At 56.5% G+C, this 96,303-nt stretch carries 82 protein-coding genes (1 of these 82 only partly in view); 18 read left to right on the plus strand and 64 right to left on the minus strand.

Annotation, left to right across the window (positions count from 1 at the left end; all coding sequences use genetic code 11):
• The 16 genes from B142_RS0101615 to gdhA all read right to left on the minus strand — a co-directional run.
• Positions 1–170: the start of a cation:proton antiporter gene (locus tag B142_RS0101615; RefSeq protein ID WP_026167746.1), read on the minus strand. The gene continues 223 nt to the left of window position 1, outside the view; only the first 170 of its 393 coding nucleotides appear in the window; the start codon lies at positions 168–170; its stop codon lies beyond the left edge, outside the window.
• On the minus strand, positions 170–430 hold the full coding sequence (locus B142_RS0101620) for an MrpF/PhaF family protein (RefSeq protein WP_018119796.1): 261 nt from the start codon (positions 428–430) through the stop codon (positions 170–172). Before B142_RS0101620 ends, B142_RS0101615 begins: the two co-directional genes overlap by 1 nt.
• On the minus strand, positions 430–801 hold the full coding sequence (locus B142_RS0101625) for a Na+/H+ antiporter subunit E (protein WP_018119797.1): 372 nt from the start codon (positions 799–801) through the stop codon (positions 430–432). Before B142_RS0101625 ends, B142_RS0101620 begins: the two co-directional genes overlap by 1 nt.
• Entirely contained in the window at positions 801–2,387 is a 1,587-nt protein-coding gene (locus tag B142_RS0101630; protein WP_018119798.1) for a monovalent cation/H+ antiporter subunit D family protein, read from the minus strand. Before B142_RS0101630 ends, B142_RS0101625 begins: the two co-directional genes overlap by 1 nt.
• Positions 2,387–2,734 carry a sodium:proton antiporter gene (locus B142_RS0101635; RefSeq protein ID WP_018119799.1) on the minus strand — a complete coding sequence of 116 codons (348 nt, stop codon included), beginning with the start codon at positions 2,732–2,734 and terminating at the stop codon, positions 2,387–2,389. Before B142_RS0101635 ends, B142_RS0101630 begins: the two co-directional genes overlap by 1 nt.
• Before the next feature lie 3 nt (positions 2,735–2,737).
• Entirely contained in the window at positions 2,738–5,551 is a 2,814-nt protein-coding gene (locus B142_RS0101640) for a DUF4040 family protein (RefSeq protein WP_018119800.1), read from the minus strand.
• 24 nt (positions 5,552–5,575) lie between these two features.
• Positions 5,576–7,258, minus strand: a complete 1,683-nt coding sequence (gene ftsY / locus B142_RS0101645; protein ID WP_018119801.1) for a signal recognition particle-docking protein FtsY — start codon at positions 7,256–7,258, stop codon at positions 5,576–5,578.
• The gene (locus B142_RS11530; RefSeq protein WP_018119802.1) at positions 7,221–8,804 is read right to left on the minus strand and encodes an HNH endonuclease signature motif containing protein; all 1,584 of its coding nucleotides are present in this window, start codon (positions 8,802–8,804) and stop codon (positions 7,221–7,223) included. The genes ftsY and B142_RS11530 overlap by 38 nt, the downstream gene beginning before the upstream one ends.
• Positions 8,756–9,634 (minus strand): glycine betaine ABC transporter substrate-binding protein, encoded by an 879-nt coding sequence (locus tag B142_RS0101655; protein WP_026167748.1) that lies wholly within the window; start codon positions 9,632–9,634, stop codon positions 8,756–8,758. Before B142_RS0101655 ends, B142_RS11530 begins: the two co-directional genes overlap by 49 nt.
• 23 nt (positions 9,635–9,657) lie before the next feature.
• Positions 9,658–13,134: a chromosome segregation protein SMC gene (gene smc / locus B142_RS0101660; RefSeq protein ID WP_018119804.1), complete on the minus strand. Its 3,477-nt coding sequence runs from the start codon at positions 13,132–13,134 to the stop codon at positions 9,658–9,660.
• Between the two features lie 29 nt (positions 13,135–13,163).
• Positions 13,164–14,645 (minus strand): alanine/glycine:cation symporter family protein, encoded by a 1,482-nt coding sequence (locus B142_RS0101665; protein ID WP_018119805.1) that lies wholly within the window; start codon positions 14,643–14,645, stop codon positions 13,164–13,166.
• 19 nt (positions 14,646–14,664) lie between these two features.
• Positions 14,665–15,537: a bifunctional DNA-formamidopyrimidine glycosylase/DNA-(apurinic or apyrimidinic site) lyase gene (mutM, locus tag B142_RS0101670; RefSeq protein ID WP_018119806.1), complete on the minus strand. Its 873-nt coding sequence runs from the start codon at positions 15,535–15,537 to the stop codon at positions 14,665–14,667.
• A gap of 3 nt (positions 15,538–15,540) precedes the next feature.
• Positions 15,541–16,302 carry a ribonuclease III gene (gene rnc, locus B142_RS0101675; RefSeq protein ID WP_018119807.1) on the minus strand — a complete coding sequence of 254 codons (762 nt, stop codon included), beginning with the start codon at positions 16,300–16,302 and terminating at the stop codon, positions 15,541–15,543.
• The gene (locus B142_RS0101680; protein WP_018119808.1) at positions 16,295–16,840 is read right to left on the minus strand and encodes a YceD family protein; all 546 of its coding nucleotides are present in this window, start codon (positions 16,838–16,840) and stop codon (positions 16,295–16,297) included. The genes rnc and B142_RS0101680 overlap by 8 nt, the downstream gene beginning before the upstream one ends.
• A gap of 30 nt (positions 16,841–16,870) precedes the next feature.
• Entirely contained in the window at positions 16,871–17,587 is a 717-nt protein-coding gene (locus B142_RS0101685) for a DivIVA domain-containing protein (RefSeq protein ID WP_018119809.1), read from the minus strand.
• Positions 17,588–17,709: 122 nt separating this feature from the next.
• On the minus strand, positions 17,710–19,053 hold the full coding sequence (gene gdhA, locus B142_RS0101690) for an NADP-specific glutamate dehydrogenase (protein WP_018119810.1): 1,344 nt from the start codon (positions 19,051–19,053) through the stop codon (positions 17,710–17,712).
• A 273-nt stretch (positions 19,054–19,326) separates the two neighbouring features.
• Between gdhA and B142_RS0101695 the strand changes: the two genes are divergently transcribed.
• On the plus strand, positions 19,327–20,442 hold the full coding sequence (locus B142_RS0101695) for a glycerate kinase (RefSeq protein ID WP_018119811.1): 1,116 nt from the start codon (positions 19,327–19,329) through the stop codon (positions 20,440–20,442).
• Here the strand turns inward: B142_RS0101695 and B142_RS0101700 are convergent.
• The 4 genes from B142_RS0101700 to B142_RS0101715 form a co-directional block, all read right to left on the minus strand.
• Complete coding sequence (locus B142_RS0101700; protein WP_018119812.1) at positions 20,439–20,837, minus strand: hypothetical protein; 399 nt, start codon at positions 20,835–20,837, stop codon at positions 20,439–20,441. The two genes, B142_RS0101695 and B142_RS0101700, sit on opposite strands and share 4 nt — an antisense overlap.
• Positions 20,838–21,070: 233 nt before the next feature.
• On the minus strand, positions 21,071–22,351 hold the full coding sequence (locus B142_RS0101705) for a GA module-containing protein (protein WP_155860908.1): 1,281 nt from the start codon (positions 22,349–22,351) through the stop codon (positions 21,071–21,073).
• Between the two features lie 288 nt (positions 22,352–22,639).
• The gene (locus B142_RS0101710) at positions 22,640–25,177 is read right to left on the minus strand and encodes a hypothetical protein (RefSeq protein WP_155860909.1); all 2,538 of its coding nucleotides are present in this window, start codon (positions 25,175–25,177) and stop codon (positions 22,640–22,642) included.
• Between the two features lie 456 nt (positions 25,178–25,633).
• Positions 25,634–28,003 (minus strand): GA module-containing protein, encoded by a 2,370-nt coding sequence (locus tag B142_RS0101715; protein ID WP_018119814.1) that lies wholly within the window; start codon positions 28,001–28,003, stop codon positions 25,634–25,636.
• Positions 28,004–28,296: 293 nt separating this feature from the next.
• Here B142_RS0101715 and B142_RS0101720 point away from each other — a divergent pair, with 293 nt between their 5' ends.
• Positions 28,297–29,553, plus strand: a complete 1,257-nt coding sequence (locus tag B142_RS0101720; protein WP_018119815.1) for an amidohydrolase — start codon at positions 28,297–28,299, stop codon at positions 29,551–29,553.
• A 13-nt stretch (positions 29,554–29,566) separates the two neighbouring features.
• On the opposite strand, the gene pyk is transcribed toward B142_RS0101720, so the two are convergent.
• The 16 genes from pyk to B142_RS0101800 all read right to left on the minus strand — a co-directional run bounded on the left by pyk (position 29,567) and on the right by B142_RS0101800 (position 43,259).
• Entirely contained in the window at positions 29,567–30,997 is a 1,431-nt protein-coding gene (gene pyk / locus B142_RS0101725) for a pyruvate kinase (protein WP_026167750.1), read from the minus strand.
• A gap of 11 nt (positions 30,998–31,008) precedes the next feature.
• Positions 31,009–31,926: a prolipoprotein diacylglyceryl transferase gene (lgt, locus tag B142_RS0101730; RefSeq protein WP_018119817.1), complete on the minus strand. Its 918-nt coding sequence runs from the start codon at positions 31,924–31,926 to the stop codon at positions 31,009–31,011.
• A gap of 22 nt (positions 31,927–31,948) precedes the next feature.
• On the minus strand, positions 31,949–32,803 hold the full coding sequence (locus tag B142_RS0101735) for an indole-3-glycerol phosphate synthase TrpC (protein ID WP_425265847.1): 855 nt from the start codon (positions 32,801–32,803) through the stop codon (positions 31,949–31,951).
• A 122-nt stretch (positions 32,804–32,925) separates the two neighbouring features.
• Positions 32,926–33,624 (minus strand): TIGR02234 family membrane protein, encoded by a 699-nt coding sequence (locus tag B142_RS0101740; RefSeq protein ID WP_018119819.1) that lies wholly within the window; start codon positions 33,622–33,624, stop codon positions 32,926–32,928.
• Between the two features lies 1 nt (position 33,625).
• The gene (hisI, locus tag B142_RS0101745; protein ID WP_018119820.1) at positions 33,626–34,021 is read right to left on the minus strand and encodes a phosphoribosyl-AMP cyclohydrolase; all 396 of its coding nucleotides are present in this window, start codon (positions 34,019–34,021) and stop codon (positions 33,626–33,628) included.
• A complete protein-coding gene (gene hisF, locus B142_RS0101750; RefSeq protein ID WP_018119821.1) occupies positions 34,018–34,839 on the minus strand; it encodes an imidazole glycerol phosphate synthase subunit HisF in 822 nt (273 codons plus the stop codon). The genes hisI and hisF overlap by 4 nt, the downstream gene beginning before the upstream one ends.
• Positions 34,840–34,856: 17 nt before the next feature.
• Positions 34,857–35,678, minus strand: a complete 822-nt coding sequence (locus B142_RS0101755; protein WP_018119822.1) for an inositol monophosphatase family protein — start codon at positions 35,676–35,678, stop codon at positions 34,857–34,859.
• A gap of 12 nt (positions 35,679–35,690) precedes the next feature.
• Positions 35,691–36,452: a bifunctional 1-(5-phosphoribosyl)-5-((5-phosphoribosylamino)methylideneamino)imidazole-4-carboxamide isomerase/phosphoribosylanthranilate isomerase PriA gene (gene priA, locus B142_RS0101760; protein WP_018119823.1), complete on the minus strand. Its 762-nt coding sequence runs from the start codon at positions 36,450–36,452 to the stop codon at positions 35,691–35,693.
• Between the two features lie 40 nt (positions 36,453–36,492).
• A complete protein-coding gene (gene hisH / locus B142_RS0101765) occupies positions 36,493–37,125 on the minus strand; it encodes an imidazole glycerol phosphate synthase subunit HisH (protein ID WP_018119824.1) in 633 nt (210 codons plus the stop codon).
• Positions 37,126–37,140: 15 nt separating this feature from the next.
• A complete protein-coding gene (locus B142_RS0101770; RefSeq protein ID WP_018119825.1) occupies positions 37,141–38,538 on the minus strand; it encodes an MFS transporter in 1,398 nt (465 codons plus the stop codon).
• Between the two features lie 103 nt (positions 38,539–38,641).
• On the minus strand, positions 38,642–38,809 hold the full coding sequence (locus tag B142_RS13795) for a hypothetical protein (RefSeq protein ID WP_018119826.1): 168 nt from the start codon (positions 38,807–38,809) through the stop codon (positions 38,642–38,644).
• Positions 38,809–39,414 carry an imidazoleglycerol-phosphate dehydratase HisB gene (gene hisB / locus B142_RS0101780; RefSeq protein WP_018119827.1) on the minus strand — a complete coding sequence of 202 codons (606 nt, stop codon included), beginning with the start codon at positions 39,412–39,414 and terminating at the stop codon, positions 38,809–38,811. The genes B142_RS13795 and hisB overlap by 1 nt, the downstream gene beginning before the upstream one ends.
• Positions 39,411–40,505 carry a histidinol-phosphate transaminase gene (locus B142_RS0101785; protein ID WP_018119828.1) on the minus strand — a complete coding sequence of 365 codons (1,095 nt, stop codon included), beginning with the start codon at positions 40,503–40,505 and terminating at the stop codon, positions 39,411–39,413. The genes hisB and B142_RS0101785 overlap by 4 nt, the downstream gene beginning before the upstream one ends.
• Positions 40,506–40,508: 3 nt before the next feature.
• Positions 40,509–41,918, minus strand: coding sequence for a histidinol dehydrogenase (hisD, locus tag B142_RS0101790; protein WP_018119829.1), 1,410 nt, complete (start codon positions 41,916–41,918; stop codon positions 40,509–40,511).
• Between the two features lie 12 nt (positions 41,919–41,930).
• Positions 41,931–42,539, minus strand: a complete 609-nt coding sequence (locus B142_RS11535) for a hypothetical protein (RefSeq protein ID WP_018119830.1) — start codon at positions 42,537–42,539, stop codon at positions 41,931–41,933.
• A 3-nt stretch (positions 42,540–42,542) separates the two neighbouring features.
• Entirely contained in the window at positions 42,543–43,259 is a 717-nt protein-coding gene (locus B142_RS0101800; RefSeq protein WP_018119831.1) for a hypothetical protein, read from the minus strand.
• A 248-nt stretch (positions 43,260–43,507) separates the two neighbouring features.
• Here B142_RS0101800 and B142_RS11540 point away from each other — a divergent pair, with 248 nt between their 5' ends.
• From B142_RS11540 to B142_RS0101815, 3 genes are all read left to right on the plus strand, one after another.
• On the plus strand, positions 43,508–44,170 hold the full coding sequence (locus B142_RS11540; RefSeq protein ID WP_018119832.1) for a TetR/AcrR family transcriptional regulator: 663 nt from the start codon (positions 43,508–43,510) through the stop codon (positions 44,168–44,170).
• A 3-nt stretch (positions 44,171–44,173) separates the two neighbouring features.
• A complete protein-coding gene (locus tag B142_RS0101810; protein ID WP_018119833.1) occupies positions 44,174–45,559 on the plus strand; it encodes a hypothetical protein in 1,386 nt (461 codons plus the stop codon).
• 121 nt (positions 45,560–45,680) lie between these two features.
• Entirely contained in the window at positions 45,681–47,444 is a 1,764-nt protein-coding gene (locus B142_RS0101815) for a BCCT family transporter (RefSeq protein ID WP_018119834.1), read from the plus strand.
• Positions 47,445–47,494: 50 nt separating this feature from the next.
• Here the strand turns inward: B142_RS0101815 and B142_RS13825 are convergent, their stop codons facing one another.
• The 3 genes from B142_RS13825 to B142_RS0101825 are packed head-to-tail and all read right to left on the minus strand — an operon-like array spanning position 47,495 to position 49,421.
• Positions 47,495–48,064, minus strand: coding sequence for an MFS transporter (locus B142_RS13825; RefSeq protein ID WP_018119835.1), 570 nt, complete (start codon positions 48,062–48,064; stop codon positions 47,495–47,497).
• Positions 48,046–48,771: an MFS transporter gene (locus B142_RS13830; protein WP_018119836.1), complete on the minus strand. Its 726-nt coding sequence runs from the start codon at positions 48,769–48,771 to the stop codon at positions 48,046–48,048. The genes B142_RS13825 and B142_RS13830 overlap by 19 nt, the downstream gene beginning before the upstream one ends.
• Entirely contained in the window at positions 48,768–49,421 is a 654-nt protein-coding gene (locus tag B142_RS0101825; RefSeq protein ID WP_018119837.1) for a flavin reductase family protein, read from the minus strand. Before B142_RS0101825 ends, B142_RS13830 begins: the two co-directional genes overlap by 4 nt.
• A 110-nt stretch (positions 49,422–49,531) precedes the next feature.
• Here B142_RS0101825 and B142_RS11550 point away from each other — a divergent pair, with 110 nt between their 5' ends.
• Positions 49,532–50,224 (plus strand): GntR family transcriptional regulator, encoded by a 693-nt coding sequence (locus B142_RS11550; RefSeq protein WP_018119838.1) that lies wholly within the window; start codon positions 49,532–49,534, stop codon positions 50,222–50,224.
• Between the two features lie 255 nt (positions 50,225–50,479).
• On the opposite strand, the gene B142_RS0101835 is transcribed toward B142_RS11550, so the two are convergent.
• The 5 genes from B142_RS0101835 to B142_RS0101855 all read right to left on the minus strand — a co-directional run bounded on the left by B142_RS0101835 (position 50,480) and on the right by B142_RS0101855 (position 56,879).
• Positions 50,480–51,169, minus strand: coding sequence for a S1 family peptidase (locus tag B142_RS0101835; RefSeq protein WP_018119839.1), 690 nt, complete (start codon positions 51,167–51,169; stop codon positions 50,480–50,482).
• 98 nt (positions 51,170–51,267) lie between these two features.
• Positions 51,268–52,116: an ABC transporter ATP-binding protein gene (locus B142_RS11555; RefSeq protein ID WP_018119840.1), complete on the minus strand. Its 849-nt coding sequence runs from the start codon at positions 52,114–52,116 to the stop codon at positions 51,268–51,270.
• Positions 52,117–52,121: 5 nt separating this feature from the next.
• Positions 52,122–54,212: a dipeptide/oligopeptide/nickel ABC transporter permease/ATP-binding protein gene (locus B142_RS0101845; protein WP_018119841.1), complete on the minus strand. Its 2,091-nt coding sequence runs from the start codon at positions 54,210–54,212 to the stop codon at positions 52,122–52,124.
• Positions 54,212–55,177 (minus strand): ABC transporter permease, encoded by a 966-nt coding sequence (locus B142_RS0101850; RefSeq protein ID WP_018119842.1) that lies wholly within the window; start codon positions 55,175–55,177, stop codon positions 54,212–54,214. Before B142_RS0101850 ends, B142_RS0101845 begins: the two co-directional genes overlap by 1 nt.
• 64 nt (positions 55,178–55,241) lie before the next feature.
• Positions 55,242–56,879, minus strand: a complete 1,638-nt coding sequence (locus B142_RS0101855; RefSeq protein ID WP_018119843.1) for an ABC transporter substrate-binding protein — start codon at positions 56,877–56,879, stop codon at positions 55,242–55,244.
• A gap of 288 nt (positions 56,880–57,167) precedes the next feature.
• On the opposite strand from B142_RS0101855, the gene B142_RS0101860 reads away from it, so the two are divergent.
• Positions 57,168–57,869: a FadR/GntR family transcriptional regulator gene (locus tag B142_RS0101860; protein WP_018119844.1), complete on the plus strand. Its 702-nt coding sequence runs from the start codon at positions 57,168–57,170 to the stop codon at positions 57,867–57,869.
• A gap of 12 nt (positions 57,870–57,881) precedes the next feature.
• Here the strand turns inward: B142_RS0101860 and B142_RS0101865 are convergent, their stop codons facing one another.
• The 3 genes from B142_RS0101865 to B142_RS0101875 form a co-directional block, all read right to left on the minus strand.
• Positions 57,882–58,604, minus strand: coding sequence for a putative N-acetylmannosamine-6-phosphate 2-epimerase (locus B142_RS0101865; protein ID WP_018119845.1), 723 nt, complete (start codon positions 58,602–58,604; stop codon positions 57,882–57,884).
• Between the two features lie 90 nt (positions 58,605–58,694).
• Positions 58,695–59,657 carry an ROK family protein gene (locus B142_RS0101870; protein ID WP_018119846.1) on the minus strand — a complete coding sequence of 321 codons (963 nt, stop codon included), beginning with the start codon at positions 59,655–59,657 and terminating at the stop codon, positions 58,695–58,697.
• Between the two features lie 10 nt (positions 59,658–59,667).
• Positions 59,668–60,609: a dihydrodipicolinate synthase family protein gene (locus B142_RS0101875; protein ID WP_018119847.1), complete on the minus strand. Its 942-nt coding sequence runs from the start codon at positions 60,607–60,609 to the stop codon at positions 59,668–59,670.
• 154 nt (positions 60,610–60,763) lie between these two features.
• Here B142_RS0101875 and B142_RS0101880 point away from each other — a divergent pair, with 154 nt between their 5' ends.
• Positions 60,764–61,948 (plus strand): N-acetylglucosamine-6-phosphate deacetylase, encoded by a 1,185-nt coding sequence (locus B142_RS0101880; protein WP_018119848.1) that lies wholly within the window; start codon positions 60,764–60,766, stop codon positions 61,946–61,948.
• A 71-nt stretch (positions 61,949–62,019) separates the two neighbouring features.
• On the plus strand, positions 62,020–62,793 hold the full coding sequence (locus tag B142_RS0101885) for a glucosamine-6-phosphate deaminase (RefSeq protein WP_018119849.1): 774 nt from the start codon (positions 62,020–62,022) through the stop codon (positions 62,791–62,793).
• 7 nt (positions 62,794–62,800) lie between these two features.
• On the opposite strand, the gene B142_RS0101890 is transcribed toward B142_RS0101885, so the two are convergent.
• Entirely contained in the window at positions 62,801–66,043 is a 3,243-nt protein-coding gene (locus B142_RS0101890; RefSeq protein ID WP_155860910.1) for a DUF6923 family protein, read from the minus strand.
• A 276-nt stretch (positions 66,044–66,319) separates the two neighbouring features.
• Between B142_RS0101890 and B142_RS0101895 the strand changes: the two genes are divergently transcribed.
• Entirely contained in the window at positions 66,320–69,241 is a 2,922-nt protein-coding gene (locus tag B142_RS0101895) for an FAD-binding and (Fe-S)-binding domain-containing protein (protein ID WP_018119851.1), read from the plus strand.
• A gap of 212 nt (positions 69,242–69,453) precedes the next feature.
• Positions 69,454–70,023, plus strand: coding sequence for a hypothetical protein (locus B142_RS11560; RefSeq protein ID WP_126843671.1), 570 nt, complete (start codon positions 69,454–69,456; stop codon positions 70,021–70,023).
• Between the two features lie 47 nt (positions 70,024–70,070).
• Here the strand turns inward: B142_RS11560 and B142_RS0101905 are convergent, their stop codons facing one another.
• Genes B142_RS0101905 through lspA form a run of 9 tightly spaced genes read right to left on the minus strand, consistent with a single transcriptional unit; the run spans position 70,071 to position 78,630 of the window.
• Positions 70,071–70,469, minus strand: a complete 399-nt coding sequence (locus tag B142_RS0101905) for an RNA-binding S4 domain-containing protein (RefSeq protein ID WP_018119853.1) — start codon at positions 70,467–70,469, stop codon at positions 70,071–70,073.
• 40 nt (positions 70,470–70,509) lie between these two features.
• Entirely contained in the window at positions 70,510–70,746 is a 237-nt protein-coding gene (locus B142_RS0101910; protein ID WP_018119854.1) for a hypothetical protein, read from the minus strand.
• A gap of 6 nt (positions 70,747–70,752) precedes the next feature.
• A complete protein-coding gene (locus tag B142_RS0101915) occupies positions 70,753–71,409 on the minus strand; it encodes a YigZ family protein (RefSeq protein WP_018119855.1) in 657 nt (218 codons plus the stop codon).
• Entirely contained in the window at positions 71,409–72,710 is a 1,302-nt protein-coding gene (gene ilvA / locus B142_RS0101920; protein WP_026167755.1) for a threonine ammonia-lyase IlvA, read from the minus strand. Before ilvA ends, B142_RS0101915 begins: the two co-directional genes overlap by 1 nt.
• A 25-nt stretch (positions 72,711–72,735) precedes the next feature.
• Positions 72,736–76,314 (minus strand): DNA polymerase III subunit alpha, encoded by a 3,579-nt coding sequence (dnaE, locus tag B142_RS0101925; protein ID WP_018119857.1) that lies wholly within the window; start codon positions 76,312–76,314, stop codon positions 72,736–72,738.
• 23 nt (positions 76,315–76,337) lie between these two features.
• Positions 76,338–76,529, minus strand: a complete 192-nt coding sequence (locus B142_RS0101930; protein ID WP_018119858.1) for a hypothetical protein — start codon at positions 76,527–76,529, stop codon at positions 76,338–76,340.
• Positions 76,530–76,540: 11 nt separating this feature from the next.
• Positions 76,541–77,137, minus strand: a complete 597-nt coding sequence (locus tag B142_RS0101935) for a hypothetical protein (RefSeq protein ID WP_018119859.1) — start codon at positions 77,135–77,137, stop codon at positions 76,541–76,543.
• 28 nt (positions 77,138–77,165) lie between these two features.
• Positions 77,166–78,101 carry an RluA family pseudouridine synthase gene (locus B142_RS0101940; RefSeq protein WP_018119860.1) on the minus strand — a complete coding sequence of 312 codons (936 nt, stop codon included), beginning with the start codon at positions 78,099–78,101 and terminating at the stop codon, positions 77,166–77,168.
• Positions 78,091–78,630, minus strand: a complete 540-nt coding sequence (gene lspA / locus B142_RS13930) for a signal peptidase II (protein ID WP_268908758.1) — start codon at positions 78,628–78,630, stop codon at positions 78,091–78,093. The genes B142_RS0101940 and lspA overlap by 11 nt, the downstream gene beginning before the upstream one ends.
• A 64-nt stretch (positions 78,631–78,694) precedes the next feature.
• Here lspA and B142_RS11565 point away from each other — a divergent pair, with 64 nt between their 5' ends.
• On the plus strand, positions 78,695–79,828 hold the full coding sequence (locus B142_RS11565; protein WP_018119862.1) for a hypothetical protein: 1,134 nt from the start codon (positions 78,695–78,697) through the stop codon (positions 79,826–79,828).
• A gap of 28 nt (positions 79,829–79,856) precedes the next feature.
• On the opposite strand, the gene B142_RS0101955 is transcribed toward B142_RS11565, so the two are convergent.
• Positions 79,857–81,500 carry an HNH endonuclease signature motif containing protein gene (locus B142_RS0101955; protein ID WP_018119863.1) on the minus strand — a complete coding sequence of 548 codons (1,644 nt, stop codon included), beginning with the start codon at positions 81,498–81,500 and terminating at the stop codon, positions 79,857–79,859.
• A 724-nt stretch (positions 81,501–82,224) separates the two neighbouring features.
• On the opposite strand from B142_RS0101955, the gene B142_RS0101960 reads away from it, so the two are divergent.
• Positions 82,225–83,898 carry an L-lactate permease gene (locus tag B142_RS0101960; protein WP_018119864.1) on the plus strand — a complete coding sequence of 558 codons (1,674 nt, stop codon included), beginning with the start codon at positions 82,225–82,227 and terminating at the stop codon, positions 83,896–83,898.
• Positions 83,899–84,147: 249 nt separating this feature from the next.
• Here the strand turns inward: B142_RS0101960 and B142_RS11570 are convergent, their stop codons facing one another.
• A complete protein-coding gene (locus B142_RS11570) occupies positions 84,148–84,774 on the minus strand; it encodes a WKL family lipoprotein (protein WP_018119865.1) in 627 nt (208 codons plus the stop codon).
• 139 nt (positions 84,775–84,913) lie between these two features.
• On the opposite strand from B142_RS11570, the gene B142_RS11575 reads away from it, so the two are divergent.
• Positions 84,914–85,924, plus strand: a complete 1,011-nt coding sequence (locus tag B142_RS11575; protein WP_018119866.1) for an asparaginase — start codon at positions 84,914–84,916, stop codon at positions 85,922–85,924.
• Here B142_RS11575 and B142_RS0101975 read toward each other — a convergent pair.
• Genes B142_RS0101975 through B142_RS0101995 form a run of 5 tightly spaced genes read right to left on the minus strand, consistent with a single transcriptional unit; the run spans position 85,904 to position 91,388 of the window.
• Positions 85,904–87,340: a DNA polymerase IV gene (locus tag B142_RS0101975; RefSeq protein WP_018119867.1), complete on the minus strand. Its 1,437-nt coding sequence runs from the start codon at positions 87,338–87,340 to the stop codon at positions 85,904–85,906. The two genes, B142_RS11575 and B142_RS0101975, sit on opposite strands and share 21 nt — an antisense overlap.
• A 20-nt stretch (positions 87,341–87,360) precedes the next feature.
• The gene (gene cas5e / locus B142_RS0101980; RefSeq protein ID WP_018119868.1) at positions 87,361–88,074 is read right to left on the minus strand and encodes a type I-E CRISPR-associated protein Cas5/CasD; all 714 of its coding nucleotides are present in this window, start codon (positions 88,072–88,074) and stop codon (positions 87,361–87,363) included.
• Entirely contained in the window at positions 88,067–89,152 is a 1,086-nt protein-coding gene (gene cas7e / locus B142_RS0101985; protein WP_018119869.1) for a type I-E CRISPR-associated protein Cas7/Cse4/CasC, read from the minus strand. The genes cas5e and cas7e overlap by 8 nt, the downstream gene beginning before the upstream one ends.
• A gap of 20 nt (positions 89,153–89,172) precedes the next feature.
• The gene (locus B142_RS0101990) at positions 89,173–89,814 is read right to left on the minus strand and encodes a type I-E CRISPR-associated protein Cse2/CasB (RefSeq protein ID WP_018119870.1); all 642 of its coding nucleotides are present in this window, start codon (positions 89,812–89,814) and stop codon (positions 89,173–89,175) included.
• Positions 89,811–91,388, minus strand: a complete 1,578-nt coding sequence (locus B142_RS0101995) for a type I-E CRISPR-associated protein Cse1/CasA (protein ID WP_161796683.1) — start codon at positions 91,386–91,388, stop codon at positions 89,811–89,813. The genes B142_RS0101990 and B142_RS0101995 overlap by 4 nt, the downstream gene beginning before the upstream one ends.
• A gap of 293 nt (positions 91,389–91,681) precedes the next feature.
• Here B142_RS0101995 and B142_RS0102000 point away from each other — a divergent pair, with 293 nt between their 5' ends.
• From B142_RS0102000 to cas2e, 4 genes are read left to right on the plus strand one after another with little or no spacing between them, the layout of a single operon-like run.
• Entirely contained in the window at positions 91,682–92,368 is a 687-nt protein-coding gene (locus B142_RS0102000) for a type I-E CRISPR-associated protein Cas6/Cse3/CasE (protein WP_026167757.1), read from the plus strand.
• Positions 92,365–95,040, plus strand: coding sequence for a CRISPR-associated helicase/endonuclease Cas3 (locus B142_RS0102005; RefSeq protein ID WP_018119873.1), 2,676 nt, complete (start codon positions 92,365–92,367; stop codon positions 95,038–95,040). The genes B142_RS0102000 and B142_RS0102005 overlap by 4 nt, the downstream gene beginning before the upstream one ends.
• 1 nt (position 95,041) lies before the next feature.
• On the plus strand, positions 95,042–95,977 hold the full coding sequence (gene cas1e, locus B142_RS0102010) for a type I-E CRISPR-associated endonuclease Cas1e (RefSeq protein WP_018119874.1): 936 nt from the start codon (positions 95,042–95,044) through the stop codon (positions 95,975–95,977).
• Positions 95,978–96,289 carry a type I-E CRISPR-associated endoribonuclease Cas2e gene (gene cas2e, locus B142_RS0102015; RefSeq protein ID WP_018119875.1) on the plus strand — a complete coding sequence of 104 codons (312 nt, stop codon included), beginning with the start codon at positions 95,978–95,980 and terminating at the stop codon, positions 96,287–96,289.
• Positions 96,290–96,303 lie beyond the last annotated feature (14 nt).

Raw genomic sequence — 96,303 nt, forward strand, 5'->3', positions numbered from 1 at the left:
AGCAAAAAGACTCCGATGATGATCATCGAGACTCCGAAGCCCGACGCCGTCGACAAGACAGACATGCGGGCATACACGTCGCGGAAAGTCAGCATTCCGGCGCCACAAATCACGAAGTTGCCCGCCCCGATGAGGATAAAGATCGAGGAAATAATTTCCATAACGTCCATTAGCGAGCACCCCTCAACAAAGCACGAGACAACGAAACGGCGGATAAGAACCCAACCACCGAGGCCACGAGCATCAAGTCAAACGTATAGCCAGAACCTTTCAGGAACCCACTAAGCCCCAAAAGTGCGACCAGCACGAACAACAAGAAGTCCGCTGCCGAAACGCGGTCCGAGCGAGTCGGGCCAACGAGCATACGATACGCAGCCGGCAGCGCCGACAACGCGATCATGACGATTGCAATAGCGATAACGGTAGTCATTATTTGGCGTCCTCATTCAGTCGTGGACGAAACATAATTCCTTTCAGCATGCGCTCTTCCATATCCCGAAGATCGTCGCGCAATTCGTCAGCGGATTTGTTGTACATGCCGTGCACATACATGATCCGGACACCATCTTTGGTCTCACCGGCGCCGACCACCAACGTGCCGGGGGTGATAGTCACCAAAGCTGCGAACAGCGTGTAGTGACCACCTTTGAAACTACGGGATTCATAGCGGGCCACACCGGGCGTCGAATCATGGCCGCGGGAAATGATGTCGCGAATCACCGACATATTCGCGACCACAAATTCCTTCAAGTACCACAGCCAGAAGCCCACCATGCGAAAAGGCCAAGTAGCAATATCCATTAGTTTTTCACCGCCTCAACGTAGCTGGAGGTATCCATCAGGTTATTGGCGGCGACCTCGGAATACTGCATCAAATATTCGCCGCCGAGGCCGAGTACCAGCGTGATAGCAGCGGTAATCACAGCAGGAGCTGCCAACCAGAAACCAACGCGGGATTTCGGTGTGGTTGTCGTTTCCGTCATGGTTTGCGAATCACTCCGGGTATAGGTCGCTACTCCGCCGCCCAACGTGCCATGTGCACCATCTGGGTCTTGCCCATGCCCTGGATCCGGTACTGGAGTTTTCGGGTCGCCCCAGAAGACGCCGCCCCAGATCTTCAACATCGATAACAACGTGATCAGCGAGACCACCACCATCACAACCAGTGGGTAGATCAAACCAGCATCCCATGTGCCCATCATCAACGAGAACTTCGCGACGAAACCAGAAAATGGTGGGATGCCAGCCAGCGACAACGCGGCAACGAAAAACGCCACGGCCATAATCGGTTCGCGTTTAGCCATCGCGGTTATCTTGCCCAGCTCGCCAGTGCCGTATTGCACCTCGATAGCACCAGTGGACATAAACAGCGAGGCTTTGACGATCATGTGGTGCACCAAGTAGAAAATACCGGCTGCCAGCCCAAGCTCGGTAAACAGTGCCACGCCCATCACGATATAACCCAACTGGGAGACCATGTGGAAGCCCAGAATCGACCGCGTGGTCTTTTCACCGACCGCACCTAATACGCCGACAAGCATGGTCAAGCTAAACAACGCGACCATGATCCACAGGAACCGTTCGTCGCCGTCGAAAAGCACCGCGTAGATGCGGTAGATCATGTACACACCGACCTTGGTGTGTAGACCAGAAAACAGCGCGGTAATCGCCGGGCTGGTGTATGGGTAAGTCTGGGCCAACCACGAGTGCACGGGCACGATCGATGCCTTGATAAACATCGCCAGCAAACAAACCGAACCAGCCAAGGCCACGGCCGGGTCTTCTTTCGCCGCACCGGCAAGCTCGGCGAGGTTAATGCTGCCTGCGGTGCCGTAGACCAAGCCCACACCAACCATGTAGAGCGTGGAGCCCAGCAGGTTCGATGCGATGAACAAGCGCATGCCGCCGACCAGCAGAGATCCGCCGCGCCGGTGAATCGTCAGCGCATACAGACCATAAGATGGCAGCAGCATGATCTCCAGGCAGACGAAGAAGTTGAACAGGTCGCCTGTCAAGATCGCACCGAAGACACCGGCCATCAGGATCAGGATCAACGGTGCGGAGAACCGTTGTTTCGTCAATCCCGTGGCTGCAGCAAACCAGGCACAAACCAGACCCAATACTGCCGTGGTGACAAGCATCAACACCGCGAACATGTCAGCAACGAACGGAATCGAATAACCGAAGCCCCACATGCCGATACCGTGCGCAATGGTTTGGCCTTCAGAGACCAACGGGAACAACGCCGCAGATGCTGCGACGGCTCCGCCCAGCGTGGCAAATAGCACGATGTCTTGCAGCAACTGGAAGCGGTGTCCGACGACGAGTATGCCGCCCAAGATCAACGGCAGCGCAGTAAACAGTGGTAGTAGTACAGCAATATCCATTACAGAACCACATCCTGCTCGCGTGCGAGGTTAACTTCGGGGCGGGTGGCATCGTCTTTCTTGCCGACGGCTGCCGTGACGAACATCAGAACCGAGATCGAGAACGAAATCACGATCGCGGTCAACACCAGCGCTTGTGGCAGCGGGTCCGCTGCTTCGGCAACGGCCGCAGTGTCATGGGAACCGAACGGTTCAGTGCGCGACGACGTACCGCCCGCCGCGATGAGGATCAGGTTCGCTCCGTGCGAGAGCAGCGTAAAGCCGAGTGCAATGCGCAGCATGTCGCGGCGCATCATGAGATACACCGCGCAGCCGACGAGTAAGCCGGCAGAAATGGCGAGAGTCATAAATTAGTTCCTTTCTGCCTGAGGTTCGGCTTCCAGGGACCGGTCTGCAAGATCCGCATCCGCTCCTGGTTCGCGGGCATCAGCTTCGTCGGAATTCAACCGCGGCATACCCAATAGGTTGAACGCGGCGAGGATCATACCGATCACCGCCAGGTACACACCAAGGTCGAACAACAGCGCCGTCGACAAGTGCATGCCCAAGATGTGCGTATCGAGAGGTTTCAGGAAGGATCCTTCGATAAAGCCCAGCAGGCCGGTGGCAACGGCAATCGTGATGCCGCCGCCAATCAACGCCATATATGGCAGACGGATCTTGGCTTCGGCGTTGGATGGTGCAGACAGGTAAACCAAGGCGAATCCAGCCGATGCGATCAGCGCAGCAACGAATCCACCACCGGCTTCGTTGTGCCCGCGGAAGAACAGCAGAATCGATAATGCAACGATAATTGGGCCGACCAGCTTCGTGGTGGCGCGCAAGAACACAGAGTTCGCGCGTGCATCAATTAACGGCGAAGCCTTATCCATGTGCGTGTCGTGGACCGCCAGCAAACGGTTATTGGACAACAGCACCGCGATTGCGATGCCGGCGACGCCAAGCACGGTCAGCTCGCCCAACGTATCGAAGGCACGGAATTCCACCAGGATGACGTTGACGATATTGGAACCGCCCGTGAGCTCTTCGGTTTCGCGCAAGAAATACTCCGAGACATCGGAGATCTCGCGGCGTCCGGTCAGCGCCAGCACCGCCAACATGGTGGACACACCAACGGCAACCGAAAGCACGATAGACCAAAAGTGTGAACGGCGTGTGTCTGGGGTGAAGTGATCCGGTAGCCGGTGCAGAATCAGCACCAGCACGCACACGGTCAGAATCTCGACAGTCAACTGGGTGTTCGCCACGTCGGCAGCACCCAAGATGTAGAACCACAGCGTCATGCCGAAGCCCGCGATCGAGACCACGACCACCACAGTCAGACGAGATTTCGCCATCACGGTAGCCATACAGCCCATTGCCACGAGCAACACAAAAATCCAGTCGATGGCCCAGGCCCGCTCGCCAACGACCTCTGGCAGATCGTTCAGGGTGAAGATGCCAATCACAGTCAGCGCGATAACACCAAGCAGCGGCAGCACCAGGTGGCGGCGCATCGACGTCGTGCCGGTTGCGGCAGTGAAATACTTATTACCGGTGTTAATGATGCCTTGACGTAGGAACTCCACCACGTAGAGGCCGGTGACCGGGGCACCGAATACGGACATGGCGCGGAACAGCTGATCACGGTTGAGAACCAGCAAGGCACCGACGACGATGATCAGCGCCGACATACCCAGAGCCATATTGAATCCGTGCCAAATAGCCAGGTGTACGTGTTGATCGGTACCGGTAACCGCCAACGCGGCATCGTCGACAAGACCGTCGACCGCGCCCGGGTACAGACCCAACGCAAGTGTCAGTGCAGCCAACAACGCGGGGATGATCCAGAAGCTCAAGGCGGCTTCTGGCACTGTCTTTTCCACGTCCTGCGCGTCTTTCTTGCCTGCACCGAAGACACCGATGATGTATTTGAAGGAATACACAAAGGTGAACATCGAAGTCAGTACAATGCCCGCGGTGATGAGGACGTTCATGTTATCGCCGAATGGTGCCTCCAGCGCCGCCTCGATCAAACCTTCTTTGGAGATGAAGCCGAACAACAGCGGAATTCCGGCCATCGAGGTTGCGGCAATAACGACCAAGGTCTTGGTCACTGGCATATTCGTGCGCACGTGTTGCAGCTCAGAGTATGACCGCGTACCCGATTCGTGTTCGACGATACCGACCGACATAAACAGCGCGGCTTTGAAGCAGGCGTGCGCAATGGTGTGCACGATCGCTGCAGTCAGTGCAGCATCGGTGCCGATACCGACGGTGGCGACCAACAGGCCGAGCTGCGACATTGTGGAATATGCGAGCAATTCTTTCAGGTCGTCGCGGGTCACTGCCGTCATGGCGCCGAAGGCAGCGGTGAACAAACCGCAGACGATCAGCAAGATATTCCAGATTGCTACCTCGCCAAACAGTGGCGAATAGCGCAAAATCAAGTAGATACCAGCCTTGACCATGGCTGCGGCGTGCAGATAGGCCGAGACCGGCGCGATAGCCACCATCGAGTCCGGCAACCAAGCCTGGAACGGGAATTGTGCAGACTTCGTAAACGCTGCACCCGCGACCAAGATGGCCACTACGGTCAAGGTTCCAGGGTTGTCCGCCCAGTAATCGGACGCAATGACTTCACTGAGCTGCATCGTGCCCGTCGATACGGACATGATGATGGTGGCAGTCAACAGCAACAGACCACCCAGCACCGTGACCAGGAGGGTACGGATGGCTGGCTGATGCCCCTTCTCACCGGAGTTCCCGATAAGGAAGAAGGAACACAGCGTCGTCATTTCCCAAGCAACATAGAAGACGAAAAGGTTATCGGTGGTCACCAACAACGCCATCGCCGCTGCGAAGCCTGTAATGAAGAAATAGAACGCTGAGTCCTTGTGGTGCAGGTAGCGGGTGGAATACATCAACACCCCGGCACCAATCACCAAGACCAACAGCAAAAAAACGAACGAGAGACCGTCGAGGCGGATATTAAAGTCCACGCCCAACGACGGTATCCACGACGTTGATTCCGTGTGTACCCCGTCGTAGACGGAAACCGCCATAACGGTTGCAATGATTAGCGGTAGCGCCAACACCCAACCCGCGTTTCGGCCTAGTAGGCGCGAACACAGCGGGGCGCTGGCCACCGTCACCCCGAGTAGCGCTAATAAGGAAAAAATCATCGTCGCTTAGGTTATCACGTTCAGCTAACGCTCATTTCCCAAGAGCGCGTCGACAAAAGACTCGATTTCGAACGGCGCCAAATCATCTGCACCTTCGCCCAAGCCAACGAGTTTGACCGGAACACCAAGTTCTTCTTGCACCTGGAAGACAATGCCTCCCTTAGCGGTGCCATCGAGCTTGGTCAACACCACGCCGCTGATGTCGACGACCTCCCGGAATACACGAGCCTGCGCCAAACCATTCTGGCCGACGGTCGCATCGATGACCAGCAAAACCTCGTCGACTTCCGCTTTCTTCTCGATGACGCGTTTGACCTTGCCCAACTGGTCCATCAGGTTATTCGACGTGTGCAAGCGGCCTGCGGTATCGACCAAGACCACGTCAACGCCCTCGTCGACGCCGGTGGCGACTGCATCGAAGGCGACCGAGGCTGGGTCTGCTCCTTCAGCGCCACGCACGGTGGTTGCGCCCACACGTCGTCCCCAGGTTTCCAGTTGGTCCGCCGCTGCCGCACGGAAGGTATCCGCGGCACCAAAGACAACATCGTGGCCCATGGCGACCAACACGCGCCCGAGTTTGCCCGTGGTCGTCGTTTTGCCTGTGCCGTTAACGCCGACGATCATGGCGACGGCTGGCTTTCCGTCGTGCGGCATGGCTTTGATGGAGCGGTCCATCTCTGGCTTACCGACTTCGATGAGAGCCTCACGCAGCATCGCACGGGCTTCGGCTTCACTCGACACACCACGCTCTGCGATTTTGTCGCGCAGCAAGTCGGTGACTTTCATGGTGGCGTTGGTTCCCAGATCCGCCATGATCAGGGTGTCTTCAATTTCTTCCCAGGCGTCCTCGTCCAGATCACCTGCGGTGAGAAGCCCCAGGACGCCCTGCCCGATCGCGCTTTGCGACTTAGATAGACGCCCGCGCAGCTTCGACAGACGCCCCGCCGCCGGCGCAATGTCTTCTTTGGACGCAATGTCTGCTGCTTTGGGCGCAGCGTCTTCTTTCACAGCAGGCTCTACTGCTGGCTCCGGCGCAGGCTCAGCTTCTTCTGATTGAGCTTCTTCTGACTCAACCTGTTCTGGCCCAGCTTCGTGCTCGGCTACGGGCTCGGACTCGACGTCCGGCTTTGCCTCGCTCGAAGTTTCCGGTTCGGTCTCTTCAGCGTCTTCTGCGGGCTCCCCTACCGGCTCCGCGGTGTCCGGTTCTGTTTTCTTATCCTGCGCTTCAGATTCAGCTTGAGCCGCTTCAGGTTGAGCCTTTTCAGGTCGAGCTTCTGCAACCTCAGCAGATTCAACAACGGACTCATCCGCATGCGCTTCATCCGGTGTTTCAACCGGCTCTTGTGCTTCCGGCTTTTCTTCCGCCAGTGGCTCACGCGGCTCACGTGGCACAGTTGTCGGCTCTTGTGGCTCCGGCTTAACAACTGGCTGCTTCTCGCCTGCCCCTCCAGAAGCAAAATTAAAACCACCGGTGGCTTGGTAATTACCGGATTTTTGCTGTTGCGTCAGCTGTTTCGGTTCCTCGGCATCCTCACCACCGAAACGGACTGTCTTCGACTTTTTACGCTTGGTACCAACGATGAGCGCAATGATGACGATCAGCGCCAGCACAACAGCGGCGACGATCACCCAAAACGCGACGGCATTGTTTGTCGCAAAATCAACGAGACTATCCCACCATGATTCTGAAGTATTCATGGTCTCCATTCTGGCAGCCTTCCTTGTTTTTTACATGCGCAGCCCCAAAATTGTCCCGCACTGACTCTCGACGCAGTTTCGCTCCTGACGATTTCTTCGCTGCTGATGACTCATTAGTAGCGAATTTACCGTTGGCATACCGGTGCCCAACTCTGCCGGTTACCGGATCTCTTTCTGCATGCCCCATATTGTTGTGCCCATCATGTTTGTCGTTGTTATCAACATGATGTGATCTGCACAAAAGGGTTAGATTCTCTATATCGGTAACACCACCTGCCAGCCACGGATCCAGATGATGCACATCGCATTCGTACCAATACGCTGCGCATCCCGGGTAAGTACAAGTCAATTCCGTCGTTGCCAGCGCAAGCTTTTGATACAAACTTGCGCTGCGCTTGCCTTTCGCCAGCGCCAACGGAAGTGACGCATTGTTGTCAGTCAAGGCCACGAAGTCATGTGTTCCGGCTTGCAAAGCTAATAGATCGGCTGGTGTGAGCTGATCCCCAGTTCCGGTGGTGAACAACGTCGATCCCGTCATGTTTTCCACTTCAGCCACCGTCGTGGTGACAATAATGCTGCTCACACCACCATTGTGTGTTTGCCGGTAACGGTCGACATCAACGCAGAGATCCGCAAGCTTGTCGACGCGGCGCTGCGCCAGCGTACGCGGGTCCGTCGACTCATCGGCTTTACTGGTTCCGCACCCAAGCACAGCCTTGACGACGGCTGCACGCTTGGCATCAAGGTAGCCGGAAAAACGCACGCCACCGTAGCGATCTGGCTCGGAAAACCGCAAACCACGGCGCCGAGAGGCTGCATCACGTCCGCGTAACAACGCGCGATCATCGACCTCTGTATTGGCTTCCCACACGCGCTCGGCCAGCCATGCACGCAAATCCCGGAGACCACGACCATCGTGATATTCCCCGATGGCTTCTCGCATAACCTCCACCTGCGATACCAATGCGAAAGGCAGCAAGTGTTTTACTTCGCGGCGAATAGCAGCGAGCACATGTTCCGGCACCGCAGCGTCGGTGTGTGCACGTAGCACGTCATGTTGGGCCGCACGAGCATTGTCATCACGAGAATCCATCTGTTCGCGAATCTCGCCCCGCTCAGCGTCGTCAAGACCAAGCGATGCAAGTTTGTCCTCGTCGACAGTGGTGCACGGCTCGTCGAAAAGCAACGCGGCCTGATCCAAACGGCCTTGCGCCAGCGCACGGGACAGGCCAAGCACTTGCATCAGGTACTGAATGGGCTTGGAAGATCCAACGATGCGCCCAGCATCCGCGGCTACCACAGCCTGCGCGAAATAGGCATCCAACAGGGTTTTCTTTGCGGCCACCACTTCTAGCTTTTCAAAAGCGTCTCGCAGGTCAGAAAACTGAGCACCGTTGTCGAAAAGCGTTTCTTGCAGCTCCGCAAATCCTGCGGCGATCTTGTCGACGCCCGACGCTAAACGTTGCGCAACCGGAGAAGACGAGCCCTTCGTGCGGCATTCCCACGCTATTGCCCAGGCCAGGCAGGAAGAGAATCGCCGTATTGTTCGATCCACTCAGCAATCGCTTTTTGCTCTTCGCCCTCGTCATATTTGTTCAGCAGCAGATCCTCGAGCGCACCATATTCCTCGTCAGACAGCGAAATCTCAGAAATCCACTGCGCCAACTCCGGATGCTCAGCGGAAAAGTCCGGCCGCGCCAGGGTGTGCAAGCCTTCCGGCTCCCCCAGCGCGCCCTTCGGGTCAGCCAAATCCTTCACCGGATAGGAATTATTCGCCCAGTACGGCCGCCACAAAGTCACCACAACATCGCGGTGCTCAGCGATCGCGTCGTCCAGCTCAGCCAACATGGCGGGAGTCGACGAGGTTTTCAACGTGTACGCGTCCAAACCATATTCCGGCATAACCTCGTTTTGCACGACGTTAACCACACCAGAACCAGCTTCAATTCCGATGATATCGCCGTCGAAACGGGCTTCCGCGCCAACCAAATCCTCAATGGAATCCAGCTCGCTATATTCGGGAACAGCCAAGGTCAATCGGGCATTGGGGAAGAAAACCCCGACGTCTTCAATATTGTCTTTGAAACGCTCCCACTGATCCTTGTTGGTGCGTTCCGGCCAGCTCGACGGCACAATATCAATATCGCCATTGGACACGGCCGTATACACCGCCGCGACATCGTTGACCTCTGTGTGCTCGAAACTATAGCCGTGCTCGGAAGCGACATGCTCGATCAAATTGGCCATGAGCAGCATATCGCTCCACGCTGTCATATAACCGAGGGTTAGTTCCTTGTCATCCCCCTCAGCAGATTCGTTCGAACACGCCGCCAGCGCCACCGAAGCAGCCGCCAGCATGGATACAAATGCTATTTTCTTTTTCACACCGCTAGTCTACGTGCCGCCTGCTACCCGCGCGCCAAGCGCTGCGAAAGCACATGCGTAATACCGTCCGAGCGCATCGTCACGCCATAGAGCACATTCGCGACATCCATCGTCGGCTTCTGGTGCGTGATCACAATCAGCTGCGAATCCTTACGCAGCTCCTCAAACAACGCCAGCAGCCGTCGCAGATTCACATCATCCAGCGCAGCTTCCACCTCGTCCATCACATAAAACGGCGACGGGCGGGCCCGGAAAATCGCCACCAGCATCGCCAGCGCGGTCAGCGATTTTTCACCACCGGATAGCAGCGACAGCCGCTTCACTTTCTTACCCGGCGGCCGGGCCTCCACCTCGATACCCGTGGTGAGCATGTCGTCTGGCTCGGTCAACAGCAAGCGCGCCTCGCCACCCGGAAACAGCGTGGCGAACACGCGCGGGAATTCCGCTTCCACGTCTTTCCAAGCCTGCGTAAACAACTCCAGGATTTGCTGGTCGACGTCCGCGATCATATTTTGCAGGTCGTGCCGAGTCTGGATGACGTCGTCGAGTTGTTGCGACAGATAGTTGTAGCGTTCTTCCATCGCTTTGAATTCCTCGAGCGCCAGCGGGTTGACCTTGCCCAAAGCTCCCAAGTCCTTTTCGGCACGCTTGAGCCGTCTGGTTTCTGCCGCCCGATCGAAATCCTCACCGGGGCTGTACTCGCGCACCAGGTCCTCGATCGCAATGCCCAATTGCTCGCCTGCTTTATTCTCGGCTTCTTCCACGCGCACGGATGCCTGCGAGGCTTCCATGTCGGCTTGGTGGAATTCCTTCGTCGCCGCATCCAACGCCCGCCGCGCCGCGGACACTTCCGAGCGCACCGCATTCAACCGGGTAGTCGTCTCAGTGCGCCGGGCAGTCAGCTCATCACGACGACGCGCAGCCTGGTCGGTCGCGTCCTCGGCCCGTTCCGCAATCTCCCGCGCATGCCCCAGCACCGCTTCGGCCAACTCTGCCTGCTGCTTGCGCCGCGCCATCGCTTGCTCGTGCCTGCGCTTGGCCACCCGCTCATGTTCTGCTTGCCGACGCAGCGCATCGCCTTTTCCTTGCGCCTGCCCAGCCCGGTCTTGCGCACTGCGTGCGGCCACCACAGCATCCATCTCCCGCGCTTTGGCCGCAGATAACGCAGCTTGTGCCTCCTGGCGCTGCTGGGCCAGAGATTCAGTTTCTTCGTCCACCTCGCCTGCACCGTCAGCCCCGGCGGCGCCACCGTGCTTGTCGACGCGCGCAAGCCGCTCGCTGACCTCCCGGTGTTGGGCTTCCAGCTTTTCGCTGCGCGCGCGTGCCTGTTCGGCGCGTTCGGCGGCGGTCTCATATTCGCGGGTATAGCGTTCCACCTGCTGGCGCACGCGTTGTTCTTCCCGCTCTGCGGATTGAATATCTGTATCGTGTTCGCGCAATGCCGCACCATGGTGCGCGGAATCCAGGCGGGCTTCTTCCGCGGATTGCTTGGCGCCTTCGATCGTGCCGGACAGCTGTTCTAACTCGGCTTGTGCGACGCGCAAACCCTGCTGAGCCTTCGCGATCTCTGAGCTTCGCTCCACCGCCGAACCCGCGTGTGAGCCAACTTCGACCCAACCTTCACCGACCAACAGCCCGTCGCGGGTCACCGCCCGCAATCGTGGGTCTTCGGCAATCAGCTCTACCGCGGCCAAATAATCTTCGGCCACGACGACGTCGGCAAGCACCCGGCCGACCGCCACTGCCACCGAAGAGTCAACGGTGATGTGATCGACCAACCACTCGGCCTGCACTGTGGTATCCACGTGCCACGCAGCACCGTCGCGGCTGGTATCTACCAATACCGCGCGCGTGGAATCACCCGCACCAGCAAGTAACTCGGCCGAAACGGGACCAGCCAATGCTTTCGCGTACTCACCCAAGGCGGCAGACAGCGCAGCTTCCCATCCGGCATCCGCACGCACGAGATCCACCAGGTCATGCCAAGAATCATCCAGGTGCTCGCGGATGTCTTGTTGTGGTGCCTGCGCCTGCAACGTGTCGATGCGCGATTGCAGGGTATAGACTATGCGCTCGCGTTCCCGTTGGTTTTCGCGTAGCTCGTCCAAGCGCTGCTCGGCAGCCTTCGATTCCGAGTTGGCCTGCTGCGCACGCATCGCCAGATTTTCCCGCTGCCCGCGCAAGTCCTTGGTTTGCGACGCCCAGTCGCGGGCTTCCGCACGTACTTCCCGCAGGCGCGCGCGAGCTTCCGTCCCAGTTTCTTCTGCACGCGCCAAATTCTCGCGGGCACTGGCCAGTTGCTGCGCAATCGATTCTTCTTCTGCGACAAGGCGCACCACGCCTTCGCGTCGATCAGATTCTGCGCGCAACCGCGCCAAGTGCTCACGTTCGGCAACCTGCACCGTCTCGTTAAGCTCGGCGACTTCCTCGCGGATTTCTTCAAGCTCTTCTGCCGCCACCTCAGCGGCCTCGACGAGTTCTTCGTGTTCCTCGTCTGCACGCTGCGCACGGGCTTCCAGGTCATCCGGATCCTGCCCAGAATATGGCGTGATATTTCCGGTATTGCGGGCGCGGTCGGCGGCGATCCGCACGGTGGCAGCTATGCGCTCACTCAGCGCAGACAGCCGAAACCACAAGTTTTGTGCTGCTTGTTCTGCCGGAGTGACCTGCGAGAGCTGCGCTTCGGCTTCGGATTGGCGGGATTCTGCTTCTTCCAGGTGTTCCTGATTGGTATCCACCCGGGCACGGAGTTCTTCGGCTGTGGCTGCGGCCTGTTCTGCTTGCTCGCGCAACCGCACAATCTTCTCGCCGGCCAGCACCAACCGGGACTCACGCACTTCTGCCTGCACAGTCGCAGCTTTGCGCGCAGTCTCGGCTTGGCGTGCCAGCGGCTTGAGCTGTTTCGATAGCTCGTCGGTAAGATCCTGCAGCCGGTCCAAGTTGGCCTGCATACCGTTGAGTTTGCGTTGGGCTTTTTCCCGACGACGGCGGTGCTTCAACACACCCGCGGCTTCTTCGATATACGCGCGGCGTTCTTCTGGTTTCGATTCCAGAATTTCCGAGAGCTTGCCCTGGCCGACGATGACGTGCATCTCGCGCCCGATGCCAGAATCAGACAATAATTCTTGGATATCGGCCAGCCGCGCTTTGGCGCCGTTGATTTCGTATTCGCTGGCCCCATCACGAAACATTCGCCGAGTCAGGCTAACTTCGGTGTACTCGATCGGCAATTGGCCGTCAGCATTGTCGATGGTCAGCGTGACTTCCGCACGCCCCAATGGTTTACGATCACCTGCGCCGGCGAAGATGACGTCTTGCATCTTGCCGCCGCGCAGAGTTTTCGCGCTGCCTTCCCCCATGACCCAGGCCAGCGCGTCGACCACATTCGATTTGCCAGAGCCGTTAGGCCCGACAACTGCACAGATGCCGGGCTCGAACTTCATCGTCGTCGCCGAGGCGAACGACTTAAACCCTTTCAGGGTCAGCGCTTTTAAGTGCATAAATTACGCGTGTAACGAACCTCGATGGCCTATTTCAGCGCATCTTCTTCGCTGCGGCGGGTCACAGGGTCGGAACCGTCCCAGGCTTCCACGTTTTTCAGGCCCGGCAACATATCGCGGTGGAATACTGGGTCTTGGCCGCGACGTTTTTGCTGGTTGTAGTTCTTCAGCAGCTTGAGTGCGACACCACCCAACGGAACGATAGCGATCAAGTTCAGCACTACCATCGTCGCGGCGAAAGTATCGGCCAGGGCGAACACGACTGGGATGCTGGTAACCGAACCGATAATAATGAAGGCCAGCACACCAACGCGGAAACCATTGAGAATCTTGGGCGATTCCGTCAAGTACTGCAGGTTTGTTTGCGCCAGGTAGTAGTTACCCAGAACCGAGGAGAACGCCAGGCAGAAGATGATGAAGGTGACGATGTGGATGCCCCAGTTACCGACTTCGTTAGCCAGCGCGGTTTGAGTCAGCGCAGCACCTTCGATGTTATCCAGCCCGTACTTGTGGTCGCCGCCCAGCAGGATGATGAAAGCAGTGATCGAGCAGACCAGCAGGGTGTCGAAGTAGACGCCCAGAGTCTGCACCAGGCCTTGTTTCACCGGGTGGGAAACGGTTGCGGTGGCCGCCGCATTCGGTGCAGAACCTTGTCCGGCCTCGTTGGAGAACAGACCACGGCGCATACCGTGTGAGAACGCAGCACCGACGGTGGCACCAACCACCTCAGTAACACCGAATGCGTGGCCAATGATGTGGCCGATCATTCCTGGAACTTCGTTGATGTTGATGATGATGACCACCAAGCCAATGATCACATACAGGCCGGCCATGAATGGGACGATGACCTGGGTGAAGTTTGCAATGCGCTGGACACCACCGAAGATGACTACGGAAGAAATCGCGGCCAAGATGATGCCGATGATCAGGTTGAAAGCCCAGCCTTCCAGCCCCAGGGAGGTAGACATGGTATCGACAATGGCGTTCGATTGGAAAGCGTTATAAACGAAGCCGAAAGTGAAGGCCAAAGCAACCGAGAACACCGCTGCCAGCGGTTTGAAGCCCAAACCGCGGGTCATGTAATAAGCCGGGCCGCCACGGTAGTTACCGCTGGATTCCCTGGTTTTCCACAGCTGCGCCAGCGTGGCCTCGATGAAGGCGGTCGCGCCACCGACGATGGCGATGATCCACATCCAGAACACGGCACCAGGGCCACCAATGGTGATGGCCACCGCGACACCGGCGATATTGCCGGTACCCACGCGGGAGGCCGCGGAAATAGTAAATGCTTTGAAAGCGGAGATACCGCCGTATTCAGGGTCCAGGTTTTTGCCTTTACCCTTTGGCCCTTCACCCAACGAACGGAACATGTCGCCGAGTTTGGTGATTTGCACGCCGCTTGTGCGCACGGCGAAGTACACACCAGATGCAATCAGCAACCACGGGATGATTGCCCAAATGCCGTCGTTGAACTTGACGATGACGGCTTCAACGCTTTCCAGGAAGTTCATAGCTTGTCACTTTATAGTGTCATTGGCACACTGCACAAAAGTGACACGAGCGTTTGTTAATCACGATTCTGGTGATCTCATTCCCGCAGCGTCGGCATGGTTTTCCGGTTTGGCCATAAGCGTTCAGTGAGCGTTCAAAATAACCGCTACCGCCATTGACGTTGACATATAAGGCATCGAAGCTTGTTCCACCTGCTTCTAATGCCCGCGCCATGACATCGCGCGCCGCTTCCACCAAAGCCACCGCTTCACGTTGTAATAGCTTATTCGCAGGCCGTGCCGGGTGGATGCGCGCGGCCCAAAGCGCCTCATCGGCATAAATATTGCCGATGCCGGAGATAATCTCTTGGTTCAACAGCACGGATTTCACTGCGGAACGACGCTTACGCAACGCCCGGGCCGCTGCCACCGCGTCAAAATCAGGGCTAAACGGATCCGGGGCGATGTGCGCTGCTGGTTCTGGCAGATCAGGGTTATCTTGTGAGAACTCGCATACTAACCAACGGCCGAAAGTCCGCTGGTCCACGAAGGCAAGCTCACGCTTGACGACGCCCGGCCCAGCGCTACCGTCGTCGCCGAGCCGCGTCGGCACTTCCAGCTCCGCGCGAATCCGCAGGTGTTTCGACTGCACCTGCCCTGGCTCACCAACCAGCATCTGCCCGCTCATCCCCAGATGCACGTATAGCGCCTGGCCGTCGGCAAGCTCGGCCCATAGGAATTTCCCGCGTCGGCACCAGCGCTTAATCACCGCATCCTGCAGCAGCCCGGCCAATGGAAATTCCTGCCCGCGGTTGGCCCTAGGGTGCAGAACCTCGACTCTCCCAAACCGCGCGCCGGTGGTGTGCTCGGCCAAACCAGAGCGCACAACTTCGACCTCAGGTAACTCGGGCATGAGCTAGACCTTGATGGCGCCAGGGTTTGCCTGCACCAACTCGCAAGCCTGACGTGCCGCCTGCTGCTCGGCCGTCTTCTTATTCGGCCCTTCGCCGTGGCCAACTTCTGTCTGGCCGACGGTGGCGGTGACATAAAACGTCAACTCATGGTCCGGGCCGGTGCGTTCATCGGAATAGACCGCCATCGGCAGCTTCGCTTCCGCCAACATTTCTTGCAGCGTCGTTTTCCAATCCAAGGTGCGGTTGCGCGCTGATGCACCCACGATCTTGGAGTCGAACAGCCGCAAAATCACTTCCCGGGCGATATCAAAACCATGCTGCCGATAAATCGCGCCGAGTAGCGCCTCGGTGGTGTCTGCAAGGATAGAGTCCTTGTCACCGCCGTGGGTAAGCTTTTCTCCTTTACCCAGCAAGATATGCGGTCCAAGGTTGATCTCGCGGGCGACGTCGGCAAGCCCATAGCGCGACACGATCGACGCACGCATTTTTGAAATATCCGATTCCGGCCGGTCCGGGTGGCGCTCATACAGCTTCGCGGCAATGGATAAGCCCAGCACGGCGTCGCCAAGAAATTCCAGGCGTTCGTTGTTCGGCAGCGTGCCATTTTCGTTAGCAAACGAACGATGCGTCAGCGCCAAGCAGAGGTATTCATCGGAGAGTTCCACGCCCAATTGGGTCAGCAGCGGCGTGTGGTCGACCGCTGCAAAAGCCTCTGCCAGGGCTTGTTCCCCAGTGAGCCGGGTTTTCTTGTTCGACCTAGTCACGGAATTTCTCCAGCCCCGCCCAACGCGGATCGATTCGTTCCTGTGTATCTTCTTCGCCTGATACCCCATCTGGTGCTGGGGTAAGGGAATCGTCGGGGCAGCCACCCTCACACACCGGATTAAATGGCAAGGCAACCACCAACTCATCGGTGAGGGTTTGCAGGAGATCAATGGTGTCTTCGTGGCTGACCTGTGGGATTTCATCCCCTGAGCCCTCGTCCTCATCGTCTTCGGCGTCACCGGTGATGAAATCATCATCCGCCGAAAAAACCTGACTGATACGGACTGTCATAGGTCGTTCCAACGGGCTGAGGCAACGCGAGCACTCGCCGCGGAGCACCGCGCTCACATCAGCGTCGGCCATGATGCCGGACCCCAACGAATGCAGCACAGCATCGATGGTGACTTCCGCGCCTTCTTCGATGGCGAGCATTTCCGCACCGATGCGTCGTGGTGCCGGTCCGGTGTGCGTGGTCTGTTCTGGGCTCTGCTGCTGGGTAAGCAGCGCTTTGACGTCGAAAACAAATGGTGATGTCATAACTCGTCCTAGCATACCGGCCCGGGTTAATTAGTAGGTTTCGCCGGGTTCTTCCCAGCGGCGAGCACTGCGCCCATTGGCACTGACTGCCCCTCCGGCTCCCGCACCACGACGCAGGGCAGCACGATCACGAGTGACGGTGCGCAATACGCCATTAAGGTTGTCTTCGAATTCACCCAGGCGAGCGTCGATGTAGTCATCGCATTCGGTACGCAACTGCTGCGAATCCGCGTGTGCCGTGGACACGATGCGCTGGGCTTCTTCTTCGGAGCGCCGCACGACCTCTGCCTCAGAGACCAGACGCTGTTGTTCTGCCATTCCTTCGTCCACGCTGCGCTGGTAGGAGGCATTACCTTCGGCAACCAGGCGTTCGGCTTCGTCGCGGGCACGGGTGACGGTGTCTTCTGCCTCATCGCGAGCGCGGGTGGTCATTGCTTCGGCGTCGGCCTCCGCGCGATCAACCATGTCGGTTGCTCGAGTCTGGGCGTCGGCAAGAATATCTTCGGCATCAGCCTGCGCATCGTCGACGATCTGGTTCGCGCGCTCTTCGGCTCCGGTGAGGATCTCATTGCGGTTATCCAGCACATCCTGCGCGTCGTCAATTTCCGTCGGCAGGGCATTGCGGAGATCATCAAGCAGGGCCAGCATGTCATTGCGGGGCACCATACAGTTGGAGGTCATTGGCACGCCATAGCCTTGCTCGACGTGTTGGACTAGTTCATCAAGCGCTTCAAAGACACGGTACATAATTACCATCTTAAACGAGCTGGATATGCGAACGGGTCTGCCACGTCGGTGGGAACGTGACAGACCCGGAATGCACAGGCCCGGAATGCGAACGGCAAGATCGGCGCCGCAGCAAATCCTTATTAAATAACGCCCTGTGCCAGCATGGCGTCGGCAACCTTCTTGAAGCCTGCGATGTTGGCGCCCGCAACGTAGTCGCCTTCGCGTCCGTAGGTCTTGGCGGTCTTCGAGATGGACTGGAAGATATTCGCCATGATCTGCTGCAGGCGCTCGTCGGTGTATTCGAAGGACCAGGAGTCACGGGTAGCGTTTTGCTGCATCTCCAGCGCGGAGGTAGCAACACCACCAGCATTGGCAGCCTTACCCGGGATGAAAGCAACGTCCTTGGACTGGAAGTAGTGAGCCGCCTCTGGGGTACATGGCATGTTGGCACCCTCGGCGACGTACTTGACGCCGGCCTCGGTCAAGCGCTTCGCGTCGTCTTCGTCCAGCTCGTTCTGGGTGGCACATGGCAGTGCGACGTCGCCGGATTCTTCCCAGATATTGCCGCCCTCGTGGAAGGTCACGCCGTCTACTTCGTCGGCATAAACGTGGATGCGCTCGCGACGGTTTTCCTTGATGTCGCGCAGCTTGTCGACGTCCACGCCATTCGGGGTGGAAATATAACCGGACGAGTCCGACATGGCCACGACGGTGCCGCCAAGTTCTTGCACTTTCTGCGCGGCGTAGATGGCGACGTTACCGGAACCAGAGATGATGACCTTAGAGCCTTCGAAGCTGTCACCGAAGTGGTTCATCGCTTCTTTGGTGATGTAAGCGACGCCGTAGCCGGTCGCTTCAGTACGCACCAGGGAACCGCCCCAGGTCAGCCCCTTGCCGGTCAGGGTGCCGGATTCGTGTTGGTTAGCCAAACGGCGGTACTGGCCAAAAAGGAAGCCAATCTCGCGGGCACCAACTCCGATATCACCGGCCGGAACGTCGCGGTATTCGCCGATGTGGCGGTGCAGTTCAGTCATGAACGCCTGGCAGAAACGCATAATCTCGGCGTCGGAACGGCCCTTAGGATCAAAGTCCGAGCCACCCTTGCCGCCACCGATTGGCAGGCCAGTCAGGGAGTTTTTGAAGATCTGTTCGAAGCCCAGGAACTTAATGATGGACAGGTTGACCGATGGGTGGAAACGCAGGCCACCTTTGTATGGCCCCAGCGCGGAGTTGAACTGCACGCGGAAACCACGGTTCACCTGCACTTCACCATTGTCATCAGTCCATGGCACACGGAACATGAGCTGACGTTCGGGCTCACACAGACGCTCGATGAGGCCGTAGTTGGCGTATTCCGGATCCTTTTCTAGAACGATCTTGAGGGAGTCCATAACCTCTGCCAGCGCCTGGTGGAATTCTGGCTCGCCAGCGTTACGCTCAAGCAAACGCTCATAGTAACCGTTGACTTGTTTTTCGACGTTCATGATCTCTGTGACCTTTCTTGTGGGTTGCACCAACAATTTTTAGTTTTCACTCACGTGAGACATTTCGCAAACAACAGTGAAAACAATCCGGAAACATACCGGTCATCCTATTGGAACCTACCCCCATAAGTGTGCACTGGATCATCATTCGACAACGCACCACATCGCTAGCCTGTCGTTTTTCGACGGCCGTTCGACAGGTATTCACCCCACCCGACAGCACACACCACAGTTGGTGTCACCGACCATCGCGGCTCAGATAATCTGACAGGCATGAACATTGTTATCGCCCCGGATTCATATAAAGGTTTTGCTACCTCGGACCAAGCCGCGGGTTGGCTTGCCGACGGCGTCGCCGAGGTTTTCCCAGATGCTGCCATCACCACCGCTGGCATGGCCGACGGCGGCGAAGGAACCGCGGCACGGTTTTCCGGTGAGACCATCACCTTGCCGACGACGGATGCCGCCGGGCACCTGACCGAGGCGAGCTACCGCTACGACCGGGCAGCCAAAACCGCGTATATCGATATTGCCGCTGCTTCTGGGCTGCCTGCGGTTGCCGATAAACTCGACGCACTTACTGCAGATAGTTATGGCACCGGGGTATTAATCGCGGATGCGCAAACCCGCGGTGCACAGCGCGTGGTTCTGGGATTAGGCGGTTCTGCCACCACTGATGGCGGAATGGGGATCTTGGTAGCATTGGGTGCCGCCCCACACGATAAGCGCGGCTACCCGTTACCTAAGGGCGGCGGGCTGTTGGATCGCCTAGAACACATCGATACCGCTAATTTGAATGTCGCCGCTGCGGGTATGGAGTTCGTGTTGTTGGCTGATACCACTGCCCCAGCCTGTGGCCCGAATGGCAGCGCTGCGGTTTTTTCCCGGCAAAAAGGCGCCAGTGATGAGCAGGTTACACACTTGGATACTGCCCTGATGCAGCTGTGTGAGGTAACTGGAATAGATCCTGACCTCAAAGCCTCGGGTGCAGCCGGTGCCACTCCGGTCGGACTGATCTGGTTGTCGCGTTTAATCTATGGCACCGATGAACACATACACCTGTTGCCTGGTGCCGCCGTTGTGGCCCAGGAATTAGGCTTGCCGGAAGCAATTGCGAAAGCCGATCTAGTGATTACCGGCGAGGGCCGTGTTGATGAGCAGTCCAGCCACGGCAAGGTTATTAGCCAAATCGCGCAGCTGGTGGATGCAGCTGGATACAACACCAGCGAGAAATCTGCCCCGGTATTGGCTATCGCCGCGGCTGAGTTCGGTGCGCAACCGGGCGAGAATGTGCTCGCCGTACAGCTGGATCCGGGTAAAGATGTGGCAGATCAGCTACGCGCTGCCGGGTCGGACATTGCCCGGAAGTTTGAGGAGCGCTACCGCTAACGGAAAATATTGACCGTCCACGGGTAGATGGCGGGCTGCTCGTAGGCTTGCTCGTTTTCAAGCAGCACTCGGTCATTCGGTAGTGGTGCTTCTGGGGTTAAAAAGCGGGACAGCGCCATGGTCAACTGGTTGACCGAACCTTTCACCCCGTCGACCTCGAAGCGATAGCGGTGCATGGCGCCGTTTTCGAGTTCGTCGTCGTTGTGCTCGTCCTCGTAGATGCGGTGCAGTTGTTCTACGACATCGTCGGCGACTTTCGGGTTGTCATCGAAGGACAGTTTCGCCGATTTCAGCATCTCGGATTTCACGAGTTTATCGCAGGCGAGCTCGTAATTTTCGCGCAGGCGTTGTGCTGGCTCTGCGGGGATGAGAACGTCAAACTGAATTGTTGGCATAGCGATAAGCCTACCCTCATTATTTTGCGTTGCCTAGAAGCATACGTGTGCCGTTATTCACGGTTTTCTTGCCGACGCCACCCTGCCGTTGTAGGTTGGCCGCGCCGCAAAAACCAATTCATCTACGTATGACGAAAACCGCCATCCCTGTGGGATGGCGGCAATCTAGGAGGTAACGAGTTAGCCATACACGCAGCTACAGCTGCGCGCTAAACGCTAAGAAGCAACGATGTTTACTTCTTCGCAGAGTTCAACTTCTCTGCAGTGTGGAATGCAGCTTCGACCTTGTAGACCTGGTCTGCATCGACGATCTTCTTACGAGCTTCGCGCTTCTGCTCGTGGTTCAGACCCGTCATCTCGTCCAGCTGCTTCAGGGCCAGCTGCTTCGTACGTGCCAGTGCCTTGCCGACGAAATTCTTCGCATTTTTAGCCTCTTCGTTGGCCTTATTTTTGGCTTCGCCAGTCTCGAAAGCCGCCTCTACCTGATAGACCTCGGTAGCTTCTTTTACTGCCTTGGTGTAGGCGTCCTTCTGCTGCGGGGTCAAGAAGCCGAAGCCTTCAAGCTTCTTGAGGGCTTCTTGCTTGGTGTATTCCAGGGCCTTCTCAACGTCGGTCTTCTCGCCAGACTTTTCTGGAGCCTTCTGACCTGGAACAGGTGCAAATTGCTGAACAGGGTTCGCGTTCTCAGCCTTCGCCGCTTTTTCAACGGTGATTACTTCAGAAATCGTGTTTGCAGAGTCAATCTGTTTCTGGAAAATCTCTCGCTGGAGAGGGTTCAGTTTTGTTAGGTCAGCCAAATCTTTCGTCGCAAGAGCCTTCTTGAATTGGAGCTCCCCTGTTGCGTCACCGAATCGTTGGTACGATTCCTCAACGAATTTGTTGATCTCTTCAGCGGAAAAATCACCCGTAAGACCCGCCTTAGCAAAGCTGTCGCGAACGATTTTATTTGCATCCTGTTTGGTTGCCCCTCGACGGAATGCCTCAACTAACTGCTCCGCCGTTTCCTGTGCTACCTTTCCTTCCTTTGTACCACCAAACTCTGCTTCGAGGCGCTGCGGGGAATATTTGACTGTTGGAGCGGGGGATACGGAATCTTGCGATTGATCAGGCTGGACCCCATCCTTCTTCTGCAAAGCTGTTTTACCCGAATTGATAATCTCGTCAAATTCTTCGTTTAGTTTATCCTGATCAAAACTATCAATATCAGCTTGAGTGAACCCGGCATCTCCAGCCTCTGCTGCCTTCTGCAGGCCTTCTTTCAAAATTGCCCGTACGTCCTCGTCTGACTTTCCGGCCTTCAGTGCATTTGCAGTATCAAATGCCGCTTTTGCTGCTGGTTTACCAGCTTCAGTTGGCTGAAATTCCTGCACAAGTTCATCAAAGCCCGGATTATCGACCTCCACAGCCATTGCGTTGTTTGTAGTAGCGAGGCTGCCTCCAGCAACGGCTACAGCTGCAGCGATGGCAATTCCACGACGTTTCATAGTTCCGGCAACAAGTTTAAGGTTAGACACGATCGGTCCCCTTTCAATAGGTACTCAGGGCGCTACGGCGGGCTGCCGTTGCTTTCGTAATTAAACTTAAACCAGTTTTATGTGTTGTTGAACAAAAATACTCGTGAGTTTGTTACTGAAAAGATAAGAGTAAGCTGACAGCAAGAAAAGCCCACCTGACCTGCTATAAAGTAGCCCTAATTCAATCGTGGCTTCCAACACAATTGGCAACGAAAAAGCCGCACCCTCGCTATGAGGCTGCGGCTTTCAATAACCCGAAATTAGGCTCGAACCTGCGATACAGTCTGCTTAAAATCGAATGCCGATCTGAGCAAGAACGTCACGAACCTTTGCTTGGATGTCACCAGCACCATTGAAAAAGTTAAAGATGCTGAAGATTCCACCGAAGATCAGCCCTAGCGCACCAACTCCTGCAGCGATACCAAGAATTCCTTTGACAGAATCCGATCCTCCGCTTGGCTTCCACCAGCTCGACGAATCATCGTTCTTTCCAGGCTCGGCGCCTACCTGGTCGTCACCATTGTTGCCTGTCCCGTTATCTGAAGTATCATCGTTTTGGCTGCCATTATTATTTTGGCTCAGCTCTTGCTTCAGCTTGTCAAGCTCTTTCGCTGCTGCATCCACTGCGTTTTGTTGTGCTTGTAGCTTCAGGGCTTGCTCTTTGAGCTCAGATTCTTTCTTATTGAGCTGAGATTGCTGAGCAGCCTGATTCTGAGCCTTTTGCTCCAATTCTTTCTTTAGCTTGTCAAGCTCTTTCGTAGCTGTATCCAATACATCTTCTTGTGCTTGTAGCTTCAGGGCTTGCTCTTTGAGCTCAGATTCTTTCTTATTGAGCTGAGATTGCTGAGCAATCTGGTTCTGAGCCTTTTGCTCCAGCTCCTCCTTCAGCTTCTGAAGCTTTTCGGCTTCCAGGCTAAGCTCTGTGGCCTTTGCGATCAGTTTTTCACGCTCCTGCTGCAGTGCAACTTTTTGCTTGGTCGCATCAACAATCGCAGCAACCTGAGTATCGGCAACCCCAGCTACCTCCTCATCAGAGAAACCAGCCTGCTTCAAACCATCATTAATGATGTCCTTAATCTCCTCCGGAGACTTACCAGCCTTCGCCGCATCAGCAACCTTAGGAGCCAACTCTTCAGCAGCACGCTCGTCCTTCAAAACATCAGCAATCTCAGCCTGCAACAAAGATTCATCAACATCAGCTTCGGTGAAACCCGCATCGCGAGCTTTCGCTGCCTCTTTCACAGCATCAGCAAAAATCTTCTCCGCTTCAGCGACCGAGGCACCAGCTTTCAAGGCCTCAGCAGCTTTAGCTGCTGCAGCCTTAGCAATCGCATCTGCCTTCTCCCCAAACTCAGGCTCCTGCTCAACATCAGACTCCGGCTCAACGTCCTGAGAGTTAGCCTTCTGCTTCGCCTCATCAACAATCGCAGCAACCTGCTCATCAGCAACCCCAGCTACCTCCTCATCAGAGAAACCAGCCTGCTTCAAACCTTCCTTGAGCATCGCTTTGATTTCATCATCGGAAGTACCAGATTTTAATGCGCTTGCGATCTGATTTGCCAGTGCCTCTGCAGCCTGCTCCTCCTTCAAAACCTCAGAAATCTGTGCATTTAGTTCTGTATCATCAATGTCTTTTTCTCCGAAGCCAGCATCACCAGCCTTCGCAGCATTTTTCACTGCGTCTTCGAAAATCTTTTTGATTTCATCAACAGGGGCTCCATTTTTCATGGCGTCAGCAGCTTGCTTCGCTGCTTCATTGGCAATCTTGTCTGACTCTGCTCCGAATTCAGAAGCATTCGGTTCTGCTTTCTTGGCGTCTGCACGTCTTTCGGCAGCAGAATAAACTTCGACAATCTCCGAGTCATTAACTGATTCCACATCGGCTTCTGAAAAACCAGCATCTTTGAGGCCCTCTTTAATAATGCCCTTAACCGCTTCCTGGTTCTGGCCAGCTTGCACCGCTTGCGCAACCTTATGTGCCAGATCGGCAGCTGCTTGCTCTTCCTTAAGCAGCTCGACGATTTGCTGGTTCAACTCATCTTGTCCCAGGCGCTCAATGTCATCTTCGTCAAAACCGGAATCATCATTTTTCGCAGCCTCTTTTACAGCGTCAGCGAAAATTTTATTTACTTCATCAGCAGATTTCCCAGCAGCCAAGGCATCCGCAGCCTTTTTAGCAGCAGCTTCCGCTTGCTTGCTTAACTCACTGTCTAGGCCCCCAAATTCTGCAATGAGCTCCTCTTGGGTTGGCTCGCGATCAGACTTTTGTTCCTCGACCCGCTGCTTGGCGCCACTGACTATTGCCGCAATCTGAGAGTTATTTTCGTCAGTAATTTCAGCAGGGTTGTATCCAGCACCTTCCAAGCCAGACTTCACAATACTGTTGATTTCCTCTTTGGACTTGCCCTGCTGAATCGCAGCATTTATCTCGTGCGCCAATTTTGCAGCATCTTTTTCGTCCGCGACAAGTCCATCAATTTGGTATTTCAGTTCTTCCTGATCAATTGCTTGCACATCCGCGTCAGAAAATCCTGCATCATCAGTTTTTGCTGCCTTGTTCAATGCATCTTGGAAAATCTGATCAACATCATCCACGTTGCCCTTGATCAGCGCCTCATATGCCTTTCGCGCTGATTCCTTCGCAATCGCATCCGCCTGGGTTTCACCAAATTCGGCTTTCAATTCTTCGTATGTCGGATCGCGATCTTCTTCCTGCGCTGATACGTAGTTAGCGGTTGCAATGCCGCTTCCAACAACTACTACTGCCGTTGCAATTGCCAATCCACGACGTTTAACAGATCCGATAGCTGGTTTTGGCTTAGACAAGGCCATCCCTTTCGATAAAACAACCAGACGTCACCAAGGAAGGTAACTAGTTTTGACAAGCCAAAATTTATACCGCCATACCCCTTTTATCAAGTAAAATTCAGCAAAAACTCACTTTTTCTATAACAACAAAACCCATCGTCAAAACCTTATATACCGAATTCGTTATTAAAGCCTAAAGCGGATTGTGAATTACCTGCACGAATGCTGCGAATATATAAATTAACACTTATCTATTTTGGACAACCTGTAAAGACAAAGTTAATTTCTCGGGGGTAAATCCCCCACCCCCTTGATCGTACAAATAAGCCAAATTCGAGCTGTTAAGCTTCAATAAACTTGCTCAACAGCTCGGCAATTACTGAGGCCAACCGCCATCCCAACTAGAGACAGCGATTAATCGTCACACAGGGTCAGGCTCTAACTTATGTTCGCGAAATCCAAACAAGCTGCATTTTAGAAACGAATCCCGATGCTGGTTAGCATGTCAATTACCTTCGCTTGGATGGTGTTCAAACCTCCAAAGTAGTTCACGGCACTGAGAATTCCAACGATTGCAAGTCCTAGTGCACCAAAACCTGCGGCAATCGCGGCAATGCCTTTGGCATTTGACGCACTCGAGCCTGGTGTATTTTCGCGCTCACCAGTACTGTTTCCGTTATCAGTACCGCCCGAGTTCCCACTGTTCTTTGGCGGCTGGTTCTCAGCAGCGTCATCAGCATCGGTAGTGCTAGCTTTTTGCGCAACTTCAACAATCCGCTGCACAGCCTGTTGATTGGTGGATGCATCAATTTGAGCCTTAAAGTCAGTACGATGCTTTTCTGTCAGACCTTTAATTCCATCGATAGTTGCATGGGCCTGTCGCTTTGCGTCTTTCAGCATCGTCTGTTCAGCTACTTTAGCCGCCTCATTTTTCTCGTGCTGCTTAAACGAGTTTAGGAAATCCTCCGACGTCCACTGTTTTTCGTTCGGGGAATATAGTGAATTCTCATCAATCTCGAAAGGACCAGCCGCCTTACCATTCTCTACTGCGCTATCAGCTGTTTCCAATGCACCGTGAACGAGGAGTTCAATCTGTTCGATAGAAGTGGCCGATGCAATGACTCCTTTGTATGCAGCCTTGTGTTCATCTGACAAATTCTGGATACCATCCAGAGCAGCAGAAGCTGCCCGCTTTGTTTCCTGTAGCTCTTGGCCTGCTTCATTCTTCTCATGCTGCTTAAACGGATTCACGAAATCTTTAGCAGTCCATTCCGCCTGGTTCGGAGAGAATACTTCATTATCCTCAAAGTCTAGTTTGTCCGACTCTTTGTTGGGTTTAGGTTCCTTCGTTGGATCTTCGTTGTTTGATCCAGAATTTCCCGCGCCCTGTGGAGTATGATCACTTGTGCCGGTTAGCTCTTTCGCTTCTGCATAGATCTCCTCAACTTCCTGAATGGTTTTGGCTAGAGTGATTCGGTCTTTCAGCGAAGTCTTTTTCTTTTCATTCAATTTCCTCGCCGTATGGACGAAATCCCATGCACGCTTTTTGACTGTTTCTAGAGCGTGTAGTGCGGAAGACGATTCTTCTGTGTCCTGGTTTTCTGTTTCTGTATTCTCCTTAGGGGCTTGGGGCTTAAGACTATCCTTGGGTGCCAGCTTTCCTATCGGGTTTGAATTCTCCGCATCAATAGCTTGTTTGATGCTTTGCAGCCGTTCGACATCAGATGCATCTTCAATGTCCTTAGCAAATGCTTTACGCTGCTCGGGATTCAGATATTCTGCAGCCGCCAATTCAGTAAAAGCTGCTTGGCGCGTTTCTTCAGATACTCCGGCGGGTGCGGGGTGTGGTTCAGGTTTTGGTACAGGCGCAGGCGCTAGGTCCGCCGCAGCAAGGATCGCACGAATATGTCGCACACTAACCTTGTCCGCTGGCTCTTTAAGCTCTTCTGCAACTTTCCGCAATTCTTCTTTGCTCAGGCCACGAATTTGATCATCCGTTAAGCCACAGTTTCGCGACAAATGCTCGAATACGATAACCGAGGGAACACCATTAAAGTCTCGTCCTTTTTGGAACTTATTCTCGCAGTTCAAATGCCCATTACCTTTAGCTCCTGGGGCTTTCGGTTCAGTTTCAGTCTGTTCACCTTCAGATCCTGGGATAGGATTAGTAATCGGCGGAATTGGATTAACATCAGGTTTTTCGGTTGGTCCGTTGGTCTTTTCCTTGACGGTTACCGTCTTCTGGCTCTCAGGAGCGCTCGGGACCGGTCCTACTAGGATTTCGTCCCCTACGTGCAGCGTGATGCTCTCGTGCACCGGGATCGAAAACGGGACCCAGGCGCCAGTGCTAGCTTCATCTCGAGAAACAGTTAAATTTTGTGGATAGGCACGTTTTACGAATATCGCGGAGATTGCTTGTTCCTTCTGCCCCGGGGCCAAGAATACACCGCCAGTGATGGTTCTATCCCCTTCTTTGACTTCATTGATAGAAAGTTCCACAACGTTTAGTTTCGGTTGAGCCTCAGACGGGCCCGCAGTCGCCGACGCAATAGCTACAAGACGACTGCGATCAACGATCTGACTTTGATATCCTAGTTTTTCAGCTAGCCGATTAAGCTCATTTTGACTCACACTAGCAATCTGCTCGGAGGTCAATCCACAGGCACGTGTCAAATATTCTTCAAGATGAGCCTCGACTAGGTCCGTATCAAAATCAGCTCCCTTTTTGAAATCTTGTTCACAGTTCAGGTACTTTTCTTGTGCATGCGAGACCGGAGAGATAGTAGGGGCAACAAGGGAAACCGACAATGCTGCAACGGCAACCGTGCGCTTATTAAGTTTCATGGGAACCTTCCAAGATAAGTACCAAAATTGAGTAAGCGGTGAACATTGGAAAGAGCCCCACACGATGAATACCTCAATCGTCGGTGAAACGCTCCCACACAGCACCGTGCGCAGGACACACTCCAACTTTCACACACGAAAACAATATAAGCTCACGCAATCTCACTACAAAAATTTAATGACAAAAGTATTCAACGTCTCATAATTATCAATTTCTACTGTAAAGTGCATTATTTTATATAGATTTTCGCAGTAAAATCTCGCACAACTCCAAGCAAGCTACTATTATTCCCATGCCACAACAGCTAGACACCGCACCAGCAAACGTATCCCGATCTCAACCAAGCGCCCAACACATCGCAGACTTGCTCGCCACCCACACCGCCGACCTTTCCTGGCAGCAAGCCTTTTACGACGTTTTACACGAACACCCCGAACTTTCCCACCAGGAAGAACGCACCGCCGGAGCAATCCAGTCCGCACTACAACGTTTCGACGTAGAGGTCACCACAGACATCGGCGGCCATGGCATCGTCGCTGTCATGCGCAACGAAGCAACTTCCAATACTCCAACAGCCTTGATGCGCGCCGACTTCGACGCGTTATTCGTCGATGGGAAAAATCTACATGCCTGCGGGCACGACATGCATACCACTGCCCTGCTCGGAGCACTCGCAATTCTGGATAGCCTCCGCGAGCACTGGGCAGGCACCGTCATCGCACTATTCCAACCCGCCGAAGAATCCTCCATAGGTGCCAAGCTCATGATCGAGGACGGCCTCGTCGACAAGATCCCCGCCCCAGATGTATGCCTGGGCCAGCACGTCATGCCTGGGCGCGCAGGCGAAGTGCAAACCCGGCGCGGCCCATTGATGGCGGGCTGCGATTCCATCAAGGTCACAATCTTCGGTAAATCGGCGCATGCGTCGATGCCGCATAAATCGATTGATCCGACGTATACGGCGGCGATGATCGTGACACGCTTACAGGCAATCGTGGGCCGAGAGGTTGCACCCGATGAGTTCTTCGTGATCTCCGTGGGCACGCTGCGCTCTGGCGATACCAACAACATCATTCCAGATCGCGCAGAGTTAGTGCTGAATACGCGGTATTACGACGAGGAATTAGCAGAGCGCGTATACGCCGCGCTCAAGCGCGTGGTCCAGGCCGAGGTGCAGGCGTCTGGTTCCACGAAAGAACCGGAGTTTCACTTCTATGCCCACGGGGAGGTAGTCGATAATAACGAGGCTGTTTTTGACCGTGTGCGCGGGACTTTTGATGCGACTTTCGGCGAGCACAGCGTTACTGCGCAGCGCTCCACTGTGTCGGAAGATTTCACCTATTTACCGAAGGCGTGGAACGTTCCGTACCTGTTCTGGTTCGTGGGTTCGACGCCACGCCAGCTGTGGGATGAGGCCGCTGCGCGCGGCACCATAGACACGGATGTGCCGGTCAATCACCAGGCAAACTTCGTGCCCGAATACGAACCAACAGTGCACGCCACCACCCTTGCGGGCGCGGGTGCACTGTTGAGCTTCGTCGCAATCTAGGGGCGTACCGTTCCTAGTCTTTCGGCGAGATGCGCACGTCTTCACCAATCGCGTGGACGTGCACCATATTGGTGTTGCCTTCGACTCCCGGTGGGGTGCCGGCGACCAGCACGATCACATCATCGCGGTGGTAACCATCGACCTTCACCAGCTGGCGGTCCAGCACATGCAGCATCTCGTCGGTAGAGGCAACCTCTGGGCACAAGAAGGTTTCCACACCCCAGGTCAGCGACAACTGGGAGCGCACATTTTCGTGGGGCGTGAACACCAATAGCGGCAGTTGGGAACGCAGACGCGACAAACGCTTGGCCGTATCACCGGAGGTGGTAAACGCCACCAACGCCTTGGAGTTCAAACGCTCCGCAATATCGCGGGCGGAATAAGCAATCACACCACGCTTGGTGCGCGGGATATGCCCCAGATCTGGCAGTTCGCCAATGGTTTCTGCTTCCAGCACAATGCGCGACATGGTGCGCACGACGTTATGCGGGTCCACCCCCACGGATGTCTCACCGGAGAGCATCACGGCATCAGCACCATCGAGCACGGCATTGGCCACATCTGAGGCCTCCGCGCGCGTGGGGCGGGAGTTTTCAATCATGGAATCCAACATCTGGGTGGCCACGATGACTGGCTTGGCGTTCTCACGAGCAATCTGAATTGCCCGTTTTTGCACCAGCGGTACTTGCTCCAGTGGCACTTCCACGCCCAAATCACCACGAGCAACCATCACCGCATCAAAAGCCAAAATGATCGATTCCAGGGCATCCACGGCCTCTGGCTTTTCTAGCTTGGCGATCACCGGCAGGCGGCGGCCTTCTTCATCCATGATCTCGTGGACCAAATCCACATCAGACGGCGAGCGCACGAACGACAGCGCGATGAAATCCACGCCCAACCGCAGCGCGAAGCGCAGGTCTTCAATGTCTTTTTCTGACAAGGCGGGAACGGAAATATCCATTCCGGGCAGTGACACGCCCTTGTTATTCGAGACCGGGCCGCCCTCAGTCACACGGCACACGACATCAGTGCCGTCAACCTCGACGCATTCCACGGCAACCTTGCCATCATCAATCAGCAGGCGATCACCCGGGCGGGCGTCGTCGGCAAGATTTTTATAGGTCGTCGATACCCGGTCATGGGTACCTTCCACATCATCGACGGTGATGCGCACCGTCTCACCGGTTTCCCAATAGGTCTCATTCTCAGCAAACCGGCCCAGGCGAATCTTGGGGCCTTGCAGATCAGCCAACACACCAACAGCCTTTCCACTCTCCGCGGAGGCCTGGCGCACCCATTCATAATTGCGTTGGTGATCTTCGTGTTCACCGTGCGAAAAATTCAGGCGGGCAACGTTCATCCCGTCAGCAACCAGGCCCGAAATGGCTTCCTGGCTGGCGACGGCTGGTCCAAGTGTGCATACAATCTTTGTTCGTCTGTCCACGGCACCCAAGCTTACCCGGTTGCCGCAGCACTAGTCAGGGGTTTCGACGCAGCCGGTGCCTCCGGGTCCACAACACCATCCTGGACTTGCCTGCGGAAACGTTTGCCCAGAACCACAAACGCGGCAATCGCCAACACGAACGCCACCACAGACACCACCGCGTTAACACGCACCGCATCAAACAACAAGGTGGCTTCGTCGGCACGCATCAGCTCGATCCAGAAACGACCCGCCGTATAGCCAGCAACATAGAGCGCGAATACCTGCCCGCCGCCTAAACGGAAACGCTTGTGCGCCCAGAGCAAAAACACGAAAACCGCGAGATTCCACAGCAGCTCATACAGGAAAGTCGGGTGCACCGTCGTGATGATTTCCCCCGTGGAGCTACCAGCAATCGGCGCATAGTCACCGTTTTCATCCACACGACGATAAATTTCTAGCGCCCACGGGACATCGGTAGGCCGTCCATAGAGCTCCTGATTGAACCAGTTGCCCAAACGCCCAATACCTTGTGCCAACACGATGGCAGGCGCAGCCGCATCGGCGAAAGCGGCCAGGCGGATGCCGCGGATTTTAAACATCACTGCCACAGCAATGGTACCCAGAGCGATCGCACCCCAAATACCCAGACCGCCATTGGTAATGCGCAACGCATCAACCGGATCACAGTCGGCACAAAAATACTTATGATGATCCGTAAGAACGTGATACGCTCGCCCGCCGATCACACCAGCGGGAATCGCGAGAATTGCCGCATCCCACACCACATTCGAATCACCACCGGCGCGGACATACCGGGCTTGGGTGATATACAGCGCGACGATGATGCCAGCGATGATGCACAAGGCATACGCACGCAGCGGGAGCGGGCCTAATTGCCACACGCCTTGCGGTGGCGAGGGAATATTAGCCAAAAAATCTGTAGCCATGCCTTAGGATTCTGCCATAACCCTAGCCACGCACAACCGGGCAGGCTGGGTGCCGCCCCGCAGCCACCAAAGCTCGGGCAGTCGCAGCTGGATTCGGTGCTGACATTAACGCCTCACCAACCAACACGGCATCAGCACCCCAACCGGCATAACGCCACATCTCGCGGGCACCAAGCACCCCGCCCAAACCGATGCGGATCACGGACTCCGGCAGGTGCGGCACGATCGCAGCGAAACGATCCGGAGTCAACGTCCGCGATTCCAACCCACGAGCGTTAATTCCCACCACACTCACCCCCGCAGACACCGCGCGGCAGGCTTGTTCTGGGCTGCGCACCTCAGCTAACACGGTCATGCCAAGGCTTTCAATGCGATCCACGAGTGCTTCCAACCGGGCCTGCTCCAGCAGTTCCACCTGCAGCGGAACCATATCCGCACCAAAAAACCGCGCTTCGTGGATCTGATAAGGATCAACAATAATATCCCGGCACAGCATCGGCGCGGAGCTAGCAGCACGGGCGGTAGCCATATCCTCCAACGAACCACGGAAACGCAACCGCTCCGTTTGGCAGGCAATCACCGCCACACCTGCGGATTCAAAATCGTGCGCCAGGCTGGCGACGTCGGCAAGCGTATCCACCGCACCGAAATCGATCAGAGAATCCGTATGGCCAGCGCCTGTGGCACAAGTGCCGAAGGCATCGTCATAGCGCGCGGCAGGTTTCGCCCGTTTAATTTCGGCGATCACACTACAGCCGGGCTGGGACAGCAACGGCACCACCGGACGCGGCGCGGGCACCGCACGCGACAGCGCCTTGATGTCGGGAAAAGGCAAGCGGGCTTCACGGGCAGCGACATCTGCGAGGATACCTGCCACGATATCCTTCGCTGTCAGTGCCGTGGTGACCACTTGCTCACCCTTCTCTTTTTTCGTTAGGGCCTATGCTTTCTCAGTTTCTTTAAGTATTCCACATCACTATTCAGATCACCAAGGTGCACCTAATTTTTGGGGCTCTCGTTGGGGCTGTCGCTGTAGCCCCGATTGGGGTTGTCGCTGTGGCCCCGATTGGGGCTGTCACTGGGGTCAATATCAGCATCCAGCGCATCCCACAGCACACGGCCGGAATCCGGACTTTCTGCCAAATCCCGCTCGATTTTGTCCTCACGCGCAGCCTTGCGTTCATACTTATTCGCCGCAACAAGATCAGTACCGGGCCGCATCGCCAGCAACACCGAGGCAAACAACGCGACAGCACAAGCGACCAAGCTCAGCACGGGGCCCACAATCTGCGGTTCCACCGCGACCACAGTCGCCCATTCGCTGATGCCTTCCGCATTCACCGCAGTTTCATTCGTGGCAGCCGCACGCAGCACATTACGGGCATGCTCCGGATCCGGGGTTCCAGCGAGCATGCTCAGCCCCGACCAACTTGCCCCAATCGCAGCCAGCGCAGAAATTACCCCCACCACGCGGCGGCCCAGGCGTCGCAAAGCCAACCCAGCGACACAACCAGCAAGCATGACTAGGGCCAGTGCGGTGATCTCCATGGACCACTGCCCGCCACTAATCGCAATCGAGCGGCCACCTGCCAGGTCATCGGCGGTATCAGCCACCACCCAATCCATGCGGGAAGCACCCCACACACCGGCAGCACCCAGGCCTATTAACAGCGCAGAAACGCGATGCGAAAACATCATTTTAGGCTAGCAAAACGTCGGCATCGAAACACGTGCGATCACCCGTGTGGCACGCTCCCCCGCGTTGCCGGACCCGCAGCAGCACCGTATCGCCGTCACAATCCAGCGCCACCGATTCCACGTGCTGCGTGTTACCGGAGGTCAAGCCTTTGATCCAATATTCCTGGCGCGAGCGCGAATAATACGTGCCCCGCCGCGTCGCCAGCGTATAGGCTAGCGCGTGGGTATCCATCCAGGCGAGCATGAGCACTTCCCCGGTATCAGCAGCCTGCACCACGGCAGGCAGCAGGCCGTCGTCATTGAGTTTCAGGCGCGTGCCGACGGCTGGGTCCAACTCGTAATCGGCGGGATTATCGCTCGCTCCGCCGCCGGTCTGGCGGTTGTCTGTGGTACTCATCGCCGCACCGTCAATCCTGCATCCTGCATGGTTGCTTTCACCTCATCGATGGCTACTTCTCCGAAGTGGAAAATTGACGCTGCCAGCACCGCATCAGCACCAGCTGCAATTGCGGGTGGAAAATGCGCAGCTGCCCCGGCCCCGCCAGAAGCAATCACCGGAAGGCTCGTGTGCTCCCGGACCGCGGTAATCAGCTCCAGATCAAAACCTGCCTTGGTGCCGTCGCCGTCCATGGAATTCAGCAAAACTTCGCCAACCCCGAGTTCTTGGGCGGTACGTACCCACGCAATAGCATCCAGGCCTGCGGACTTCGAGCCACCATGGGTGGTGACCTCAAACCCAGACGGGGCATAATCTGCGGGGGCCAGGTGACCTGTGCCGCCTGTGTGGCCTTCTTCGCCGGTGGCAGGGTGTACCCGGCGCGCATCTACCGAAAGCACGATGCACTGGGAACCAAAGCGGCGTGACAGTTCCCGTAAAAGCTCCGGACGGGCAATCGCTGCGGTATTGATCGAGACTTTATCCGCACCAGCGCGCAACAATTCGTTCACATCATCCGCGCTGCGCACACCTCCGCCGACAGTAAGCGGGATAAACACCTGCTCGGCGGTAGAACGCACCACCTCCAGCATGGTGCCGCGGCCTTGCTTGGAGGCAGAAACATCCAAAAACGTCAGCTCGTCGGCGCCTTCGGCTTCATACCGGCGCGCTAGTTCCACTGGGTCGCCAGCATCGCGGAGTCCTGCGAAGTTGACTCCTTTGACCACGCGGCCGTCGTTGACATCCAAGCACGGAATCACCCGTGTTGCCAGGCTCATGACAATGCCTTTCTTATCTAATTCTCGCGCACCAAACGGTGCAGACGGTGGTGAATATCCGCGCTTCCGGCGATAATGCCATGCGACCGCGTCGTCCACGGCCTGCCTTCCAGGTCAGTGACCACCAACCCGGCCTCGGAGTTCAGCAGCGCACCAGCGGCGTTGTCCCACGGAAACGGCGAGAAATTCATGATGCCATCAAAAACACCTTCGGCGGCAAACGCGAGGTCCAACCCCACAGAACCGGTAATGCGGGTCGAAAGCCCCTGCGAGACAATATCTTCCAACATTTGCGCACGGCGATGCGCAGATACCTGATCCACGGCAGCCGATCCCACATTCGAAGCGCCGATGTGCCCATGCGGCCGGTGACGGGAAAAATGCTCGCCATTGCGCAGCACTCCCCCGCCAGCCACAGCGCTGATGCGTTTATGCAACAGTGGAAGCGCGATCATACCGACGACAGGACGGTAATTGGCCACCAGAGCCACATTGATCGCGCACATCGGATTACCCGCCGCGAAATTGGCAGTGCCATCAATTGGGTCAATCACCCAGGCGGGTTCCTCACCAATCTCACCACCGTGTTCCTCACCGCACACCGTGGCACCGGCAATGCCGTGCAACGTTTCCCGCAAATATTCCTCAATGCTGAAATCGACGGTCGTCACCGGCGATCCGCCGGATTTCCGACGCGCAGGCGCGGTGCCGAAGCCAGCACGAAACATCTCCTCGGCTTTCCCAAGGACTGTGTCCAACTGGGCCAAATACTGCAGCGACTGTTGCGTCGACAAGCCGTGCGCATGTGCCTCTCGTGCTGTGCTCTCGGATGCATCCATTACACACCGATCCTAGCCGCGTGTGGCCTTGCTTACTAGTCCATCCACCAACTCCAGCGCCTCGGACAAGCTAAAGCGGTCCTCATACAGGGCTTTGCCGATGATCACCGAATCAATTCCTTCATCGGCATGCTTTGCGACGGCGGCCACATCATCCAGACTCGAAATCCCGCCCGACGCGGTAATTTTGGCTTCTGTAGCGGCGCTGACATCTCGCAAAAGCTCTATATTCGGCCCCGACAGCGTGCCATCCTTCGACACATCGGTCACCACAAAACGCTGGCAGCCCGCAGCATCCAACCGCTCGAGCACTTCCCAGAGATCGCCACCATCGGTTTCCCAGCCACGCCCCCGGGTACGCCATTCACCGTCACCGTCGCGCAACACCGCAAGATCCACAGCCACCACGTCGGCATGCGAAGCAAGCACCTGGGCAATCCATTCTGGCTTTTCCAACGCGGCAGTACCGATATTCACCCGGCGTGCACCAGTAGCTAGTGCGCGTTCCAGGGAGGCGTCGTCACGAATACCACCAGTCAACTCAATGTTGACGCCGACTTCTGCGACAATCTCTGCCAACAACTCATGGTTGGAACCACGCCCAAATGCCGCATCCAAATCCACACAATGGATCCATTCCGCGCCCTGATCTTGCCACCGGCGCGCAGCAGCGATGGGATCACCGTAAGATTTCTCTGTTCCGGCAGCACCTTGATCCAAGCGCACAGCCTTGCCATCCACGACATCGACGGCAGGCAAAAGACTAAAACTCATGACAGATTCTTTCTTGTTTTTATGTCCCACACGCGGCACGCTACAGCGTGTTAATCCAGTTTCGCAGCAATTGCGAACCAGCCGCACCGGATTTTTCCGGGTGGAATTGCGTCGCCCACAGCGCACCGTTGTCGACGGCAGCCACAAAACGATCGCCATCATGCACCGACCAGGCTACTTTCGGCGGGGCCGCGAAATCCGTGCTGTCGAGTTCCCAAGTACGCACCCCATACGAGTGCACGAAATAGAACCGCTCGTCGTCGGCAAGCTCCGCAAACATGGGCGAATCCGGTTGTTGCACGGTATTCCACCCCATGTGCGGCAACACCCGCGCCTGCAAGCGCTCGACGGTACCCGGCCATTCACCGCAACCATCCGCGGCTTCGTCGTGTTCCACGCCATGCTCAAACAAAATTTGCATGCCGACGCAAATGCCCAGCACCGGGCGTTCACCAGCCAAGCGCTGGCCAATAATGCGGGGGCCGTGCACCTCACGCAACCCACGCATACAGGCCGCGAACGCGCCCACACCAGGCACAAGCAGACCATCAGCATTCAGGCAGGTGTTCGGGTCACGAGTAATTTCTACGTCCGCACCGACGTGTTCAAGGGCACGGTAGGCACTGCGGATATTTCCGGAACCATAATCAAGCAGGGCGACAGTCGGGCTCATGCCTGACAGTCTAGGCTATGGCTTCTTACCAAACCGCAAACGGGAAGCACTACGGCGCGAGACCCGCCACGCCCGGCCTGCGGTGCGCGCACCCGGCACCTGGCGCAGACGGCCACGGATATGGTGATAATCGGTGGTGCGATGCTTCCCGATATACGCATCCATGCAGGTCAAGATAATTAGCATGAAGACGATCCCGGCGGCCGCAAGGTAGGTTCCCCCGTAACCATATCCGGCGACCAAAGCGCCCAGGGCTAGCGAACCCAGGCCGGTGCCTGCATCATAAAAAATATTCCAGACCGCCGAGGCCTCAGAGAATTTGTGCCGTGGCAGCCGGTCAAACATAGACAACAAGGCTTCGTTTTGCATGCCACCGAAAGCAGCACCAAACAACAGCGCTGATAGAACCAACCACCAGATGGACCAACCGGCAAAAGTGGCCGTAGCCATCAACAGCATGCTGAACAACCCCAGGAACTGCATGGGGATCATCAACATGCCCGGTTTGCCCGTGCGGTCTGCCACGGTGCCGGAGACCAGGCGGAAGATAAATGTCATCGCGCCAATAAGCGAGAGCATGAAACCAGCCAACACGGCACCGGTTTCTGGGTCGGCCTCACGCACCGAGGCCGGCAAGAAGGCTGAAACCACGCCGTAGCTCATAGAAATACTGGTCATCGCCAGCGCAGGCACGAGGACCAATTTCCACATCGAAACCTGGACTACACCGGAACTTTCCTCATCCGCGGTGGCTGGGAAAAGCTTCGGTAAGCGGATAATCATCGCTACCGCAATCAGCGCCGTCGTGGCTGCCAGGTAGAACACGGTGTGATAACCCCAGGCATCCCCCATCATCAAACCGAGGGGCATAAACACCATCTGTGCGCCACCAACGAAAACACCCAGGATGCCAGTGGCTTTGCCCAACAGGCGGATGGGGACGAGCTCTGCGATCAACGCGGACTGTGCCACCGTAAGTGCACCGAACCCAGTACCGCGCAACGCGGAAAACAGCAGCACAACCCAGGGTTCCATGCCTAGCAGATGGCCTATTGCCGGAACGCCGAGCATGAAGGCAGACGCCATCATCACGGGGTTATAGCCAAATTTGCGCACCAACTGCGGGGTAAAAATCTGAATGGCGACCGTCGCGGCCATAAAAGAACCCGTGGCGCCACCGGCCAAGGTGGCAGAACCACCAGAATCGAGCACCGCCAACGGCAGTACAGGAAGTAACAAGGAAAAAGCACCGAATGCGGCGGCGATGGCCACCATCGTGGAGGTAAAACCGGGTACTTTCCAAATGGAAGCCGCCGGCGACTGCACTACCCGTGCGGGTTGCACGTCAGCAGACTGTTCTGGAGATTGTTCCGCAGACTGGTTGTTGTTTTCACCACCATGCTGTTGACTCATTGCCGCCATCGCCTCCTCACTGGTACTTCCGTGCGTGCTTAAAATTACACGAACGCCAGGCTTAGTAAAGCCATCGGGCGGGCGGACTACCTAGTCAACACTGCTACGGCATCTGCATCGTCATCATCCACACAGCCAGCACCGCAACCAGCACGGCGGCTACCGCAGCGATGATCGTCCATACCTTCGAGCCCGCCCGATACGCACTGACCGCACCGCCAGCAAGCATTCCCGCGACCAAAAACGTGACCAGTACCGAAAGATTTGCCATTACAGCGCACCCTTCGTCGACGGAATATGTCCGGCTTGTTTCGGATCAACAAGTACCGCGGTGCGCAAAGCCCTAGCAACCGCCTTGAATTCCGCTTCGGTGATGTGGTGCGGGTCGCGGCCATAGTGGCAGCGCACGTGCAGGGTCAACCCCGCGTGCTTGGCGAAGGTATCAAAGAAATGCTCATTCATCACCGTCGCATAGTGCCCACCAATAATCTGGTGCACCATGTGCTCTGGCTCGCCGGTAAAGACGCAATAGGGGCGACCGGAAATATCCACCACGGCCTCAACCAACGCCTCATCCATGGGTAACTGCTGCTGCCCAAACCGGGTAATTCCAGCCTTGTTCCCCAAGGCTTTCGCGAAAGCCTCGCCTAACACAATCGCGGTATCTTCCACGGTGTGGTGAGCATCAACCTCAATATCCCCACGCGCTGCGACCTGCAGCCCAAAACCACCGTGCACAGCAAAAGCGGTAAGCATGTGATCAAAAAACGGCAACCCGGTCGAAATATCGGCCGCGGCTGGACCGTCCAGGTTGATCTCTACCGAAATATCGGATTCGCTCGTGCTCCGCTGGTGGCTCCCACTGCGCACGCTCATCGCTGCACCTCCCGTGCTGCCTGCACAAAGGCCTCATTTTCTTCTGGTGTACCAATCGTCGCCCGCAGATACCCGGAAACGCCCACATCGCGGATGAGCACACCTCGATCCAAGAACTGCTGCCAGATATCGTGTTGATCAGCAAAATCGCCAAAAAACACGAAATTCGACTCGCTCGGCATTACTGTATAACCCAGTTTTTCCAGCTCGGCGACCACTTGATGGCGACCTGCAATCAGCTTGTCGACGTCGGCCAGCGTCTCATCAGCGTGGCGCAGCGCCGCACGTGCGGCCGCTTGTGTCAGCACCGACAGGTGATAGGGCAAGCGCACCAACTGCACAGCCTCCACGAAGGCGGGATCAGCGACAAAATAGCCCAGCCGCACGCCGGCAAAATCGAAAGCCTTCGACATCGTGCGCGAGACCACCAGCGTAGCAGGGTATTTCGCAATCAGCGTGGTCGCCGACGGGCTTCCGGAAAACTCCGCGTAGGCCTCATCAACAATCACGATGCCATCGACCGCATGCATGGCGCGGCACAACTGCTCGATCTCGTTCAATCCGGTCGGCGTGCCAGTCGGGTTATTCGGCGTCGTAATAAACAGCACCGACGGCTGATGCTCAGCGATGGCAGCCAACGCGGCGTCGATGTCGACGGTAAAATCTGCGCGCCGCGGGACGTTGAGAAATTCTGTATGCGTACCGGCCGCCAAAATCGGATGCATGGAATACGACGGCTGGAAGCCCAGCACGCTGCGGCCCGGACCACCAAATGCCTGCAATAATTGCTGCAGGATCTCATTGGAACCATTGGCTGCCCAGACGTTCTCGCCGGTGACCTCTACCCCAGTGCGCCGGGTGACGTAATCTGCCAAATCCGCGCGCAGCTGCACAGCGTCACGGTCCGGGTATCGGTTCAACCGGGTAGACAGCCGCTGGATTTCCGCCAACAGCGATTCCACCAGCGCCGGTGATGGCGGGTACGGATTTTCGTTGGTGTTTAACGCAACCGGAACGTCCAGCTGTGGTGCGCCATAGGCACGCTGGCCGCGGAGTTCTTCGCGCAACGGCAAGTGCGAAATATCGACCATCGCTTAACCCTCCGAAGCCTCTGCACTGCTGGTATCCGTGTTTTCTGGATTCTCAGCAAACCGCGCCCGGATCGCCTCACCGTGCGCAGGCAACTGCTCCGCCTGCGAAAACGCAATGACGTGTTCCGCGACCGCGCGCAAACCTTCCTGGTCATAATCAATCAGGTTGACTGGGCGCAGGAACGTGTGCGTCGACAAGCCAGACGAAAACCGTGCCGTGCCCCCGGTGGGCAGTACGTGGTTGGAACCGGCGACATAATCACCCAACGGCACGGGAGAGTACTCCCCGACGAAAATGGCACCGGCATGGCGCACGCGTTCAGCCACCTCGCGCGCATTGTCCGTGTGTACTTCCAGGTGCTCTGCCGCATAAGCATCGGCCACGCGAATGGCTTGCTCGATGTCATCGACCAGCACAATGCCGGATTGCTGCCCGCGCAGAGCTTGTTCGACGCGCGTGCGGTTGGCGGTGACACCATAGCGCTGCGTGATCTCATCGTTGACGCGTTCTGCGAATTCTTCGTCGGTGGTAATCAGCACGCTAGCGGCCATCTCATCGTGTTCGGCCTGCGAAATCAGGTCATAAGCCACCCACGTTGGGTTCGCGGTGTGATCAGCAATAATCGCGATCTCGGTTGGGCCTGCCTCCGAATCGATCCCGACCACGCCCTGCACCAAGCGCTTGGCGGCAGCGACATAAATATTGCCCGGGCCGGTGATCATGTCGACCGGCTCACACGCCGAGCCAGCAGCATCGCCACTAACAGCGCCAGCAGCACCTGCGGTATCCGCATCATCAGCAACATCAGAGCCGTACGCGAGCAGCGCAACAGCCTGCGCGCCGCCGACAGCCCAGACTTCATCAACCCCGAGCAACTGGCAAACAGCCAAAATCGTCGGGTGTGGCCAACCGCCACAATCTTCCTGCGGTGGGCTTGCCACCACCAGTGATTGCGCACCGGCTTCTTGCGCCGGCACCGCATTCATAATCACCGATGACGGATACACCGCCTGGCCACCCGGAACATACAATCCCACGCGTTCAACGGGGCGGAAAACTTCGGTCACCCGCGCGCCGTCGGCAAGAGTGGTGGTGTGGCTGGACGGTTTTTGTTCCCGGTGCACCCGGCGTGTGCGGGCAATCGCCTCGTCAATCGCGGCGCGCACATCCGGGTCCAGCCCACCGACAGCGCGGTCCATGATCTCCGCGGGCACACGCACCGAACGCGGACGCACGCGATCAAAACGCTCACCAAATTCCAAGGCAGCGTTGGCCCCACCCGATTTCACTGCATCAATAATCGGGGCAACCGTCGGCAAGACCGAGGTGATATCCGTTCCGCCGCGCGGCAGACTGCGCCGCAACTGGCTGGTGGTGGGCACCTGGCCTCGCAGGTCGATCGTGCTTAACACCGTGGTGGCTCCTTAATGCTGGCTAGGCGTCTTGTGGGTGTTTTCAACCTTATGGGTCTTTTGGATCTGCTGAGCCTTCTGACCGTTATCGTCTGTAGGTTCTGTGGGTTCTGTGGGTCCTGTGGTTTCCGCCGCAGGGCTAAGAACCTGTAACGACCAATACACCAGCATAGCCACGAACGGAGCCACCAGGTAACCCGAAATACCAGGTTTGGCCGCGGCCACCGTGGTGATAGTCGTCCCCGGAGCCAGCTGATCAGCCGAACCAATACCGTGCACACTCATGCCCACGACATCGCCAACCGCCAAAAACGACACCGCTCCGGCCAGGGCGACCACCCCAACCCACAACAGATCCACGAATTTTCGTGAACCTTGCATGAGATAGGCAAAAATCGCCAACGCCACAGACAGCACGATGGCGGCAATCACGAAAGAAGCAAAAGCGATGAAGTGGCTGGAATCCGAATAATCCGGAATCAGCCGCTCAGCACTGACCACTTCCGCCGAAAACGTTGGGCGCACAAGCCCCCACAGCGCACCGCCGAGGGAATAGACAATCAGCCCCAGCCCGATCAGGCCAGCACGATCACCGAGCCATCGCGGAATCTTCTGCTGCATAAATTACTTACAGAACTTCCACTGTCCGCCTTCGTGCTGAAAGCGATACAGAGCGGTATCTGGTCCCTGCTGGTTGCGAATAGTCACCGATGCGGAGGCACGGTCGCCATTGCGCTGGACATCAGTAACCGATTCGATATGCGCGTTGACTGGGGCAATCTGGAAAAGGTTGTCCATTGCCGCACGAGTTGCCGGATCTACGTTTTCTTCCTTGAAAGCATCGGCTCCGCCATCAATCTCATTCAGGACGGCGCTGCAGCTGTTTTTCGGCATATAGGTGAAAAAGTCCATCGGATTGGTCTGCTCGAATTGTCCGTCGAGCAAACGGCGAATCTCGGCAACCGTCTGCTCGTCGGCAGGCTGACCACCCTCCACAGGCGCGACGTTCATGCCTTGGGGGTTTCCGCCTGCAAAGGGGTTCACCGGCTGGCCGTTGTGTCCACCGTGATCACGGGTGCCACCATTTGCGGCTTGATCCTGTGGCTTCGGCTGATTTTCGGCAGGCTGATCTTTGCCCTTATCTTTTTCCTCTTTGTCTTTGTCGTCTTTGTGCTCTGGGTCCTCTGTGGGGGTTTCAGTAGCGGTCTCAGAGGTGCTGGTAACCGTCGAAGTATTTTTCGCAGCGGTCTCCTCGTCGGCCGACGAGCACCCCGCCACAATCAGTGGGGCCAGCGCAGCGACAGCCACAATGGCTTTTTTGGGCGTCAGGGACAGAGACATGAATGCTCCTTGCATACTCGGGAATAACACGCCATTCGGCAAAAATTGGATTCTCAGGTGTAACGTCACGTAATGCTAACAGCCTGAGCGTACGGTAAACATGAGAACTCCCTCGAAATATGCTGTGAGCGAAAAATGGTGTGCGCACTGAACTTTTTCGCACACATTCCAGCCAGCGCACATAAGCGTTTTCTACAGCATGAGCCCGCGAAAGTTTGCTCGGGTTATTTACCGTAAACTATGCAGTTGTGCAGCTATACCGCGAAACCATCATCGACCAGGCCCTAGAGCTTCTCGACGCCTATGGGCTGGCTGATATGACAATGCGGCGGGTAGCAAGCTCCCTAGGGGTTGCCGCGGGGGCTCTATATTGGCATATCGCAAACAAACAAGAATTAATTACAGCAGTAGCCCACAAAATCATCACCCCCGTCTTTGCACTTGCCGACGGGCTTGCTATCACCGCAGAATCTGAGCCTGCTCAACAACCGCCCAGCCCGCAAGAATTCTGCACCACCTTGCACGCCACGCTGTTAGCCCACCGCGACGGTGCCGAACTCGTACATGCGGCAGCGGCTCAACCCAACTCGCCATTATGGTCGCAATTGCACGATAGCTTGTCTGCCACGATCACCCACGAACTAAACCTGGCAGGACTCGCCCCAGGCAAAGCCCACACCACCGCGGATATTGCTGCTACCACTTCTTCTGCATTGCACTTGGTGTTTGGCGCGAGCATCATGGAGCAATCAGCACAGCAATTTCTGGAAGCCACCCAACCGGCCACTAAGCCCACACGCCCCGGGACCGCACGAAGCACAAACCTCCCCGGCACCGACGACGTCGAACGCGGCATTACCGTGTTATTAGCCGGGTTGCACGCCCGGTTACATGATCAGGAAGGAACTTAAGTCGTGACTCAAGCCCATAACGCCACGCTGACGGTATCGAACGAGGAAATCACGGTGATGCGCAGCGAGTTGTCCGCGGCTTTATACCGTGGTTCGCAGTCACGCACGGTATCAACCATCGCAATTTCCGAGATCACCGGCTTATCCGCAACCGAACCCACCGCTCTCAATTGTGGCAGCGTGCGGCTGGGTGGCGCCGGCGAAGAGATCATCTTTTCCCCTGGTGACAACGGCCGCAAAGCATTGCAGTCATTTATCGCCGATGTCCGCGACGCACAACAAGGCAATGCCCCGGCGGAAGGCGCAGTAGCGGGCCTGAATTTCGTGGCCTTCGCGGTTGCTACCGGTAATGACGCCTCCGGTGCTGGCACCACAGCGCAGGTTCACGCCATCGAATACACCGATGGCCAAGCTGGCGAGTCGAAGTCTTTCACCGCCGCAGAATTCGCCGAGTATCTACAGTCCACAGGCTCGCTTGCCGACGGCTCCAGTCCGCTCATCGCACACAATGGATTCGCACACGCTGCATTGTTACACCGAGCACTCGTGGACGCCGGTAGCAGCGCCCCGGAATTCACCTACGGCTGCACGCTCGCGCTCGCCCGCGAGGCCAGCACGCGGGCAGTCATTGCTGTTCGCAACCACGATCTGGCCACCGTAGCCCAGGCACTCGGGGTCACTGGCAGCACAGGCGATGCAGGCTCATCCGGGGCCGAGCCTCAATCTCAGGCTCGCTCCCAGTCCACGACCCAGGAAACGGATCCGGCCACAGCAGCACGGCTGACTGGCGAAGTATTGGTGCAACTGGCCCTGCGCGAACACCACCGTGGCAGCGTTTCCGAGCTGTTTTCCGGCATAAATTTTGCGCTGGGCCACATTTCCAACGGCACCCACCGCCCGGTGTTGCGTACCGATCTCAGCGAACTCGCCGGCGGCGGTGCCGAAAAAACCGCACGCACCGATGCTCCGACAAGCAGCGAAAACGAGGACCAGGCGGCGTCGGCAAGCAAAAAATCGGGAAAGAAAGCTGGCAACTCCGGCGGGGGCCAACCCGCCCCATGGCAGGCCGTGGCCACCCCAGATACGGTGCCGGAAGCCAACGACGATGCCGATTCCGACCACCCACTATTTGGCCAGCACGTCACACTCACTGGCGAGTTCGAGCCCTTTGATAAAGGCCGGTTGTGGTCCGATATCGCAGAACGCGGCGGCCAGGTAGGCAAAAACGTCACCAAGAAAACCACCGTGCTGGTAGTCGGTGAATGGGCGAAAAAGACCTCCAAGGAAAAACGTGCCGAAGAACTCAACGAAAAAGGCCAAGATATTGCCATCTGGCCAGCCTCGAAATTGCTGCACGTGTTAGGGCTGGACGAGCAGCCGCCGTTCTAAGGCTGGCGCAATGAGTTCTAGGGCTGGCGCGATAAACTCCCGAGGTGCAATACCGCCCCCGGCAAGGTGGGGCTAAGTATAATCCCTGCTAGAACTTTGCAACCTAGCTGGCAGGACAATCATGACGGCACCTTCTACTTCCCCAACCGGGTCCCCGACGGATTCCGCGGATAATAATCGCAGATTCCGGCTGCAGACCGACCCCTTTGTCTTTTTCACCGCAGCCATTTTCGTGATCGTTTTCGTCGCCGGAACCATCGCCTTTGGTGCCCGCGCCCGTGATCTTTACGGCAACGTCTCCGAAAGCTTGCTGGAAAATTTCGCGTGGCTATACATCGGCGGATTCTCAGTCATCTTCGTGTTCCTGATCGGAATCTTTGTCTCCAAATTCGGCAACTTGCGCCTGGGTGATGACGAAGACGAACCGGAGTTTTCGCTTCCTGTGTGGTTCGCGATGCTTTTCGCCGCCGGCCTCGGCGCAACCTTGCTGTTCTGGGGCGCGGCCGAACCGATCCATCACGCCTATAACCCACCGCGCGGTGAACTAGAGCCGATGAGTCAAGAGGCCATCACCCAAGCATTCGAATACACCTACTATCACTTCGCCGCCCACATGTGGGTCATTTTCGTGCTGCCTGGTTTGGCCATGGGCTACTTCATTTACAAGCGCAAAATGCCCGCACGCATCTCTTCAGTCTTTTCGCCGTTTCTGGGCGGCATGGTCTATCGCTGGCCAGGCAAGCTGATTGATGCGATGGCAATCATCGGCACTATCTTCGGTCTGGCGGTTTCCGTCGGCCTGGGTGTGCTGCAGATCAACGCTGGCCTGAATATCATGTGGGGCGTGCCGCTGGTCGGCTGGGTAGAAGTGCTGATCATCGTCGGCATCACCGTGATTGCCTCGATTTCCGTGGCCACAGGTCTGGATAAAGGCGTGAAAATCCTCTCCAACCTAAACATCCTGGGCGCAGTACTGTTGATGATCTTCGTGGCCGCGATGGGCCCAACACTGAAAGTCATAAACCACACCACGGAAGCTTTCGGCTTATATGCCAGCAGCTTGCCAGAACTGATGTTCTGGGTGGACTCGTACAACGAAAACCCAGGCTGGTTAAATTCCTGGACGGCCTTCTATTGGGCATGGACGATTTGTTGGTCGCCGTTCGTCGGCATGTTCATCGCCCGCATTTCCCGTGGGCGCACCGTGCGTGAGTTCATCGGTGGGGTACTCGCCTTGCCGACGATTTTCGTCATCGTGTGGTTCTCGATATTCGGCCGCTCCGCGATCGAAATGGAACTTGCCGCCCCCGGGGTACTCACCGGTCCTGTAGTCGAAGAAGGCAATACCCCAGTTGCGCTGTTCGCACTGTTAGAGCAATACCCGCTGTATGCCGTATCCGGCACACTGGCTTTGGCTGTGATCACAATCTTCTTCATCACCTCGATCGACTCCGCGGCCCTAGTGATGGATACTTTCGCCACCGGTGAAGAAGCCAAATCCCCCACCTATTACCGCGTCGCCTGGGCAATCGCTGTGGGTGTCGTGACCGCCGCGCTGTTGTTCATTAATGACGCTGGTATCCAAGCAATCCAGGAAGTGGTCACCATCGTCGCTCTGCCGTTTTTCATCATGCAGGGCTTCATCATGGTCTCGTTGTTGAAGGGCATGGGCGATGACTTCGCCGCCGAGAAACGTTTGCGCACCCGACGCTGGGAAAAGACCGATACCCCAGAAAAACTCGAGCAGGCAGAAAACAAGCCTGCTCCGGGCTACGACAAAGATGGCAACGAAGTCGAAGCCCCGGAATTCGAATACGACGAAGGCGACGGGTGGAAACTCACGGGCAACGTCACGGTCGAAACTGACGACGATAAAGGTGCATAAGATGCGGAGAGTTACACTGCGCATAGAAGCTTTGACAAAAACCAGCAGAGTTAATGCACACTGGCGTCTTTAGTCTCCTTCGCAAAGACACCCGCAATTAATGTCACACCGGCAACCACCACCAGGTAAATCTGGAACCAGAAATCCTTATCTGCGTTGCTGAGCCATTGGTTAACGTACGGGGCTGTACCACCGAAAATCGCGGTCGCTGCTGACAAGGTGGTAGCAACACCTGTGGCTCGGTATTTCATCGGTAAACTCTCCGCCCACAATGCACCATTGACCCCAAATAGCATTGCAAGAAACGTCAGCGAGACGACCATCGCGATCACTAGGGTTACAAATTCCCCATTAAGAATGTTATACAAAGGAATAGTCAGCAGGATAAACCCAATCGAAAAACCGATAATTAATGGCTTCCGCCCAATTTTGTCACCGAGCGCTCCGAACCCCAAGATCATAACCAAAAAGATTACTTGTGCCACAAGGCTGGCACTCAGCGTACTATCTGGGGATTGCTCGAATTTAACTTGAGCATGAGTTGGTAAGTAGAGCAACCAATTATAAAACATCAGGGATCCGCCCGCCGAAGTGACAAAAATCAGCAGCGGCCACGCCAATGCGCAAAAATCCCCGCCGTTTCATCGGTCGTCGACGAATGCGCTCGTCCACCATGGGTAGAGTTATCCTCAGTAGTTTCCACGATATTTTTACGAAGCCATAAAGCATAAAGTCCGAGTGCGCCCCCAATAAGGAATGGAATTCGCCAACCCCAGGAATCAATCGTTGCTTCACTTAACATGAGGTTAAGCAATAGCCCGACGATCGTTGCCAACATTGTGCCCATAACGACGCTGACCCATGAGGTCGAACCGAATAACGCCCGTTTTCCCTGAGGCGCACGTTCGACTAAATAAGTCATCGACGTACCCATTTCACCACCATGAGCAAGCCCTTGGAGTAACCGCGCAGCCACGAGAATTACCGCGGCCCAGACTCCAACTGATGCGGCAGTTGGAGCGAGCCCAACGACAAGCGATCCACCAGCAGTGAGCATCATTGCGACAAAAAGTGCTTGCTTTCGTCCGGCCTTATCGGCATATCTACCGAAGACAAAACCGCCAACTGGCCGTGCGATGAAGCCGATCGCAAACACCGCTAAGGTTGACAGCAATGCACTAGCAGGGTCATCATCGACGAAGAATTTTGCAGCAAAGTATGGTGCAAATATCGTATAAATATTCCAGTCGTACCACTCAAGCACATTGCCAAAATTTACGGCAAGAAGGTCTTTTAGCCGCCGTTGTGGTTTGGCTTTTGCACTCATGCCGAGCCTTCCAGACCAGATTGGGCATCACCATCTGCCCCGGGGACACGCATCTCGAAGGTTTCCCGCACGACTGTGTAGTCAAAGTACCCAAGGCGTGCAATCGGCATAATCTTCTCGATATCGATCTTTCCAGTTTCTGTAATCACAGCATCATCGATATGAATAACTTCAACCTTGGCAAAAACGATATCGATTGTGCCTACATTCGAATTTCCAGGTAGCCGATGGGTTGAAAGATAACGACACTCAAACTTAATCGGAGACTCTTTCACCATTGGAATATTGCCGTTATCCGAATATTCTTTGGTGACGTCAAGGTGGTCCCATTCACTCTCCGAAGGTGCTAACGCCATGGCTGTTTTATTCACGTCTTCACGAAGATCATAGGTTGCCATGTTCCACACAAACCACCCAGTTTTCTCTGCGTTGAGCACCGTGTCTTTACGTCGACCATCCGGGTATTGATTGGCGGAAAACATTACCATCGGCGGGTCAAAAGTAAGATTTTGCCACTGACTGTATGGCGCAATGTTTTCTTGGCCGTCTTCACTCACGGAAGACAACCAACCGATTGGACGCGGAACCGTACTCGATTTGAACGGTGAAAACGGCAGCGGATTCTTTTCCTGATTTGGGTGCCACTTCATAACAAGCCCTTTCTAGTGAACTGCATCTCACCTTTATGTATATCATAAATATATTTCGCGTATACAATTACGGCGTTTGTTCCCCCACGATTTCTTTGCGAAAATTAAGTGTGAGCAAATCAGACGATGCGTACCAGCAGTTATGCCGAGACATAGAATTCGGAGATCTTGCACCTGGAGATTTATTCACAGAAGCAGACCTCAGTGAACGTTTAAGAATTGGCCGGACACCACTACGCGAGGCTCTTCAACGACTTACTCGTGAACACATCATCTCTGTTCGTGGACGTGCTGGAATCCAAATTCCGCCCTTATCTGTTGACGATCAGCTAGGTCGTCTCGAAGTTCGGCGTGCACTGGAATGCCTAACCGTAGCCTTAAGTACCGAGCGTGCCTCAGTTTCAGATTTACGGGCCCTCAAAGACATTGAAGGAGCATTGAAACCTGCGAATGAAGCGCATGAATACCTTGAACTACTTCGCAAGACTCAAGAACTCATTTTGTCCTACACAGGGAACGCTTATTTGCAGGAAGCGATGAAACCGCTGTTGTTGCTATCTCGTCGATTTTGGCGTGCCCATCTTGATTTATTCGATGAAAGCGTGACCTTAGGAAAGCACCACCATCTGGAGATCATTAAAGCAATACTTCGCCGAGATTCTACTCACGCACAACAAGCGGCTCTTGGGCTTAACGACTACCTAATCGACTTCACCCTTGACGTTGTGAAGAAACAAGCATCAATCGTGCGTAATGGAGAATGGTTATTTTCCCGTCATGCAGACAGGCCAACGATCGCTTAATTATCCAGGTGGGGGCGATTGCGAACCAACGCCCCAAAAGCTTCTTCCCTGGTCGACGATACACTGCGGGGATAAAGACCCTATTAGGCAGAAAACAAGCCCGCGCCGGGCTACGACAAAGATGGCAACGAAGTCGAAGCCCCGGAATTCGAATACGACGAAGGCGACGGGTGGAAACTCACAGGCAACGTCACTGTCGAAACTGGCGATAATAAATAAGCGATAAACCGTCAGGCGGCAGGCAGGCGAACTGTGTTAGAAATTCGCGGTGTCGCCTGTCGTTGCCAATTTTTCCGCGATCCAGTCTTTTTGCGCCGCAATATCAGCGAGGTTCAGTGGCACGCCGTTGCCAGAGATTGCCGAGGCCACACCCGCTAGCTTTCCATCGATAAAAAGCGGCCCGCCGGAATCGCCTGGCTTGGAATAGGCACCATCTTGGTGGTGCACAACAAACATTTTGCCGTTGGTATAACTGCCGTCTTGGTAGCTACCTTGCACTTGCGCGGTCGATTGCTGCAAGTAATTGTGTGCTCGATTATCCCAACCATAGAAGGTTCCGGTCTGTCCAGCCTGGGGCGATTCGGAGGCCAATTGTGGGTAGCTGTCAAAATCAAAGGCAGAATACATGGACATCCGCACAAGCGAAATGTCTCCGCTTGGGGCATAGAAAGTTTCCTGTGAGCCTTTGCGGCCGCCCTTTTTGTCGATGCCCGCAGTGATCGGCATCGGGTGGTTGCCTTCACGGAAGCAGTGTTTTGCGGCGAGGACCCAGTGTGGGCTGATGGCGGTACCCGTGCAGCCGCCAATGATGACGATATTTTGTGCATTTTTGTCATCGGGAGAGACGTCATGGCCTCCCCGAACGGCATTGGCTTGCGGCGCGACCGCACCGGTGACAGCAACAGCAATGGCGCTCAGAACGAGCGCAACCTTCTTTAATCTCATACCTCAGAGACTAATAGGTTTCTTTTACTATTCCAAGAATTGTTAACTATCACTCATTTTTCGCACAAATGCCGTAGAGTTTTCTGGGATTCTCCGCGCTATTCTCCCAGTAACGACGGAACCGAGCCCAGCAGCTCACGCGTGTAGCTGTGCTGCGGGTTGGTGAAAATTTCCTCGGTGGTATTTTCTTCCACGATTTCCCCGCCGAGCATCACGCAAATGCGGTCGGATACATAACGCACGGTATTAATATCGTGAGAAATAAACACCAGGCCTAGGCCCATTTCACGCTTCAGATCCAACAACAGGTTCAGCACCTGCGCGCGCACGGACACATCCAGCGCTGACGTCGGCTCATCCGCAATGATCACATCCGGCTCTAGCACCAGCGCACGGGCAATTGCGACGCGCTGGCGCTGGCCACCGGAAATCTGCCGCGGTAACACATTCAACGCCGATTGCGGCAAACCGACCAGCGAAAGCAGCTCCCGCACGCGGTTGAGCCGGTCGCTATGCGATCCCACCCCGTGCACATTCAACGGATCAAGTAGCTGTTGTTGCACACTCATGCGCGGGTTCAACGAGGTCGCTGGGTCTTGGAACACCACCGACACCGACCTGCCCATTTTCTTGCGCGCAGACCTACCCCAGCCGAGTTGCTCGCCTTTAAACAGCACCTCGCCAGAAGTCGGCTTTTGCAACCCAACCATGACTTTCGCCAACGTGGATTTACCACAGCCGGATTCACCGACGATGCCGACGATGTCGTTGCGGTAGATCTGGAAATTAATGTGCTTATTGGCCTGTACTTTATTCGGACTGAACAAACTACCGGTCCGGGTTTTAAAGACCACGCTGGTATCGCGCAGCTCAAGTACTGGCTCGCCGAGACCAGAATTCTGGTTTGGCTGGACCGGGTCATTCTGCTTGTTATCCAACTGACTCATAGCCACTAGCCTTCCTGCTTCGAGCTACCCGACACGGAACGAGATTGCGAGTCTGCGCCACCGCCTGCACCACTGCATACGCCACCACGCGCAGCTTCCAGCTCGTCGGTGCTCGCATAGTAATGAGTCGAGCTTTGTGCATCACCGACCACACGCAGCGTCGGTTTTTCCTCCAAGCCCAATTCGGGATACGACGAGCGCGGCGCGAACCGATCACCGTTGACGAACTCCGTCGGCGACGGCACTGTGCCTGGGATCTGATACAGCCGCTGTGCATTGGCTTCGACAGACAGCACGGCGCCGAGCAGCCCGCGGGTGTATTCATGCGTCGGGTTACCCAAGATCTCAGACGTCGCGCCTTGCTCAACCACCTGTCCGGCATACATCACGGTGATTTTATCCGCCATGCGCGCGACCAAAGCGAGGTCATGCGAGACGAAAATCATCGCAAAGCCCAGCTTCTTTTGCAGATCATTAAGCAATTCGACGACTTGCTTCTGCACTGTCACATCCAGCGCAGTCGTCGGCTCGTCGGCAATCAGCAAACGCGGGTTGCGCGTCAACGCCATGGCGATGAGCACGCGCTGGCGCTGACCACCAGAAAGCTCGTGGGGGTAGGACTTCAAGGTGCGATCCGGATCCAATCCCACAAGCTCCAGCAGCTCCCGGGCACCACGCTTACCACCACGTTTAATCAGCTGAGCCATCTGCGCTTTAATCAGCATCGACGGGTTCAACGATGACAATGCGTCCTGGTAGATCATCGCGATTTCATGGCCACGCAACTTATTGTGCTCTTTGTCGTTAAGCTCCAGCACGTTGTTTCCGTCGTAGCGCACCTCGCCAGTTTTCACGGCTGACGCCGGCAGCAGACCCATGATCGACATGGCGGAAATGGATTTTCCGCAGCCGGATTCTCCCACCAGTCCTAGCGTTTCACCGGGCGCGACGGAGAAATTCACCCCGTCGATAATGTCCACAGAACCGTGCGCATCCGGGAAGCTGATGCGCAGATCTTTTACCTCCAGGAGCGGAGTTTTCTTCGCGGACCCGTCCGCACTCGCATCTCCAGATTCCCGCTTGTGCGTCACCATGGCCGAGCCCCGCAGCGCAGCCAAAGACTGCTGCAACGCTGCTTGGGATTCTTCCCGAGAGGTGGCACCCAGGGTTTTTACGGCAGCAGCTTTTTCTGCTTGCTCGGCTGCTTTCGCATCATCAGCAATCGGCTTGCGCGCTGGTGGTGAGGCCAAAGCGTCGGTCATGCCTTCGGACATGATGTTCAGGCACAGCACGGTGACTAGCAGCATCAGACCTGCGAAAAACGTTGGCCACCACGCGCCAGTAAGCAAGATTCCTTGCCCATCAGACAAGATATTGCCCCAGGACGGATTCGGCGGTGCCACACCGGCGTTGATAAATGACAGCGACGCTTCCAGCACAATCGCATCAGCAACCAGCACCGTAGCAAACACCAACACCGGTGCAATGCAGTTACGCGCAACTTGCTTGAGCAAAATATGTGGCGTCGACGCGCCCATCACACGCGAGGCTGAAACGTAGTCTTCGCCGAACTGCCCCAACACATTCGCGCGAATAATGCGCGAGAGCTGCGGGGTGTATACGAAGCCAATCGCGATAATCAGAATCGCGACGTTATTGCCCCACACGGCGACGAACACTGCTGCCAGTGCGATAGCCGGAAAGGACATCACGATGTCCAAAAAGCGCATCAGCACTTCCGAGACCACTTTGTTCGACGTCGCTGCGATTGAGCCCAATACCGCGGCAGCCAGCAGCGCCAAGCCTGTGGCAAGTAAACCAATCAGCAGCGAGGAACGCGCCCCGTAGATGACGCGCGATAAGATATCGCGGCCAACGGAATCGGTGCCAAATGGATGCTCGCCGGATGGTGGTTGGATCGGGGTGCCGGTAGCCAGCGGATCATGCGGTGCGATCAGTGGTGCACACACGGCCGCCAGCACCACGATGCCCAGAACCACCATGGAAATCTTGGATTTCAGCGGCAAGTTTTTCAGGCCGGTAAACCGCGCACCGGCTTTATTCTCCAGGTTCTGTGTGGTTTTTGCTCGTAGCATCAGATGCTCCTAATCCGTGGATTCACCAGCACGTAGAGAATGTCGACGATGATGTTGATGATGATGAACGCGATCGCCACCACCAATGTGACGCCTTGGACCAGGTAGACGTCGTTACGCACAACGCCGTCCAGGATCAGCTGGCCCATTGCCTGGATATTGAAAATGATCTCGATGACGGCAGCACCACCCATGAGGTAGCCCACGCGCAGACCCAGCACCGTGATCGGGGTGATCAAAGCGTTACGCAAAACGTTGCGTCCAATGACGGTTCCGCGCGGAACGCCCGCACCGATTGCCATGCGGACATAGTCTTTGTCGAGTTCTTCCACCATGGAGGTTCGCACCACGCGGGTCAGCGAACCAGCCACCGGCACCGCGAGTGCCACCGCGGGCAGGAAGATATTGTTCGCCCAGGTCGCTGGGTCCTGGCTAAACGGCACCCACCTGGCTACGACGGCGGGAAATGCTCCCCAACCGCCGGGGATGGTGCCGAGCCACTGGATCAACAGAATCGCCAACCAAAACGACGGGGTCGCCAGTGCGGCGATCGACAGCACACGGATAACCTGATCTACCCATTTTTCGCGGTAGATCGCAGCCAAAACACCCAAGATCACCGACACCACGACGGCCAACAACAAGCCGGTGAAAGTCAGCTGCAGCGTGATGGGAAACGCGTGGGCAATTCGCTCAGTCACCGGCACGCCGCCAGACGACAGGCCCAGATCTCCCTGCATCATGTTGACCAAGAACTGGCCATAACGCACGAGCAGCGGATCGTTTAATCCATGTTCTTCACGGTAAGCCTCCAAAGCGGCCGGCGATGCGGTTTCGCCTAACGCTAGACGTGCCGGGTCCGCAGGCGAAAACGACATGATGAAAAACACCAGGAACGTTACGCCCAAGACCATTATCGGCAGCGCCAGCAGCCTGCGCCCAATGAGGCGGATGAGATGAGACATTCAGTCTGCCTTTAGTACTCGATCATGCGCAGGCACGAATTATTCACCCGTGCCCACACACTAATTACTCAGTCGTACCTGCACCCAAGAAGTACAGTCCGGTCACCGAAATTGGTTTGAAGTCAACGAGAGTGTTGTCATCCCAAGCACTTGGTGCCTTGCGGTGGAACAGTGGGTACAGCGGGACTTCGTCCGAGAGTACGTCGAAAGTTTCATTCCAGATTTCTTGCTGCTTGGACTCGTCAGTTTCCTGCAGTCCCTTATCCAGCAAGTCTTGGATCTTCTCGTAGCCTTCGTCGTTCCAGTGCATACGGGTCTGGGTCCAGGTGTCGTTACCGTACCACCAGCGCATCAGCAGGTTTGGATCGTTACCGAAAACGGATGGATCGCCTGGGGCCAGCACGACGTCGTAGGCATCCGGCTTGCCGTCGATGGTGTTGTAGACGTCGGAAGATTTCTTCTCTTCAAATTCGACCTCAACGCCGGCTTCTTTCAGGCTTTCCTGCACGATCGGTGAGACCAGCTTGACCCAGTCATGGTCCGTAGCCAGCAGGTGCAGCTTGTCGACGCCGGCCTTCTCGAACAGCTCCTTGGCCTTGTCAGTGTCTTTCTCATAGACGGTGGCCGCCTCGTGGAAATTCGGGTGTTCGGTATCCAGGAAGGATTTCGCAGCGGTGGCCTGGCCCTGCATCGCGTTTTCGATGATCTTGTCCATGTCGATCGCGTACAGGAATGCTTGGCGGGCGTCCTTGTTCGAGAACTGGTTCGACGGATCGTTATTGAACATGGAGAACAACAGACCGAAGCCCTGCTCGGATTCGAGTTCGTTGGTGGCAGCAACGGTGTCGACATTCAGGTATGGCACGGCGTCAATGGCCTGTACCTGCTGGGATTGCAAAGCGTTGATGCGGGTTGAGGCATCCGGGATGATGTCCCATTCCATCTTGGCCGAGCGTGCCGGGCGCTCACCGTTGTAGTGCTCGTTGCGTTCGAATTTGATGGTGTTGGTGGCACCACCGTTATCGGTCATGACGTATGGCCCGGAACCAACCGGGTTGTTATCGAAGGCTTTGGGGTCTTCTTCCACGACGTCCTTCGGCACGATTTTGACCGTCGACAAGCGTTCTGCCAAAACACCGGTTGGGTGTTTCAGGGTGAACTTCACGCTCGTGTCATCGACTTTTTCTACCGAATCGATGAAATCAATAAATGAGGCGTACAAAGACTCGTTGGATTCGTCCATCACGCGTTCAAACGAATAGACGACGTCGTCGGCAGTGATATCAGAGCCATTGGAGAATTTCGCACCCTCGCGCAGTTCCACGGTGGCCTCGGTGCCGTCGCCGGATTCCGGCAATTCTTTGGCCAGTGCTGCATAGGTGGAGCCGTCGGTTTGATCCAGCTCGGTCAAACCTTCCAGGGTGTGCCAGTTAGCGGCAACCGTCAGCGCGGCGGTGGTGGTCATAGGGTCATAGCCGTTGGTACCCAGCTCGTAGGAAATGGCAGCGCGGATGGTGCCCTCTTCGTTAACTTCGCCCGATGCTGCGGAATCAGCACTGGAATCACTGCTGGAACCATTCGACGCGGAGTCTTGCGCGCCGTTGGAGCTATCGTCTGGGGCGCAGGCAGCCAGTGCAAGACTCACGCTGGCAGCTGCGGCGACCATGCCAATTCGGCGGATAATGGAGACATTCAGAGACATGAGGTCTTGATCCTTTCTGTCAAGGCCCAACCGCGTATTACACCAGCCGATTGTGATCCTGGCGTGACTCTCAGCGTCGGAACTTAAAGTTGTGAACGTGATCATATAATATGTCAGACATCTGACTTCTACCAATTAGTTCAGTGATGAATTCATTCACAAAACCGTCCACCGCGCATTTTCCAAGGTCATCGGCTTTACTGCACCACCGCTACGGGGGTAACCTCACCGGCGATCCCCACCCGAAAACCACATCCGGAAATACCGCACCGTCCGAAAGGAACCGCAGTGAGCCAACGCCCCAATGCCGCAACGCTGGCCGCCAATGGGATCACCGACTACATCAAACAACACCAGCTCAACCCCGGCGATCCGTTGCCGACGGAAGCACGTCTGTGTGAAGCACTGAATCTTTCCCGGTCTTCTGTCCGCGAAGCCGTGCGCACCCTCGCCAGCTTGGATATTGTCGAGGTCCGCCACGGCCACGGCACGTTTGTCGGCACTTTGTCTCTGTCGCCGCTGGTACAGGGCCTGGTGCTGCGCACCACCATCGATTCCGCCAATTCTTTTGCGCATCTGCGCGAGGTGGTGGAAGTCCGTATCGGCTTGGATCTCTCCATGGCCGCGGAATTATGCCGAGCTTTTACTCCCGACGACGCCGAACACCTATTGGCACTGGTCGACGACATGCACGACCAACACGCGTCGGGACAGTCATTTGCGGAGCAAGACCGCGCCTACCACCAGCGCTTGAACTCACTGATTTCGAATAGTCTGATCCGCGAGCTCTGCGATGCTTTTTGGCAGATCCACATGGACGTGCTGCCCTTGATGAAAGTGCAGATGCCCGGCGATATTGAAAAAACCATCGAGGCGCATGCCGCCATTGTGCATGCGCTGCAAGCTGGCGACGAGCAACGTTATCGCGAGAAAGTCCTCGAGCACTATGCCCCGCTGCAGCGCGCAATTGCTGCGGAACAGGAATGCTAGCGCGGGCAGATTTTAGTCCAGCGCAGCCGAAAATGCCGCGGTAATCCAGCCGGGATCGGTGATCGCGGTACCGGCAATGATTGCGTCGGCACCGTGTTTGATCCCTTCGGCCACCAAAGCCGGGGTGTGGAAGCGGCCCTCCCCGATCACGAAGGCATCCGGACCCACCAACGCACGCCCCTGGGCTAGGCATTCGAAATCTGGCCCTTCGGTTTTCTCCCTGTGCTCGGTGTAGCCAGCCAACGTCGTGGAGATAATATCCGCGCCGTCTTTGTGGGCAGCGGCCATTTCTTCCGGCGTCGCGCAATCGGCCATCATCACCGCGCCCAGCTCGTGGGCTAATTCGACGAGCTCAGCGAAGCTGGAGCCATCGGGGCGCTGCCGCAACGTGGCATCCGCACACACCACCGCCGCACCCGCGGCAACCACGTTGCGCACGGATTCCCGGGTTGGGGTGATGTATACGCCGGTGTCGCCTTCTTTGGTCAGCCCAAATACCGGGACATCAACGGCGGCAGCGATAGAGGCAATATCGTCCACCCCGCCATATCCGCCACAGCGAATTGCTGGCGCTCCCCCGTCGACGCAGGCACGCGCCACGTGCGTCAGCGTGTGGGTATCGCGCATCGCGTGTCTGTCGGGTGCTTGCACAGACACGACCACGTTATCGCGCACAGCATTAATGATTTCTTGCCGACGCCCAGCGATATCACTGGATTGGAAGGTAAACGCCATAGCTTTCGGTTCTCCTGTGTAGTGTGTGGGCTCTTAGGCTGTGGTTTTTATGCAGCGGTTTCTCGCCCGGCTATCGATCCGGTCGCCACACTAGCTGGTTGTTGCCGCGAATTCCCGCGCATAGGCGGCGGCACCGACCAGCGGGGCTAGTCTGCCCAGCTTGGAAGCCACGATCGGCAGCCGTTGTGCAGAATCAACTGTCCATTGCGCAAATCCGGCGCGCAGTGCCCCCAGTACTGGTTCGCCCAGGCCGCCGACCCCGCCGCCGATGACGATGCCGTCGATATCTAAGGCAAACGCCAATCCGGCCAGCGCGCGCCCGAAGCCACGCATATTGCCATCGATCACGTCGAACGCCAGGCGGTCGTCGTTGTGATAGCGCTGCATGATCTCCGGCAGGCTGAGGTCGTTGGGCCCAGGTGGGTGGTCCCATGCGATGCGTCCGGCGAAGTCCGGTTGCGCGGCGAGCACGTTGTAGTAGCGTGCCAGAGAGTTGCCGGAGCAGGTGTTTTCTACCCGATCGGCCATCCCGCGCAGGTCTGCGACGAGCAATTCGGAAAATTCGCCGGTGGAACCGGTCGTTCCGGTTTGTAGTTCTCCATTGTCGACGATGGCTCCGCCAACACCTGTGCCTAACGATAGGTAGACCACGCGACCGGGAAGCTCCCGGCCCGCCCCGAAGGTGTGCTCGCCGAAGGCCCAAATGCGCACGTCGTTGTGGCAGGCCACCGGCGCGTGCGTGTACCGGGCGATGATATCTTCAATGATCGTGCCTTGCCAACCGGGAACGGTAGGTCCGGAGCGCAAAATGGTGCCGTGCGGGCCGCGCACGATCCCCGGCGCGCCAACACCAATGCGATCCGGTTCAATACCGGCCTCGCGGGCAACGCTCAGTGCCACACCGACGGCCTTGTCAAACTCGGCGGCAAGCGACGAGCCTTGTGGTTGTGCCGGTACCGAACCCGCGGCAATGATGTCGCTCGGGGCGTGATCGCGGACGATGCCGTAGGCGATTTTCGTGCCGCCGATATCAAAACTTAAAGTGCTAGGCACCGCTACACACCTACACCCCGTGGCCGAATTCATCGACGATGGCAGCAACGCGTGCGTGTTCGTCGTCGTTGAGCGGCATGTGTGTCGGCGACATCCGCGGGGAAGCAAACACTCCTAGGTGGTGCAGTGCGGATTTGAATCCGCCCAGCCCGGCTGCGGACCCACCCATACGGGCACCGTCGCCGACGAAGGCCACAGCCATGAGTTTGTTGATCCGCTCTTGGATTTCAACAGCCTGGTCCCAGTTTTTCGCCCGGCAGGTCTCATGTAGTTTTACGTAGGCATAAGGGTCGACGTTGCCCAGACCCGGTACGACGCCGTCGCAGCCGCCCAGATAGGCATAATCCACGGTCATTTCCGAACCGGTAAGCACCACGAAGTTGTCCAGCTGCGCAGCTCTGCGCGCGGCAACCACGGCACGGGTGTAATCGTCTTTGCCGCCGGAGTCTTTAATGCCGTCCAGCACGCCTTCTTGTGCCAGGCGGATCAACATGGGGATCTCTAGTACCACGTTGACCGAGACCGGCAGGTTGTAGGCAAAGAGCTTCAGCTCTGGTGCTGCAGCGTGAATCTGGCGGAAGTGTTCTTCGATTTCGTTTGGGTGGGTGCGTACATAAAACGGTGCGGTGGCCACCAGTGCGTCGACGCCGCGTTCACGCGCATCAGCTACGTGCTCTAGGCAGCGCGGGGTGGTCATGTCGATTACGCCTGCGGCGACCGGCAGCCGACCCGCGTTTTGATCGATGATGGTGTCCAAAACGATTTGCCGGTTTTCCCTAGTCAAAAATGCCACCTCGGCCGATGAGCCCAGGGCGAACAAACCGTGAATACCGGCTTTGATCATCCGCTCTACTTGTGCGCGTAGCGAATCCGTATCAATGGAAAAGTCCTCATGAAACGGGGTGACGATGGGGGGCACTACTCCGTGGAATGGCGCGATGGTTTCTGACATTTTTAGCTCCTGACAGTCCAGACGTTGCTAGTCCAAACGTTGTGTGCGCGGGCGGGTACGTAAACATCATACGTCTTATGTCTAGATGGGGTAGAATTCACAATTAATCATTTCTCCGGTCAATATCTCAACCGGTCGCTAGCTCAGGAGAATCATGACCACCTCACCTACCGCCACCTTGGATCACGCGCTCCCGCAACGCCTCGAAGGTCGGCTTGTCACCGCAGGTGCAGAATGGAATAACGCAGCCATCACCGTCGACGAAGCCGGGGTGGCCACCGCCGTCGAGCAATTACCCGGCCACGGCGAGATCACCTGGGTGCCTGGTTTTAGCGACCTGCACAATCACGGCGGCAATGCCGGTGCTTTTCCTTCCGGCACTACCGACGACTGCCGTCGCGCCGCGCTGTATCACCGCACCCACGGCACCACGACGTTGCTGGCCAGCCTGGTGTCTGCCACCGGCGACGAACTCGCGCGCCAAGCCGAGCGCCTTAAACCCCTCGTTGCCGAAGGCTTGATCGACGGCATCCACATGGAAGGCCCGTTTATCAACCCGGGCAAATGCGGCGCACAGAACCCGGCAAAAGTCATGCCTGGCAACCCCGCGCTGTTTTCCCGCGTCATCGACGCCTCGGACAACACCGTCCGAGCAATCACCTTCGCCCCGGAAACCGAGCATGCCGACGAACTACTCCGCTTGTGCGCAGACCACGGCATCATCGCCTCACTGGGGCACACCAACGCGGACTACGCAACAACCCACGCCGTGATTACTCGCGCAGTAGAACTCGGAGTCACCGTCACGGCAACACATCTGTTCAACGCCATGCCGCCCATCCACCACCGCGCGCCGGGACCTGCGGCGGCCTGCATCGCGGCTGCGCGCACCGGACAGGCGCACCTGGAGATCGTCGGCGATGGCGTGCACCTAGCCGATGGCACCGTCGACATGATCATGGCCGGTGGCAATCCGTCGGCTTTCGCCATCACTGATGCCATGGAAGCCGCGGGTCTTGCCGACGGCAGCTATCAGCTCGGCGGACTCGGTGTCACGGTTGCCTCCGGGGTCGCCAGGCTCACCACCACCGATGGCACGACCCGCAGCATCGCCGGAGGTACTACCACCCTGTTTGCACAATTCACGCGCTTTGCCGGGCGCCATAGCCTGCCAGAAGCAGTGGCTTTTACCTCCAGCAATGCACGCGCCGTACTCGGCAAACCGCGGCTGGACTACCCCGCCGACATCGTCGGGAAGCCCATCGAACTAGTCGGCATTACCCCGAAAGGCACCATCCACGCAGTGCACACCGCACACAGCGTGCATTCACCACGCTAAGCAATCCCGATTTTTCCCCATTATCACCACTATCACCACCGTCACCACCGAAAGGCTGCCAGGAACCCACCATGGAAATTCTCATTCGCCCCACCCCAGAGGCTGTCGCCACGCAGGCCGCCGACATCATCGCAGGCTATGTCCAACACGGCTCGGTATTAGGGCTGGCCACCGGCTCCACGCCGATCGCGACCTACCAAGAACTCATCCGCCGCCACCAACAGGAGGGCTTAAGCTTTGCTGGCTGCAAAGTCTTCATGCTCGACGAGTACTTAGGCCTTGACCCCCAACACGAGCAATCGTATGCCCGCACCATCCGACGAGAGTTCACCGAACACTTAGACATCAACGACGCGGATGTCTTTTCCCCATCCGGCAACAGCGGCGATCCGCTAGCAGCCGCAGCTGACTACGACCGCCACATCACCAGCGAGCACGTCGCAATCCAACTACTTGGCATCGGCAGCAATGGGCATATCGGGTTCAATGAACCAACCTCCTCACTCAACTCCGTCACGCGCCTGAAAACCCTGCACCCACAGACCATCCGGGACAACGCACGCTTTTTCGACACCCCCGACGAGGTGCCCACCCACGTACTCACGCAAGGCTTGGCGACGATCCGGCGCGCCGGGCACCTGTTACTGGTGGCCACGGGTGCTAGCAAAGCGGCGGCCATCGCGGCGACAGTCGAAGGCCCGCTGTCATCAATGTGCCCGGCATCCACGTTGCAGCTCCACCCGCACGCAACAGTGCTGATCGACGAGGAGGCAGCCTCCCAGCTGACCTTCCGTGAGTACTACCAGTACGCCGACCAGAATAAGCCGGCGTTCCAGGGATATTAAGCTAGTTTTAAGCTTCGCGGCGCCGAAGTGACAAGTATGCGCCTGCCAAGATGGTCAGCAACCCTGCCAACACGAACGGCCAGATTCCAAATGATCCCGTCTTTGGCATTTCTCCTTGCCGGATATTTGCCAATTGGATGGTCAACTTGTCCTTGGATTTCACGTCCGAGTACATATTCGCTACCGGATAGCTAGTTTTCCATGAGTCTCCCTCCGCTCCGTGCGCGGAAGAATCGTAAAACATTGCCTGGACATTGTTGCCCTTATCGCGTGTGAGCTGGAACAAGATTGGCCGCGTGAGCAGATTATAGGGCTTTCCGGACTCATCCTTAGGAGATTGCGTCTCCAGCAACCAATAATATTTGCCAACCTCGAGCTTATCCTCGGTGCTGTAAACACCAGATTCTTCGGTCTCAACTAATGCGTGTGCTCCAGGGTTATCAGGGTGCACCGCGGCTTGCCAGTTAATGTCATTTTCTTGCGTGAAGCTTCCGTCTTCTTTCGTACCGTCAATCAAGACAAATTGACCACCGCTGAGCTTTTTCGGAGGAACACTATTTTCGATATCGCTTGCATCAACCTTGTGTAGTTCGAAGCCAACTTTCGAGTCAACTTCCTCGACGCAGCCCGCACTATCGTGGTTATCATTCGGAGTTTCGTCTTTGTCATTGTTCAGTACTTCAACCTGGTTAGGTTTGCATTCACTTTGCCCATCTTTGAATCTCGCGGCGATATACATCCGCACAGTGTCCCCAGGGTTTAAGCGTCCAAAGACAAACTGAATCGTTCCTCGGCTCGGATCGTTCGCCTGATAATTCAGTTCAGCAATGGGCGTAGTGATTTTTTGTCCGGCACTATTAAAGGTCTCCCAGCGATACTCTCCAGTCGTTGGATCGTATACTTGCGGGAGCTTTTCATACACGGTTGATCCCGACGACGCAGCTTCTCCAACGTTGGTAAGTTCGACGGCCCAAAAGTGGTAGCCTTCGATGCTGGCAGTACCCGTTTCTTGTTCTACGGTCTTTCGCACCCCATCTTGCAGGGAATACAGCTGCGCCCGGTACTTTTCATCGATTTCACCAGCAAGATGGGTTTTGCTGACCCGTAAATCACTATTTACATCCGGAAGGGCCAGTGCATTACTTGTCGCATCCGTGTTGTAGGAATCCGGGATCTGAGTGAGCAACTGCACGACCTGAATCTTGGGGTCGTTGCTCGCGGGATTCTCCACCCGAACTTGTACACCATTCTTTTCCGCGCGCGCCTCACCACCTGGGCCAAATCCAAGATTGCCGTTTCCGTAGCTCCACGCCGTACCCCATGTTGTAACTTGCTTTAGCTTGCTTCCGTCAAGGGTCGTTCTCTGCGAATCCGATAGTTTAAAGTACCGCGATTTGCCGTTACGCAAATCTACACGTTGCAAGACTAGATCTTGGTCAGTAGAGGGCCTCGCTTCAGGAATCTGCTGCTTTCGCAGAGGCTCCCGACTTACAAGCCCCCAAGCGTATTCTGGGTTTCCTTTTACCTGTGCATAGTCCTCAGCATAGAATTTAACATTGAGTTTCTCGATCTTTGGTTTTCCAGCGACAAATCGACCTGCAGAGGGCAACGGAATCCTATACATCGTCCGAGTACCAGAAGTCGATGAATTTGAGACAAACAGGTGTCCTTTGTAGACAACACCGGCATTCAATAACTGTCGGTCGCTCGCCCCAGCTTCGGCCAATATATCGGCCCCGTTCGCGGCCCGTAGAGGTCCTAAGTTCCGGGTTTGCCCGTTGAGGGGATTTATTTGCAGTAAGTGAGCCTCCGGAAAGCAGTTTTGCTGGTCGCCTGTCTTCTCGTTACTTACTGCATATAGCCAGTTATCCTGTTCATCATAGGCAAGCCCGTTATAAATCCATCCACTTTCGCCAACCCTTTTGAATGACTTCGAATCCTGCTCTTGCAAGTTCAAGGTTGTACGAATGAGGTCACCGCTACCTTGTCCCTGTTGGTTAAGAGAAGTACTGACGTAGACCTGGGTTCCCGAAGTCTTTTCTTCGCGGGTTAAGTCACGTTTAGCTTGTGGTTTCGCTAAATCTGATTCACGGGGTGGGTTATCGTAAAGTTCCTCGGAATGAGTTACTAAACCCACAATGGCTGACTTAAAAAAGCGTTTTGGTCGAGCTCCCGTGTCGACAGCAACTTCAATGGTTCCATCCCCACCTACTTCAAATGTCGGTAATACAAATTTAATTTCAAAGCGATTAGCTGAGAGTTGACCTTTAATCTCGCTATTGGTTACCGACGATGAACGCGTAGTTAAATTACCCTGAGAGTTACGGAATATTGTGGCACTCCCAGAATTTAATCGCGCACTAGTTTTGATCGTTAACGAATTAATTTTATCGCCTGGGCGTAATCCACTGATCCTTACAAGAGTAGATGTCCCATGATTCTCATAATTCCCGCGTCCTGACAACGGTAGCTCTTTGGTACTAGAAGACTGTTTACCCAATGGTTCACATTGCGCAACAGAACGGGCCCCTTCCGCAAGGTTTAAATTCTCGGAACTAAAGAGTCCTTCTGCTTCCAATTCTGCACGAGTAGGCAATTCGTCAACACCCGCAATGCGGTACTCTCCACCTGATGGCGCCATCACTGTTAACTCAATGCGTTTTGGTGGATTTGCATGAAGCTTATTGCCATCAAAGATGATCAAATCGCCAATGGCGGAAGCACGCAACGCATAATCAACGGGCTCACGCTCTTGACCGTCAGTTACAGCTTTGTCTACCGCCTCAATCTCGCCCGCACCTGAGCGGACCACCCCAACCAGGTTATCTAACGAAAGATGGTCATAAAAATCCACTGGGTGTTCAATGACGACCTCATCGACGTTCCCGTTACGAGTAACTGTAACCTGCGGCTGTTCCTCAAGATCTTGCACAGACGCCTCATGTGGCATGTGCTCAGGTACCGTCTGATCCATTTCGCGTGACACCGACGGTTCAGTATCCTCTATAGGTTCTGTAACCGACGTCGCAGATTCAGTCGGTGTCGCTGAGCCCGGAGCCGGTCGCGCCGTATTCTTAAGAGTCTCGTCTGCGGGCCCTGTGATAGTTTCCTGTGTGGCCGGCTGATTAGATTCTTCATCCGCACGGGCAAATTGCCCAAAATTACCCGTTACGAACGAAATAACCAATACAGCTATCGCCACCACGATAGCTACGAACACCGGAAATCGTACACAAGGGATATATTTCACGTTATTACTCTGTCTCTTCGTGATAGACCGCGCGAAAGCGGGTATGAACCGTCCAACGCAAGAGCACCCCTGTGCGCAAAGAGCTGGCAGAACATTAGTTAATTTAGTCACCTGATACTACAACTGTTTTCCGCAAATATCCAGCTTACGCACAGAGTGCTCAACAATTCTTTCCCGGTCTTTTCTTGTCGTCTCACAGCACTGAACTCAAGTTCGCACAATTCGCTACCGTGACCCTGCGCACGCGTGTGATCCCGACAATATAAGGTATGGGCTATGAAAAAGCTTCTCACACCCAACCCACGCAGCTACGGCAGGCCGGAAAACTCCACGCCGCAAAGCGATGCCGTGCCCACCTCCCACCTGCGCGCCGATAAACAACAGCTCGTCGCCGATATGAGCGCGATCGTCGGCCCGGAAAACGTGCACGCACGCATTAGTGATGTCGTCCGCTATGCCTCGGATGGCGGCCCGTACCGCTTGCTCCCGCAGGTCATCGTCGCACCGCGCCACACACAGGATCTCTCGCGCGTGATGCGCTATGCCACTGACCATGGCCGCAATATCACGTTCCGTTCTGCTGGCACTTCACTGAACGGCCAGGCCCAGGGCGATGATCTACTGGTGGATCTGAAAACCCACTTCACCGGCATGGAGGTTCGCGACGGCGGCACGGTGTTATGGTCACGCCCAGGCGTGATTCTCGGTGATGCCCAGGCGGTGCTTGGCCGCAATGGTTTCATGCTGGGGCCGGACCCCGGATCAACGTCGGTGTGCACCATCGGTGGTGTGCTCGCTAACAACGCCGGTGGTATGCGCTGCCGGCTGGAAAACGATAGCTATCACAGCATCCGCCAGGCGGAATTCGTGCTGCCGTCAGGCACGATCGTCGACACGCACGCCGGTGATGCAAAGTTCCGCTCCCAGGAACCGGAGCTGCACGCTGGCCTGCTACAACTGCGCGACAAGATCCGTAGCGACGAACAGCTGGTTGCACACTTGCGGGAGAAATTTTCTATCCGCAACACCAACGGCCTGCGCCTGGACGCGTTCTTGGACGAAGAAGAGCCAGTACGCATCCTGATGCGTCTGTTGGTCGGGTCCGAAGGCATTTTCGGCGCATTCACCGAATGCGAGCTCGATACCGTCGCGTTGCCGAAGAAGAAGGCCGTGTCCTGGGTGATGCTGCCCGACCTTTTCCAGGCAGCGAACTACGTCGCCCCACTAATGGAGACCGGCGCGTGGGCCTGCGAGCTGTTGGTGGCTCCGGTGCTGAAGAAATCCGTGGAGAATTTCGCGCAGGCGCCAGCCGAGTGGGCGGATATTTCCGACGAGTCCGCCGCCCTACTGCTGGAAGTCGGTGGCGCTGATGATGCCGAGCTTGCCGACGCCATGGACCGCGTCAAAGAGGTGCTTGCCGACGCCGAGCTGGGCGCCGAACTGGAATTTTTCACCAGTGATGCAGACATCCGAGGCGCATGGGCGATCCGCAACGGGCTTTTCGGCCTGCTAGGAGCAGACCGGCCGCAGGGATCCGCGCTGATTACCGAGGACGTGTGCTTCCCACCGGCACAGATCGGTGCGGCTGCTGCCGATCTGCTGCATTTGCTCTCACGCTACAGCTACCCAGAAATGGTCATGGGCCATGCTGCCTTCGGCAACCTGCACTTCTTCCTCATCCCGGAATTTGATGATCCGAAAGAAAAGGATAAATACGCCGAATTCCTGCGTGAACTCGCGGATCTGGTCATCGACAAGTACAACGGCTCGTTGAAAGCCGAGCACGGCACCGGCATCAACATGGCTCCATTTGTGCGCCAAGAATGGGGCGATACCGCCTGGAACCTGATGTGGGAAGCCAAGCAGCTCATCGACCCCACCGCGATGCTGGCACCAGATGTGAAGCTCACCCGGCGCGAGGACAACCACCTGCACAACTTCAAATCGTTCCCGCGCGTGGAAGCAGAGATCAACCCGTGCGTGGAATGTGGTTTCTGCGAACCAGTCTGCCCTTCCCGGCACGCGACCGTGACCCCACGCCAGCGCATCGTGCTGCGGCGGGAGATGGCGCGCCAGGCCCCCGGCTCACCGGTGTTGAAACAGCTGCAGGAGGAATACCAGTACGACGCCGTCGATATGTGTGCTGCCGACGGCACTTGTGCCATCCCTTGCCCAATCAGCATTGATACCGGCGCGGTGATGAAGAACCTGCGTGCAAAGCAGGCTACCCCGCGCGCGGAAAAGGTCGCTTTGACCACCGCTGAAAAGTGGGATGTGGTGGAGAAACTGGCCCGTGCGGGCATCATCAGCGCAAACAAGGTTGGCGAAAAAGCCGCTGGTTGGGCCGCTAACGTGGCTCGGAATGTGATTAACCCGGATCTGGTGCCATCGGTGCCGGGCGCATTGCCGCAGGCTGCGGACCGGTTGCCGGCTACCGAACGCGCCGGTGCCAGCGCGGTGTATTTCCCGGCATGCGTGAACCGTATTTTCGGCCGCCCGGCTGGCTCGGATCCCGAATCCGTCGACCTGCCGCGCGCCATGGTGGAACTTGCTCGCCGCAGCGGCCAGTCGCTGTGGATCCCCAACGATGTCACCGGTTTTTGTTGCGGCACGCCATGGTCGTCGAAAGGCTACCAGGATGGCTTTAGCCACCAGGCGCACGCGATCGTGCGGAAATTCCACGACTGGTCCGATGGCGGCACATTACCGATCATCATCGACGCTTCCAGCTGTACCCACGGATTGCTCTCTGGTGTGCCTGAGGTGCTGGATGCCGAGACGAAGCAGCTTTACGACGAGCTGCGCATCATCGACATCGTCGAGTGGCTGCATGATGATGTCATCGATTATCTGCCAATCCATCACGACATGGGCACCATCGCGGTGCACCCGGCCTGTTCTACCCAGCACATGAGCCACACCGACGCGCTCGTTGCCGTCGCCAATCGTGCGGGACAGGCTAGTGTTCCGTTCGGTGCGATGTGTTGCGGCACCGCTGGTGACCGCGGGCTGTTGCACCCAGAGCTGGTGGAATCTGCCACCCGTGAGGAACGCACCGGCTTGGATGCTCGGCATTACGACGCCTTCGTTTCATCGAACCGTACCTGCGAGATGGGCTTGGACGTCGTCGCCGGGTACCAGTTTGATTCTGTGGCTGTGCTGCTAGAAAAGGCCTCACGTCCGGTGGTGACGCCGTAACTTGCCGGTGCTTCTGTATTTGCTGATGTTTCTGGGAACCCGCGCTGGGGTGTGAGAGTCCAATGGTGTGACACTCCAGCGAAAGGATTCCCATGACGGCAGCGACCATTTCACCAGTTGCACCAGCACCAATTACGTCAGCGCCAAGTGCACCAGCGCCCACAGCTGCATCGACGCCCGGCCTTCCGGCTTTATCCGAGTGTGTGCCTGTTATGCGGCCATCCTCCTGGGTAGACCAGCGCGGATTAAGTGACGATGGTTTTTGCGATTCCTTGGCTCATCTACCCTTGTCACGTACCACCGCTGTAACGCTCAGCGTCGATGAGATGACGCTGAGCCACCGCGCATTAGCCGAATTCAATATCGCGATGCGCCGCGCCTGGGATGTCGCCGCCGATAATGTTTTACGCGCAGCGCATACTCCGCAGGGCACCGAATTTTGGACGCGGCCAGCAGCGGATCTACTGGGACCTTCGGCCCCACCAGGCATTCAGTTGCGTTCCCACCCAGTGCCCGCGACCTCCTGGCTGGCGCATCCACGGTTGCTGTCGGTAATGCACGATCATCTCGCGCGATTACTCGGCACTGATGCCCTGATTTTTCTGGCCCCAGATATCACAACATTGGTGGCGCTCACGGAATGCACCATTCCGGCTGCTACCGGTTGGCTGCGGGTGGCAGCAGAAAATACGCAAGCCGTATCCCGGTTTTTCGGGCAGCCTGAACTGTTATGCGAGTCTCCGCTGGTGGCCGCGCATGGCTTTCCTACTGAATTATGTTGAGCACGGCCGTCCGCTGCGTACCATGTGCGCTCTACCCTGGCGCCGACCTAACCGCGGCGCTTACCAGTAAATTTCTCCATGTCGCGGCGTTCTTTTTTCGTCGGCCGTCCCGCCCCTGGATCACGCTTCGGCAGACTTGGTTGCAGTGGTTTCGGTGGGGCGGGTGGCGAATGGTCGATATAGCAATGCTCCGCAAGCTTCGCGCCCACGCGCTTGGATACCGTCGCGTTGATTTCTAAGCGAAATTCCCGGTCGTCTTTCCACACGGTAATCCGTAGGCCCGGGACCACGGGCGATGATGGTTTGGCGACCTTGTCACCAATCAACACATGCCCGGCTTTCACTGCCTTGGTAGCTTCAGCACGGGTTTTGAAAAAGCGCGTCGACCACAACCAGGCATCGATGCGCACCGGTGCGGCCGAAGGCTCATTGGGTTTCGCAGTCATAAAACAACCAGAAAAACTTTTGTTGAGTATTGCTCGTTTTTTAGTAATGGTCTTTGTGGTTGATGATCTTGCGCACCTTGCTGTAGTTGTAGACACCACCAACGACGGCCACGATAAAGCCCAAAATCAACCAGAACGACGAACTAGAAAACAAAAACGCGAATAAGATGCCGCCACCGATGCCGGCGCCCACGCTGATGACACCGTTTTTGGAGTATTTACGCACGGCCGCCTTGCGCCGCTCAATCGGGTTCTGCGAAGTTGGTTGCATGCTCATGACCGCCTAGTCTACCGCCTTTTCTACCCAGGCAGTCCCCGCTTCGGCCAACTGCGCAGCACCCGAAGTCAACGCCGCCAGCTGGGATTCCAGCTGCTCCACACCATCCGGGTCCACCGCCAAGGTGTAGGTGACATCAGCCCCGTATTCCGTATCCGTGATCGTGATATTTTTCGCGCGTAACTCAGCTTCGTATTTCTGTGCGTCGGCATGCGAAAAACTCACGGTATACAAATTGCGCAGGCACCGCCAGCGTCGTTGCACCTGTTCTACTGCCAGCCCCGCGGTCTGTGAATACGCGTGCACCAGCCCGCCTGCGCCCAATTTGATACCACCGAAGTATCGAACGACCACGCATGCGAGATCCTGCATCCCGGAACCATGCACAACATCCAAGATGGGTTTACCGGCGGTCCCGCCTGGTTCGCCGTCGTCAGAGGAACGCTCCACCGGGTTTGCCTGTTCCACCCGATACAGATAGGCCGAACAATGGTGCCGGGCATCCGGAAATTCCGCCCGCACGCGGTCAATAAAATCCCGTGCCTGTTCGTCGTCTGACACACGCTCAATGATGCCGATAAACCGCGATCGCTTGATCTCTATCTCGGCGCGAAACGACTCGCCCGCCGCGGGCAATTGATAACAATGATCGTTGTCAGCCATTATTTCACCAAATAGTCATATTCGGCAGTGCCCGGCAGCAAACGCTGGCAGTCAATAGACGATTCCTCCATGCGCTCCAGCAATGGCCCCAGGTCCGTGGCAGCACCCAATTCCAGTCCCACCAGTGCCGCACCGGTTTCACGGTTATTGCGCTTGAGGTATTCAAATAATGTGATGTCATCATCGGGGCCGAGGATTTCCATCAGGAAATGCCGCAGCTGTCCTGGTTCTTGCAAGAAGTTAACCAGGAAATAGTGCTTCAACCCGCGATCCACCAAGCTGCGTTCCATGATCTCGGCATAGCGCAGCACGTCATTGTTACCGCCAGAGATGATGCACACGACCACCGAACCCGGCGCGATATCCATCTGGCCCAACGCGGCCACCGACAACGCACCGGCTGGTTCGGCGATAATGCCTTCGTCTTGGTACAAACTCAGCTGCGCGGTACATACCGTGCCTTCGGAGACCTTAAGATTCTGGATACGCTCGCGGTTCGCAGCAATCACCTGGTACGGGTGCGCGCCGATGCGTTTGACTGCGGCACCGTCCACGAATGGGTCGACGTCTTGCAGCGTCACCGGCTGGCCTGCCTCAAGTGCGGCATCCAGGGAGGCAGCACCACGCGGTTCAGCGCCGACCAGGCTGGCGTGCGGTGCCATATCCGCGAAATAGCTGGTGATCCCAGACAACAGTCCACCGCCGCCGACGGGTACGACGACGGTATCAAGGCTGTGGCCGCGGGCGGACAGCTGCGAGAGGATCTCGGCGGCGACGGTTCCCTGGCCGATGATGGTATCGCGGGCATCGAATGGCTCGACGACGGTGGAGCCGTGTTTTTCGGCTTCCGCGCGGGCAGCAGCTGCCGCTTCGTCGAAGTTTGCCCCGGTGACCACGAGTTCGATGGCATCGCCACCGTGGACTTTGATGCGGTTGCGTTTTTGCTTCGGGGTTTTCGTCGGCACGAAAATCCGGCCTTTAATGCCCATGGTGCGACAGGCATATGCCACGCCCTGCGCGTGGTTTCCGGCAGACGCCGCCACGATTCCGGCTTCGCGCTCTTCCTGGCTGAGCTTCGCGATGGAATAATAGGCGCCCCGGATTTTATAGGAGCGCACATCCTGCAGATCCTCGCGTTTCAGAAACACCTCAGCGCCGGTTTCCTGGGATAGCCTAGGACAATACTGCAGCGGGGTGGGTGCGATAACACTGGAAATTCGCGACTGCGCAAGTTGAATATCAGCAGCCCGGATGGGCTCGAAATGGGCAGTAGAACTAGCGGCAGTCTGCGAGGTCGTCATAGCAACTTATTGTAACCACCCCACACTAAGTCTGCGCCATCACGATGCCAGGGCCCATCGTGGCCTTCAGATCCCCCATCAGGTTATTGGAGCGCTCCACGGTCAAGTGGTCTCCCAGTACCAAGACCTCCTCGGCCTCGCCATGACTTAGCGTCAAGTAGACTTCGGTATCACCCGGGTGATCCAGCAGCACGGATTTCAGCGCGGCAATCGCTTCCATCGAGCACTGCTGCGTGCTCAAGTGCAGGCGCAACGGTAAGCCTGCTCCCCCGCCCCGTCCCAATTCGGGCACGCGCATATCGTTACCGATGACTTTCTGGTCACCGTCACCCCAGACCTGGATCTGGGCTTTGAACAGCACGATATTATCCTCGACGATGTCCTCGGCGACCAGCGAATAAGCCTTGCTAAAGACCCAGACATCCACCTGCGCGCCGTGGTGATCCTCAATGGTGACAATCGCCCAGGGCGAGCCGTCCTTTTTGGAAAAACGCCGGTCGACGTTCGAAATAATGCCGCCAATAACCACATTTTGCTTCGGCCGCAGCTCACCGGAAACCACCGTCGTCAGCGCGGTATCGGTATAGGCAGCCAGTGCTTGTTCGAATCCGTCGAGCGGGTGGCCAGAAACATACAGCCCCAGCATTTCTCGTTCGAGTGCCAATTCGTGCTTGCGCTCCCACGACTCGTCCGGGACGGTAATCGTAAACGCGTTCTGCTCGCTATCATCGCCACCCATACCGGCGAACAGGTCAAACTGGCCTTTATCCGCGGCCTTCTTCGTCGATTGCACCGAGTCGACGGCATCTTCCTGGATCAGCATCAACCCTTTGCGCGGATGCCCCAGCGAATCAAAAGCACCGGCTTTGATCAAAGCTTCGGTAATCCGCTTCGAGCACGGCAACAGCTCGATCTTGTCCAGATAGTCGCCGAAAGAACGGTAGGCACCTTTTTGCTTGCGCGTTTTAATAATCGAGTTGACCACTTCTGTACCGACGTTGCGCACCGCGCCCATGCCATAGCGTATATCCTTGCCGACGGCCATGAACTCGACATCCGACTCGTTGACATCTGGCGGCATCACCTTGATGCCCAGGTGTCGGCAGTCTGCCAGGTAAATCGCGGATTTATCCTTCTTATCGCCCACCGAAGTCAGCAGCGCAGCCATGTACTCCGCGGTGTAGTAGGCCTTCAGGTATGCCGTCCAGAACGAGACCAGCCCGTAGCCCGCCGCGTGCGATTTGTTGAACGCGTAGGACGCGAACGGCTCGATAACGCCCCACAAGGTATCGCAGGCATCTTTGGAATAGCCGTTTTCTGCCATTCCGGAAGAAAACTTCTCGTACTGCTGGGCCAGCACTTCTGGTTTCTTCTTACCCATGGCTTTTCGGAAACCATCCGCCTCACCAGCGGTGTAATTCGCCAACTTCTGCGAAATACGCATGATCTGCTCCTGGTACACGATCAGACCATAGGTTTCTGCCAGGATCTCTTCCAGCGGTTCCGCCAGCTCCGGATGGATCGGGGTGATCGGTTTCCGCCCGTTTTTGCGGTCGGCGTAATCCAAGTGGGCATTAACACCCATCGGGCCTGGTCGATACAGCGCAAGCGCGGCGACGATGTCTTTAAAGCCCGTCGGGTTCATGCGTTTCAGCAGCTCCTGCATACCCGTGGAGTCCAGCTGGAATACGCCCAGGGTTTCGCCGCGCGACAGCAGCCGGTACACCTCAGAGACCGCCTCGTCGTCAGGCGTGAGTGTTTCCAGGTCAATTTCTTCGCCCCGGTTTTGCCGGATATTGCGCAACGCATCACCGATCACCGTCAGGTTACGCAGCCCCAGAAAGTCCATCTTCAGCAGGCCGATGGCCTCACAAGCCGGGTAATCCCACCCAGTGATGATCGCACCATCCGCGTTGCGCTTCCACATCGGGATGTGCTCCATCAGCGGCACCGAGGCCATAATCACCGCACACGCGTGCACGCCCGGCTGTCGCACCACGCCTTCCAACCCGCGGGCGGTGTCGTAAATCTTTTTCACATCCGGGTCGGATTCGATGAGGTTGCGCACCTCCGTGGCCTCGGAATAGCGCTCGTGCTCCGGATCCATGATGCCCGACAGCGGAATATCTTTCGCCATGATCGGCGCTGGCAGCGCGCCGTTGATGCGGTCGGCCATCTGGAAACCGGGTTGCCCGAAGTGCACCTTCGCCGAGTCTTTAATCGCCTGCTTGGTTTTCACCGTGCCAAAGGTGATCACCTGCGCAATCTTGTCCTCGCCCCAGCGCTCTGCGGCATAAGTAATCATTTCTCCGCGTCGGCGGTCGTCGAAGTCGATATCGATATCGGGTGCCGACGGACGCTCCGGGTTCAAGAATCGCTCGAACAACAGGCCATGTTCGATGGGGTCGATATTGGTGATCGTCAGCGCGTAGGCCACCAACGCACCCGCAGCCGAACCACGGCCCGGGCCCACCCAAATTCCCACAGAGCGGGCATACTTGATGATCTCAGCGACGATTAGAAAGTACGACGGATAGCCCTTGCCGTCAATAACTTCGATTTCATATTCTGCGCGCTCAATGTATTCACGAGGCACCTCCTGGCCCGGGAATCGTTCCGCCAGGCCCTCCATGACCTCGTGGTGCAGCCAGGTAGTCGGCGTATGACCTTCTGGCACATCCGCCACCGGCATGCGGTCATGCGAGTGCTCTTCCCACATGGAGGAATAATCACCGACGCGCTCGGCAATCCACAGCGTGTTATCGCATCCATCCGGAACCATATGATCCCAGCTCTCACGCATTTCGGCTGCGGATTTAATGTAATAGCCGTCGCCGTCGAACTTAAAGCGATCCGGGTCCTGGAACGTCTTGCCGGTCTGCACACACAGCATCGCCTCGTGGGCTTTGGCCTGCGATTGCAGGACATAGTGGCAGTCGTTGGTCACCAGCGGCGGCAAGTCCAGGCGTTTGCCGATCTCTAGCAGCTGATCCCTGGTGCGCTTTTCGATGTCCAGGCCATGGTCCATCAGCTCCAGGAAATAATTGTCCTTGCCGTAGATGTCCTGCCACATGGCTGCGGCTTCCAAGGCCTCGTTAAATTGGCCCAAGCGCAGGCGAGTCTGCACATCACCCGACGGGCAGCCGGTGGTCGCGATGATGCCGTCGGCATGCTCGGCGATCAGCTCGGCGTCCATGCGCGGCCACTTACCAAGCTGGCCCTCGTAGGATGCCAGCGAGGACAGCTTGAACAGATTTTTCAGGCCCGTAGCGTTTTCCGCGAGCATGGTCTGGTGCAAATAAGCACCAGAGGCGGAGACGTCGTCACGCTTTTGATCCGGGGTTCCCCAGCGCACACGGTTTTTATTGAAGCGGGATTCCGGGGCCATATAGGCCTCGATTCCGATAATCGGCTTGATGCCTTTCGACGTCATGCGGCGATAAAACGCATCCGCGCCGAACATATTGCCGTGGTCTGTCATGCCGACGGCAGGCATTTCTTGCCGGTTGACCTCTTCCGACAGCAGATCCACCTTGGCCATTCCATCCAACATGGAAAATTCGGTGTGATTGTGCAGATGAACGAAAGAGGAGTTTTTAGCCATGGAGTTATTCTAACGCTTGGGCGCTAGGACTCCAGTGCCTGTTCTGCACGGGCGTGAGCTCGCAAAACAGAAAAAGCAGCAACCGCACCCAAGGTTGCTGCAAGAAGGCCTGGCCAGGCAAAAGAGCCGTTAAATACGCCGATTACCAAGCTGAAACAGCCCGCAAAAATCGCCAACAGTGCGACGCTAAACGTGATCGATTCTCGCTTCTTCATAGCCATGGATTCTAGCCGACACTCGCAGGCGGGTGGAAGGTAACCTGCGGTGGGCTGATGCCGAACTGCCCGAAGACTGCATCCGGCGGCAATACCTCGACGGCATAGACGTGCGGGGAATTCGCCAGCGGTGCTAGGTGCCTCGGAGTGTCATAGGCGACGACGGCGATGATGCCCGGCGTTGTCGCATCTGAGGCAGCACTGACAGTGTTAGCGAGAACATTCGCGAAAACTTCGGCGCGGCTACCGGCTGCAACGCGTGTGCTGGCTTCGGTGGGTTCCGGCAGATCCAGGATGTGTAAATCCTGCGTGATGACGGTGCCGACACGGTGGAGATCTGCGACGAGTGCGCCTGCTTCTGCGCCGGTGAGCGGTTCGGTGAAAGAGATCATCGCGAAGGCATTGTGCCCTGGCGCGTCGGCGAGTGCTGTGGCCAGGGAGTCGTCGGCAAGCGATTGGTACTCGGCATCAGGCTGCTGCGCATGCTGGCCCAGGTGATCGCCGGCGAAAGGCCGCGGGCGGGCATAATCATCGCCGCCCGCCAACCACATCAGCCCCGCAAGCAGCGAAGCAACGACGAGCAGTTCACCGAGAGTGCGGGTAAACATCGTGTGCCCAGTATCCAGTATCTCGCAACTATTGCCGCAACTTGCCGAGGGCGTCGGCAAGATCGTCCGGGTACGGCGCCTCGATTTCCATCCAGTGCCCGTCAGCGGGATGGTGAAAGCCGACCTTGACCGCGTGCAACCATTGGCGGTTGAGCCCCAGGCGCTGCGCGAGATTCGGATCGGAGCCATACATCGGATCACCACAACACGGGTGGCCAAGCGCGGACATATGCACGCGAATCTGGTGGGTGCGCCCGGTTTCCAGGGAGATCTCCAACAGGCTAGCCTCCCGGAATGCCTCGAGCAGGCGGTAGTGGGTGATGGCTCGTTTTCCGTCGTCGGTGACCGCGAATTTCCAGCCGGAACTCGGGTGGCGTCCAATGGAGCCGTCCACGGTGCCCTCGATCGGATCCGGCAGCCCTTGCACCAGCGCGTGATAGGTTTTGGACACGGTGCGCTGGCGAAACGCATTTTTCAGGCTGCTGTAGCCACGCTCCGAGGCCGCAACCACCATCACCCCCGAGGTGCCGACGTCAAGGCGTTGCACAATTCCCTTGCGTTCCGGCGGGCCGGACGTCGAAATGCGGAAACCGGCCGCAGCCAGGCCTCCCACGACAGTCGGGCCTTCCCAGCCGACGGTGGGGTGCGCGACCACGCCAACAGGTTTGTGCACCGCTATAAGGTCTTCATCGAAGTAGAGAATGTCCATGCCTTCGACGAGTTCTTCCTTCGGCACCAGTGGTTTCGCCGGTTCCGGCAGCGTAACCTCCAGCCAGGCGCCTTCGTGCAAACGGTCTGACTTGCCGACGATCGCGCCGTCGACAAGCACGTCCCCGTCCGCGCTCAGGTTGGCCGCGACCGTACGTGAGAGCCCAAGCAACTTGGCCAGCGCGGCGTCGACACGCATTCCGGCTAGGCCTTCGGGCACCGGAAGTGAGCGGGTTTCGCGAGAATTAGTGCTCATCGTCGGCCTCCTGAGAATCAGCCTTGCGTGCGCGGCGTTCTTCGGTGAATACCGCGAGCAAAAACAGTGCGACGCCGACGGTGATGAACGAATCCGCAACGTTGAAGATGGCGAAATCACCCACGGAAATGAAATCCACCACGTGGCCAAACCAAAAACCGGGTTCGCGGAGCAACCGGTCCACGAGGTTGCCACCCGCGCCGCCTGCGACCATGGCCAGCGCGATTGCTTGGAATCGGTCGTCGATGCGCGGTGCTGCGATGAGCACGCCGACGAGGAAGACCAGTTGGAAGGTGGTAAACAGCCAGGTCGATGATTCACCGCCCAGTGAGAATGCCGCGCCCGGGTTGTAGACCAGCAGGAAGCGGAACCAGTCGCCGATGATGTGGAGTGCTTGACCGGGTTGTAGTGCAGCTTCGATGGCGATTTTGCTGGCTTGATCGAACGCGACGACGGCCGCGATGATCAGCAGCATGAGCCGCAGGTAGGGTGCGCGTCGTCGAGTTGGCAACGTTTTTAACCTAGTCACGGGTTTTATTGTTCCTGAAAGTGGGGTTTTACGTGAAATCGCGGCGCTGGTTAGACTGGCGGTCGTGATTTCTGCTGCTGTTTGTGCCCCATTCGCTTCCGCCGGACGGACTTCTTCTCGACGCTCTGGCGCTTCCCGACGCTCTGGTGCTTCCCGACGCGTCGCCGCTGCTTCCCTGTTGACCGCTTCTGCGCTGGTGTTGGCTGCGTGCGGTGATGACGGGGCTGGTGCTGATGGTTCCGGTAGTGCGGAAACTGCAAATAGCGCAGGTAGCGCTAATAAAGCCGGTAGCGCTGGGGAGCGTCGCGGTGAGGCTCCCGCCACAGAGCAGGCAGTCGGCTTGCCTATTGACCCTCCACGCATCGAAGTTGTCTCCACTGGTGAGGGTGAGCGCGTGGCCTTGGCGTATGACGATGTCGATGCCGAACAGGCGGTTGATGTCGAGGTGTCGGAGGGGTTTGAGCAACTGGTGATGCGTAATGAGCAGTTGGTCACCGAGGCCCCCCAGGCTGGTGAGATGGTGACTACCACCCTGCCGGTTGCTGGTTCCGTGTTGGTTCCGGAGGGATTTGATGAGTCGACTCCGGGCGCGGATTCTGCAAGGCATGTGGATTTCCGGGTGCGGGACCCGAAGATTTCTGGTGATTCGGCAGAGGTTGCCTCTGCCGATGGTTTTGGTTTCGGCTGGTTGGCTGAGTCGAATGGCCAGTTGAATACGCTGTTGTTGGCTGCTCCGGAGCGAGCGAGCGATGAAGCCCGTGCGATTATGGAACAGTCTTTGACGAAGTTGGTCTCTACTCCGGTGATTTTCCCGGAGGAACCGGTTGGCGTGGGTGCCGAGTGGTCGGTGGATTCGCGCGTGGCTGGCGAGGCCACCATGCTGCAGACCACCACATTTACCGTCACCGAGATTGCTGGCGATGAAATCACGTTGGATGTTGCCGTCGAGCAGCGGCCTGCTTTGGGTGCATTGTCGTTGGAGGGCCAGGCTGGTGCGGATGGTTTTGCTGATGACACATTGAATGTGACCAGTACGGATACGCGTTCGACGGGTTCGCTGACTGTTGATGTGCATAAGCCGTTGCCGGTTTCCGGCGAGCTCGATTTCACCACTCGCGTGGTATACGGCAATGAGGGCGGCAAGGCCAGCGTCGTACAGGATTCCTCGACTCGCCTGCGTTTTACCAGCGCAGAATAAGCGGCGAAGGAGGTGTACTCGCGGTTTTTTAGAATGGTGGCTCATCAGAGATCCTATCAGTTGTGCGACCCGCGGCTTTCTCCTTGTCCGCGATATAGTCATCAATCCTTTCCCGTCCGAGTGCTTCCAACCACGCTTTTTCTTCTTCATTCCGGTACTGCCGGTGCGTGCTTTCCTGGGCTGCTTCAAACGGATCAATAGTCGGACCGGATACAGCACCAAAGCCCGAACCAGCACCGACATCAACACCGAAATAGGTTCTCCCAGACGGCTTACCGTTGTGGGCAGAATCTTGTTCCTGCTCGGTTTTTCGCCGCGTATCATGCTCACGCATCTTCGCCATCCGGTCGGCCTCATGTTTTTCTTGCCGAATCTTATCCGCCTGGGCTTGTTCCCGGCGCTCCTGCCGGTAGCGTGCAACCTGGTCCGCCACCGTGCACACCCATTTCCGCTGCGAATTCGCCAACGGACCATTCGGCTCAGTCGATGACCACGAGCCATCGGCAAATAACCACACCACAGTTCCTGAAGCGGGTTCAAAAATAGGCCGGACACGGCGATCCGTTTTGATGTTGTGGTGATGCTGGCACAGCGCCACCAAGTTCGCAGGTGTCGTTGGCCCGCCCTCGTCGCACTCAATCACATGATCCAACTGCGATGTTGCTGCAGGTTTGCTACAACCGGGATACCGGCACGTGCCATCCCTTCCCACTACTGCTGCCCGCATCGCGGAAGTAGCCACGTAACTGGCCACCTGAAAAGTCAGTGCATCATCGACATCCACAATCTTGGTTGCCCGACTAGCAAGATCCTCGGCTTGCTTACCGAATACCACCTCGTAGCCTGCACCAGTCGCGGTCGCTGTATCCGTGGAAACAAACACTGGGGCACCAGGAATATCACTAGCCCGGTAGCATTGCAGGCTCACCTTCGGCCCGCTAGTACCAAGGAGTAATTCCACAGTGGCATCACGCATCGAAAGCCCGGTGTCTTTCGCATGCGCCCGAATGCGGGCATCGATTGTGGCGGATGTGGCCACATCCGTATCGAAGCGGAAACTCCGCGCATTATCACCGCTACGCTGGCTAATGGGAATATCGAAGTGCTCAAAATCTTTCCGGTCAGCTTGTCGTGGTTTATCAGTGACCGTAGAATCCAGTGCTTCGATTTCTTTGCTGATTCTTCGCGCAATCGCATTTTTTGTGGGCATCACCTGCCCTGGTTTCTTCGGGTACAGGTATTTCACCAGCATTGCGTCAATATGCCGGCAAAGGGATGCGTCGGCATCGCCTGCTTTATCCATCGCCCGGTCAATAGAAATCCAGCGTTCTAGATCGATATGCCACATCCGCGTCGCTAACTCATACAACTTTGGCAATTCTCGCATGCGCACAAAAGCATGCACGAGTTGTTCGACCCGGTACGGCGAGAGACCAGTATCTGCTATCAGGCCGGTAAAAAGCTCATCAACATCACCGTAATTGGTATCTATCAGTCCATCCCAGAAATAGAATTCCTGGCGCCGCAGCTCTAGTCCAGCTAACGCTTGCTGGTTATCAGGGTTGCAGTGGGAGTAAAACGGTTCCGGAAACCGCGGCAAAGCCGCAACATCATCGTCTAAGTCATCACCGTCGAGTTTGTTGTTGTGGTCATCACTGTGGTGACTATCCATGATTCCTTCCCCCGAAACAATTTGCTAACTAATTATGGTTCTACCATACTGGATACAACACAGTTAAACAATAGTGTTCGAATACTTATAAAGCCCCGAAAGGCAGATCCCACCAGACTCCAACCAACACCACCCAAACACTAAAACCGACCCCTCACACCCACCGCCCAAAAAAGAACCTTTATTCGAACAACGTATGGCCGAACAGGGATAACAGACGAAGTCCCGGAGCCCCCATTCGTCGACAAGCACCCCACGCCCATGACCCGACCACGCACACCAATCCCGTATAACGGCCCCACTCACCAACCCCGCATATCAAGCCCCAAGAAAGTGGGTTTTGCAGGTAATTCAATTTCGTGAATTACGCTGTGTTAACGTCGTTTTCGTGACTTGAATTACCGCTTCAGCCCAACCATCGGGATAACTGAATCGATTTAGCCACATGCAGTATTTCGGCAGCAGGAACGGAACTCCCACGTGGAATGCCTGCTTCTGCTGCTAAAAACAAATACCTAGCCCCTGGGCTTCAACTACATATCTGATTACGTGCCGATCGCACACTGCATGAGCTGCTGCATACGCCGCTGTTGCCGCCACCGCATTCGCGTCTGAGCACGTAAAACTTCGTACAGACTGAAAGGCCCCGTTGGCCAGCCTCAGCGCTACAGCCTTACAGCCTCACTACGAAGCTTTTTATCCACCTCACAGTTCGGAGTCTCCCATGAACCAATTTATGGTTAATACCGAAGCGATCGGAGGAAGTCTCGGGCTCACAGCGCTCGTCTCCGCCGTTCCACTGGTGACCTTCTTCGTCATGCTGTTGTTCGTGAAAGCACGCGCACACACCTCCGGCGCTGCAGCACTGCTGGCGGCCCTGCTCATCGCAATCTTTGGCATGAGCATGCCTGTCGACGCCGCGATTTCCTCGGCATTCCGCGGTGGTCTGTTCGGCTTGTTGCCGATCGTCTGGGTCATCATGATGGCGATCTGGTTCTACCAGGTCACCGTGGCGTCGGGCCGTTTCGAGGATCTACGTCGCACATTCGACGCCCTCGGCAACGGTGATATCCGCATCCAGGCAATCCTCATTGCCTTCTGTTTCGGTGGCCTGTTGGAAGCACTCGCCGGATTCGGCGCACCGGTGGCCATCACCGCAACCATGATCCTGGCCCTGGGAGTCAAGCCGCTCAAAGCTGCCACCACCGTGTTGCTGGCCAACACCGCACCGGTAGCTTTCGGTGCCGTCGCCATCCCGATTACCACCGCAGGTAACGTCGGTGGCCGCACCGTCGAACAGACCGAAAACATCGCGGCTATCGTCGGCCACCAGGCACCATTTTTCGCGTTCTTAGTGCCATTCATCCTGCTGTTCATCCTCGACGGCACCCGCGGCATGCGCGAAGCCGCCCCAGCCGCAGCAGTCATCGGCGGTGCCTTCGCCATCGCGCAGTGGTGGGCGTCGAACTTCTTCGCGTACCAGCTCACCGACATCGTCGCCTGCCTGGTTTCCCTGGGTGCCGCCTTCGCCTTCCTACGTGTCTGGCAGCCGAAAGGCGTTGCCGCAATGCGCAAGCGCCTCGACATCCCAGAGCGCGAAGACGATGGCGAAGTTCTCACCAAAAACCGCGTGTGGATGGCCATGATGCCGTACGCCGTCGTGACCGTTATCTTCGGCTTGGCCAACCTGGGCGAAACCATCCCGGGAATCCTGGACAAACCAAAGATTTCCTTCGCCTGGCCACTGCTCACCGACCGCCTCGTCAGCGCTACCGGCAGTGTCATCGACACCTCATATACATTCAAGATCATCAACAACCCGGGTACGCTGCTGCTGATTTCTGGCATCATCGTGGCGGTTGTGTACGGCATCTTCAACCACAACGGTAAATTCCGCGTGAATGCGAGCGACGTCGTCGGCGAGCTGACCAGCACCGCCTACAAGATGCGCTGGACCGCGCTGACCATCGTGATGGTTCTGGCACTGGCGTACGTCATGAACTACTCCGGCCAGACCGTGGCTATGGGCGCCTATGTGGCCTCGCTCGGCGCAGTCTACGGCTTCCTCGCACCTGTTCTGGGCTGGGTCGGTACCGCGATTACCGGTTCCGACACATCCGCCAACGCGCTATTCGCAAACCTGCAGGTCACCGCCGCAAATAACATTGGCCTGAATCCAGACCTGCTGCTGGCAGCAAACACCACCGGTGGTGTCGTCGGCAAGATGATCTCGCCACAATCACTGGCCATTGCCGCTACCGCCGTCAACCTAGAAGGCAAAGAAAGCGCGATCTTCAAGTCCGTCGTCGGCTACTCCATCGTGTTGCTGATCGGACTTTGCACTCTGGTCTTCTTGCAGACCAACATTCTGTCCTGGATGGCGCCCGTCGTGAACTAAAACTCACGCAACCAGCAGGCAACAAAACTGTAGGCAACAAAAAAGGCCGCCCGCACACCGTGTACTTGGTGTTGGGCGGCCTTCCTCATGTCGACGCCGTGCTTGTCGCAGGATGTACTTGCCGACGCCGTACGGCAAATTGCCATGCCGCACGAGCCTTGTGATCAGGTGGCCCAATCGCCGCAGCAGCTGGGTTAAACGCCAAAAGCTGCCCCGAAAGCTAGCCCACGTGCTAGTCCGAAAAGCTCGCTACTGCGCAGGCTGCTCCGCCGGCTGTTCTGCGTGCTCGTCGTGGCCCTCAGGGTGGCCAGGGTGACCTTCTTCGATAACTTCTGCCTCGTTTGGTGGCACGTCGACGCCGTCATGCAGACACATCTCCGGCACCTGCTCCGGTTCCACGGTGTTGGTGACCAAGACGCAGGCCCATTCGCGCGAGAGCTTCCACTGGCCGTCTTGGTGGATGAACTCGACATTGTCGGCGGTCTGTGGTTCACGATCCGGCATGGTGTAGCCGACGATGGTCAACGCGGTGTCATCGGTGTATCCAGGGAAAACAGATTGCACTTCGAAGTTAGCGCCAGATTCGACCTTCGCGGCGGCCAAGGTATCAAACAGTTCTGGGAAGTCTTCGCCACCTTCGACGGTCTTGGTGCGCTCTTCTGCCGGAAGATTCGGATCAGATGCACGCTGCAAAACGCCGTTGAGTTCTTCTGCGGTTGGCAGATCGACCGGGGCGCTTTCCGCCTTGGTGCTCGATTCTGCGTTCTTGGTGGTTTCGGCGGCGGTGTCCGCATTTTCGGCGTCGTCAGAGCACGCTGCAAGGGTCAATGCCAAACCAATAGTGGCGGCGGTGATGCTCGTTTTCGTGAATTTCACGGTTTATCCTCCAAAATAGACATCGGCGTTATCGAGAACGAAGCCAGAGCGTGCACGCATCATCGCATGCAGCGGCCATAGCGTTCAGACTCGGAGCGCTCGAAGAAATCTTACCCGTGCGCCTTTTATACTTGAATTTATGACTCGCCAGATCGCCATCATCTGCACCGGCGGCACCATCGCCTGCACCGCCAATCACACCGGGGCCCTCGTGCCGACGGTCAGCGGCCGCCAGCTTGTCGACGCCGCACGGAATTCGCTTGCCGACGACCTGAGCTTTCGCATCCACGATACGCTGCAGTTGGATTCGTCGTCGATTGGTCTGCCAGAGCTGGATACGCTGCTCACCACGATTGCGAAGCACGCCGTTGACCCGGAAGTCGACGCGGTCGTCGTCACGCACGGAACCGATTCCATGGAAGAATCAGCTTTCGCCACGGCCCTGCTGGTGCACGGCGCCCCGGTGGTTTTTACCGGTGCGCAGCGCGCATTTGACCACCCGGACACCGATGGGCCCGGCAACCTGGCAGGCGCCATCAGCCGGGCGGTGGAATTGGCCGCAAACACACGTGGTTCTGTGAATGCTCAGCCAGCGGGCATGGCAGCTAGTACCGTCGAGGTGCATTTCGCCGCTAGGAACTTGCCTGCTACTGCGGTACACAAACAGCACACCTCAGAACTTGCAGCCTTCACCGCGCACGGCCCTTCGGTTTCAGTAGATGCGGTTTCGGTGGACGCTTCGGCGCTGTCTTCGCCGAGCTCTACTTCCCCTGCAATACCTGTACTCTCCGGTTATTTTGTGCCCGTTATTGCTGGCTACCCGGGTGCCACCCCGGAGTTGCTGGAGCACGCCGTGGATGCCGGGGCCGACGGTCTGGTCATCGAAGCGCTCGGTTCCGGAAACATGTCCGCACAGCTCGGCCACGCTGCCCGGCGCGCCGTGCAGCAAGGCATCCCCGTGGTCGTGGCCACGCGCGTGCCACAAGGTGCGGTCAAATTAGCCTATGGCGGTGGCGGCGGCGGTGCCACCTTAGCCGAGTACGGCGCAGTTTCTGCGCGTACAGTGCACCCGGGACAAGCCCGCCTGGCATTGATCATTGCCCTGGCTACCGGCATCAACCCGGAGGAATTATTCCGGTGCTTTGATTAACCAGTCTTCCCACGCCAGCGAATCGAGTGGGTCCGCAGGCACCAGCTGTGGATCGTCGGCGGCAAAGGTGCGGGTTTTACCAGGCCCGGTCGCGCGGGTTTCAAAACGTACCGAAACCACCCCGTGCCCGCTGCCTTGGATCCAGCCGTGCCCGAAATCTGGGTGGAACACATCCTGGGTCGCACGCCAGTGGCTGCCGGGAAGCTCCGGGGCACTGAGCGTGGTATCTCCGGCGTCCCCGGCATCAGTGATCACTGCCCCATCCGCGCCCGGAATGCCGGTGACCATGGTGGGTTCTTCCATACTCAGACCACCGTTTGCGCTCGCGGACACCTGCCGCTGGGCCGCGCGATCGAGTTCTGGAAACAGCACGTCTTGCCGGGCGACCTCCAATCCGGAATACCCCACGCCGACTAACCGCACCGGGCCCGTTTCCGCCGGGTAGCGCACGACAGTCCCGGCAACCGCACGCAAGGTTTCGGCATCGTCGGTGGCATACGGCAGCGTGGCTGAGCGGGTTTCGGTGCGGAAATCCGCCATTTTCAACTTCACCGTGACCGTGCGCGCGCCCCGGCCGTCGGCAAGAAGACGCTTATGCGCTGATTCCGCGGCCCACCCGACGGCCTCGTCGACCTCGGCGGCGGTGGTGAGATCCTTAGCGAAGGTCTGCTCGGCTGAATGCGATTTCGCCTCCGCCCGCGGGGCCACGGGACGCTCGTCGATGCCGCGCGCCAGGTACCACAGGTCCATGCCGACGGTGCTACCCAGCGAGATTTTCACCTCGCGCTCGCTCATTTTCGCCAGGTCGCCGATCGTCGTCACGCCAATGGCCTGGAGTTTCGACGCCGTGACCGGGCCTACGCCCCACAGCTTGCCGACGGGCAGCGGGTGCAAAAATTCCAGTTCCTCGTCGACAGGAATGATCTTGGAGCCATCCGGTTTCGCCTGGCCCGAGCCAATTTTCGCGAATTGCTTACCGGACCCGGCCCCGATCGACGACGGCAAACCGGTGATGTCTTTGATCTCTGCGCGCAGATTATCCGCCCAGTCCTTGACCTCTGCCGCGGTGGCTCCGATGAGTTCGGTTGGTTCCATGAAAGCTTCGTCGATGGAAAGCTGTTCTACCAGGTCCACGCGCTGGTGAATCAGCTCGAATACGCGCTTGCTGGCTGCGGAATACACGGCCTTGCGTGGTTGAATCTGCACTGCACCGAAGCCAATCAGCTGCAGCGCGCGATACGTCGGCATCGCAGACGACACCCCGAATTTGCGGGCCTCATAGGAAGCACCTGCGACAACTCCCCTGCCATTCATGCCGCCAACGATGACGGGACGGCCGCGCAGAGTGGGCCGGGTCAGCTGCTCGACGGAGGCAAAGAATGCGTCCATGTCGATGTGAATGACCCAGCGCTGCATGCCCTCCAGTCTAGTGGCTCCTAGTGTTGCGTCTGCCGACGGACCAACTCGAATGGGCGCAGTTTATCCATCCATTCTGCTCGGCTGCGTGCTGCAGGCACCATGGTCTGCGCGGGTGCGGCTGCCTGTCCGAGTGCGTGTTGGTAGAGCTTCACCGAAACTTTTCCATTCGTTATTTTTTGCTCATTGCGGGCTAACGCGGGCAGCTGGGTAAGCACGCTGGCATCACCGACCCCCAGATAAAACGGGAACGATGCTGCGAACGCTTTTCGGCCTAAATAAATGGAAAATTCGGGATTGGACAAAGCATAATCGAGTTCCTCGGTGTGTCCTTGCGCTGTTGCCTGCACGAGGAACTCGGCATCGGCGAGGTAGGTGCGCTGGGAAATGACGGTGGCGCCTACCCCAGGTTTGTAAGCTAGTTTTTTCGCCGACCGTGCCGGCAGACCTTGGGTGATGGCCAGACGTCGTCGAAAATCCCATTCGTCTTCACGCGAGCCGATGGTGTGAAAATCATCCACGAACTGCGGCGGGTGATCTTCACGGACTCGGAAATCAATCTCGCTGAGCCACGCTGGCCACTGCCCGCGCGGTGCGCCTAAAGCCGCGGCCACCAGTCCTTGCAATGCTGATTGCGCCGGTACTGGATTAGTGCGTACTAGGTTGCCGGTCACCGCTGGTTTCGCCCAGGACTGCACGGGCCCGGCGAGCCTGAAGTAGACAGAACTAGTCATCGTAAACCCATTCGGTAACGGTATCGATAAGTTGATCCAGCCCTACCGGTTCCACACCTGGAAGTGCCCCTGCCAACTCAGGATAAGTACCCGACAGCGCTTCAACCGGGCCAAAGTTGCTGGCATCGAAGGACCGTGCTCGCTGGTATTGTTCACCCAACGCATTCACGGTGGATTCTAGGAAGCCACCGTTTTTCGCGGCCGTCACCGGAGATTCAAAGTCATAAGCGGTGCGGTATCGCTGTTCTTCGGCGAAAACGACTGCTGGCAGCGTATAAGGTGCAGTGGAATTTTCCTTACCACGGGGCTGGCCGTAGACAATGCTGCGCACGAGCTCTTTTACGTTGTCACGCGAGTCGGGATTATCGAACGCCGACCAGCTCCGGCGTAGCTGGGCTTTATCGATGGTGACTGTGCGGTAGAAAACTCCGCTGGTGTATTGGCTGACTCCCAAGAAGGTGGCGCCGGTCTTGTTTTGTTCTTCGTAGCGGTCGTCGACGGTGGAAAAATAGTCCGTGTCGATGCTTGCAGCGTGCGTGGTTACTGCCGGTGAAACGCTCAGGGCGGCTTCCGTGTTGTTCTGCGGTGAATTGGCAAACATACGACCAAAAGCAGAAATCGCCAGTGAGCCGGTCTTGGTACCGTCGATGAAATCCTGCACCTCTGCCTTTTCAGCGTCTTCCTGAGGGCTGAGAATGTCAACCACGGTCTGTGCGGCGGTCTCAATTTCTTCTTGCGATAACCAAATGGAGCGGTTCGATTCCTTATCAGTCGATTCCGCTTTCGTCAGCTTGCCGACGATTGCTTTCGCTTCTTTTGCGACCTTTTTCTCCTCCAGCTCTGCATCGATCTCTTTGGCACGTTCGGCGATGGCTTCGCTGAGTTCACCGGAGCGCACCGACAGATCCAAAGAAGCGGTTTCATAGGCCTTCCGAATTCCGCGCTTGATGGACTGCGAGGAATGAAGAGCGCGCAAGGCACCGCCTTGGTTCACGCGCTTCGGGGTCCCAGTATCGTCACGGTTCAAGTTACTGAACGGGATGGGTGAAATGATGTGCAGGGTCAAGTGATGAGACATGGTGTATTCCTTTCAGGGTTTTAAACAGTGGCTTTCGGTGTTTCGCTGGTGCTGTCAGGGATGACAGAAAAATATTCGCGCAACACTTTGCGTCGTATAGCCTGGGATTCTGGACTGAAACCATTGCCCCAGCGCAGCATCGTGTGGAAGAGGTCGAAATAATCCAGTGCCGGGACATTATTTTTATCTGCAGCCAGTGCCATAATGCGCCCGATATTGGTGATGGCTTCTTCTGCATCAAGTGCATGAAGAAATTGCAAACGCTTGCCGACGGCATCCATGTTGTCGGGATCAACGGCAAATTTTTGGCCATTGCTGCTGGCAATTACAGCTGAAACCCGCTGGGCCCACGCACCCAAGCTGTATTGTTTTCCGCGCTGCCTGGATTTTTCTGCGGCCGGAATTTTGTCGTATTCCGCCACTAACGCAAATAAACGGATGAAGATGGTTGTCTGTGTTTCATTCGTGTCAGCCGGAAGATACGGCAGTACGTGTGGGTAGGCGTAGTGCTCGGTAAAAGGAGACAACCCACGGCGTAGTTCGGCCCGTTTGCGACGCCATTGCGGCTGGTGTGCCTCTCGTGCTGCTTGGCGCTGCCGCAAAATTGCGCTTAATTCCTTTTGCCACATTTCCGGTTCGCTATGTGGTGGGTATTCGGTCATGATTTCTCCTGTGAGGTATTACGGTGCTTGTTCGATATCCCCCATAAGCGCCGTTGCAGGTTGCTTCGGACAAAAGCAATTCGGGCTGGTTCTTGCAGGGAATGTGGGTTGACTACTTCACCAAAGGCTTCCAACCCCGCGTGCACGCACCGTTCTATAAGGTTGTCCGGCAGCACAAACGGAGATGGTTCATCACCACTGACTTGATGGTTTTGATCACTACTCTGATAGTATTGCCGGATTTCTTGCAGGATATCGACGTAGACAGCGCGAATCTTTCGCCAAAAAGCTTGTTCGATATCACCTCGACGGTCTGCGAGATCGTCGAGGTATACCGATGCCGCTGTGGAATTTGGCTTTCGTCCAAACGGGGATCGGACGGCGGCATTGAGTTGTTGAATATATTTCGCCTGTGTTTGCACATCACGCCGCAACCAGGGATCGATAGCAAAAGCCCACAGGTTTTGGTTGGTCTCAAAAATTTCACTGGCGCGGATATTGGGTGAACTTGCAGTACCTGCGATGTAGTGACGCACGAAGACAACCGGAATTTCGTCCGGAGCGCGATCCAGGACTCGCGGAAGCCGTGGTTCCAATAACGCTCCGGTCTTACCTTCTGCTGCCCACTCGACTGCTAGTTCTGTGCCATCCCGACCGAAATCAAGGCGTTGTACTTTAAGCTGGCCTTGCTCATCGGGCATATACAGATAAAACGGGTCATCCTGGTTGCGGGTATCCCACCACTGTTTTCGGGTTTCCTTAGTGGTTCCCATTTCGGATTTGCGATACCACTCCTCCGGGATACCTCCCGTGCGAACGCCGTGGAGTTCTTCGCCTTCCCAGTAACAAGCCGGCGCATTCGAACTCCAGGTAGCACTCCACAGTGGATGGGCTATCTGCATCTCGCCCTCATCAACCAGCGATTGTTCGCAGGTACGGTCTGCCCAAGCTGGCAAGCCAGTACCTTCGACCCATTGTTTGGGGATTAATCGTAGCAGCGTTGCGAGATCAGATTCGCCTCGGATAAACACTTCCGTCGCAGTATAATCCGCCCCCACATAGCGCATCGCTGGTGAACCCATTTGGCATTTATCGCCGTCATAGGAATTATTGCCTGCCATAGACATGTGGTGATACGTCACCAGTTCCAACACCGCTGTCTCCAGCGGCAATGAGCTCAGTGCGCCCACACCGAGGTTCCAGTACGTCTCTGCTTCATCCGGCGGCATGGACGGCGAAAGCTTTTTCACGGGGTGCTGCTGTGGACCCAGAGCCCGCGCGTTATCTTTTGGCCCTTTAGGCGTTTTTGCCGGACGCTGCATAAATGGCTGCCGTTCAGAAAACAAGTCACTTCCCGGTTCCACGTCCTGCAATGCGGCATCGACGGCATGCTCCGGCAAACCAGACTCAAGCAACGCCCCTGAACGAACCTTCCGAGGTAGGTTGTCAACGTAACGCAGCGCCACTGCCGCGACGGACGCCGCTAGTCGGAGTTGGGCGGTATAACGAAACCCAGCGATGTCTTTATGCAGCGCCCATTGTGCGCGATGGCAATTCAGTAAATACTCACGCAAGCTTGCGTACGATTCCTGCGTTAAAAGAAAACGCACATCCGTTAAGGCGTTTATCCCCATTTCAGAGATCTCATTTCTTCCAGTTTTTCTGATAAACATAAGATTAACAGGGTTATAGCATCTCGTAAAACCAGGAGCTATAAGTTACAATAAAAGCGCCCGGGTCTTCCCCTGGCATTTACCTCCGCAAACGCGGAGAAGTAAGTTCAAACCAGGAGCTATAACGAAATACCTCCGCAAAGACGGAGAACTCATTAAGTATAACGCCAGAGCTCGCCACCAAAAAGGAAAACATGTCAGCCGAGGTTCATCTCTCAAAAATTCCCGCCCACTCCCTCTTAAGACACAACAATGATCATGCTAGACACGCCTGGGACATCAATTCACCAACATTTCGGCACAGAGCTGTCATGTCATTATTTGGCGCTCTGTCAGGAAAATCCGTACGGAAAGATGCCAACATATTATTCCGCCTAGACACATTGCCAGGTCAAGCCCCATTCTTCCTGGTGCAGTCCTTGGTGGCTCCGGAAAATATCGAGCAATTCGACGGTGCCCTCACCAAACACATCACACTGCCAGAATTACAGCCTGGCACTACGGTCAGTTTCCGGATTACCGTCAATGCCGTCAGGCGCCGCACAGTTGAAAGCAATGGTAAAAAGCGCGTACAGGTAACCCCTGTCCCCATTGAAATCGACGAAGACAGCGAGGACACAACCGTCGGCTCGCAAAATTTAGAAATGTGGCTGAGCAGAAAACTTGCTGGTGCATTAAATGGAGTGGAGATCACGAACCATATGCGGGAAGTCTTACAAGACGCTCCTCGCGCAAAATCCGGAATGACCCTTCAGCTCGACACAATTGATGGCATCGGAATAGTCGAATCACCCAAAAAACTTGCTGCTTTTCTGTTAGAAGGCGTCGGACGCGAAAAAGCCTATGGCTGTGGTTTCTTAACGGTGCGGGCGCTGTCATGAGCACACAATCAGGCGACACCATATGGGCTAAGCGGCACGGACTCGATTCCAGTTATCCGCTTATCCGTCATTTGCTGGACACCGCGGCTATCGCAGAACAACTGTTCTATCACTGGCTGCGCCCAGGGCTGCAAGAGCAAATTACTCAGGCATTGGGCGCAGAGGCACCGCGGATCGTCGCTGCGATAGCGGGTATCCACGACATAGGAAAGGCAAATCCGCTTTTCCAAGGCCAGCTCGCCCAATCTGGAGAGGTTTGGCAAGCCGTCCGCGACCAGATTGCACGGGAAGAAAACGTAGATTTTCCTCCCGCCGCGCGGAGTAACAGATGGGCAAAACTTGCTGCGCTTCGCAGGCACGAGCAGGTCTCTGCCTTATCGCTGTCGGATATCCGTTTAGACGAGCTGACTACTGGCGAGGCCTGGCACATCCTGCCTGCGCTGGGTCACCATGGATTCTTTCGGCTTCCGTTGAGCAATTCACGGGACCGCAGATTGGATAGCGCTACCGTCGATGATTGCCTGAACTTTCCAGGATGGAAGGAAAAACGGGAGGAAATTTCCGCGCAGTTTTACGACGCTTTAGGCATCGATCACGGCACTCTCCCGGAGCAAGCACCAGTTACGGTGGGTTTGTTGCTCAGCGGTTTGACTGTTCTTGCAGATCGCCTGGCCTCCCACACCAACTGGGTACAGCGCTCACAAGCTGATCTCCAGCAAAGTACCATTCCAGCAAACGACTATGCAGGCTGGTTCGCCGCACAGAAATCGCACGCACCAGCGCATAATAAACAATTTCTTGGCATTTACGAAGGCTGGCCCAGCCAAGAAGCTGCCCAGGACGCTATCCTCGGTCCAGGCCGTGAGCCATACGAGGTGCAGCGGCTAACGCGTGACAATGACGCTGGTCTCGTTGCCGTCATGAGTGCAACAGGTAGCGGTAAGACGGAAGCTGCGCTGCTCCGTCATGCTCGGCGCCACGAACGGTTGCTGTTTTTACTTCCGACGCAGGCCACCACGAATGCGCTCATGCGACGTGTGCAAAAGGCGTATTCCAGCACCAGCAACGTCGCTTCACTGGCTCATTCACTGGCGTCGATCGAAGATTTTTACACAACTCCCGTGACTTCATTCGATGATTCCACGGATCATGCCGAACCCTCAATGCAGCAAAATGAAGGGCTTTTCCCCTCATCTTTTGTTCGTTCCGGCATCTCGCGACTGTTGGCGTCGGTAAGCGTTGCCACCGTCGACCAATGCTTGAAAGCGGGATTACCCATCAAATGGCTGCACCTAGTGCTGCTCGCTCTAGCAAATTCGCACATTGTCATCGACGAAGTGCACACCCTTGACCATTATCAGATGAAATTGCTGGGCCCCGTGCTCGAATGGATGGGGGCAACCAACAGCCGCGTCACTCTACTGACAGCTACTATGCCGCGATGGCAGTTACGCGAAGCGTACCGTGCTTATACCGGAACAGATTTTACCGACGATTTCGGTTTTCCAGCCATAGCCTCATCAGCTTTGCCAGCCTCATCAGCTCCACCGCGTAGTAAGTCCGTACAAAGTTTTTCTAGCCCAGCCTCGAAGACTCTTTTGGAAGTTGAAACTTCCACGGCCAACAGCACGGTCTCCGCGCACGTGTCGTGGGCACAACACCAGCGCCAGGCACACCCCGATGCGCGCATCGGGATTATCTGCAATCAAGTCGCCTGGGCACAAGAGGTGGCACGCGAACTGGCTGCCGACGGGCACAAAGTTATTCTTCTGCATTCGGCCATGACAGCCGAGCACCGACGCATCAACGCGGAACGCTTGACCAGCAGCTGCGGCCCGAATGGCGACGGCAAGGGGCTAACCGTAGTGGGAACCCAAGCCATTGAAGCTTCCTTAGATATTGATCTGGATATGCTGTCGACCGACCTGTGCCCCGCCTCGTCTTTGCTTCAGCGCCTTGGGCGCTTATGGCGTCATGCAGATGATCATCGCTGGTCTCGAATACCGAAAGCTCCGCATAAAATGGTTCGAATCGTCGCCATGGATTTCGCCAAAGGCGGTGCGCTGCCCTATTACGAGGCAGAGATGGAAAAGACTATGCATTGGCTGAGCAATCATAAGGAGATTTGTTTCCCCGATGATTGTCAACCATTCGTCGAAGCCGCCACCGTGAGCATGAAAGATCTGGAAAGGGCGGACGCGACTGCTGCCGAGTACGAACAAAATGCTGCCCACCTTCTACAACGCTCGAAAGGCAAGCAGCGTTCATACTCAATGTCCCAGCTTCTGGATCCGGAGCAATGGCTGGACGAACTGTCCCGAGAGTTGCGCGCGGAGGAAGGCATGCTTAGCCCTGACGCGGATGAACTACGCACCCGCGATATTGAAGAAGAATCTGTTCAAGTGATCATCGGAAGCAGTGATTCCCAATTACCTGGCGCGTGGCCTGGCACCCCAGAAGAGTTACTGAGTGTTGACGGCTCCGATAAAACTGCCATCAGGCAGGCGATGAAAGGCTCAATGCCTATTCGTGCTCGTAAATTTGCACAGATTAGTGAGCATTCGACTTCGCTTGCAGGAGCAAAGACGATCCTCAGTCGTTATGTATTTGTGCCTGCCGACGGGCTTTACGACGCTTTCCTGGGATTTATCGGACCCCAGCCGGAGGCATAACATGGCGTATTCGGAGCAAGCGCTCACATTCGCGCAAATTCCGGCTGACCATCAAATCCGCTTGGAAGACCGTGTCAGTTTTCTGTATCTAGAATATTGTCTCATCCGGCAAAATCGCACAGGCGTCGTCGCTTATTCACAAGATAATGACAATAAGCGTGAACAGACAATTCAGATACCAGTCTCCGGGATTGCGGTATTGCAGCTAGGGCCTGGTACTAGCATTTCCGCGGCAGCGATGACCTCGTGCACGCGTGCAGGTGCCACTGTACTTTTCACTGGCGGCGGAGGGATCCCGTCGTATAGCTATTCGGTCCCCTTGACGCAGTCGGCCCGCTGGGCTATCGCGCAAGCCAAGCTTGTGTCTTCAGAAACGAATCAGCGGAAAGCGGCTGTGTATCTCTATCGTAAGCAGCTTGGTCTTGAACTCGACCCCGAAGAATCCAGCATTAAGGTGATGCGCGGCATCGAGGGACGGATGATGAAAATGAAGTATCAAGAGCAAGCTCGTAAATACGGCATCAAGAATTTCCGACGCCGTACTGATGCTGAAGATCCTGTTAACCAAGGGCTTAACCTCGCCAACTCTTTGCTTTATGGTTGCGCTGTGGCAGCGTGTAATGCCATCGGAGTTAATCCTGCTCTGGGAGTGATTCATCGCGGCAATATTCGGGCTTTATTATTTGATCTTGCGGATCTTTATAAACCACAGTTGTCTATTCCCGCAGCGTTTGCTGCCGCACAGGAAGACAACCCTGCTGATGCACTACGTCGTCGCGTCAGAACGGAGATTCACGGAAATCAAGTTCTCAAAGAGATGTTGTCTACGCTCATGCATATTCTGGAGCCGCACTTACCCGCACGCGATGATGATCGGCTAGTAGCAGGGCGCGGTGACGAGGTTTTGGGGCATACTCAATATGGGAAAGATAAATAAATGTTTTTAGTATTGACTTCTACTTTTCTTCCTGACCATCTGCGCGGGTATTTGAGTAGATTCCTGATAGAGGTGGATTCCGGTGTTTATGTCGGCAATATCTCTCGCAGGGTGCGCGACAATATTTGGAAGCGCTGTGCCGAAGCAATCGATCGCGGTAGCTTAACCATGATCAATAGCGATTCCAGTAGAGAGCAAGGATTCGCTGTTAACACTCTTGGTCCGCAGCGCAAAAATATAATAGACTTAGATGGCATGTTGTTACCCGCGACCTTATCGGCTGTAGCGTCACAAAACGACGCCAACCGCTAAAGTTTCCGCAGGTA

The sequence above is a fragment of the Corynebacterium propinquum DSM 44285 genome (assembly GCF_000375525.1).
GTDB lineage: Bacteria > Actinomycetota > Actinomycetes > Mycobacteriales > Mycobacteriaceae > Corynebacterium > Corynebacterium propinquum.

Excerpts from the sequence above, each read along its gene's own strand:
- mutM (WP_018119806.1), bottom strand. The coding sequence starts at position 15,537 with ATGCCCGAGTTACCTGAGGTCGAAGTTGTGCGCTCTGGTTTGGCCGAG.
- hisB (WP_018119827.1), bottom strand. The coding sequence starts at position 39,414 with ATGAGCGTGCGCAGTGGGAGCCACCAGCGGAGCACGAGCGAATCCGAT.
- B142_RS0101695 (WP_018119811.1), top strand. The coding sequence starts at position 19,327 with ATGAACATTGTTATCGCCCCGGATTCATATAAAGGTTTTGCTACCTCG.
- B142_RS0101740 (WP_018119819.1), bottom strand. The coding sequence starts at position 33,624 with ATGATGTTTTCGCATCGCGTTTCTGCGCTGTTAATAGGCCTGGGTGCT.
- B142_RS0101895 (WP_018119851.1), top strand. The coding sequence starts at position 66,320 with ATGAAAAAGCTTCTCACACCCAACCCACGCAGCTACGGCAGGCCGGAA.
- B142_RS0101850 (WP_018119842.1), bottom strand. The coding sequence starts at position 55,177 with ATGTCTCATCTCATCCGCCTCATTGGGCGCAGGCTGCTGGCGCTGCCG.
- smc (WP_018119804.1), bottom strand. The coding sequence starts at position 13,134 with ATGCACTTAAAAGCGCTGACCCTGAAAGGGTTTAAGTCGTTCGCCTCG.
- B142_RS0101700 (WP_018119812.1), bottom strand. The coding sequence starts at position 20,837 with ATGCCAACAATTCAGTTTGACGTTCTCATCCCCGCAGAGCCAGCACAA.
- B142_RS0101720 (WP_018119815.1), top strand. The coding sequence starts at position 28,297 with ATGCCACAACAGCTAGACACCGCACCAGCAAACGTATCCCGATCTCAA.
- B142_RS0101620 (WP_018119796.1), bottom strand. The coding sequence starts at position 430 with ATGACTACCGTTATCGCTATTGCAATCGTCATGATCGCGTTGTCGGCG.
- B142_RS0101715 (WP_018119814.1), bottom strand. The coding sequence starts at position 28,003 with ATGAAACTTAATAAGCGCACGGTTGCCGTTGCAGCATTGTCGGTTTCC.
- B142_RS0101885 (WP_018119849.1), top strand. The coding sequence starts at position 62,020 with ATGGAAATTCTCATTCGCCCCACCCCAGAGGCTGTCGCCACGCAGGCC.
- B142_RS0101940 (WP_018119860.1), bottom strand. The coding sequence starts at position 78,101 with ATGAGCACTAATTCTCGCGAAACCCGCTCACTTCCGGTGCCCGAAGGC.
- B142_RS0101640 (WP_018119800.1), bottom strand. The coding sequence starts at position 5,551 with ATGATTTTTTCCTTATTAGCGCTACTCGGGGTGACGGTGGCCAGCGCC.
- B142_RS11555 (WP_018119840.1), bottom strand. The coding sequence starts at position 52,116 with ATGAGTCAGTTGGATAACAAGCAGAATGACCCGGTCCAGCCAAACCAG.
- B142_RS0102005 (WP_018119873.1), top strand. The coding sequence starts at position 92,365 with ATGAGCACACAATCAGGCGACACCATATGGGCTAAGCGGCACGGACTC.
- B142_RS0101915 (WP_018119855.1), bottom strand. The coding sequence starts at position 71,409 with ATGGCTGACAACGATCATTGTTATCAATTGCCCGCGGCGGGCGAGTCG.
- B142_RS0101855 (WP_018119843.1), bottom strand. The coding sequence starts at position 56,879 with ATGTCTCTGAATGTCTCCATTATCCGCCGAATTGGCATGGTCGCCGCA.
- B142_RS11560 (WP_126843671.1), top strand. The coding sequence starts at position 69,454 with ATGCGGCCATCCTCCTGGGTAGACCAGCGCGGATTAAGTGACGATGGT.
- B142_RS0101685 (WP_018119809.1), bottom strand. The coding sequence starts at position 17,587 with ATGTACCGTGTCTTTGAAGCGCTTGATGAACTAGTCCAACACGTCGAG.
- ilvA (WP_026167755.1), bottom strand. The coding sequence starts at position 72,710 with ATGACGACCTCGCAGACTGCCGCTAGTTCTACTGCCCATTTCGAGCCC.
- B142_RS0101680 (WP_018119808.1), bottom strand. The coding sequence starts at position 16,840 with ATGACATCACCATTTGTTTTCGACGTCAAAGCGCTGCTTACCCAGCAG.
- B142_RS0101785 (WP_018119828.1), bottom strand. The coding sequence starts at position 40,505 with ATGGTCGATATTTCGCACTTGCCGTTGCGCGAAGAACTCCGCGGCCAG.
- B142_RS0101960 (WP_018119864.1), top strand. The coding sequence starts at position 82,225 with ATGAACCAATTTATGGTTAATACCGAAGCGATCGGAGGAAGTCTCGGG.
- B142_RS0101955 (WP_018119863.1), bottom strand. The coding sequence starts at position 81,500 with ATGGATAGTCACCACAGTGATGACCACAACAACAAACTCGACGGTGAT.
- B142_RS0101835 (WP_018119839.1), bottom strand. The coding sequence starts at position 51,169 with ATGAGATTAAAGAAGGTTGCGCTCGTTCTGAGCGCCATTGCTGTTGCT.
- cas7e (WP_018119869.1), bottom strand. The coding sequence starts at position 89,152 with ATGTCTCATCACTTGACCCTGCACATCATTTCACCCATCCCGTTCAGT.
- hisH (WP_018119824.1), bottom strand. The coding sequence starts at position 37,125 with ATGAGCCCGACTGTCGCCCTGCTTGATTATGGTTCCGGAAATATCCGC.
- B142_RS0101665 (WP_018119805.1), bottom strand. The coding sequence starts at position 14,645 with ATGAACTTCCTGGAAAGCGTTGAAGCCGTCATCGTCAAGTTCAACGAC.
- B142_RS0101905 (WP_018119853.1), bottom strand. The coding sequence starts at position 70,469 with ATGACTGCGAAACCCAATGAGCCTTCGGCCGCACCGGTGCGCATCGAT.
- cas1e (WP_018119874.1), top strand. The coding sequence starts at position 95,042 with ATGGCGTATTCGGAGCAAGCGCTCACATTCGCGCAAATTCCGGCTGAC.
- B142_RS0101845 (WP_018119841.1), bottom strand. The coding sequence starts at position 54,212 with ATGCTACGAGCAAAAACCACACAGAACCTGGAGAATAAAGCCGGTGCG.
- B142_RS0101880 (WP_018119848.1), top strand. The coding sequence starts at position 60,764 with ATGACCACCTCACCTACCGCCACCTTGGATCACGCGCTCCCGCAACGC.
- cas2e (WP_018119875.1), top strand. The coding sequence starts at position 95,978 with ATGTTTTTAGTATTGACTTCTACTTTTCTTCCTGACCATCTGCGCGGG.
- B142_RS0101875 (WP_018119847.1), bottom strand. The coding sequence starts at position 60,609 with ATGTCAGAAACCATCGCGCCATTCCACGGAGTAGTGCCCCCCATCGTC.
- B142_RS13830 (WP_018119836.1), bottom strand. The coding sequence starts at position 48,771 with ATGAGTGCAAAAGCCAAACCACAACGGCGGCTAAAAGACCTTCTTGCC.
- cas5e (WP_018119868.1), bottom strand. The coding sequence starts at position 88,074 with ATGACTAGTTCTGTCTACTTCAGGCTCGCCGGGCCCGTGCAGTCCTGG.
- B142_RS0101755 (WP_018119822.1), bottom strand. The coding sequence starts at position 35,678 with ATGGATGCATCCGAGAGCACAGCACGAGAGGCACATGCGCACGGCTTG.
- hisI (WP_018119820.1), bottom strand. The coding sequence starts at position 34,021 with ATGAGTACCACAGACAACCGCCAGACCGGCGGCGGAGCGAGCGATAAT.
- B142_RS0101815 (WP_018119834.1), top strand. The coding sequence starts at position 45,681 with ATGACGGCACCTTCTACTTCCCCAACCGGGTCCCCGACGGATTCCGCG.
- B142_RS0101825 (WP_018119837.1), bottom strand. The coding sequence starts at position 49,421 with ATGAAGTGGCACCCAAATCAGGAAAAGAATCCGCTGCCGTTTTCACCG.
- B142_RS0101935 (WP_018119859.1), bottom strand. The coding sequence starts at position 77,137 with ATGTTTACCCGCACTCTCGGTGAACTGCTCGTCGTTGCTTCGCTGCTT.
- hisF (WP_018119821.1), bottom strand. The coding sequence starts at position 34,839 with ATGAGCCTGGCAACACGGGTGATTCCGTGCTTGGATGTCAACGACGGC.
- B142_RS13795 (WP_018119826.1), bottom strand. The coding sequence starts at position 38,809 with ATGGCAAATCTTTCGGTACTGGTCACGTTTTTGGTCGCGGGAATGCTT.
- B142_RS0101625 (WP_018119797.1), bottom strand. The coding sequence starts at position 801 with ATGGATATTGCTACTTGGCCTTTTCGCATGGTGGGCTTCTGGCTGTGG.
- B142_RS0102000 (WP_026167757.1), top strand. The coding sequence starts at position 91,682 with ATGTCAGCCGAGGTTCATCTCTCAAAAATTCCCGCCCACTCCCTCTTA.
- B142_RS11575 (WP_018119866.1), top strand. The coding sequence starts at position 84,914 with ATGACTCGCCAGATCGCCATCATCTGCACCGGCGGCACCATCGCCTGC.
- B142_RS0101990 (WP_018119870.1), bottom strand. The coding sequence starts at position 89,814 with ATGACCGAATACCCACCACATAGCGAACCGGAAATGTGGCAAAAGGAA.
- B142_RS0101770 (WP_018119825.1), bottom strand. The coding sequence starts at position 38,538 with ATGAGTCAACAGCATGGTGGTGAAAACAACAACCAGTCTGCGGAACAA.
- B142_RS0101930 (WP_018119858.1), bottom strand. The coding sequence starts at position 76,529 with ATGAAGAAGCGAGAATCGATCACGTTTAGCGTCGCACTGTTGGCGATT.
- B142_RS0101910 (WP_018119854.1), bottom strand. The coding sequence starts at position 70,746 with ATGAGCATGCAACCAACTTCGCAGAACCCGATTGAGCGGCGCAAGGCG.
- lgt (WP_018119817.1), bottom strand. The coding sequence starts at position 31,926 with ATGGCTACAGATTTTTTGGCTAATATTCCCTCGCCACCGCAAGGCGTG.
- B142_RS0101635 (WP_018119799.1), bottom strand. The coding sequence starts at position 2,734 with ATGACTCTCGCCATTTCTGCCGGCTTACTCGTCGGCTGCGCGGTGTAT.
- B142_RS0101800 (WP_018119831.1), bottom strand. The coding sequence starts at position 43,259 with ATGTCTCTGTCCCTGACGCCCAAAAAAGCCATTGTGGCTGTCGCTGCG.
- B142_RS0101630 (WP_018119798.1), bottom strand. The coding sequence starts at position 2,387 with ATGGATATTGCTGTACTACTACCACTGTTTACTGCGCTGCCGTTGATC.
- priA (WP_018119823.1), bottom strand. The coding sequence starts at position 36,452 with ATGAGTTTTAGTCTTTTGCCTGCCGTCGATGTCGTGGATGGCAAGGCT.
- B142_RS11535 (WP_018119830.1), bottom strand. The coding sequence starts at position 42,539 with ATGCAGCAGAAGATTCCGCGATGGCTCGGTGATCGTGCTGGCCTGATC.
- B142_RS0101865 (WP_018119845.1), bottom strand. The coding sequence starts at position 58,604 with ATGGCGTTTACCTTCCAATCCAGTGATATCGCTGGGCGTCGGCAAGAA.
- B142_RS0101975 (WP_018119867.1), bottom strand. The coding sequence starts at position 87,340 with ATGCAGCGCTGGGTCATTCACATCGACATGGACGCATTCTTTGCCTCC.
- ftsY (WP_018119801.1), bottom strand. The coding sequence starts at position 7,258 with ATGGAGACCATGAATACTTCAGAATCATGGTGGGATAGTCTCGTTGAT.
- gdhA (WP_018119810.1), bottom strand. The coding sequence starts at position 19,053 with ATGAACGTCGAAAAACAAGTCAACGGTTACTATGAGCGTTTGCTTGAG.
- dnaE (WP_018119857.1), bottom strand. The coding sequence starts at position 76,314 with ATGGCTAAAAACTCCTCTTTCGTTCATCTGCACAATCACACCGAATTT.